Consider the following 86087-nt stretch of genomic DNA (forward strand, 5'->3'; position numbering starts at 1 on the left):
AGGGACATGGACTGCTACTTTTGTGATGATTGCAGTCCATCCTCATTTTTCTCTCTAGACCTTGAAACCACCCTGCTGATGGAGGGCAACCACGGGGGATTGCCCCTACCCAATCCCTCTACTCTGCAACGCCTAAGATTGTTCGCCTCCGCTTTCTGCAACGGCTTTTAGTTTGCTGTGAAAATCTGACCCATTAGGCGGCGGTGTGAATTGGTGAATGGGGGGCTGTAGCTCTTCGACCTCTACGATCGCCGCCATTAAACTCAAATCCAATGCTTCAAACTCTTCGGTGAGCCGCTTTGAGATATTGAAATTGGCGGCTGTTTGCTCGATCGAGCCATTAACTTCTTCCTCAACTTTTTCAATAAGCGGGTCTGATAATTCTATGTCCTTAAATTCGTTCGCCTCGATCGCGGCAATTTGATCGGAGTTGACTAGCCCTTCAGATCCCAATTCACTCAGCTCGTCTCGTTGAATCTGTTCTGCTAGAGCAGCCCAAGCAGGAATGGGTTCTTCAGCGTTCTCTGGGGTGAGAATGGGTGCTGCCTCGATCGGTTGAGGATTGTTTGACGCGATCGCCAAAACTTGCCTCGGTTTCTGACTCAGATCTCTCGGAAATTTGTTGCAAACCAGCCGCTCAAACTCATAGTTAAAGTGATAGCAAGGCTGGCTGCGGCGCTTCCAGAGCAGCAAAATTTGATCGACCGAAACTGCTTTATAGCGTCCTTGATAAAGTGCTTCGATGACGGCTGATCGAATCCAATTTGCCGAAAAGTCTTTGAGCCAATGCTGGGTAAGCTGGCTGACCGTGCGATCGCCCAAATCAAAACTATAGTGAGTTAGCAGATCGGTGGCATGAACGATCGCGCTTTTTTCGGGTTCTTGAATACTTCTCGCCAGTTCCGTCATAAACGTGAGCCGCAGCAGCAACTCCCTTGATTGGGAATGCACAATAGGTCTGCTTTGAGTTTAGATTAATTTCACAAAACAAGAGCTATTCAGGCGGACGAATCACGCCTCCTTGCACTGGGGTCACGCCACTACCGTTAAAGGGTTCTTCGCCTCCTGTCCAATTAAAGTCGCTGATCCGCAAGCTCACCGAGCCAAGCTGCTGAATGGGGTTATAGCGCAAACCCACGCTATAAGTACGGCGGCTATATTCTAAAATATAGTCGGTGCTGATTTCTCGACCCGTCTGCACGTTATAAACCGTCTGAAAGCCAATGCGGAGCGGCCCATAAAGTTGCTGCGTAATCCCTGCATAAAGAATCTGGTCATCGGCGACCCGATCGAACAAGAAAGGCGACAGACCATCTCGAAGCACCTGCGTATAGGTGAGATTGAACGCGGTGTAGTCTAAAAATGGGCGAGAAAAGTGACCAAACTGTCCAAACAGAGAAACACTGCCGTTCAAATTGTTTTGGTTATCGCCATTGCTATAAGAAGTGCCAACTCCAGTTAAACCGACGGCTGCCGAAACGTAAGGAACCACAGGGTTAGGAGAATAGCGCAGTCCTTCAGTTGGGGTTGCAGGGGCGGGAGTGCCTTGCCACAGCAAAAAGCCGCGACTCAAAGCCGCACTGGCTTGAAACCGCCCCAAACTAACGCGATCGTTGCGACGAATTGGCTCTAAAAGGTCAGCCCGATCGGTATCAGCATTCACAAATTGGTAGCCCACCTGATAGCTGAGGTTAATGCCCGTATTACCGAGTGCGATCGTGGGTGAAAAAAACAGCGCTCCGATGCTGCTTTGAATATTTTGAAAGCCCAGCGAATTATTAAACAAGCGATCGCGATAACTCGCTTCTAAACTTAAGGTGTGGGTTCCGATGAGCTGTTGCGCTCTGACACTCGCCCGCAGATTATTTTCAACTTTGCCGAAATCTAGACTGGTCAGCACCCCAACGGCACGAATTTGGGTTCGAGGAGTGATTTGCGCCACCAATTTACTTCTCAAGCCAAAATTGTCTGGGTCAATCGGGTTGCCGCCGTTGGTGATCGCTCGTTGAATCAGAAATTGCGGAGTGAGCGTAAACTGCACCGGTCCTTGGGGTATGACTTCGATTTCTCGCTCCAGAAACACCCCGCCGCGATCGTCGGTATCAATGCCAAAATTAACCAGAGCGGGCTGGCGCTCATTGCGATCGAAAATGACTCGATTTCGCAATAGCGGCAGTGAAAATCGCTGATCAAACACTAAACGCGGGCGAGTCGCGACCAGTTCGTCCCGCAAGGGCGAGAGACGAGTCAGTTGCGCCCGTTCTGCTCTCACTTCGAGTTCTGGTGGCGAGAAGGGGTCATTGGTGAGGCGAATTTTTTTAGCGCGCCACCCTTCAGGATAAAACTCAATCTCGTCGGCTTCAAACCGCACCCGTCTGACATCTCCTCCCGCCTTCGGCACGACTGCTGCCCCAGCGATGTTGCGCCGCGACCCGATCGTAAAATTGACCCCACCCGGACTAGAAACCTGCTGGGCAGGCTGAACTGCCGTGTTGCGATCGCCGACCGATCTTCCGGGCACGGTGCCTGCGGTGATGTCGGTTGGCAAACTGGGGTTAAAGTCACTGGCGGTGCTGGGCAAAAAGATCTCGCCTGCTGCTTGCTCAATGATGCCTTCTTCTTGAATCAGGTTATAGCGAAATCGCTGACCGCGCAGCACTTGTTGCCCTCGCGTCAGCACCACATTGCCTTCAGCGACGGTGAGCCGATTGAGCAAATTGACTTGAATGCGATCGCCTGTCAGCAATGCGCCTCGAAATTTTAATGAGACGTTGCCCTCGGCGGTAAAGATTTGTCGCTGTGTGTCATAGTCTTGACGATCGGCTTTCAGTTCTAAAAATCCTTCCCTGCCTAATTGATTAACTGGGATATTGGCAGGAGGAACTGAAGTATTCGGTGCAGGTGATGGGGCTGGAGACGGGCTTATCGGCACGTCAGGCTGCGGAACCTGGCTCGGCGGTGGGGGAGTCAGGGGTTGACTCGTAGGGACTTGAGCCGAATTTGATGAATTTGGCGAATTTGATAAATTTGACGAATCGCCCAATTCGCTAAATGCCGCCTCACGCAGAGTTTTTGGAGCGCTTAAATCTGCAAGGGTGGCTTGCGAAACTTCGGGCGGGGCTGGCTTGGCAGATTCTTTGAGGGTCAGTTGAACAGACTCTGTAGAACGGGGAGTGATCACCGTTGGCAGCGTCGGGGAATCAAACCGGGAAGGAGCGGTGATGGACGGTGGTTCGGGTGGCAGAACCGGGAAAGGCATACGCTAAAGCTACTCGATCGAAACGCCTGACAAGCCCCGCACCAGAATCAAAAAGAGGACAGTGATGGACTGCCCTCTGACCTTGCGGGAAAGGTTTGGGGTTATTCCAAATCTCTCCGCTTGGGGTTCCGGGAGGGGTCGCTGGATAAAAATCCAAAGATAAATAGTAGTACAAAGAAGGCAACAACGATATAAACAACGATTTTGAGTGTCACCATGCTGATAACTCCAGAGTGATAAAAGGCGCGAAAAGTTCCGTTAGGGACGGGATCGTCTCTATATATTACCTAAAGAGGGGTTCAATGATTACGAAAGAATGAAGGGGAAGCGTTAAGAACGGCGAGTTAGCAGGTTCCAGAAGGCGGCTAACTGTTTTTCTAGCCAAACAACGCCACTGTCAAGCCATTCTAGAAATTTGGTGAGCGGGGATTTGACATAGCCGATCGGGGTGGCCTGCGTGTCGATATAGTCGGGTCTAGTGGATCGAGGAGATTTCTGAAGGGTTGGAATTGAGTCTCGATCGGTCGAGATAGCAGCCTGAACCTGATCTCTCGACGGGGTTAACGTCTGAGGAGTCGATCGAGTCAGATTACGATGGCTGGGTTTTTGGTGAACAAGGGTCGATCTTGACCGAGCGCGCGAAATTGGCTGAGGTAGAGAACGCTTGACCCAATTTTGCAGCGACTGTCCGATCGTGACTGTTCGTTGAGGCGGGAGTGCAAGCGTTTTGGAGTCTTTCTGAGCAGGCAAATGAGCAAGGGGCGTAAAGGTTTTCTCAATCTGCACGGCTGCCGATTTTCCTTTTAAGTACGAGCGAGGGTTTGCGGCTCCGAGGGTTCCACTACCAAACACCTCTTCAGACGTTAGCCATGAATTGTTTGCTGATGCGATTGAGGTAGTTTGATCATCAAGGCCCGTGTCTAACTGTTTTTTAGGACGCTCTCCAAAAAAATATCGGATAGCTGCCCAAACCAATGATTCCATTTCTCCTAGCGATGGCAGTTGTTGAATCAGCTTTGCCAGATCAGCGACGGTCGGAATGCCAGTAATCAGACCAGACGGGTTAAATTCAGACAGCGTGAGATCAGACGAAAACCAGTCTAGCGGTGCTGGCTCAACGACGAGGGTTGATTCTTGAAAAAGATTTGCCGCGATCGCAATCGGCCCGCTTTGCACCCACGCCATCAGTTGCCGAAAGACCCGCACGGGTGGCAGCAGCGTGGCGCGGTCTTCGGGGGGCTGCAACAGCGTTGGATGGGCTTGAGCGATGTAGTGCCGCCGCCAATATCGCCAATAGTTTGCCATTTCCCAGATGATGCGTTGCTTGAGATGGGTTTGCTGCTCGATCGTCAGAACATCCATCACCTGATTGTCGATCGTGACTAAAACGAGTTTGCCAGTGGGAAGTAGAGAAGCAATGCCCTGAATGGTGACGACAGATCCGGCGACAGATTGAGCGATTGAATCATCAGATTCGAGTTCTGCCAAGTTTGCTGAATTTGCGCCAGCAAGTAGCCAACTATCTTGAATCGCAGTCAACACTCGCTGAATTGGGGTGTCAACAGTGAGCGGTGCCGATGGCGACGAGTTTGATAATTGCGGAATTACTTTACTGAGCCGGAGACGCAAGACCGATCGCTGCACCGTTTGTCTAAGTTTTTGCCCAATCAGCCGAGTCGATTGAAACAAAACATAGACTGGGTAAAGCAAAATTTGCGTTCCCCAAATGGTCGCAACTTTGAGATGGCGCGCTGCCTTTTTAGTCTGGTCAGCTATTTTTTGAGCTTGACGCGAGACAAAATTAAAGAGATGGCTTTGAAAGCGACCAGAGGAAGACATAGACTCAAAGGGGCGGTTTGAACGTCTGTGTAGCGGTTTCAGACTTTGGGCGGTTTGTAGTTTATTGCTGAAAGTCTGTCACTGTTTAGTCTATGCTGTTCGCACCTCTAATGCTATTAAGATAATGAATTCGGCAAACTCTTTTAATCTGCCTGCTGAAAACGATCGTCAACAGATTTCAGAGGGGATTGACCGATTGCGCCAGTTAACACAACTCGATGTGCAAAATGGCTGGCGATCGCATCCCAGCGATCTATCTCAAATCGAATTAGATTGGCAACCCCAGCCGATTTGTAACCTCAACGACAAAGCGCATATTGCCTGGTCAAAGGGCGGTGAGATTTTATGGTTTTATCAGCAATTTGTCTTACCAGAAAGTCTAAAGGGCTATCCGTTAAGGGGTTTGACCTTGCGATTAGCGTTGACTTGGTGGGCAGAGGTTGCCGAGGTTTATGTTAATGGTCAGAAAGTTCAAGAAGGCGATTTATTTGACCATTCAGCCAGAATTCTTCTCAGCCCGTCTGCAAGTTTGGGCGAAATTATTGCCGTGACCATTCGGTTAGTAAGTCCCGGACATGATGATGGAGCATTGGTACGATCGCGCCTCATTTACGAATCGGAGTATGCTGCGATCGATCCAGGTTTTGTCGCTGATGAATTAGCCGTATTGCAAAGTTATCTAGAAGTATTTAAACCAGAAAAATTAGGAGAACTCGCAGCAGCGATTCAGACCATTCAGTGGGAGTTGATTAATCAGCGTGTTCTCTTCGATCGCTCACTGCAAATGCTTCGCGATCGGCTCAAAGGTTTCAGTCCAGATCTTAAACAACACACAATTTATTTAGTCGGTCATGCTCATTTAGATATGGCGTGGCTATGGACGGTTGATGAAACTTGGAAAGCGGCTGAACGCACGTTTAATTCTGTTCTCAACCTTCAAAAAGATTTTCCCGAATTAACTTTTTGTCACTCAACGCCCGCCCTTTATGAATGGATAGAGCAAAACCGCCCGGAACTGTTTGCCCAAATTCAGCAACAAGTACAAGCGGGGGCATGGGAAATCATTGGCGGAATGTGGATTGAGCCAGAGCTAAATTTAATTAGTGGAGAAGCGATCGCGCGTCAGATTCTTTATGGTCAACGCTATTGTCAAGAAAAATTTGGTGACATTAATCGAGTTGCCTGGTTGCCTGATAGTTTTGGGTTTTGTTGGCAGTTACCGCAACTGCTCAAACAAGGCGGAATCGATTATTTTGTGACTCAGAAGTTGTGCTGGAACGATACGACGCAGTTTCCCTACGAGATTTTTGAATGGCGATCGCCCGATGGCACTCAGATTTCTAGTGTGATGTCGGCTCCGATCGGAGAAGGCATCGATCCCCTTAAAATGGCAGCTTACACCTGGGAATGGACGACTAAAACGGGCAAGCTAAATCCGCTTTGGCTGCCAGGTGTAGGCGATCATGGCGGCGGGCCCACTCGCGATATGTTAGAGATTGCGCGACGCTGGCAGACCTCGCCATTTTTCCCAAATTTAGAATTTACGAGCGCGATCGAGTATCTCGACTTAACAGCCACTAACCCACTTCCAATCTGGGATGATGAACTTTATTTAGAATTTCATCGCGGTTGTTACACTACTCATGCTGATCAAAAACAACAAAATCGTGATTGTGAAAAAAACCTCTATCAAGCAGAATTATTTGCATCGTTGGCAACGCTCGTAACAGGACGTTCTTATCCTCAAAAAGCTCTAGAAACAGCGTGGAAAAAAGCACTATTTAATCAATTTCATGACATTCTTCCAGGTTCTTCAATTGCTCAAGTGTTTGTCGATGCCGATCAAGAATGGCAGGAGAGCGATCGTATCTGTTCAAAAGTTATTCAAGAGTCACTGGAAGCGATCGTTCAACAAATTTTATTACCGCCGCCATCCCATGCACAGGCGAAAGCGATCGTCGTCTTTAATCCATCAAATTGGGAACGTTCTTTTATCTGTTCTCAACAGATTGATGGCTGGAAAATTTGTGACTCACAAGAGACTACCATTCCAGCGATTGGATATCGAACCTTCTGGATTATTCCTGATGATAAAGTTAATGAAATTGCAAATTATCTCGAATTAGAGAATCAATTTCTTAAAGTCGTAATTGACCCTCAGACAGGAAATCTATCGAGCATCTTTGATAAAATCAATCGGCGAGAAGTTTTGAGTGCCCCTGGAAACCAGCTTCAAGCCTTTCGCGATGCGGGTCAATATTGGGATGCCTGGAACATCGACCCAGAGTATGCAAAACAGCCGCTATTGCCCGTTGAATGTCTGAAGATTGAAACCTGTGAACGGGGCAGTTTCTCAAATTATCAAATTTGTGTAACTCGCAAAATTGGTGACTCTACATTCAAACAAATCTATCTGCTAGAGCAAGATTCATCGGTTCTGAAAATCAAAAACAAAATCGACTGGCAAGAACGTCATGTCATCGTTAAAGCGGTATTTCCACTTACGATTCATGCTGATTTTGCCACTTATGAAATGCCTTGCGGTGCTATCCAGAGATCGAGCAAACCGATCGCCGAACGCAACCCACGCGAACAAGCTCAATGGGAAGTTCCGGCACTCGGTTGGGCAGATCTCAGCAGCGATGACTATGGTGTCAGCGTCTTAAGCGATTGTAAACACGGCTACGACTGCCAGCAAAATCAAATTCGTCTCACATTATTGCGTGGGTCTGAATTTCCTGATCCAGAAGCCGATCGCGGCGTTCACACTTTCACCTATGCCATTTATCCTCATGCCAAAGACTGGCGATCGGCTCAAACGGTTCGTCAAAGCTGTGAACTAAATCAATCCTTGCGAGTAGTACCTCTCTCTTTTGAGGAACTGCGAAGCGATCGTCCCGATCATCAAAAATTCCTTCCACCCATCAGCTCGTTTCTCGACTTGCAATCAAAAAATCTCATTTTGACTGCATTCAAACAGTCTGAAGACGACCCAGAAAAGTTTGTTTTGCGTTGCTATGAGTGTCATGGAGAATCCGCAGTCTTTAGCTTAAAGAGCGATTTGGATCTGAGGATTAACCACCCTCTCGATTTATTAGAGCGATTTCAGGACGATTCTACCCGTGGTTTGATCGAACCTTGGAAAATCAAAAGCTTCTCAATCTCACAAAACTCCCGATCGGACACAGGAAGCTGAGAAGCCGTTGATGAAGATTCACCGAGATTTACTAATCTTCATGATCTTCAAACGGGTCGTCTAATTCCTTCGCAGGTGGGCCAAACGCCGTGTAGACTGCGTATCCAGTCAAACCGACGATCGTCACCAAGATTGAAATGTTAAGAGCTATTGCAGGTTCCATTTGAGTTTTTAAATGATGAGGTCGTTCCCCTATAATATTACGAAGTATTTACGATTTTTGTCGAGATTATCATAAGGTGAGCTATGGCACAGCGGACGCGGTTGGGTGATGTTTTGAGACCTTTGAACTCCGAATACGGCAAGGTCGTTCCTGGATGGGGCACGACCCCCGTCATGGTAGTGTTCATGGCGCTGTTTTTGGTCTTCTTACTAATCATTCTGCAAATCTATAACTCCTCCCTCATTTTGGATGGGTTCTCTGTAGATTGGAGAAGCTTGGGCAGCTAATTTCAGCTTCTTAAACGTTGAATAGTGCATTCAATTTCCCGGCTCGTCCGGGATTTTTTTGGCGACTGATCGAACGATCGCGAGAGAGCACGACATGTCGTGCCCCTACTACAATGGTGAGAACGTTGCGGGAAACAGGCAAATGAACTTTTTTGGCATTGGTTTACCAGAAATGGTCGTGATCATGGTGGTTGCCCTACTGGTGTTTGGTCCGAAAAAGCTGCCAGAAATTGGGCGCAGTTTAGGAAAAGGAATTCGCAGCTTTCAAGATGCCTCAAAGGAATTTGAAGCAGAATTTAAGCGAGAGGCAGAACAGATTGCAAAAACTCCGAGCCAGCCAATGGAAGCAACTCTAGAGCCGTCTCAGCCAACCCTGGCCCCAGCCGATGAAGTGACTGCTCAACCCTCCGAAGCCGTCGAAAAGGAAGCCTCAACTGGATCATGACTGAAGCAACTCCGCCTAAATTAGTGATTCCTCAGTTGATTGTGGGGCTAGGCAATCCGGGCAGCAACTATGAAAAGACGCGCCACAATGTTGGATTTATGGCGATCGACAAACTAGCAAGAGTTTGGCAAATCTCCTTATCTGAGAATCGCAAATTTCAAGGTATCGTCGGCGAGGGCACCTATTCGGGAGGCAAAATCAGATTGCTGAAGCCGTCAACCTTTATGAACAATTCGGGGCAGTCGATTCGTGCGGTCGTCAATTGGTACAAATTAGCCCCAGAATCGGTGCTGGTGATCTACGACGATATGGATTTGCCTTTGGGAAAAATTCGTCTGCGATTATCGGGGTCGGCAGGGGGACAAAATGGGATGAAATCAGCGATCGCGCACCTCGGCACCCAAACTTTCCCCCGGTTAAGAATTGGCATCGGCAGCCCAAAAACTGCTCCTGGAGATAAAGATGCCGTTTCGCATGTGTTAGGCAGCTTCTCATCTGCTGAAGCAAAATTAATTCCAGACGTGCTCGATCTAACCGTAAGCGCGATCGAACTCAGTCTCAAGCAAGGGGTTGAAAAAGCGATGAGTCTCTACAACAATCGAAGTGTTGAGCAACAAACCGCCTGATATTGTGTCAAAACGTCTTCCCGAAACGACTGCCCACGTCCGCATTACTCGCCAGTCCTGGCAGCAGGGCAGCATTGAAGGCGATGTAAGCGCCAATCAATTTGAGTGGCATTTTCACTGGCAGTTTCGCCAAGGGGAATTGTGCGTTGAACCTTCTCTGGGTCGGGCACTGATCAAAGAGCCGCTGGGACGATTTTTAGAACAGCGAGATTATCAGCTAGAACCAGGCGGAGATTATTCATTTACGATTCGGGCAGAGCTTTAAACATTTTTCTAGCTAACCAATCGTTCTAAATATCGTTCGATTAACAAAATCGCTACGATGTCATCGATCGCCCGTGGAGGCGTTCTCATTCCTTGCGGGATCAGGCGAGTTAGCCCTTTGGGAGGATACATTTGCCAATAGCGATCGCGCGCCTCTAAGCTGCTGTGTCGTTCATCAACGCTCACCACCCGCAGGGGGTCAGCTAACGCTTTTTCAAGGGATTGCTTCCAAGATTTAGACGCAGTTTGATCGCCCATCACTACCAGCGATATGGGAAACTGCTGGCGCAGCGTTTGAATCGTCGCGATCGTCGCCTCTGCGGTCACAACCTGGTGATAATACAACCGACGATCGACCCCCATCACCGCCAAACCGCACTTGTGACTCCCCGGATCAAACCCTAAAATCACTGGCTGATCAAGAAAGGTGGCATCTGCAATCATCGATCTCCTCTCCCGTGCGTCTCATTGCCCACCCTATCATTCTCACCCTTCAAGAAGTTCTCAATACCACTTGTCCATTCTGCACTGCCACTAGCTCGATTTTGAGCGGCCCGACCGTAGAAGTGACTTCTGAAGCCACAACCCGAACCTCAACCGGAGTCTGAAACTGGCGCAGGTTTTCGGCAAAACTCGTCCAAGACTGCAACGACTGCACCCCTTCAATCTGCACTGAATCGCTGAGCACGCCAGCCCGACGGGCCCGAAACCTAGACGCGTCAATCAATTGACTGATGCTTTGACTTAGCTCTGCGTTAGAGAGTTTTGCAGGCTCGATCGACTTGGCTGCGATCACGTCTCCCGCTAAAAATAGCACCTGATTGCGGACTGCATCGGCGAAGATGGCGATCGGCGTTTTTTCGCCCTTAACATAGTTTGCGGCAGACAGAATTCGCACGACATAATCTTGACCATCGTCAATCTGCTCGGTCAGTTGTTGAACTTCGGGTTTGGTGATTTGCACAATCTGATCGGTGGGTTTTGCTCCGATCGGCTGCACTCGTTGCAGAGCCACTCGATTAGCTTCTCGCAAGAGTTGATCGACCGCTTGACTGGCTACCTGTGGGTTGACAATTCTGACGACCGCAGATGCTAACACTTGGTTGCGCTCAACACCAAGAATGCCTAGGCGCACTAATCGAGCTTCTTCGTCCGATCGCTGCACTTCTTGCGCCAAAAAAGCTCGCTGATCTTCAAGTGCTTTCAGTCGCTGCTCTCGCTGGGCAATCACCGTGTCGCGGTCAGCAATATCAAGATCGCGCTGCTTAATCAACTGAGTGCGTTTTGTGATTTCAGCATCTCGTTGAGCAATCTGCGCCTGCACTTGGTTGCGCTCGGCTACTAAAACTTGTCGTTCTGATTGCAGTTGATTAATCTCTGACCGCAGGCTGGTGGCCTGTTGAGAAACGGTACTCAGTTGAAGGCGCACACGATCGCGTTGAGCTTCTGCCAATTGCAGTTGAGCGTCGGTTCTGGCCTGGCGATCGGTGGCCTGCTTTAAATATTGATTGGTGCGATTTAGCTGTGCCTCAACTCTGGACTGTTCTGATTTTGTTTTGCTCAGTTCGGCTTCAACCTGACCTTTTTGCTGAGTTGTGTTTTCTAATTCTTGAGTTGTTTTGCTGAGGGTGGCTCGAAATCCTGAGATCTTTTTTTGAAGTTGCCCTAGCTGCAAGATGCCAATTCTGAGTTGTTCACTGGTCGCCAGCAAGATGCCTAGCGTTGAGGCAGAAATCAGCGTCCCGGTGAGAATGGTGACTAAGACCGCCGTGCGACGCGGGCGCATGTTGAATAAACTGAGACGGGCTTTGCCCACGCGGGTGCCAATGCGATCGCCAACCGTCGCAATCACGCCTCCCAAAATTAGCACCGCAAAAATTAAGATGTACCCGGACATCGACTCTCCAAAACACCAGTTTTGAGGGTTGGCAATTAAACATTACCGTCAACCTCAATCAAAAAGTCTGCCAGAAGTCTTGCGCCTGCACGTCAAGATTATCGTGGTTAAGACCCAGCCTATATTATGCACTTTGGACTGTTGCGTTAGGAAAATCTTGGAGAGCAAAGACTACGAATCAGCTTAAAATTTTAACCTCTAGCCTCCAAAAACAGCGCTGCTTAAGTGAGTTTCAGCAATGGCTTCTTCTCTTTAAAGGTGGTTAAACCCTCACAAAAATTGGTCTATTCCTGATGATTATTTCAGTTATCACCTCTGATAGATAGGTTGAATTCATCTTCCCTGATATCTTAATTTTGTAGGCATAAAGCTTTAGGAGAAAAACGATATGAACATTATTGCTTGGGTGATTTTAGGACTGATTGCGGGCGCGATCGCGAAGGCTATCTACCCTGGTGATCAGGGCGGGGGCATTCTTGGAACCATGGTTCTAGGAATCATTGGTGCATTTGTGGGAGGCAGCTTGTTTAGCCTCTTACAAAATGGAACGTTAGCTCTGACCTCGGCTGGCTTGAGCATCCCTGGAATCTTTGTTGCCGTCTTGGGAGCAATTATCGCTATCTTCTTGTGGGGTCTATTTACTCGTCGTGCCGCTTAAACTGGCGATCAACTTTGGCTGAGAACTCGTGTAATGGTGGTTAGATTGAAAAGGTTCTTGCTGAGAGACAATGGTTCTAGCAAGAACCTTTGACTGTTTAAGGATCGTGAATTAAATCATGTCGGCTACTTGCAAGGTCAAGGGGCACGGCAGCACTACGCCCGTACGTAAGTCTGCGTCTTAATTTCCTCCTCGGCTTTCTTCCTTGGGTTTTGCTTTATTGACTCGCAGTTGTCTCCCCATCCACTCTGCGCCATCTAGTTCAGCGATCGCAGTATTTTCTTGCGCGTCTTCGGTCATTTCTACAAAGGCAAAGCCTCGCATTCGTCCTGTCTCGCGATCGGTCGGCAGAACCACGCGCTTTACCGTGCCATACTCGGCAAACGCGGTTTGCAAGTCATCGACAGTCGCTTGATAAGACAGGTTTCCAACATAGATTGTCATGGGATTGATCGTCCGAACGTAGAGCAAAGAGCAGAGATTTTTGAGCGTTGTAAAAGCATCCACCCACCTATGGGTCATATCGTAAACATATTTTTTGTTCTAAGAGGACATCTAAGTTACAAGCTGATGTTTTTGTTTATAAAGATTTATTGCTTGATGATTTAATTAGCTAGAACAGCGAACTTTGCGATCAATTTAGCTTTGATAAAGTTCTAGCGATTGATGACGGCTATCAGTTAACATCAGAGCGCTGTTTCAAAGATGGTCTGTTGCCATGAACCCTGTCCTCAGTCAACTTGGTGTAGAGATGTCTCGCCTGTCTGGGGTGCGGGCGATCATGAAAGACATTATTGAAACGCTGCGATCGGGCGGCGATCGAGCTTTTATCAATCTAAGTGCTGGAAATCCGGTGGTTTTGCCAGAAGTCGAACAGCTTTGGCGCGACTGTACTGCCGATCTGTTAGCAAGCCCTGATTATGGCGATGTTGTCGGTCGCTATGGGGCAAGTCAAGGCTATCAACCCTTAATTGATGCGATCGTTGAAGATTTTAACCAGCGATATGGGTTAAACCTGACCGATCGCAATGTTTTGATCACCCCTGGCAGTCAAAGTCTCTATTTTTACGCGGCTAATGCTTTTGGTGGCTACACCGCAACCGGAGCGTTACGCCAAATTGTTTTGCCTCTTAGCCCAGACTACACAGGCTATGGCGGGGTGGCGTTGACTCCTGAAGCCTTGATTGCCTACAAGCCAGAACTTGAGATCGATCGGGCGGCTCACCGTTTTAAATATCGTCCTGATTTTAGTCAATTGCAGATTACTGAAACTACGGGCTGTGTGATTTTTTCGCGTCCTTGCAATCCGACTGGCAATGTTTTGAATGACGATGAAGTGAGCAAGATTGTCACGCTGGCGGCAGCTCATGACGTGCCTGTGTTGATCGATTCTGCCTATGCTCCACCGTTTCCGGCACTCAATTTTACTGAGATGACTCCCAAGTTTGGGGGCAACGTGCTGCACTGCATGAGTTTGTCAAAAGCTGGGTTGCCCGGAGAGCGAATTGGCATTGCGATCGGAGATGAATCGCTCGTTCACGTGTTGGAATGTTTTCAGACAAATCTGTGCATTCACTCGTCGAGATATGGGCAAGCGATCGCGGCTCGTGCCATCCGATCGGGTCGATTGGCGGAGATTTCTGAGACGGTGATTCGTCCGTTTTATCAGCAAAAGATCGCGATCGTGGAGGCAACGCTCGATCGTGAAATGCCACCCGATCTGCCCTGGTTTTTGCATCGAGGCGAAGGGGCGATCTTTGCATGGTTATGGCTGCAAGATTTGCCGATTACCGATAGCGAGTTTTATCAAAAGCTCAAAGATGTAGACGTGATTGTAGTTCCAGGCAGCACATTTTTTCCGGGACTGCGAGAAGATTGGTCACACAAGCAACAGTGTTTACGCATCAGTTTAACGGGCAGCGATCGCGATCTCGAAACCGCAATGCAGCGATTAGCACAAGTGGCAAAAGCAGTTTATCGAGCTTAAAACTTGATTGACTGAGCGTGTATTAAACCGATAAGCTGATGATCACCTCCGATTAGAGGGTAGAACGATCGTGGCTCAGGTTGAACTCGAAAACATCTATAAAAGCTTCCAAAAAGAAACGAGACAGGAAACCCCTAGTTTAGTTTTGAGTGCCGAATTAGAGAAACCCTCAAACCTCAAATCTCAAACTTCTTCTGCTGTTTTGCGATCGATTAATTTAACCGTGCAAGACGGCGAATTTATGGTGCTGGTCGGCCCTTCTGGCTGTGGCAAAAGCACGCTGCTGCGCCTGATTGCAGGATTAGAGGAACTGACGGCAGGCACAATTCGGGTCGGCGATCGCGTGGTCAATGATTTGCCACCCAAAGAACGTGATATTGCGATGGTGTTTCAAAACTACGCGCTGTATCCTCACATGACGGTGTATGACAATCTTGCGTTTGGGCTGAGACGAACGACCTTTGCGAGTCAAAATGAGTCTGAAACACCGCTTCCTGATTGGAGTCAAAATCTTTTAGTCGGTGCGACTCGCAAATTGCCGAAGAAATTGCGCTATCAGTCCGATCGAGAGCGAGCGGTCGATCGGCGAGTTCGCATCGTGGCTCAAATGCTGCAAATCGAACCTTTACTAGAACGGTTGCCCAAACAGCTTTCGGGTGGACAAAAACAACGAGTCGCTTTAGGACGAGCGATGGCGCGAAACCCGCAAGTGTTTTTGATGGATGAGCCGCTCTCGAATCTCGATGCCAAACTGCGGGCAGAAACTCGCGCTCAAATTGTCAAACTTCAGCGTCAGTTGGGCACGACCACGATTTACGTCACCCACGATCAAACGGAAGCGATGACGATGGGCGATCGCATTGCCGTGATGAATGCCGGACAAATTCAACAACTTGCCACACCGCTTGACCTCTATAACTATCCGGCAAATCGCTTTGTTGCCGAGTTTATCGGTTCGCCGCCGATGAATTTTTTGCCCGTCCAGGTGAAAAGTCCGCTTCAACTCAGTCATCCTCAGTTTCGTCTGACTCTGCCCGATCGCTGGGCATCGACTCTGCAAGCTTATGATGGCGACACCGTTTTGTTAGGCATTCGCCCTGAACATTTGAGGGTTGATGTGGCGGATTCTAGCAATTTGCGTGTGCAAGTCGAGCTAGTCGAAGCGTTAGGAAATGAGACGTTTTTAGCGGTGAGTTTGGCGGGTGAAATGATGCAAGCGAGAGTGGAACCCGATCGCCGCGTGAGACTTGGTGAGGAACTTTGGTTAGCGATCGCGCTTGAAAAAATTCATCTCTTCAACTTTGAAACTGGGTTAGCCATTCGTCCCCAATAGCTGAATCTGTTCTCTCACCCAGTTCCGAAAGGTTCGTTTTGCTTGAGTTTCGCCCTGTTCAGCGCAGTCTCTTAAAAACCGATAAAGCGTTTCTTTCGGCACCCAAGAAAAAGTGGGGCTGGTCTGCACTTCTTGATAGTTGCCGCCTTGGAGATGATAGAGCGTAAGTGTTCTGCCGTCATAGCGCCAAAATTCGTTGACTCCCATCTGTTGATAGAGGGCTTTTTTGTTGATATCGGTGTGGGTAATATCGATCTCGACGACTAAATCAGGCGGTGGATCGGTTTTTAGATCAACAGTTCGACCTCTGACCAAAGGCTCGTTTTGAATGTAATAACATTTATCGGGTTCGGCTCCGGCTCTTAAGTCGGGTCGGTTGAGTGTGGTTGATCCCAAACTTTTGATGTTCAAATCTGCTTTCTCTACTAAAATCTCAACGAAGTCGCCGATCAATTCGCTTGCAGTTTCATGGAGTTCTGAAAAAGTCGTGATTTCTAAAGTATCTCCGTAGTAAGTTAGGCGGGGAGAACTCCGATCGCCAAGCGCATTTGAGATGGTTTCATAAGTTTGCCAACTGATGTTGTAAAGTGAGATGCGTTTTTCGGCAAGGGCTTGAGGAGCGATCGCGTCGTTGGTGCTAACCATTGAACTTCTCCAAACTGCTTTAGTTTGATCATTAAAGACTCTATTGTGCTTTACGAAGTGATTGCGGAAGATCCAAACTCATCGGGCATGTCATCTAGCGTCCACTTTAGTAAGTGGCAAAGCGCCTTCACTTCACGCGGTGTCATCTTTGGCTCATAAACACCAGTTTCCCAGTTGCTGATCGTTTGGTCTGTTTTGCCCAAAGCTAATGCAATGTCTCGTTGGGTTAGATCTAATTCCTCTCGACGTTTTCTTAGAGGAGAGTCTCTTTGAGAGCGAACTTCTTTCGTCATAGATTATAAGCAAACTTATCCAAGGAAACTTGACTTTTGATTCCAAGAATGCTTGGATAAGAGTAGATAACTAATACTAGGAATTTAGCAAGCGGCAGACCAAACAGTTGAACGCTCTTGGAGGCGCTTGTCTGTATCTTAGTGTCTCATCAATCATGCGATTTGTAGCTATTTCAGGTGAGCGAGACGATCGGAAACGCCCGATCGCTCAATCTCATTCTGTCTAAATGCCATCTCTGCCAACCTTCATGCGACGCTGAGCAGCGATCGCTTACTTCACGATGTCTTACCGCAACCAACTTCATCCCTGGTGTGTTGTTCGTTTTTTGCCCGACGCTCAGACTTTAGTGGTAAGTCGATTTCGTCGATGTGGTGAAGCCGAGGCATACCTGAAAATTATTCGCCGACTCACACCTAGCGCAGTCTACGAGGTCGTCTTTTGTCTTGATGAGCAAAATTTCACGTCTCTACAGGGTTTTGGGTTGATGCAACAACATTTCTGGAACATCACCGTCGCAGTGAAGTGCTAAGATGCCATAGCGAATATTGAGAAGAGTGAGATAGCGACGGAATTTTCGGGTGTGACGATCGAGGTTTTGTCGAGGGTGTTTGGCTTCTATGATCAGTTGCAGATGACTCCGATGCCCAAAGATGTTGACAGCAACCGCCAAAAAGTCGAGACGAATGCTGCCAAACGTGACTTCTTGCCGCCAACTCTGAGGAGAATATCCTAACGCTGAAAGCAAATAGTGAACAATGAATTTGCTTTCAACTTCAGATTCGTTGTGGCAATGTTCTGGGTTATAGAAGCTGGGCACTTCGATCGGCATAACATCGAGAGTAAGTGAATAGTCAACGTTAATGAAATGGCTCAAAACTGAGAATGCCCCGATCGCCATCCAACCAAACCGGAACTCCTACGGGTAAGGCAGCATTTTCGCCATCGTGACCAAAAGGCAAGTCAGAGACGATTGGAATTCCTAAATCACCAAGGCGATCGCATAATACTTCGTGAATAGTAAAACTAGGAATATTGCTAGGCGGATTGCATTGGCTAAAACGCCCCAACGCGATCGCACATACATTTTGAAATGCACCAGTCGATCGCCACTGGGTTAACATGCGATCGATCCGATAAGGGGCTTCACTCACATCCTCAAACGCTAGAATAATATCTGATAAATCAGGTTGTAATGGCGTATTGAGAAGATGAGTGGCAACGGTAAGATTTGCTGGAAGTAACAATCCGGTTGCTTGCCCTCCACCGCAACCTGAGCCTGTGAGCGATCGTAACGGACGACCTTCGACCCAATCAAATAATCGTTCTTTTGACCAATCTGGCTCGGTGGCGATCGTGGTCAACAAAGGCGCGTGAACTCCAGAAATTCCTTGATGGCTAAAGCTCCACAGCAGGCTGGTGATGTCAGAAAACCCAATCAGCCACTTCGGTTCTGTTAAAGGAAACGTCCAATCTTCAAGCAGCCTGGCTCCCCCATATCCACCTCTGGCACACAGAATGCCTTTACATTCGGGATCTTTGAGGGCGATTTCTAGCTGAGTGCGGCGGTTTGCGTCAGTCCCGGCGAGGTAGCCGTATTGATCGTCAAATCCGGGTGTTAACTCGACTCGATAGCCTCGATCGCGCCAAACGTCTACGCCTTGCTGAAAGGCACTCATTTCTCTCAAGGTGCCGCTCGGAGCAATGACTCGTAACAAATCACCGGGTTTAAGCGGGGCTGGAGGTTGGCAACGTTTCATGTCTCAAACTTTTTTCAGGATCGTTTCAAACCAGGCTTCTAGGCGATCGCTCATTGCCTCTAAAGAATATTCAGCTTCGGCTTGGCGACGACAGGCTTGACGATCGAGACGATCTAACTGGGCGATCGCGTTCACCAATCCATCGACGCTATCAGGTTCCACTAACCAACCTGTTTCGCCATCGCGAACAATTTCTGCGGGGCCGCCGCGACGGTAGGCGATAACGGGCACTCCACAAGCAAGGGCTTCGATCGCCACATTTCCAAAGGCTTCGACCCAGCGAGGAGTCATTAATAATGCTTGTGATTGTCCTAACACTTGCTGCAATTCTGAGGTGGGCAAAAATCCGCCGTATGCGATCGCAGCGTCAGGATAATCAGCACAAATCTGATTCCAGTAAACCCTGTCTTGAATCACGCCCCAAATCTTAAGCGGAATTCCAACGATTTGAGCCGCCGCTACCGCATCTTCTAAGCCTTTTTCTGGCGCGATTCGTCCGACCCAGGCGAGTTGTCGTTTAGGTTGAGCGCAAAACTCATAGAGGGACAAGTCAAAGCCGTTTTGAAGGTTGCGACAACGATCTGCAAACTGAAAGGTTTCTGCCTGTGCGCGACTGTGAACTGCGATCGTGCCCGGAAACCCAACAGCAATTTGTTCAATGATCTGATCCATTGCGTCGGTGAGCGAACCCATGCTGACGAGGTGGGCGATCGGACGCTCAAAAAATGGGGTCAGATAGAAGGGCAACCAATCATAGGCAAAGTTAATCAGCAAATTATACTCGTGTTGAACCTGACGAGCATGCGCCCACATATTCCCCAGCACCGCGTTTGGGGGCAGCGTGATTAGGGCATCGCCTCCTTGAGTTTGGGCAGTGATTTGCAAGTTCCCGGCGATCGTCACTAGAGGCACGCCTTCGAGAACAGAATGGGCGGGAGCGACGATCGTAACTTGATGTCCCTGATGCTTTAAGGCTTGAGCAATATTTTTGAGGGTCAATTCTACGCCGCCCCCCAAACCCGACCCTAACGCACCTACCGACGTAGATAGCAGCAATAATTTGAGAGGATGTTGGAATCGCGTCACAAGGTTTGAACGCTAAAGTTTTTTTCTTAACTGAGTTTGTTATAGGACAGCATATCAGGTGAAGCGGTCGAATTGTGTTGTTTTAAAGAAGATAGAACTTATGATCTAATGCGATCTCGGCTTCGAGTTGTGGGGTCATCGTTCAGATCGATCGGTGGAGTGCAGCGATCGTTGGAATAGATTTGTGTACAGTAAAGTAGAAAACCTGGGGGTATTGTACAGTACTTGTACAGTATCGAATTGTTTAGAACACTATCGACTGACTTACAGCAAAAGAAGATGATGGATGAAGCTGCCAGCACAACAATGAGGCGATTGAGCGTAACCTTACCTTCGAGAATTTCCCGTCGCGGGTTCCTCTATTTGATGCTGCTGTCTGCCTGTAGCGCCCCCACACCCACACCTCAACATCGATCGCTGCTAGTTGGGACGGTTAGCTACGACGAGAGTAGTAAATCGCTTGACCAATATGAGCGCTTCAAACGCTACTTAAGCGAAAGAACTCAGTCATTGGTGGAGTTAGAGCCTACCTTAAATGAAAGCAGAGCGCTGGCTCAAATTCAAAGACAAGAGTGGTCACTCGTGTTTGCACCCCCCGGTTTAACCGCGATCGCGATCTCGCAACACCAATATATACCCCTCTTTCCGCTGTTTGGCGTGCAGGGCTTGCGGTCAGTGTTGGTTGTGCGTGACGATAGCCCGATTCAATCGATCGCGGCGATCGCGGGCAAATCTCTGGCGCTGGGCAAACCAGGTTCAGCCACAGGATACTACCTGCCGATTTTCAACCTATATGGTTTAACGCTTTCTGAACTGATATTTCCGCCCACCCCTAAGGCGATTTTAGAAGCGGTTGTTGAAGGTAAAGCAGCAGTAGGTGCAGTATCGCTCGAAGAATTTGCGGCTTACAAAAGTCAGGTGACTCCATTCAATCTACGGATCTTGTTCACCGATGTTCATCCCGTCCCGGCGGGTGCAGTGTTGATCAGCCCGACGATCGAGCGCAATGCTCAAGAGTCCATCCGCAAGATTTTGAGTGAAACGCCTTCTGTGGTCGCCCAAGAAGCGGGATTTGTGACGAATGCTCCGGTTCCAGATTACAAGTATATGATTTCGGTCGTAGAGCGGGTGAGAGCCATTTTTCCAGGCGATAGCAAAGAGACGGCGGCGTTGCTTCAACAAAAACCTGTCCGATTATTCAAGTAGGGGCACGATATGTCGTGTCCTTTAGTTGTCGGTTGAACGATCGCAATTGTTCTTGAAATTAGATTAGACCTCCTGTATGAATCCGGGAACGCCCCCTAAATCCCCCATGAATGGGGGACTTTGAGAAGATCTGCGGGTTCAAAGTCCCCCATTTTGGGGGATTTAGGGGGCACAAGCCGACCCAAACAGCGCGAGATCCGATCGCAGTTTATATCGAGAATTCTATTCATGCAGGAGGTCTATTAACGATCGTGGATTAAAAATATCGGTTACTTGCAACGCCAATGGGCACGGCAGTGCCATGCCCTTACAACGATCCTAAGCCAATAACTTCGCACCAGAACCCATAATTTGTTTAGCGATCGCAGTCACTTCTTGAGTCCAGGGATGATCGGGATATCGCAAGCAGAAGATGCCGCTGCTCCCCAAATCAAACATCTCTTCGCAGACTGGCAAAATGCCTGCCACTGGGGTTTCGTAGGTATTCTGCACCCGTTGCCGCAACTCTTTAAAGTTGAGAGTCGGCAGTGCTTTGTTAATGACGAGCAGCATCTTCGGCACTTCTAGCTTGCGAGCTACATCGATCGCGACGGCTGTACCTTGATAATCTTGCTTGTCTGGGCGAAGAATCAACACCAGCGTATCAGAGAGAATAATAGACAGCAACGTTTCTTCGTTAATGCCGGGATGCGTATCGATCAACAGATAATCTAACTTTAAGCGACGAACTAAATTATGCAACCCGTCATTCAGCAGACGTGCATCATAGCCTTCGCGCAAAACGCGAGAGATATCACTCATGCGAATGCTAGAAGGAAGAAGATGAATGCTGCCCTGACGACCAAAAAAGGATTGTTTTTGCTTCAGAATGGGACTGACATCGTAAACGGCTTCTTCGATCGCGCAACGTCCCCATAAATAATCGTTTAGGGTATAGCGCATTTGATCTTCTTCCAGCCCAAATAAAACGTGAATTCCGGGCGATTGGATGTCGGTGTCAACTACTCCAACTCGGCGACCAGAACGAGCGATCAGCGTAGCGAGGTTACTGGTAACGTTTGATTTACCAGTTCCGCCACGAAACGAATGAACCGAGATTATTTCAGACACGATAAATCCTCAAGGGTGAAACGACTGGTTAGATTAACTTAAACAATAATTATTCATCCACAGCATCGCGCTTGCTTCTCATGGCTCTCGCCTCCTCCTGCAATTTTTGAAACGATTCTGATTCAGCGATTTCAGCAACTTGACGTGCCCGCTTATTGTCGTCAATTTCAAGACGAAGTTTTTGCAACTGTTGTCTGAGTTGTTGCTCACGAGCATAAATTTCCTGCACCATACGTTGAAACACTCGTCCCAATTGTCCTAGCTCATCGTTTCGCTTGACGATCGCCTTAAGTTTTCCATGCTCAAACTCTGCCGCTTCCTCAGCGCTGATTTCATCCATACTGATTTTTTGAGCGAGTTGCGCCATGGGCTTAATCGGTTGCAGCACGTTTCGCTTGAGCAAATAGTTAATCAGTAAAATAACTAGTGCGAAAATACCCACGAATATACTAATGATCAAAAAAGATGCACGATTGGCATCGTCAAAGACTTTGCTAGCAGGAACGTAAATAATTTGGCTGCCTAACACTTCGTTGAGTTTCCATCCAAAGCCATTTTCTGAACCATAGCTGGCGATGTGGCTTTTTGGAGCGGCTTCTGGTGTGCTGTGACAGCGCAAACAGGTCGCATTTTTGACTGAAAATGGACGAGCGCTATAAAACATCTTTTCGCCCACCGAGTCGCGAAATCCAGATATATTTTTCAGCCCTGATTCGCTGTTAAATCGTTTTGTGATACCCGCTTCAAACTCATCGGCTTTATCTCGTAAATTGGTTGGGTTTAGCAGCGCATCTTTATAAAAGAAGTCTTTATAGTCTTCATTTTTGCGAAGACTCTCAAAGACTTCTCTGACGGTGTAACTAGGAATGACTTCGGGAATAAACGTGGCTTGAGTGTCAACCATCGGCATCAAGAGAGGGCTGACGTGAGTGTTTGTGAAAGCGCGTACCGAGTTCATCGTTTCTGCCAAAATTTGGCTGCGGTAGCCGATTTCAGATTCGGCTTTTTGCTCAAGGGCATGAGATAATGCAAAACCACTGATGACGATCGCACCAACAAACACCAGCGATAGAAGTAAAGTAAATTTTGTTGCCAATTTGAATCGATTAAACATGGTCGTTTCCGTTGGTATTTACAACACTGCTGAAAATTTACGGATACTCATAAATCATTGGGCTTAAAATCTCTCGGCAATCATCTTAATAGTCTGTTACCGATCGAGATCAGTTCTAATAATTCATTGACGCTTATACGTTTATTCATACTGCGATATGCACTGAAAGCACCACATTGAGCGTGCATTCATCACTTTAGTTGGAGCGATCGGCGATCGCCTATAACGAAAGTCCGGGGTGTGATTTAACCGTGTGCAGCGAAAGTCAGACCGCCTCTACCTACTTCGCCTTAGACCGAATCCTAGACGTTTTTCAGATGTGCATCCCTAGGTGAAATTCGTATTCTAGGGACATCAAGCAGGAAACGAATGAAGCGATTCACGCAATCACAATTCTGTTTGAGTCAACACACAAACACACAAACCAAGGAGAAACACATCATGTCTGAGAACAACTATTCTATGGAACTGTCTGCTGAAGATCTTGATCTCGTGGCTGGTGGCGCAAGACGATTTGCGGCTGCTGAAACCCAAGAACTCACTGACTTCCAAGCTAGCACCCTGAATTCTAGTCGCGGCGGTGTTAGCAGCACCAACATTCAGGAAACCGACGACTTCAAGGCTGCCATCATCGAAGCGACCGAAACTGGCAACTAGTTCCACTGTTTGATTGCAACTTAGAGAGGTGCTTTCTCAAGGTAAATCCTCTCTGCTCAACTTCCTGACCGATCGTCAACTAACCACACTTTAAGGAGAACAAAAATGAATTCCATCGACCCTATCCAATCTCAAGAATTGTCTGCTGAAGATCTCGATTTAGTGGCTGGTGGCGCAAGACGATTTGCGGCTGCTGAGACTCAAGAACTCACTGACTTCCAAGCTAGCACCCTCAATTCTAGTCGCGGCGGTGTTAGCAGCACCAACATTCAAGAAACCGACGACTTCAAAGCTGCCATCTTTGAAGTGACCGAAACGGGCAACTAAAGTCTGTCTTTTCAACCTTATCTAGTTCACTGATACATCACATACCCATACATCACAAGGAGAATGACCATGACCTCAGAATCACACATCACCGTGGAACTGTCTGCTGAAGATCTCGACCTAGTTGCAGGCGGTGCTCGTCGCGAAGCCGCAGCCTTCACCGCAGAACTACAAGACGTTCAGATCAGCACACTATCAGCCGATCGCAACGGGGTTCGCAGCACCAACATTCAAGAAACCGACGACTTCAAAGCTGCCATCTTTGAAGTGACCGAAACGGGCAACTAACCCCACGATCGGAATCGAGAGATAGTTTTCTAAACAAACTCTCATAGGGGCATGGCAGCGTGCCCCTATGAGACCTCCTGCGTGAATAGGATTTCAGATATAAACTGCTCTCAGGTCTCGCTCCGTTTAGGTCGGCTTGTGCCCCCTAAATCCCCCATTCTGGGGGACTTTGAGAAGACTTACGGTTTCAAAGTCCCCCATTCTGGGGGATTTAGGGGGCGTTCCCGGATTTGTGCAGGAGGTCTATTTAACCGATACCCCCAATAAGGAGAACCCCCTATGTCAGATGACCAAATTAAGCCCACCGATGCTGTCGAGTTGTCCGATGAGGAATTAGAGGACGTGGCAGGCGGTTTCAATCTCCGTTTGAATGCCGCTTTTTTCCGACAGACTAATATCTCAACTTCACAAGAGACTGGAGGATATGGTTCCTCAAAGTCTACGTTTGCGGCAGAAAACATCGAATCTGTCGGTCTTCAAATTCTGATCACCGATGCCAGTGCAGAAGACCTTGATGCTCTGAGTGGGCTGCTAGGAAGTGCGACTGCGATCGACGGTTCAGACTAAACACAACGACTCATAAAATAGCAAAAAATAGCAAGGAGAACAATTCTAATGGACAACAAAAAGCAACCTAAACCACAAGAGCTATCGGCTCAAGAACTTGCAGAAATCGCAGGTGGTGCTGCTGAATATCAACCAGGCAAGTATCCAGCCGATAGTATATACGATACCGCCAAAGAAGCGATTTCAAAAAAGATTACCGATAAGGTGTCTGGTTATTACAACGACGATTCGGGAGTTGTTCCCTCCCCTAATCAATCACCGCCGTTGATTCCATAGTAATCCTGAATGATTTGTGGGATGGGCATCCTGCCCGTACAGGCTAGAAGCTCCACTCTTACCTACCGTGTATACGTAAGTCCTTTCGCTTCGTTATGAGCGGCTTCTGCCCCCTAAATCTCCCCAAATTGGGGGACTTTGAAACTGAAAGTCTGGGGTCAAAGTCCCGCAGGATGGAGGATTTAGGGGGCGACCCCCAGCAATCTAAACTTAAAGCAATTTGTGTATACACGGTAGCCCACTCTTACAAATCAACAACTCCTGTATTACGGACTTCACCACACTCATTCTACAGATGCTTCGTTAAATTGTGCTCTCTTCGTTGAATTTTGACTGCTACTCTCTTCTCTCTCAACAAGCATCTGTAGTTTCATTCTAAAAAATTAGTATCTCCTACACGAGTTGCATAACACAGCAAAACCAATCGTGATCTTTTACTAGCTCCCTTATCCCCTCCGATCGATTCCCTCGTAGCAACACAGAAGGAAGTTAAATTTATGACAGAAGTTCTACTAAAGGAACTGAGTAGCAGTGATGTTGACTGGATCTTGGCAACGGGTCGGAGAGAAGAAGTGACGGCTGGCACGACCCTGATCCGCCAAGGTACATTGGTTAATGCTCTCTACATTCTGCTAGATGGCGCATTGACCGTTTCAGTTGCTCAGGCTGACGATAACCCGATCGGTCGGGCGTTTGCTGCCCTCGAAGGGGGCGAACTGTCAGGGCGAGAAATCGCCAGACTCACCAATGGGGAGGTAGTCGGAGAACTGCCGTTCTTAACCTCCTACCAGTCTTCTACCACCGTCAAAGCACTCAGAAAATCGCTGGTGTTGATGATTCCGCAACAGCAGCTTATGGAGAAATTGCAGACAGACATCACGTTTGCGGCTCATCTCTATCGGGCGATCGCGGTTTTGTTGGCGCACCGACTAGAGCAGATTGTTAGTCAGATTGGACATAGTACGATCGTGTTATGCCAGCCTCAGATTCGAGAAATTTTGTGCACGTTTGCAGAGTTAAACGATAGTGATATTGGTTGGATGATTGCTGCGGGCAATGCTGTGAGGATTGCTGCGGGCGATGTCTTGTTCCATGCTGGCAGACCCGTTGACGCATTTTACATTTTGCTAGATGGGAAAATGGTTACCTCGATCGCTGACGACGAAAGCAATCCTCTAACTCGTGCCTTTTCAAACTTAGAAGAAACCGATCACGTCGAACGAGAGTTTGCAAAACTATCGCGAGGCGACATGGTAGGCGAAACGCCTTTTGTGGAGGCGAGTCCGCCTGCGATGACAATTCGGGCAGTTGAGGATGCGATCGTGCTAGCAATTCCGCGCTGGCGGCTGGCGGCAAAACTGCTGCACGATGTTGGGTTTGCGGCTCGATTTTATCGCGTGTTAGCGATTTTGTTAGCCGACAAACAGCAAGGCATCATCAATCGGTTGGGCTACGGCAGAATCACCTACAGCTCAGGTCGATCTCTCGACGATCGCTTGACCTACGAAGATGAACTGAGTTCGGGCTTTTTGGCTCAGGTAACGCTAGCGGGTACTCGATTTGACTGGATGCTGAAACAGATTCGAGGGTAGGGGCATGGCTATTGCCGTAGCCCTCACCCTAAATCCCTCTCCCCGTGGGAGAGGGACTTTGAATCTGGCTCCCTTCTCCCACGGGGAGAAGGGTTGGGGATGAGGGCGACAAGCCAGGCATCACCACGATTTGAACTCAAGTTGACACCAAGGGGGCACCCCGATGCCGCACCCCGATCGCATGTAAATTTCGACAATTGAATGGAGTCAGTATGGTCACGATCAACAAGAACAACCTATTCCGAAAAGAAGCCCTCGATCGCTTGTCGTCTCCAGAGCGACTCGATCAACTGATGCAAATTGTTCAGCCTAAGAAGTGGATTCCGTTAGCGGCGATGGGATCTTTGATTGCGGTTGGGCTGACCTGGAGCGTTTTCGGTCGCATTCCCATTACTGTTACAGGGCAGGGTGTCGTTGTTTATCCTAGCAAGGTGACGGCGTTTCAGTCTCCCAGTTCTGGGAAGATTCTCACTCTGAATATTCGTCCGGGTGATCAGGTGAAAAAAGGGCAGGTGATTGCCACGATCGACCAGACTGAACTGCAAGAAAAGTTAGACCTAGCTCGTGCCAAAATGGTTCAACTGCAAGAGCAAGATCGCGTTGCAAATTCACTGCAACTCCAGCGAACAGTCTTAGATAAGGGTGCCTTGCAACAACAGCGTCAGGCACTCCAGCAAAGTTTAGAGACAACTCAATCCGTCACACCAATTATTAGAGATAAAGGTCTTAATTCAATTCGGCAAGAGCGGCAGAACTTAGAGCAACGATTGCAGACGACGCGAGATCTTTTACCGACCTTCAAACAGCGATTTGAGTTGCGGCAGCAGCTACGCCAAGAGGGTGCTGTGTCGAGTGATAGCGTGCTTCAGGCACAGCAAGAATTTCTTAACAGCCAAACTAAAATCAACGAAATTCAATCGGAACAGAAACAGCTTGATGTCAAAGAAGCTGATGCTCAACGACAATTTTTAGAGAACGTCAATGCAACCAAAGATTTGCAAGCTCAGTTAGCAACACTAGACACAAAACTCGCAGGTCAAGCAGAACAAGATTTAGCCATTGCAACGAACCGTAAAAAAGAAATTCAAGACACAGAGCGAACGATCGTACAACTGCAATCACAATTAAAAGGCAAAAGCCAGGTAAAAAGTAATTTTGATGGGCGAGTGTTAGAGGTTGTCGCCGTTTTAGGACAAACACTCGAAGAAGGAGGACGAATGGGCACGATCGAAGCTCAAGACTCCTCAAATAAATTGGTCGGGGTGGCATTTTTCCCAGTCAGTGAGGGCAAAAAGATTCAGAAGGGAATGGAGCTACAAGTTACCCCGTCTACGGTCAAACGAGAACGCTTTGGGGGCATTGTGGCAACCGTCACGAATATATCTGAGTTTCCGGTGACAAAAGAGGGTGCAGCGAGCGTGGTCGGCGGAACTGAAGTCTTGCAGAGCCTGCTCACTAAAGAGCCACAAATTCAAGTTTTTGCAGAGCTTCAACCTGACGCTTCGACAAAGAGCCATTTTCGTTGGTCTTCATCTAAGGGTCCCGAAACCCAAGTCACACCAGGTACGACGACCTCAGTGCGCGTCAAAATCGATGAACAATCTCCGATTTCGTTTGTCTTTCCGATTCTGCGATCGTGGAGTGGAGCTTACTGATTATGCGAACTCTTGTTGGACAAATTGGACGTAAATTAAGACCGATTCGGCAGATGATTAGCCCGCCCGATCGTCGCTGTCGAACTCCCACCCTCTTGCAAATGGAGGCAGTAGAATGCGGGGCGGCGGCACTGGGAATTATGTTGGGTTATTACGATCGCATTGTTCCTCTAGCTGAGTTGCGTCAAGCCTGCGGCGTTTCACGAGACGGCAGCAAAGCCTCTAATATTCTCAGCGCGGCGCGTAGCTATGGGTTGCAGGCAAAAGGCTTTAAGATCGAGTTAGAGGCGCTACGCAAACTGAACTGCCCCTACATTGTCTTTTGGAATTTCAATCATTTCCTAGTTGTTGAAGGGTTTAGCAAAGACAAAGTTTATATCAACGATCCGGCGAGTGGGCCTCAAACCATTTCGCTAGAAGAGTTCGATCAAGCGTTTACTGGAGTCGTGCTGGTTGTTGAACCGGGTGCAGAATTTAAGCCAGGAGGACGTAAACCAAGTCTCATTCTCGCGTTGTGGGATCGATTGGAAAGCTCGATCGGGGCGCTGATCTATTGTGTAATCGCAGGATTGCTCTTAGTGATTCCTGGGTTAGCGATTCCAGCATTCTCTCAAGCGTTTGTCGATAATGTATTAATCGAAGGCAGAGACGATTGGTTGCATCCTTTAATCATTGGAATTATAGGCACAGCCGTATTAAGTGGATTTCTGACCTTGCTTCAGCTTCAGTTTCTTCGCCGCATGAAAATTAAGTTAGCTGTGGGCATGTCCAGCCGATTCTTATGGCATATTCTACGACTTCCAGTTAGCTTTTATGATCAGCGATTTGCCGGAGAAATTAGTAGCCGAGTTCGCCTCAACGACAGTCTAGCGAATCTGCTGTCAGGACGATTAGCTACTACCGCCATCTCCGCCTTTACCGTCGTTTTCTATGCTGTGGTGATGCTGCAATATGATGTCGTGTTGACCTCGATCGGCATCGCATTTGTGATAGTAAACGTCACCGTTTGGCGATGGGTTTCTCGTCAGCGCGTCGATGCCAATTTGCGTTTAATGCAAGAACAAGGCAAAGTCAGCGGGGTCTCGATTTCAGGGCTGCAAAGTATGGAAACGCTGAAGGCATCGGGGCTAGAGTCAGAATTCTTTTCCCGCTGGGCAGGCTACTACGCCAAAGCGATCAATGCCCGACAGGAAATGGATACGACGAATCAAACTCTGGGCGTACTGCCCTCGTTTTTGACCTCAATTACATCCATGCTGTTGCTGGTTGTGGGCGGACTGCGCGTCATGGATGGGGTGCTGAGTATTGGCATGCTGATTGCGTTTCAAGCATTGATGCAGCGCTTTTTAGAGCCTGTCAATAATCTCGTCGGTCTCGCGGGTGAACTTCAAGAAATGGAAGGTAATCTCAATCGCCTGGATGATGTGTTGCGTAGCTCGATCGACCCTGCGGTCAAAGAACCCATCAGCGCCCCGCCGTCTGATGCTCTTCCTGCCGCTAATGTTCGGCTGCAAGGCTATATCGAACTTCGTAACATTACCTTTGGCTACAATCGCTCTGCGCCGCCCTTAATCGAAAATCTCAGTCTGTCGCTCAAGCCAGGTCAACGAGTCGCATTAGTTGGGGGCAGTGGTTCAGGTAAGTCAACAGTTGCCAAACTGATTTGTGGTTTATATGAAGCCTGGTCAGGAGACATTTTGTTTGATGATCGATCGAGAAGCCAGATTCCTCGATCGATTCTTACCCATTCGATCGCGCTAATTGAACAAGATATCTCACTGTTTGCTGGAAGTGTTCGGGACAATCTGACGCTATGGGATTCGACTGTTCCCTTTAGCAATTTAGTTCGCGCTTGCAAAGATGCCGCCATTCAGGATGTCGTGTTGTCGCTACCCGGAGGCTACAGCGCTGATCTAGCAGAAGGAGCCACCAATTTAAGTGGCGGACAGCGACAGCGTTTAGAGATTGCTCGTTCCCTGGTGAACAATCCGGCGATTTTGATCATGGATGAAGCAACTAGCGCCCTCGATTCTGAAGCTGAAAGGCTAATTGATCAAAAACTCCGAGAGCGCGGCTGCACCTGTGTAATCGTGGCGCATCGGTTGAGTACGATTCGAGATTGTGACGAGATTATTGTCTTCGATCGCGGCAAGGTAGTGCAACGAGGCACCCATGACGAGTTGCAGCAAATTGAAGGCAAATATTTGCAATTGATTCAGAGCGAAGGCGGAGCACTTCAAGAGGAACAACCATGTTAGATCAGATTCGGATTGTCACCTTGCCCGGAGAGTATTATCAACTTAAAGGCAATGAGCCACTGATTTTAGATGACCCGGAGACGATTTGGGTCGTGAAATCGGGTTCGTTAGCAGTGTTCGCAATGCCCGTCAAAGAAGGGGTTGCTGAAGGAACTCGCCGCTATTTGTTCACAACACGATCGCGGCAAGCTCTGTTCTCGATCTCTAGCGATTTTGAGCCGTTGCCCTATCAGCTTTTTGCAGTATCAATCGAAGAAACCGAACTGCTCAAAGTGTCGATCAAAGATTTTCGCCAATTTATCGCCGAAGGCAATGGCGAAGCTCTGGCTTTAATCAACGGATGGGTTGAACAACTGGGATTAGCGGTGTCTACGATCGTTCCTCCTGGACTGCCGTTTCAAGAAGAAGGGGTGCGTTATTTTTCACTCACCAATGGTCAGATCTTCCAGCCTCAGCGAGAGCTTGTCTCGTGGGTACAGATCCAGCGCGGCTATGCCAACTGGATGGGATTTGAGGAACTGTTGCTCACACCCCAATCGGGACTGTTGCCCGTGAGTGCAGATATGTGGTTTCAAGCCGAAGATACGATCGAGCTTGAAACCCTAACAACAGAACAGGTAGAAGATCCCAACACTTTGTTGATGGGCATCTTCCAGCTTCAAGTTTATGTGCTGCAAACCCTGTACTTTTTAGAACAGCAGGAAACCAGCGACGAATTACAGCGATTTCAACAACGGCAACACCTCAATCATCAGGTGATGGAGGAAACGCTGGGTGAGTTAGCCTCGTTGCTGCAAGCCCAACAAGCCATCCCATCTGCCCAGCTTGGAGACAATGATTTTGATCAGGCTTTGCTGATTGCGGCGGGTGCTGTTGGGCGAGTTTTGGGCGTGACGATTCGACCGCCCGCCAAGTCTGAAGACATGAATCGGGTGCAAGATCCGCTGCAAGCGATCGCGCGGGCTTCTCGGCTGCGAATGCGCTCGATCGCGCTGCAAGGTCAGTGGTGGAAAAAAGATTGCGGTGCCATGCTCGCTTACACAGTTGAGGACAATCATCCAGTAGCGCTGTTGCCGATCTCAGATACTCGCTATGAGATCTTCGACCCAATTAAGAGAACTCACATTCCCATTAATGCTAAGAGCGCTGCCACACTCGCAAACACCGGATACACGTTCTATCGCCCATTGCCCGACAAAGTTCTCAAGACGATCGATCTGCTGAAATTTGCCCTGCAAGGACACTATAAAGAATTGATGGTGGTTTTGACAGCGGGTGCTGCAACAACATTGTTGGGAATGATCACCCCCCAAGCTACCGCAATTTTGGTTGATAGTGCGATTCCAGATGCCGATCGCGGCTTATTAGTGCAAATCGCCTTAGCACTTCTGGCAACCGCTTTTGGCAGCACACTTTTTCAACTCGCTCAAGGTTTTGCGATTATGCGAGTCGAAACCTTTGCCGATGCCTCAACCCAAGCCGCAGTCTGGGATCGGCTGCTCAACTTAAAAGCTTCCTTTTTTCGCCAGTACTCGATCGGAGACTTAAACTCACGGGTGAGCGCGGTGACTCAAATCCGTCAAAAACTCAGCAGCACCGTTCTCAGAAGTATTTTTACTGGCTTGTTTGCATTCCTAAACTTAGGACTTTTGTTTTACTACAACGCTTCATTAGCGTTAATCGCACTCGTTGTAGCGCTGATTAACATTTCCGTTACGCTTTTTTCAGGAATGTCTACGCTCCGCAAGACGCGCCCGTTATTAGAATTGCAGGGGCAGCTATTCGGGGTGATGGTGCAGTTGATTAACGGGGTGCCTAAACTTCGAGTCGCTGGGGCTGAATCTCGTGCCTTTGCGTTTTGGGGAAAACAATATAGTCAACAAATTAAATGGATGTTGAGTACGCAGGGCGTTGAAGATGTACTTGCGGTGGTTAATAAAATCTTGCCTGCATTAACGACCGCAACGCTATTCTGGTTCGCAACGAGCTTAATTCAGCAATCGTCCTCACAAGAGGGAGGATTATCCACAGGTGTATTTTTAGCGTTTAACGCCGCATTTGGCACCTTTATTAGTGGAGCCACCAGTTTGAGTGGCACGATCGTCGATGTTCTGCAAGTGGTGCCGCTCTGGGAACGAGCGCAGCCCATTCTAGAAGCCAAACCCGAAGTAGATTCTGACAAATCAGATCCGGGCAGACTGTCGGGTCGAGTCCTCGTCGATCATGTGATTTTTCGCTATCGGGATGACGGGCCACTGACGCTAGATGATGTCACAATCCGCGCTGAACCGGGCGAGTTTATTGCCTTCGTAGGCGCTTCGGGAAGTGGCAAATCAACGCTATTCCGATTACTACTAGGGTTCGACGCGCCAGAATCGGGCACTGTCTACTACGACGGACAAGATCTCGCGGGTCTGGATGTTCACGCCGTGCGTCGGCAGTTAGGGGTGGTTATGCAAAATAGCCGATTGACCTCCGCATCGATCTTTGAGAATATCGCCAGTGGAGCCATGATCACGATGGATGAGGCATGGGAAGGGGCGGGGATGGCTGGCTTTGCTGAAGATGTAGAATCGATGCCGATGGGCATGCACACGGTAATCAGCGAAGGGGGCACCAACCTTTCTGGCGGGCAACGGCAGCGATTATTGATCGCCCGATCGCTCGTCTTAAAACCCAAAATTCTGCTATTTGACGAAGCCACTAGCGCACTAGATAACCGCACCCAAGCGATCGTCAGTCAAAGCTTAGAGCGCCTCAAAGTCACGCGCATTGCGATCGCGCATCGTCTCAGCACCATTCGGAACGCCGATCGAATTTATGTGTTTCAGAATGGTCGCGTGGTGCAGGAGGGCAATTTTGACCAACTCGCCGAGCAACCAGGACTGTTTGCCCAACTGATGGCACGACAAAAACTTTAAGAGCATTTATTAAGGTGCAACTTCTCGTCCTCACCCTGGGACTCTCCCCATACCGTACACACAAGTCTTTGTCGCTGCGTTCCAGTCCTTTCAGCCCCCTAAATCCCCCACGAGTGAGGGACTTTGAGCTAAGGCTCTAGTTTCAAAGTCCCCCATTTTGGGGGATTTAGGGGGCGAAGATCTCAGCAATGACGAATCGAGACTTGTGTATACACAGTAGCTCCCGCAGGAGAGGGGTTTAGGGTGAGGGTTATTTCACATCGCATAATTCAGTATGACAAAAGTCATTAGAAACCTACTCATCAGATAACGAAAGTCGTAGAGAATCTCCCTAGTTCGTTGAGGTCGATTCATGACATTTTTCAGAGGTTTATTCTGTTTGTAATCCTTACGATGAAGTTATTCAAATTGAAGGTAAACCTATGAACTGTCTAACTTCAACCCACAATAACAACTTACTCTCTTCCATGCGGCAACAGCTTTCATCGATCGAGATTTGTCATCCCAAAGTTGCGCGATTGTTGTGCAAAATGATTCCGGCTCGTTGCCCTTTTGAGCGAGAAATTAAGCTTTTTAATCGCCCGATCGCTCACATTCCACCGTTCTGTAAACTCAACCCTTTCTACGACCAAATTGTTGAAATTCGTTTCAAGTCTCTCTCTTACTTAGCTGATCACTGTGGTGAAGATATTACCCTCTATTGTTAAAGGAACAACGATCATGGTAGCTACTCTTTTTGAAACACTCAAAGTCAACGTTAGCCTCATTTTTGCCCTGCTTGTGTCGAGTCCTTCGAGCATCGGTGCAGAAACGGTTCCTATCCCCAGTAATCTAAACGTTCCTAGTGGTCAACAACTGATTTTAAAAGCCTCTGCCAAAGGCTCTCAGATCTATGTTTGCACTCTGAAGACTCCCTATCCTGCTCAATATGAATGGACGCTAAAGGCTCCCGATGCCATCTTAGTGAATGAGCAAAGGCAATATCTGGCAAAGCATTATGCAGGCCCAACGTGGGAGGCAAAAGACGGCAGCAAAGTGGTAGCGATCGTAAAATCTAAGACAGCCGCACCTCAAGATCGCGCCATTCCCTGGCTGTTGTTAGAGGCACGATCGCACGAGGGCAATGGAATTCTTCGCTCAGTTAATTGGATTCAACGAGTGAATACGATTGGCGGAAAGGCTCCGGCTCAAGGATGTGACGAGTCCTTTCAAGACCGGGAGGTTCGAGTAAATTATACGGCTGATTATCTCTTTTATGGAGACTGACGTTTTAATATGTAGGGACACAATATATCGTGTCCCTACTCCAGGATTAAAAATGATCATTCTCTTAATGGGTGTTTCTGGCTCTGGCAAAACCACGATCGGAAAACTGTTAGCAACCTCTTTAGACTGGCAATTTAGCGATGCTGATGATTTCCATTCTCCAGGAAATGTCGAGAAAATGCGGCAAGGAATCCCGCTCACCGAAGCCGATAGAACGCCCTGGTTACGAGATTTGCAAGCCGCTCTAAAACGCTGGCTGCAAGAAAATAGGAATGTAGTTTTGGCGTGTTCGGCATTAAAAGATAGTTATCGTCAATTTCTGTTGATTGATCACGATCGTATCAAGCTAGTTTATCTCAAAGGATCACATCAGTTAATTGAAAAGCGATTGCAAGAACGACACAATCACTATATGCCAGAACAGCTTTTAGATAGCCAATTCAACACGCTAGAAGAACCACTAGATGCACTGCTGGTTGAAATCGCAGAGCCGCCCCAAGTGATTGTGAAGACCATTCGATCTACGTTGAAGATTTAGCAATTGTGATTGATCGGTTCAATCCGCCGGGGCACGCCGTGCCATGCCCCTACAATGCGAATCTGTCGCATTCGCAAATCAAATTGGTGTCACTCATTAACGTCAGTTCGATAAAAGTGGTTCGCTCCGGTTGTGAATTCGGGTAGCCCCCTAAATCCCCCAAGTTTGGGGACTTTGAAACTGGAGTCTTGGCTCAAAGTCGCTCAGAATGGGGGATTTAGGGGGCTGAAGCCGCTCTTGACGAAGCGAAAAAACTCGTCGAACTGACGTTAATTAGGCTACTGATATCCAGCAGCTTGCAGGGCAAACAAATGGGCGTATCGTCCCTCAGCTTTGACCAAATCTTCGTGGCTTCCCTGCTCTAACACTTTGCCCATTGACAGCACCAAAATTCGGTCTGCCATGCGAACGGTTGAGAAGCGGTGAGAAATCAGAATCGCCATCTGGTTTGAGGTCATCTCGCGAAAGCGATCGAAGATTTGCACTTCCGATTCGGCATCCATTGCCGAGGTTGGCTCGTCTAACACGAGAATGTCGGCTCTGGTTCGCATAAAGGCGCGGGAGAGAGCGATCTTTTGCCACTGTCCACCAGAGAGTTCGCGACCGCTCTTAAACCAGCGACCTAAGCGCGTTTCAAAGCCTTCGGGCATCTGCTCGATGAAGGGCAGCGCGTTGCCTTTTTCCGCCGCCTCAATCCAGCGATCGTGATCTTCTAAATATTTGACATCGCCAACGCCCACGTTTTCACCAACTTTGAACTGATATTGCATAAAGTTCTGAAAAATCACGCCGATGCGCTGCTGCAATATCTCTAAATTCCACAGTTGCAAGTCCAACCCGTCGAGTAAGATGCGTCCAGAATTGGGCGTGTAGAGTCGGGTCAGCAGTTTAATCAGCGTTGTTTTGCCGGAACCATTTTCACCGACGATCGCTAGCTTTTCTCCGGGCTTGAGATGGAATGAGACGTGATTGAGCGCGAGTTGTTCGCTGCCGGGATATTGAAAGGAGACATTCTCAAAGCGCAAGCCATCACCCGGACTGGTGCCGCGATCGGCATAGCCTTGCGGTTGAGGAATCTCTTGTTCTAAAAACTCATACAAGTTAGAGAGATAGAGGCTGTCTTCATACATTCCGCCGATCGCGCTGAGAATCGACGCAAACGCATTTTGACCTTGGCGAAACACGACGAGATACATCGTCAACTCACCGAGGGTAATGGCACCGACAATGGTTTCGACTACGATCCAAATATAGGCGAGATAAAACGCGGCAGTGCTAACGAGACTGAGCAGATAACTCCAGATGCCGCGACGGATGGTGAGGTTGCGGTCTTCGCTGTAGAGTCGATTGAAGATTGTGTTGTAGCGATCGAGCAACGTCTGCCCTAGTTGATAGAGCTTGACCTCCATGGCGGGGGCTTCATTGGCGATCAAAAACTCTAGATAATTTTGTTCGCGGCTTTCGGGAGTGCGCCAGCGAAATAGCCGAAAGGCTTCACCTGCAAAGCGCGTCTCGGCAACAAATGCCGGAACAGCCGCCACCATTAAAACCAGCACCGCCCATACCGAAAAATGAATCAGCAGACCGCCATAGGTGATCAGCGTCAGGCTGTCTTGCACCAATCCAAAGGTGCGCCCCACGAGACTGAGCGGACGGCTAGAGGCTTCTCGTCTCGCCCGCGTCATCTTGTCATAAAATTCTGAATCCTCGAAGTGAGCGAGGTCGAGCGTCAAGGCTTTATCTAAGATCAGCACGTTGACTTTTTGCCCCAATAAAACCCGCAACAGCGATTGACACAGGGCTAATCCTTGTTTGCTGCCTGCCAGAATTGCGACAACCAAGGCTTCTAATCCTAGATATTTTAGAGCAGTCCACTGATCGGCTGGAAGCTTTGATTGGGATGCGATGACCACGCTATCGACAATCAGTTTTCCCACATAGGCGACGACCGCAGGTAATAATCCTGCAATCAGCGTGAGGAATGCCAGAAATAGAGTGAGCCGACGATCGGTACTCCAAACCAGGGCGATCGCGCGTCCGCAATATTGAAAAATCGAGAGGGATTGAGAAACGCTCCGCAGATAGCGTTTTATAGGTGATGTCTGATTCATTATTCAACGATAACGTTCAGGGCGAATGAATCGCATCTTTCCTTTGAGTCGTCTGCTTTGTAGGGTTGCCTAGCTATGAGGCGAAATTGGGGTTGAGGAGCGATCGGAATCGATCGTCTTGCCGAATGCCATCAAAATCTGAGTCTGTCTTTGCCATCTCTCGGTACTCGGAATCTAGGTTAATGGCTTGTTGTAAGGTGGCAATGGCTAAATCAACATTCTTCTGCAATCCATAAAAGCAGGCTTTGTTGTACCAGGCTTCGTGATAGTCCGGTTTGAATTCCAGGGCTTTGTCATAGCTGGTGATCGCCTCCTCTTTGCGTCCTAAGGCAGACAGCGCATTGCCGCAGTTGTACCAAGCTTCGTGATAGTCCGGTTTGAATTCTAGGGCTTTGTCATAGCTGGTGATCGCCTCCTCTTTGTGTCCTAAGGCAGACAGCGCATTGCCGCGGTTGTTCCAGGCTTCGCGATAGTCCGGTTTGAATTCTAGGGCTTTGTCATAGCTGGTGATCGCCTCCTCTTTGCGTCCTAAGGCAGACAGCGCATTGCCGCGGCTGTACCAGGCTTCGTGATAGTCCGGTTTGAATTCCAGGGCTTTGTCATAGCTGGTGATCGCTTCCTCCTTACGCCCTAAGTCAGACAACGCATTGCCACGGTTGTTCCAGGCTTCGTGATAGTCCGGTTTGAATTCCAGGGCTTTGTCATAGCTGGTGATCGCCGCTTCATAGTTTCGATCAGCCGAGAGGATATTGCCTTTTTCAATCCACAAACTGGCTTGTTGATCTGGGGTCTGCTGATCCTCCTCCAAAATGGCTTGAATGTCCCGGATGCGATCGAGCCGCTGGGTATGACTCCATGCGAGGTATTCATCATAATCTCCCTGGAGTTCCTGCGTCAGTTTGCCGACGGTTTCGGAATCGGGGACAAACTCAAAGATGCCCGATCGCCAGTCAAAGAAGTCCGGCGCACGACGCGCAATGTATTTAATGCCAAAGGCGTTCAGAAAGAACACAAAACAAAACGAAAAATCATCGCGAAAGCGCTCTCGCTGCAAATTTAGATGCCCCAACACGCGCGGCACAGTGTCAAGCTTGTAGTAGTCGCCCTGACCGCCATAGCCCGACTTGACATAGGGGTCTAAAGACTTTTCTAACCCAGAAATAAACAGCACGTTAATGGATTGGAGATTGGGCAACGTCGCCACCCGTTGGTATAAGTTGCCATCGACCAATTCTTCTTTTAGCTCCAACCGCTGCATGAGCAACGCTGGCAAATCCGCCTGGAGCCGCTGCACCAAATCTGCCTGATCGCCCGGTACACAGCGGACAAAAAATAAGCTAAACCCTTCCGTGCGCTGGAGCGATCGCACCAGAGACTGATACGACTCTTCGGGATCAGCAACCACATCCGCATCCCAATCGATCTCCGTCGTCGCACCCATTTCACTCACTTCTACTGGCTCCCCCTTCATATCGGTCTAATGCCCGCTTAAAGCCATCCAACCCCCGCACCAGCGGATGCACATCATGCCAAACCTGCACCTCGCCCTCTCCATCAATGTAGCGATATTCTAAAATGCAGCGTCGAAACAGCAAACTGCGAAATTGATCATCATTCTCGGTAATCAGCTTATCTTGAGACACCCGCACCAACGCCTCCCACTCGTGCCCATCAATCACTTTCCGATAGGTATCGCGCAACTCCGAAATTGCCCGCTGCACCGATCGCGTCGAAATCGGCAACTCCCGCGTGTTCTGCAACGCCGCCTTCATCAAATTCATCAAGTTGCGAACGTGCCCGCCACTCATTTCACACAGCTTATTCAACGCCTCGATCGACTCAAACGCCGCCTCCAATTCCCCCTCCATGTGGGCAAACCGAAACCGTTGGCGAATCAATTCCTTCAGCGTTGCCATCCCGATTTCACTAATCTCCCCGTCTGGGGTTTTGAGCATCACCATCGGCAGCACCTCCACGGGCTTATAGCGCTCTTCCATTGCCGTCAGATGCACCGAATATGCCAAAGAAATCGGCACCGTGTAAATCACATGACAGTTGAGCGCCCGCAGTTGATCGCTGTGGTTGACAAAAATTTGTTCATAATTGCTTGGCTGATTTTCACCGTCAGAGCGCTCGATGATGCGATCGAGATTATCCACAATCAGGACGAGATCCTGAGGCTTGCGATCGCCCAAGGCACTCCCAATAAAGTCATTCAAAATGTCAATCAATGATTCTGCCTGTTGTTCCACCTGACGGCGAATCACTTGCTGCTTGCTGACATTGGTTTTGATCGTGGTAGAGACTTTCCCCAGCGGTGTCTCCGGTGTTTCATAACTCAACTCATCTAGCGATAACTCCGTCACCCCCAAATCTCGCAGATCTCTTAGCAGACGATTCACCCACTCCCGAAACTTGTCATCTTGACCGGGCTGCGATCGCAGTTTGCTGATCAACTGTCGGGCACAGGCTAGCAAAATATCGCTGTATTGGGTGTTTTCCGGTTCTAAATCACCATCATCGGCGGCAAAATAAACCACCCGAAAGCCTTGGCGCTGTAGGTGATCCTGAAGTCGCAATAATTCGGTAGATTTGCCCGCACCCCGATGTCCGGCATAGAGTTGACAGGTGACTTTTTCCGATCGGGCAATCTCCAACCCCAGCCCCGCCAAAATATCTTCCTCGCCCCGCACCGATGCACAATCGACCCAAGCCGGATCATTCGCAGGTAGTGGTCGAAAAGGATCGAAGGCGGTGTAAAGCTTTTTCCAAAAATCTGGGCTGGCGGTCATGCAACGAACCTAAAGCGGCACTTCGGTTTCATTGTCCCACGTAAAGCCTATGCAGTGGTTCTACTGCGCTGGCGTGGGTATTTTCCCATCCTTGAAAACTCGTGTCTACCGACAGGTTTATAATCGTCCCTCAGCCCGTATCCGAGCCAGGAAGCGAGAAGGAGTTGCGTTCGTGCGAAGTTGCTGGACTTGTAAAAATTCCTGTTGGATTTCTGTTTCGATTTCAGCCGGATGATCGAAGTAATAGGTCATGGCAGCATGAGCTTCGGCAGGGTGAAGGTAAGGGTGCTGATGACAGATTTCATCAACCGACCAACCATGAGTGAGATAGTCCATGACTATCTGGGCGACCCGAATCCGAGGTAATCGTTTGAGATGGGCGGGGCGATCGCCGCTTTTTTCTAAATGGGGATAGGAGATGGGGAGCAGCATAAGCAAATTGCGATTGCAACAGGTTAGTGAGGGCTAATACTTTCCTACCTTGGTTTCGCTTCCGTAACGCCTATTTCACTGGCGAGGAATAGAGTGAGACGACGATCGGTACTCCAAACCAGCGCGATCGCGCGTCCGCAATATTGAAAAATTGAGAGAGATTGAGAAACGCCCCGCAGATAGCGTTTAAGTGGCGATGTCTGATTCATCTTTTCACGATAGCTTTAAGACGAATTCATCGCATCTTTCCTTTGAGTCGTCTGCTTTGGTGGGTTGCCTAGCTATTAACTTGGCAATCAAAGACCCAACGTAAAGCGGTAGGGTATGCCCACAAGTCCTTTGATTTGTCATCGCTGAGATCTTTGCCTCCTAAATCCCCCACGAGTGGGAGACTTTGAAACTAGAGTCTTAGCTCAAAGTCCCCCAGAATGGGGGATTTAGGGGGCTGAAGCCGACTGAAACGAAGCGACGAACGGACTTCTCCTAGGAGTCTTTCATCATCTCCTACAAGCCGTTTATGGTCGATCGTGGGTCTTTGATGATCGCTTCCGACTCTTGGCATTTGGGTCGTGAGGGGTTGCACTGAGTTCACGAGTCTCTACGCCTCATCGACGAGTCTTTGCATCTCGATCGCGGACGATTGCATTTCTCCCACGAGTCTTTTGGTGTCCTCTTCGCAGTGATGAATGTTGGGCGTTCCTGAATGCAAATATGAATTGCCCCCCTAGCCCCCAAGTTTGAGGGGAACCAGAATCTTAAAGTCCCCCAGAATTGGAGGATTTAGGGTTGGCGAGGGCTTTGCCCCACTTCGTGAGGAGGGCTTTAACTATTCGTGCAGGAGGTCTAAACTTAAGATCCTTAGGATCGTGGATTAAATAACCCGTAAAAGTCCTCTGATTTGTCATCGCCGAGACTTTTGCCCCCTAAATCCCCCACGAGTGAGGGACTTTGAAACCAGAGTCTTAGCTCAAAGTCCCCCAGAATGGGGGATTTAGGGGGCAAAAGCCGACCCAAACGCAGCGACAAAGATTGGTGTACACCGTAACTCCTGAGGGAGAGGGCGAGAAGTTACACCTTAATAAATCCACGTTCCTTAGAGTTTCTCTAGCTGGTGGCGCAGGTGGCTGCTGAGAAAGTCAATGCTGGTCACGACGAGCAGCAGCAAGAGCATCATGGTTGTCGCTTTAGAGTATTCAAACCCACGAATATAGTTGACCAACTCAAAGCCGATTCCCCCCGCACCAACAACGCCTAAAACCGAGGCAGAGCGGATATTGTACTCAAACATATAAAGGGTATATCCTAATCCGAGCGGCAGCACTTGCGGCAAGATGCCATACTGAGCAACTTGGCTCCATGAGGCACCGCCCACTTGCAGCGCTTTGATGGATTCTGGATCAACTGCTTCGATCGCTTCTTGATAAAATTTTGCTAAATAGCCAATCGTATAGATTGACAGCGCTAATGTTCCAGCAGTCGCTCCTAGCCCGGTAGCCGACACAAAGAAGAGTCCCAATACAATTGAGGGAACAGTTCGCACAGCATTTTGCAGCAAGGTTGCACTCCAGCGCAGCCAATCAGGGGTAAGATTTTGAGCCGACAAAACCGCGATCGGAACTGACAAAACTGCGCCGATCGTCGTTCCCCAAAGCGACATTTGCACCGTCTCAATCAGCGCTCGAATCGCCACATCAGTGACGCTTAAGTCGGGCGGAAACAGACGATAAATAAAGTCGATCATATGAGGAACGCTTTTTTGCAGCAGCGTTCCATTAATTTTTAATCCTTGCAGTGCCCATCCATACACTAGAACCAGTGCCGCAAGGATCATAAAGAGCTTGCTTTTAGACACAATCCAGCGAAACTTTACCCGAACGTCTTTCATCGCTCAACCTGTTCAGCAGTTTTAAAGTGGACAGCCAGGTTGTGACAGTCGCCGTCATAAAGAATTCGTCCTGCTTCAAAAATTAAGGCACGTCGGGCATAAGTTTGAGCGATCGCGAGGTCGTGCAAGACACTAATTATGGTCATGCCTTGATGATTCAATTGGGCCAACAGTTCCATTACGTGCCGCGTGGCTAACACATCAAGTCCGGCGGTTGGTTCATCTAGCAAAAGAATCGAGGGAGACTGCATCAGCAGGCGGGCGATCGCCACTCGTTGCCGTTGTCCGCCGCTCAATCGGCGCGTAATTTGATGGGCAGAGTCGCGCAGTCCAAACTGATGCAGAAGTTGGGATGCTTGGGCGCGATCGCGCGAATCAAATCCAAATAGTGTTTGCCACGACGATCGTTGCCCCAATCGCCCGCACAGCACATTGTCAAGCGCCGTCAGTTGAGGCACAAGTCCACCTCCTTGAAACAATATGCCAATCTCTCGTCGAATTTGAGGAATCGTTGCCGCTTGAATTGGAGTGTAATGCACATGAGCCGATCCTGATTGAATCGGCACTAGACCCAGGAGAGATTGTAGCCAGGTTGACTTGCCTGCGCCATTTAAGCCCAAAACCGCAACAAATTCTCCTGGCTGAATGGTGCAAGTGACACCTTGCAGAGCCGATCGGCGCAAAGACGGCAAATAAGCCGTTTGGAGATCAACGCACACGATCGCAGGATGGACTGAAGCGGTATAGGACGGCTGAGAACGTTGATGCATGATTGACCGACTGACGATTATTTGGCGTTGCAGAATGGGGATGAAACGACGGTAGGGGCCTGGCCCCTACCCAAATCATTCCTCTACTCAGTGATGCTGATGGCTTTAAGGCTCCATTCCTGCTTGTTTTAGCGCATTTTGCATCGGAGCCAAATGACGCGTATGGTCAATGCTCACTAACTCAGTTGAGTTATACAGATCTTTTAGCAACGCATTGTTAGCTGGCTCATTGAGTTTTTGTAACGCACTCATCACACGACCGCGCAGATCGGCGGGAACTCGATCGTCGATCGCAACTCCATGCGCCGGAACTCCTGAAATCGCATGAAGAATTCTAAGCTGCTGACTTTCCGCAGGCGTGATATAGGGAGCCTTGAGCGCATATTCCGATACAGCGGCGACCTCTGCTTGTCCTTTCAAAACGGCTTGCAGCGCTCCCGCGTAGTTGTTGCCATAAGTGACTTCGCCAAAAAATTCTTTGACGCGATCGCGGTTTTCAACCAGCCCTTGTTTCACCAAATCACCGACCGGAAAAATGAAGCCCGATCCAGAAGTCGGCGAGGTGAAGGCGATTTTCTTACCGCGCAGTTGCTCTAGATTTTGCTTGGCATCGTCTTTGCTTTGCAGGGGGCTGTCATTTCGCACGACGAACACCGATCGGTAGGTATGTCCTCCAGAATAATCGGGGCGCACTTCAGCTAAATAAAGCCGAGAACCTGCTAACTGTTCCGCTTTGAGCGCCGAACGGCTGCTGAGAAATGCCACTTCCGCTTGCTCGGCTTTCAGCGCTTCGACGGCGGCAGTATCATCACCAATCACGGCGATCACAGGCATTTTCAGTTCAGTTGATAAGAGAGCGGCGATCGCGTTGGCTTTGGTTTGTACCTCGGTTGCCCCAGACCGACTTGGAAAGACAACTCGCAACTGATTCAAGGAGTTAGCAGAGGCAGTTTGTCCTTGAGTTGCAGCCACTGGGTTTGAGGAGGTCGGAGGCTGAGTACTGCACGCGCTAATAAAGGTGGTAGTCAAGGCTAGAAATGCAGCACTGAGGTTAAAACTTGCAGTTCGATTTGATTTCATTACACGAGTCCGAGTTTAAGTGAAAAACGCCTTTATTAGAAGCAATTATCAGTAAGTCAAAGAGATTGTAAAGGCTTATGAGAACCAAAGTCAATAAGTTGTTGCAGACAGATTTACCAAAGTCATGCGGGTTATATCAAACGCTGGCTATGAGCTTTGAGCAACGAGACGCAGATTGCCATCACTCGATCGACAGAAATCTCGTCCAAGCACGTATTCCACTGCTCAAAGGGGCACGTCCCGTCATACCAACAGCGCTGCATCGTAAAGTTTTGAATCACCCGCTCTGGGCACTCTGGGTAGCCCTGCACGTTAATATGCGGCGCGGGTTGACCATACCAGGAAGGCCCAAATAAAGTAATAGACCTCCTGCACGAATCCGGGAACGCCCCCTAAGATCGCAGGGTGGGTTACGTCGAGAATTTTATTCATGCAGGAGGTCTAATGGTCGGGGTGCCGACTGCGGCTGCGATCCGAGCCGAACCCGTGTCTGAGGCAATCGTCAAATCTGACTGAGACAGCATCGCAGCAAGTTCTGTCAGTGTCCCCGGTTGCCAGATCTGGGCAGTTCCTCCGATCGATTCCACCAGTTCTGTCACCTGATTAGAATCTGAGCCGATCGGCACCACGATCGCGGCGTTCAATGTTTTCTGTAACTCTTGCCCTAATCGAATAAACTTCTCAGTTGACCATTGCTTGATCTGCATCCCCGAATCGCGATAGAGAACAACGATCTGGCGTTTAAAGTCCCCTAATTTTTCTTGTGCGTCCTGCTGTTCTTGTTGGGTTATATACAACTGAGGAGCCGCGATCGCATCGGCACAAATCAATCCTTCACTCAACAGAATTTTAATAAAGCGATCGCTGACAAATTGATCATCAGATGGCGATCGCCATAAATTTGTGACGACGCGAGTAGCACCACTCTGATGAATGATCTGATCAACGCGATCGTAATTAGTATCAGAAACAATCAAATCATACTTTTGTTAGCTGTGAAGTGTTGCGATCGCCTGCTTTAATTGACCCTTTTGAGCAATCTCAACATACTCAATCAACGGGTCAGCTTTGAGCAGATCTCCCCCTGGTGAAAACGTCAGAACGGTTAAAGTTGCATCGGGGTACGATCGTCCCAAGGCTTGAATAGCAGGTAAAGCGATTAAAACGTCGCCAATCCTCCCAATAGTTCAACAAACAGAATGCGATTCATGCAGCCTCTCTCAAATCCACGAACGCAAAGACCTCCGACTTCTTTAAAGAGTCGGAGGTCTGGATGGCTCAAAACCTAGCTAGGCTTAGGTGCCAGAAGTCCAGGAGTTGACATACTGGATTTGATCGGCGTTGAGCGCATCGATCGTGAAGCCCATCGCTTGCAGCTTCAACCGCGCAATTTCTTGATCCGCTTCTACCGGAATCGAATAGACACCGGGTTCGAGCTTGCCTTTGTTTTTGACCAGATATTCAGCGCCCATCGCCTGGTTGGCAAAGCTCATGTCCATCACCGCGCTGGGGTGCCCTTCAGCCGCCGCCAAGTTGACGAGGCGACCTTCACCCAAAACGATCACAGATTTGCCGCTCTTGAGCTTATATTCTTCGGTAAAGGTGCGAACAGTCTTAACTTCGCTAGCGCGTCCCTTTAAGGCTTCCAGGTCAATCTCGATGTCAAAGTGACCAGAGTTGCAGACGATCGCGCCATCTTTCATCGAGTCAAAGTGTTCGCCGCGAATCACGCCTTTATTGCCCGTGACGGTGACGAAAATATCGCCTCGCTTTGCCGCTTCATCCATCGGCATGACTTGGAAGCCATCCATTACGGCTTCGATCGCTGCCACCGGGTTGATCTCAGTGACAATCACATTTGCGCCCATGCCCCGCGCCCGCATTGACGTTCCTTTACCACACCAGCCATAGCCAGCAACCACAATGGTTTTGCCTGCTAATAGAATGTTAGTGGCGCGGATGATGCCATCCAAAGTCGATTGACCCGTGCCGTAGCGGTTATCAAAAAAGTGCTTGGTTTCAGCATCGTTGACGTTGATCGCCGGGAAGGTCAGCGCACCATCTCGGAGCATGGCACGCAAACGCACAATTCCGGTGGTGGTTTCTTCGGTGGTGCCAATCAGGTCAGGGAGTTGATGTTTACGTTGCTGAACCAAGGTTGCAACGACATCGCAGCCGTCATCAATGATGATGTTGGGACGGTGATCCAAGGCGATTTGAACGTGGCGGTGATAGGTATCGTTATCTTCGCCTTTGACCGCGTAAACGGGAATTCCATAATCAGCGACTAAGCTTGCCGCCACATCATCTTGAGTAGACAGCGGGTTGCTGGCAATCAGAATCGCATCAGCCCCACCTGCTTTCAGCGCGATCGCCAAATGAGCCGTTTCAGTCGTTACGTGGCAGCAAGCAGAAATCTTGATGCCCGCAAATGGCTGCTCTTTGGCGAAGCGATCGCGAATTTGAGCCAACACAGGCATTTCGCGCCCAGCCCACTCAATGCGCTGTTTGCCCATAGGCGCAAGTGCTAGATCTTTGACTTCGTACTTCAACCGAACGGGAGTTGCAGTCATGAACGTGTTTCCTCAGAGTAAATCAATAGTGGACTGAGAGAGATTTTTGATCTCTCCAAAAAAGTAACGTGCAATCTTCAGACCAATTCCACCCAAGTTCAAACAGTTTTCATTCCTGCAGAGGCTTCTGTTACCAATCCAACTGTGATTGAGCTGAGGGATAGCGGCGAGTTTATTCACGGCTATAGACTCTCTTGGCTAGGACGATCGCTTTCAACCTGACTAGTCCGTATGCTAGCCCGTATGAAAGCTGCCCTTACTGAGAGAGTGTCTTTGCTCTTAGGTTTACCGAGTTTTCGCAATAAGTCAAGTCAAGCCGGGAAATTTTGCTCGGTTATTCACGCTCACCTCATAAATTCTTCGTAAATATTAAGCTTTCTTCACACCGACAGGAGCCACACGGACGCAGGTACAAATTTACTATAATTAGATCAACGGATTTAGATGCTTTAGACCGATCGGGTAGACGATTTCACTCCCCAGAATGACCACAACCGTAGTGACAATCAACTACAATAGAGTTAAGAGATTTATCCCCTCAGCATTCAAAACTCAAACGTCAATATACACCATGCAAACGGGTCGATTCTTTTCACTGGGTAAAGGACGAGTCGGTCAATATCTTTCTCCTAGAGTTTTAGTGGTCAGAACGCCGTTTCAAAAAGCTGCAAAGCTTCGAGAGACTTGCTATTTTGGCTTTGAAAAAATCAGCCAAGCTCAAAAATTTGCCCATTCTTTGGCGAGTTCTGGCTATTTATTTCAATTGCAGCAGAGCGAAATGCTGACTCAGTTTCCTCACGAAATCAAACTCTCTGGAAACCCTGGTATTGCCAAGACCCTCGCTTATTGGGATCGATTAGACCAGAAGCAAATCGCCTCTGACAAAGCTCATTCTAGCCCTAGTCGCAATCAAAATCAGCGATCGCTCACCCGTCTCGTCGCCTAATGATTTCCCTGATTTTCAGGTTGCAACTGTCGTGGATTTTCACTACAATAGTACAAATGATTCAAGTTCTTACCCTATGACGAAACACTACATTCTGCACCTTGACCCTGCTGCCAAATATGAGTGGGATCGATGTTCGCTGCGTGACCCGATCACCGCCGATCGACCCGCCTTTGCTGACTTAATTGCTGAAGCTGTCGGTGAGCAACCTGGCTCTTATCTGGTTGCCGTCAATCTCGAAGTCACCGTTTTAGAGCAAACAGGCCCTCAATCTCAATCGGCTCCTGCCCACGAGTTGCCCACCCGAACCGCTCTGCCCCAACTGCAAGAACTGGTTGCCTAAGGTTCTCGTGCGGTTCCCATTTTGTCGTTCGTAGTCTCAGTCTGGGGTGACTGATTTGGCTACTGGCTACTCCACCGTCTTCAAGGAATGTCAGATATGAAACTGCGTTTAGGTCAATATCCCGCCGCGATCGCGCAAGCTGCCCAACACGTCAATGAGCTAGAGCAAAACATTGCTGAGATTCGTCAGCACCTGGCTCGACTCGAAGGCAATGCCGATATGGTCGTCGCCTTTGAAACCGCCCTTAAAAATGACAACCAGCGCAAAGCCCGCCGTTTTGAGGTTTTGCAAGTCAACCACGAATATTCTCACGCGATCGATGCCCTCAACCGGGCCGCCACCGAAAAAGCCAACGCCCTGGCTCATCTAGAACACTTGCGAAATGAGTTTAGCGTCGCCAAGCTAGAAACCCGACTGACGATCGCTCAACAACTTACAGGTCTAGAGTCTCGTGAACTCGTTGGGTTATAGTGACTCACGACTAAATCACTAAAAGCAGTAGAGCAAATCGGTTCTACTGCTTTTTTGTAGAGAGATGATCTACAAAAAAAATGACCCCCACCCAAGGTGCTTGGGTGGACGCACAAATCTCTCGATTCGTCATTGCCGAGATCTTCGCCCCCTAAATCCCCCAACTTTGGGGGACTTTAAGCCCAAAACTCTGATTCAAAGTCCCCCAGAATGGGGGATTTAGGGGGCAGAAGCCGCTGACAACGAAGCGAAAAACTCGTCGAACTGACATTTTTTATTTATAGAGAGATGATCTACAAAAAAATGACCCCCGCTCAAGGTGAAGGTCACTTAATTGATTCAAGTTCTTAATGAAGACTAGTAGAAATTGGCACATTTATGCAAGAACAAATGGTAGATGTGATTCGCGAGTTAATGAAAACGCAGGGAATGAGCATTCGCAAAATCTCTGCTGAAATTGCTAAAGAACATGGCGGAAGTGCCTTGGGTTACACTCAGCAAATCAGTCGCATCTTAAACGATCCGTCTTATGACCCAAACTTCTCAACGGTTGAGAAAATTCTAACCGCTCTGAAATGCTCTCTATGGCAAACCAATCAAACCACTGATCTCAAAATCGTAGAAACTCGATTAGATCAGTTAGGCGGCGATGTGGCAGAGATGAAATCGACGATCGCAGATCTCTCCTCAGCCTTGGCAGAAATTAGCGATCGATTAGACCTTTCTGATTAACTCGCTTGCATTTTGAGCAAGAGTGCTAAAATTTCCCCTATTGACCATTGCAGCCCTGATGAGAATTATTATTACGCCCCAAGAGCTTGAGCAATATCGAGCCGAACTTTTTGATCACGCGGCGGCTCTAGATGCCCTGAGAGTCATTGAAGACTGTGATGGCGATTTAGAAGACGCTGCGATCGCTCTAGCTATTCGCTCAGGGCAAGAGCCTGACACCAACGATCGCTGGATCGAAGGATTAGCAAAACGCTGGCGACATGTGCTTTGCCACGCTGATTTGCAGGAGAGTTTAGAAGATGGGCTAAGTGGAGCGGTTGTGGATGCGATCTCGGCAAGCACCGAAATTCCTGCTAAGTTGGTGACTCCCGTCGCGCTCTATGTTTTAAAGTCAGGAGTGCAAAACTTTTGTCAGCCTCTAGCAGAAAAGGTTTAAATCTTAGTTACAATCTCAGAAAATAGTTGCCTTCTACAATTTCGCCGCTACAATGAGTCACAAAACAGGGCGAAAATTCTGAGATGCGTCAGAGCGCTGCATCTCTAAGACTTTTGTGAGTGGTTTGAGGCGACTATGAAAAGAGAACTGAGACGAATCGAAGAGACACTGCACCAGATCGATCGCACCGCAACGGTGTTGGCTCCGAGCGATAATCCTGCTTCGACTCGTTCTGGCTCATCCGCTTCAGCGATTAAGTCAGTGTCTTTTGAATTGCAGCCCAAGACTGCAAAAGTCAGTTCTGCAAAAGTTGTTGCTTCGCCTCAACCTGCGACGATCGATGACTCTCAGATCGTTAGGCAGCTTGCTCCCGCCGTGACTGATCCGGCTCCAGCGATGCCAGCCCCGACCCTAGAGCCATTGAAAGTTTTTGTCCAACCTTTTTCGGTCGAAGAAACTGAGGCAAAAATTCCCAATCTGCCTAAACTCAAAGCACCTAGTTTTAGCAGCCATCGAAATGGGGCAAACCCAGCTCTAGCGACCAATCTGCTGATTGAAATTCAAACGATCGTGGAAGGGTGGCAAACTGAGTTACACCAGATTTTGCGGCAAATTCAAGATTTATATCTAGAAGGGCCGATCGTTGATGGCTGGCTAGAATCTCACTCCCGCGAACCAGAGGTTGACTCGTCGGTGTTGCGACACGCCGAAGTCGATCGGTTGATGGACTATGTTGAAGAAATTTGCTCGACTCAAGATCCCCAAAACCAGCCCGTCGCTTGTGAATCACCCCGCACTGGCTATCGGCTCTGTGGTCTTAACCCGGATGGACAGTTGTGGTCTTGTCCCTGCCCTTCTGAGCAAGTGGCAAGTCTAGGTCTGGCGATCGCTCGTCATCAAAAACTCCGCCAACTCTTAGGGCGCAAGCAAGACTTAGAAACGCGGCTCAATCATCTAGCGCAAACCCTTGTCGTTATGCACAGCCACCTCAAGGAATAACTCCACTTATTATTAATCCTTGTCAGATAAGGATTGGTATAAAGATAGTGCTTTGCCGGACTGATTGATGCGATCGCACATCGTTGATTAATTGGGTATTGCAGAATAGAGGGATGATTTGGGTAGGGGCAATCCCCCCGTGGTTGCCCGACCTCAGGGGTAGGCACGGGGGCGCTACCCCTACAACCATTTCATTCCTGATTCTGCAACACCGTTAATCACCCTAAAATTGTTCTAGCCCCAGAAACTGGGTTGAACTTTCGGCAGTCGCGGCTCTGCAACTACTAGAAATGACGCGCGCGTCGAACACTTCAATGCGACAGGTGCCAGTTGTGTTGTTCAGCACTCGCAGGTTGGCGGAAGAGGTGTAACTCCTGACGCGACCATCTAATGTAAAGCTATTGGGAACCGAACCATTGGTGCGTCGAATCACTGCACCCCGATATTGAACTCGCGCTCTAGGGGCATCCGTTCGTCCTCCTGGCTCTGTGAGTTCAAAGCCAAAATTATCTCGATCGATGGTCAGGACAGTCGTTGCAGTTCGTCCTCTCGTAAAAGCAGAACCCTGAGCCACTCCTCTGCCCTGGAAAGTTCCTTGCACAGCAGGAGGAGTTGGATTCCCTGGATTGGTGTTTTGAGAGAGATAGCGTAGAGTGCCCGACTCGCGATCGGTTCGATAAAAGATAGTCAATTGACCTGGGTTAGCTACCTCATACCGTTGAGCACCTTGTAATGCTTTCAGATATCGCGACTCCTGGGTCATGAGAGGCTCCTCACAAGCCTTAAACGTGGTGGCAAGCGGGCCAATCTTCAATTGATTACCCCGCGTTTGGAAGCCCCCATTAAAGCGATTGCATCCACCTGTACCCGTGACGCGATCGCCCGCAAAGTCTGCGGTTAAGTCAGTCGAGGGAACCATCGGAGTCGGAGCGCTTGATTCTGTCATGTTTGACAGTCGCCAATTTCCGATGATTAAGGAAGAGGATTGAGCCGTTTGAAAAGGCAGTTTTTTGGGGAAGGGCTGTGCCATTACGGGGCTTGCCGCCGTAACACCAACTGATCCAACTATCAGAGTGGCGATGCAACCCGCTAATGGTTGACTGTATGCAGTTTTATAGTTCATTTTGTACTCCAGATTAAAATTGTTCTAGCCCCAGAAACTGGGTTGAACTCTCGGCAGTCGCAGCTCTGCAACTACTAGAGAGCACGAGGGAGTTGAATACTTCAATCCGACAAGTGCCCGTTGTGTTGTTAAGCACTCGCAGGTTGGCAGAAGAGGTGTAACTCCTGACGCGACCGTCTAATGTAAAGCCGCCGGAGGTCGCACTGGTTGTTTTGTTTGTCTGCCGAATGATTGCACCCCGATATTGAACTCGTGCTCTGGGTGCATCCGTTCGTCCTCCTGGCTCTGCCAGTTCAAAGACAAAATTATCTCGGTCAATGGTCAGGACAGTCGTTGCAGTCCGTCCTCTCGTAAAAGCAGAACCCTGAGCCACTCCTCGGCCCTGGAAATTTGTTTGAACAGCAGGACGGGGTGAATTCCCTGGAGTTGCTTGTCCCACTATAGGGACATTAGAAGGGGCAAGTTTCGACTGAAATTTCTGGTCAGTGATTTGAGCATTCGCGCCGGAAAGCAACGATGACCCCAGGGCTGCTATGAGGGCCGTGACTCCAGTCAAACAACAAATCTGCTTAAACATCATGCATCTCCTCAATTATGGAATGGGGTTTTCTGTAAAAATTTTGCTGGGGTGATACCCATTAACATCACCTCAAATTAGACGGTACGATCGCTGCATTTGAGCCTGTAATTGTAATTTAATTCGGCAGTGCTTTTTACCACAAGCCGCTGACGATTTGAGAAGTGAAGCGTAAAAACTCCGACTCTTGAGCAGTTTTATAAAAGATCTGTAACCGCTGGTTACTCACCCTGAATAAAGGCTTGCAGTTCACCCTATGCACCGCAATGGTAGATCAATTCTCAACTTACTCTATAAAGATAAGAAACTTATAGGACGCACGAAGTTTGATCCCCAACCCGATTAGAAAGGGGATTTTCGGAATTAAGACCAGAATTTATGTAGGGGCATGGCACTGCCGTGCCTATTGACATTGCAAGTCACCGAGGGTGCGACCTCTACCTGATACTAAAGTGGCTCAAGCCTCCTGCTGATAAGGTTTTTGAACGATTTCACAGTAGTCTTTTTGATTATTCATTGATCAATTTTACAGGCACTCAAAACCCTTATGGAGCAAAAGGTAATCGGTTTTTTCCAATGTATCGGATGGAGGTCGCACCCGTCACCGACATGATTTAATTCACGATCCTAAGTGTGATGACCACCGTTGACTTGAAGAACAGTGCCAGTGACGAAACTACTGGCGATCGGTGACAGCAAAAAACCGACTGCCCAAGCAACCTCTTCTGGTTTGCCGAAGCGCCGAAACGGAATCTCTGCCGTGATTTCTTCCTTGACTTTATCTGGAATTGCTCCAGTCATTTCAGTCTCGATAAATCCCGGTGCCACAGCATTGGCTCGGACTCCGTAGCGTGCCGCTTCTAATGCGAGAGATTTGGTCAGACCGATCGCGCCTGCTTTAGATGCGGCGTAGTTTGTCTGTCCAATGTTTCCTCGCTCACCCGAAATCGAACTGATACAGACGATCGAGCCTTCTCGTCGGTCATACATTTTGGGGATCACAGGTTTCAGCGTGTTGTAGATTCCCTTCAAGTTTGTATCGATGACCGCATCCCAATCATCGATCGCTAATTTAGGAAAAAAGTTATCACGCGTAATTCCAGCATTTGCAACAATTCCGTAAATCGGCCCTAATTTCTGTTCTACAACTTCTGCCATCAAGTCGGGATCGGTAACATCGGCTTGAATTGCCAGAACATCATTAGGAACACTTACTAACTAGCTTTTTTGTCTGCTGTCCCATCTTCTGCGTTGTTTGGAAGTAGTCATCCCAAAGTTACTTCTGGGTTTCAATGGTTAAACGTGCTGCCACCTGTTGAGCATTGATCACAGAATTGATCAGTTCTCGTTGAAAATTTAGAGTTTTATCTAAAGTTTCAGAAGAACTTACCTGAGTTGCCGCTTTAGGAAGGCTTTGAGTCCAGGTGTCAGCAAGCTTTTTCTGCGACTCCATCAGTTGCTCTTGGGACTCTTCCAGAGTTCTGTAAGTTTTTTCTGCGACTCATTAAGCTGTGCTTGAGAATCTGTAAAATAGTCACTAATAGCAACCATTGAACTTTCACCTCCAGTATTTAGCGTTTTTTGAGATGAATCTGCTTTGATTAATTTAGTTTGATCTTACAGAACGTTTCAATTAAAAACAAGATTCAGTCGATCGCAAATTGGGTAATGGTCTAGACCTGTAGTAGATCCGCGAAACTCTGCATCTCTATTAGGATTTACAGGTTACGCAGCACATGTCTAGAACATCACATCCACTGGGGCAAAATCGTCAGTGCTTACTTAAGCAACCCAACAAGAATATAACGAAATAAAAAAAACTTCAGAAATCCCAGGAATTGTATATTACTCTAATTTCAGATAATAAAGTTCCAGGAAGTCTGAATTAGCGTATCGCACTTGTGCTTTAGTGTACTAAGCTGACATAGTAAAGCAATTGCATTACAGACACAGTTGTCACTTCAAACAGGTCAATTTTCTGGCTCATGCTTCTTTCTTTGTAATTTACCGTACTTCGTTTTTTGCACTGGTTGAGTCTATGGTGAACAAGGTAGTTGTACAAAATCAATTACCCAGTCGATCACCTGACAATCCCAAACTGGAACGAGCCAGTGTGAAAAGTATCTTGTCCACCTAATCTATGTCCAAGGCGAAGGAGTCAACTGATGACTGTCTTTCTAATTACTGTAGTGGTGACTGCACTGAGTTTATTGATTATCTCTAAATTGCCCACTGGCGTTGAAATTGATAATCCATTCATTGCGCTGATTGCGGGTGCGATCATTGGGGTATTCAGTGGAATCTATAGTTTGTTTCCCACCTGGCTGAGGGCAATTCCAGCGGTTCTCAGTCTGGGCTTAATTCCTCTCATTGGCAGCATCATTGTTTTTGGTTTGTCTGCCTGGTTAGTAGAAGGGTTCCGATTGCGATGGGGCATTGGCAGCGCTATTCTGGGCGCGATCGCTCTAGCAATCGTCAACTCCATCCTGTTTTTCATTCTGCGTCAGATTGGCTTAGTGCCCGTTTGAGAGATCCGATCCCAAGTTTCAGATATGGGGTAATAGTTCAACTGCGATCGGACTTTCTATTGCAACATTGAACTTTACCCAAGCTGGTTCTAGTATTCATTTTGCATGTTCATCATCAGTGAGGATCGACTTATGGTATCCACCTTTCCGCGCCAACAACCTCAATTGACACCGATGAAAAGGTTGTCAGGCATTAAGCTTCTGAGTTCAAGCCTTCTTTTGGCTGTAGGAGCCAGCGTTGCTTTCAGCACCAGTGCCAGCGCGATCGAAACCGTCACCCTGGTATTCAACGAATCACGAGTCTCTGTTCCGTTCAGCGATTTCCAGAATTTTGTCAAAACGGGTGAAACGCAAAGGACAAATTTGCAAGAATTTTTTGCCAAGATCCCCAACACTTCACAGGCAACCCGCACAGTGCTAACCCGTGAGATTGCGATTACTCGCCCTTTTAGTGAGCGAAACTTCAACAATCCGATCGCTGACTTTGTGCTGCTTCAACTGAACAATGTCCTGACTTCCAGCACCGTGCCAGATAACCTAGAACCCTTGCGAACTGCACTGGTTGCTTCCCATAAAGACGACCAACGGATTTCCATGCTGGAAGTAATTGGAAATTATCCCGTGAATGAAGTTGTGGTGCAGCTTCCCCGTGTGGAACGAGCATATAACCGGGTGAGTGCGTTTATTGAGAGGGTGCAGCCAGCCCTAGAAACGGCAAAGCTATTTTTGCAAGACCTGGTGTGTGATTGCCCAACCGCTTCTACAAAATCAGATACGAAGTCAGAAGTCGGTAAACCTAATCAGGTTGCAAAAGACAGTTCTGCATCTTCGGTCAAGGCAGTGAAGTGCAAGTAAGTGTTTTGACATCAACTCCTAAGCCAACAACTGTCGAATTAGAAGGCACCGATCGTTAGTTGTTGTGACTTACACTCGCTCCCAATCCCTTATTTTAATAAAGTTTATGCTGTCTCCCCAGTTCTTTCAGCGATCACTCACTCAGGGTGTATCAAAGTTTGCGTGGCTTTGTGGTGGCTTGCTGCTAGGAGCCAATGTCGGAATATTGGGGAATGTGACTCCAACTCTGGCGGCTGAACGAGTGGTGATCACTTATGGCATCTTCCAGGAAACGTTCTTGGTTAAGGATATGACGACTTTTGCTGAAACAGGTGAGCTAAGTCGTCTACGGCAGTTTCAGCTAAGAGTTGCCAGAACAGATCCAGAAGTTCTGCGCGCATTTTTGAATAAGAAACTACGGGTAGATTTTCTATTTCTGGATAGAGCTTCAAACTCCCTGGTCGGAGAGTTTGTACTGTATCAAATGGGCAAGGTTATTTATAATCGCCACCGTGTTGCTCCCATTCAATCGCTAAGATCCTCTCTTGTTCTATCAGCCAGGGAAGACAACTACGTTTCTCTGCTGGAATTTCTGCAAAACTACCCGCTCCCGGTCGTGTACATAGACGGTAAAAAAATTGCCGAAGTTGGTCAAAAGGTTGGGAACACCCGCGAGAAGGTTGAAGGCTATCTAGAAGCAATGTCAGCCGTTGTTCAGCAGATTTTAAGTGAGCCACTTTGTAACTGCGAAGCTGGAGCGATCGAGGATAGCAGCACCCCAAGCAAGTAGTTTTCAATATGACTGTAGGGGTAGTGCCCCCGTGCCTACCCCAGACTCTGGGCAACCACGAGGGATTGCCCCTACAAATCCCTTGAAGAATCCAGAAATGGCTGAGTAGGCATTCCGATCGAATGGGTTGAAAAGCGAAACAAATCACCTGCGTTGAATCCCTGTTGAATTTCAGTTTGGCTTAACCCCACGGATGCAGAGGTAACATATAGGTCGGTCAGATCGGTGCCCCCAAACGCAACACTAGTGGGACACTGAACCGATACGCTGACGCGCAAAATTTCCTGCCCGGTTGGGTTGAAGCAAGCAACACACCAGCCATTCCAGAGAGCAGACCAGAGATTGCCTTGCTTGTCGATCGCGAGTCCATCCGGTTCTACGCCTTCATCAGTCAGGTTAATCAATACGCGGCGATCGCGAATGGCTCCCGTTTCTACCTCAAAGTCATAGGCATAAATTTTGTGTTGAGCAGAGTCGGTTAAATAAAACGTTGATTCATCGGGACTCCAGCCTGAGCCGTTGGAAATCGTTAGCCCGGTTTCCATGACGTGCAGTGAACCATCGAGATCATAGCGATAGAGCGCCGCCTGTCCTAGTGCTTCGCTGATCGAGCCGATCCAAAAGCGCCCCTGAGAATCACATTTACCGTCATTAAAACGGGTGTTGGGATGGGGAAATTCAATCTGGTAGAAGGGAACAATTTCGCCTGTTTGGGTGTTGAGAAACGCAAGACGATCGCGCAGAGCAATCAGTAATCGATCGTTGCCTGCTAGCGCGATCGCGCTCACCAAATCACCCACATCAAAGTAGCGATCGTTCCCAGTAGCGGGGTCAAACTGGTGGACTCGGTGATTATAAACATCAACCCAGAAAAGCTGTTGGTGAGCAGCATCCCACACAGGACATTCTCCCAGTCGGGCGCGGGCTGTGAGTACATTTTGAACTGACGACTGACTCATGAAACTGTTACCTATGCGAACTATTAACCTTTGACCCTCACTCTAAATCCCTCTCCCAGGGCGGGAGAGGGACTTTGAATCTTGCTCCCTTTCTCCCCAAGGAGAAGGAAGTTAGAGTTTCTAGTTCCCTCTCCTGGGGAAGAGGGCTAGAAGTGGCACCTTAATAAATCCACGTTCCTTAATACTTTGTCAGTTCTCCGGGCGTGACGGTATTCATCACTGTTTCTGGAGTAAAGTAGCCCAAAGCCTGGATAATCCGAGCAACACAGCCAGTCCATCCAGTCTGGTGACTGGCACCAATTCCTGCCCCGTTATCTCCGTTGAAATATTCGTAGAACAAAATCAGATCGCGCCAGTGAGGGTCTGTCTGAAACTTCTCGGCAGCACCATAGACCGGGCGGCGACCCGATTCATCCTTGAGGAAAATGCTCGCAATTCGTTCGCTGATTTGTTGGGTGACAGCAAACAGCGATAGGTGTTCACCCGACCCAGTGGGGTATTCAATGGTAAAGTCATCGCCGTAGTAGCTATAGAGTTGCAGCAGCGATCGGATTAACAATAAGTTGACAGGCATCCAAATGGGGCCGCGCCAGTTAGAATTGCCGCCGAACATACCTGAAGTAGAGTCACCCGGAACATATCCGACTTTGAACTCTTGCCCTTCGTGATAGTAGTAGGGGTTTTCTAAGTGATGGCGAGAAAGGGAGCGAATCCCATAATCGCTGAGGAACTCGGATTCATCCAGCATTCTGGAGAGAACGCGGCGCAATTTATCTTCGTTCAAGATAGACAGCATCAGCCGATTTCGCTGACCGGGTTTAATCGGTAGATGGGTATTTTGAGTTAACTCAGGATGACGCATAATGAACAGTTGTGCCCGTTCTTTGAGGCGCGGCAGCTTTTCAAAGGCTTCACTAGGGAAGACGGCAACTGCCATGAGTGACAACAAACCGACCAACGATCGCACCTTCAAGCGGGTAGAGTTGCCATCGGGCAAGCGCAGCACGTCGTAGAAGAAGCCATCTTCTTCGTCCCATAGTTCGTCTTGGTGGTCACCAATCCGATCCATAGCTCCCGCAATCCACATCGTGTGTTCAAAAAACTTGATGGCAAGGTCTTCGTAGATTGAATCGTGGAGTGCCAGCTCAATGGCAATCTGGAACATCCGCTGACTGAAGAACGCCATCCAGGCAGTGCCGTCTGCTTGTTCGAGATGCCCGCCCGTCGGTAAAGTCGAACTGCGATCGAACACGCTAATGTTATCCAGCCCCAGGAAGCCACCTTGAAACAAATTGTTGCCGCCTTCATCTTTGCGGTTGATCCACCAGGTGAAGTTGATCAGCAGTTTGGAAAAGGCGTATTTGAGGAATTCAGTATCCCCCCCACCGTTGTTCCGTTCGCGATCGCGGGTGTAAATTTCCCAGGCAGCAAACGCATGCACAGGCGGATTCACATCGCCAAAGTTCCATTCATAGGCAGGAATTTGACCGTTGGGATGCAGGTAATCTTCCCGCAGCATCAGCATCAGTTGATCTTTGGCAAAGTCGGGATCAATGAGACTAATCGGAATCACATGGAATGCTAGATCCCAGGCAGCATACCAGGGATATTCCCATTTATCTGGCATGGAAACGATATCGTCGTTATACATGTGAAACCAATCGCTGTTCCGCACGTGCTTCCGATTGCCGGGGGCTGACCAGGGAGTCACATTGCGCTCTCTCAGCCATTGATCCACGTCGTAGTAGAAGTATTGTTTCGTCCACATCATTCCAGCTAGTGCCTGCCGCATGACGTTGGCGCGATCGCGATCTGCCAAAACTGCTGGCGGAGTCACAGCCGCATAGAACTCATCTGCTTCCTTAAGACGCGCTGCAAACTGTTGATCAAAGTAGGCACTAAACGGATCACCGATCTGATCGGGAGCCTGTTTTGAAAGGCGCAATCGGATCACCTTCGTCTCTCCAGCCCCGACTGTGATTTCATAATGGGGCGAAACTTTGGTGCCAACATCGCTGGGATTAACGGCATCCTGCTGTCCATGCACAATTGCGTTGTTGATGCCATCTTTGACAAAAGGACTGGCATTCAGCGTCCCAGACAGCCGCTGATTGTTCGTCTCATTTTCTGTGAACAGCAGCGGAGCTACGCCATCGCAGTAGAAATAATAATCACTGATGTATTGATTCAGCAAGGTATCGTTAATATGGGCATGCACAACACTGTTACCAGTTCCTTCGATCTTCGTGAGTGCGGGCTTGGCTCCACCCACCGTCCAAGACCAAGTGTTACGAAACCACAAAGTTGGCAATACATGAATCGGAGCCGCTTCGGAACCCCGATTGGCAATGCTGATTTGAATCAAAACATCTTCAGCATCTGCTTTGGCATATTCCACAAACACGTCAAAATAGCGATCGTCGTCAAAGATGCCCGTATCTAGTAACTCATATTCCAATTCATAACGGTTGCGGTTGCGGTTGGTTTCAACCAAATCATCGTAAGGAAACTCAGCTTGAGGATATTTATAGAGGTACTTCATATACGAGTGAGTGGGCGTGCTGTCGATGTAGAAGTAGTACTCTTTCACATCTTCGCCGTGATTGCCCTCGCTGTTGGTCAATCCAAACAACCGCTCTTTAATAATGGGGTCTTTGCCATTCCAGAGTGCTACCGCAAAGCAGAGCAGGTTATGGCTGTCGGTGATCCCGCCCAGTCCGTCTTCGCCCCAGCGATAGGCCCGCGATCGCGCATGGTCGTGCGGGAAATAATTCCAGGCATTTCCGTCAGAACTGTAGTCTTCGCGCACCGTTCCCCACTGGCGTTCGCTGATATATGGCCCCCATTTATACCAATCGACTTCGCCAATGCGGGTTTTTTTAAGCCGTTGCTCTTCTGCGGTCATGGATGTCTCCTGAATATCTGACATTTGTATTAGAATTCAATCTAGGTGATGCTGCATTACATCCTATGCTGACCAGGCTTCTCGGAAGTCGGCGTAGAGCGTCAGCCCGCCATCAATGAATAGGGTTTGTCCAGTAATATAAGCGGCTTCATCTGATGCCAGAAAAGCAACCGCAGCCGCCATCTCATCAGAGGTTCCCGATCGTCCCATCGGGATATGACTCTCAACGATCGCTTTTTTTTCTAAATCGGTTGTCCAGCTTTCATTGATCGGTGTTTCGGTGGCTCCGGGCGCGATCGCATTCACTCGGATTCCCCGATTTGCATACTCCAAAGCTAGTGTTTTGGTTAAGCTTCCCATTCCCCCTTTGCTAATGGCGTAGCTGAGATACATCGGGCGAGGAATGACTTCGTGAACGCTAGAAACATTGATAATCACACCAGAACGCTGTTGTGCCAGTAGATGCTTGATGGTTTCTCGCGCACACAGATAAGCGCCTCGCAGATTAACCGCAATGACTTGATCAAACTGATCCGTTGGGACATCGTGCGAGACACCCTCTGTTTGAATTCCGGCACTGTTCACTAAAATGTCGAGGCTGCCAAATTTTTGAACCACAGAGTTCACAACACGAATAATGTCCTCTTCTTGAGAGACATCTCCCTGCACTAATAGGGATTGCACACTGCTCTCTTTCCCAGCTTCACGGGCACTTTGCAGGGCCATTTTTTCTGTGTGCTCCGCTTCCTCTAACTTCCGGCGGTAGTTGATCGCAATATTGCAGCCTTCTTGGGCAAGACGAATAGCGATCGCCTGTCCAATTCCAGAATTCGCACCCGTAATCAGGGCATTTTTACCTTTCAAATTTTTCATAGTGTCTTCCCAAAGAGACCCTAACTTCTTCACCCGGAAACATTAAGATACTTCAAGCTCTAAGGAAGAGGATAAGTAACTCAGTTATCTCAAGGGTTGCATCAAATTTCTGAAGACTTTGTTCCATTCGTTACGTATTTTCGATAATTGCCGCTTGCATCCCAAGTAATACGACTTTGCATTCAAAAAACAGCAGTTTCAAACCAGAAAATATGAGGAAGCCGTAACGATTCAGTTCGCCTTTTAAAGGGGTAGGGACGCATCATTGAGACATGCTAAACCTGATGAAAACTACTTATGTTACAAAATATGATTCGTTCTTTAGATTAGAACAAGAAAATATGAAACTGATATGAAAGGACGTTCGTATACACCCCAATATTCCTGATTTGACAGAGGATGGATGATGGATGATTCGGCATCCCGCCAAAAAAGTCGGCGTTGTTGCAGAATGAGGGGGTGAAATGACTGTAGGAGTAGATATATGGAGGGCAACCGCAGGGGGATTGCCCCTACAAGTCATCTCTTGTTTTTGTAGTTCGTTTTTCGCGCTTCTTTGAGAGTCGTGCCATCAACAACATAGGCACGATCGATGACCTCTGTTGCCGTCAAAAGGGGCACTGTAATGCGGTTGTTATCAATAGTGAGTGCGTTGTCGAGTATAATTCGCTCCCCTAGTTTGACTGGGGTTAGCACCTGCGCTTTTCCGTCAACATCCAGCACAGCAGCATCTTTTTTGCCATCGTTGTTGAGATCCCCAAAAGCAATCCATCCCTTCTAGTTCACAAGTTCGACAATGAACTTTCCATCTTCCCGTTGATAGCGCCCATTCTTTAGGGTGACAGGGTTGCATTTAGGGTTTGGGTCAAGACTCGTAGGCACTGTGAAAGTGCCATTTTGCAAAGTCTGCCAGCGATCGCACCAGGCTTTCTTGTCAAGAGTAAACACTTCACGGTTACATCAATACCGCAAAGTTAGTGCAATTCGATGATGATTGGAGAGCGCTCCATCGTCCACAATAGCGACGTTTCCTCCCTTCGCCAATACAGCTTCGATCACTTCATCCACGGCATCATCCATCACTTCGGTGCCGCCTGCCTGTTCTACTAACTCTAGATCGCCGTTTTCGGTTAGGATCGCCGGAATATGATAATTCTTTTCAACCAAAAGCAGTTTTCCTCGACCTTCTTGCGCCAACCGCCACGCTTCTTCGATCGTAGAAACAACCGCTTGAGCGCTCATCGCGTTATCTAATACTTGGAGTGCATCGACTCGCTGCGCCTCCCGAACAGTCTGCACGATTGACCACACCTCAGGGGTTATTTCGGAGATAGTTGCTTTGTCAAAGTTGCCGCCAAGAGTGCCTGCGATCGCTGGAGTATGTTGCGAAACTTCTTGAAAGAAGGAGACTTGACGAACCACTCCGCCAACAATCAGTGGCAGCGCCTCGTCCTGCATATAGAATGTCAACGCCCTGTCTACTTGCTGAAAAAATCGGCGATGCCTGTCGTCCATATAGCTAGAATCCGAATCATAGGGAAGCGCAGTAGTGGCTCCGGGACCGGTCATTTGCATCAGAAAGTTTTCATCGCTCACTTCCTCAAGAGTTTCTCCTGTTCCGGCTAACAAGCGAGTAGATGCCTGGCTCAACAGCAAAACCCAATAGCGCTGGGCCCGATGCATACCATAAACCAGATCGCGGGTTGCAAAGGTTTGATCAATCACAACCCGTGCAGGGACAGCAAACGGGAGATAATAGAGCTTGGCAAAGTCATGACCGACATAGAGTGCCAAACCATCTAGCGTGTGGGGATAGTCAATTTCGCCCACAAGGGTTTCGAGCTGTTTGAGTAACGGCTCTAACTCGCGGCTAGAAAATTCTTCGGCCAGCCGCCCTGTTGCCTCATCTACGAGATTTTTGACTCGAATGGGGTCTTGTTTGTTATCGGGCGATGTCCGATGGGTGGGCAACAAAATGGAAAGCGCAGGCACCTTGATCAAAGACTGTAATTGCTTCAGATCTTGACGAGTAATCATGAGTATTTCCTATCAAGTTTTAAGTGGTTATAGCAGTCTTACAGTAGTGAGGTATGCTGACCCTTTGGTTATCACGCTTTCCAGTTTTGCGTCTGGATCTGATCCGATCGGTATCCTGATTAAGGACAACTCACCCTCGATTTCATTTGGGCTTCAGCCGCTTGCACTGCCGCAACTTTAGGAGTAACCATCGCATTCGCTTGACTGAGCGTTGCGTTATCAGGCATCCCTGTAATTGCTGTGTCCAGGTTCGCGTACGCCTTATCTAAATCGGCAATTTTTGAATCTTGGACAGTTGCAGCCGTGGCTTTAACAGCACTGTACGCTGTTTTAACCTGATCTCGCGCCTTTCTAAAATCACCGACTGTGGAACTAGGACTCATGCTTTTGAGAGCGGCGACTGCTGTGTCGAATCGCGCCAAATCGGTACAGAGTTGAGCTTTATTGTCTTGAGTTGATACGGTGGATTGGGTTGGTTGGGGTGATTGGGTTGAAGAGCCACCCGTGCAGCTTACTAGTAAAAGCAGTGGTAGTGCAGCCAGAAAGAAATTAGACACACGATTAGAAATCATAGAAAACCTCGGTTTCTGAAACAAAGTGGACAAACAGCGAATCTTTGGAAAGCTAGTATAGCGGATTATAGTCAACAATTATATGAAACTAATAGGAATGTAGATAGGTATCTCAACGTTAAGTTAGCAGGCGACTAAAAGTAGCAGGAACAATCTTGCCAAGATCCACCACTATAGCTTCTGAGCAGAAGCAGGACAACTTTAGTTATTTTTATGGATCGGCTCTTATCACTTTCATATATTTTCTCTGTATACTTACGATTTCATATCAATGATTTCTTATTGCAGTTGAAACTTTTAAGTATTGTGTAGATCAGGGATTGAATGATGAAGCAGCAATATTTTTCAGATAGCGAGTGGGCAACTCTGTTGCAAACTCCTAAGCAAGCCATCTTGACGATCGTCCTTGCAGACAAAGCTGACCCAGTTTCCCTCTTAAAAGAAATGCAGGCAGCCGTTCAAATCATGGCAGCCGAACTACAGCGGGGGGATGTTTCTAGTGATCTAGTCAGGTCAGTGATTGCTTCCCTAAGAGAGGTTGTTGCCCAAGAGCCACTTCAGGGAGAGCAGTTGTTATTGAAGCAGCAGTCTGATTTGCTGGCAACGATTCAAACCTTTAACAGTGCGTCTGATGGGCAAAAACAGGCGATCGCTCACTTCAATGAAGTAGGAGCTATTCTGGTATCGAAAGTCCCGATCGGGCAGGCGGAAGAATTTAAGCAATGGATTTTAGCAATCGCTACTCAGGTCGCTCAAGCGGTTAAAGAGGAAGGTCTGTTTGGCATCGGCGGTGAACGGGTGAGCCGCCCGGAATCTGGGGCATTGTCATCCATTGATAATGCGTTAAGCTTTAAGCCCTAGAGACGAGATTACAGTTTGTGTGTTCTATAACTAAGAGACAAGGAGCCAACTAATGACAGGCTTTCTGATTGCTATCGTTGTGACCGCAGTGAGTTTGTTGATTATCTCTAAGCTACCCCTGGGTGTTGAGATTGATAGCCCAGTTAAAGCACTCATTGCGGGCGCAATTATTGGTGCATTTAATGGGCTTTATAGTTTGATTCCTGGTTGGCTGAGGGCAATCCCGGCGGTTTTTAGTTTGGGGCTAATTCCTCTCATTGGCAGCATTATTGTTTTTGGTTTAGCTGCCTGGTTAGTAGAAGGGTTCCGATTGCGGTGGGGGATTGGCAGTGCCATTCTGGGTGCGATCGCTCTAACAATTATTAACTCCATCCTATTTTTCATTTTGAATCAAATTCGCTTAGTCGCTGCTTGAGAACTGACTAGAGAACTCGCCTTTCTCGATTAATCTTGAGGCCTAACACCAAACCACTTGCGATAAATCTCCGCATAGGTGCCATTTTCCTTTAGGGTCAAGATCGCTTGATTAATGGGTTTGCGGTAAGGACTATCTCTCGGCATGACGATCGAATAAAACTGATCTCGAAACGGTGTTCCCACAATCTGAACCCTATCTCGCCTTTCATGGGAGGCATAGTAGAGCAATAAAGGACGGGGTGCCACGAGAGCATCGACTTTTTTAGCCAACAATGCTTCATAAGCCTGTTCGGGTTGAGGGAACTCTATCACTTGAAGGTTTTGCTTTTGCAAATAATCAAGGGCTTCGCTGTCTGCAACTACAGCAACAGGACGGTTTTGTAAATCACTTAATCCTTGAATACTGCCTTGAAGTTCTTGAACTGTTAACTCGGCGGTCATAATAGCCGTGAAATAGGCGACAAAAACAATGCCGACAAAGACCCAAAATAATGCTATAACCCTGGCCACAGCTCTTTTGGGCATTTCTTCTGCTTGCCCTACGAGGGCTAACATTGTCCACCAAAGCGCTTGAAAGATGCCGGGCAAATAGGATGGATTGTCAATCAATTCCTTGTTATTGCGTTCAAAATACCAGACGATATGCACGGGTATTAGCATCAAGAGGGTGACAATACCAAATAACCTGAGGAGACTGGGATCAAGCAATCTCTGCAATAACTTCCGCTCAGAGTGTCTAGTTTGTTCATCTCGATCGAGCACCATAATTTGCAACCCTCCAGAGAGAATCGGATGGGAGAAATCGAAATCCTGTTCTCGTTGTCTGGTAATGGCGATCGCGGCGATGCCCAAGTCAGCCTGCCCCAAACTAATCGCGTTCAGAATTTCGGGCACATTTGTATAGGTCTTCAGTTCCGCCTTTCTTTGCAATTGCTCTAGAATACTCCGTCCCAGATCGGCGCTAAACCCGACGATTTGTCCGTCTTTCTCAAAGACATCTGGTTTGATGAAGCGGGTTGCAATTCGCAGCGGTTGAGCGCTATTTGCCGCAGGGGGAAGTTCGGGAGAAGGGGATGGAGATTGAGTATGTGCAGGGGATGCCACGAATAATACCGTCAATAACAACAGAGCGATCAGTGCTCTTCGGGCCTTGTCTTGCCATCTTTTTGCACAGGATTGAGGGCGATCGCTGATTGCGCTGAGTGGTGTGCGATCGTTCCTTTGGATCAAGCAAGAAATGAGATAGCGCTTTGCTTTCACAGTCTGCCAAAGTGAAACTAATATATTATATCCTGTGTTCCTAAACCGTTGTCGTGGAGAAAAGCGTTGGCGCATCACGATCGGGTTGCAGGATACTTGGGCAGGGTTGTAGCGAACAGAAAACAAATTCCTGTGAACATCAGTGCAATCAACAGTGAAGTTTTCATGCCTGAATTGACCGCCTCAAGGTTAATCGATCGCAGCATAGGATAAATTGATGGCGGCACTTTGTTAACCAAGACTGTTCTGATTTCTTCTCTAGAAAGCGTTTGAATCATTTCTTGTAATTCAGCAATGACCAGACCGCGTTGAGCTGGCTCTAATGTTTTGCCAAGCTGTTGTAAGATGCCATCCACAATGTCGCGAGAGGCAAAAAATACTAGCAATGTACCGAGAATTGCTCTTCCCAATGAGCTACCCAAATTTTGAGCCGGATTATAAATTCCAGAGCCTTCCGGTTTCTCATCTACTGAAGCAGTTGAGTAAGTGAGACCCGTAATATACGACACAAATAACCCTGAACCTACACCCATAATAATTAACCCCGGCATCAGTTCAAGTGAGGTGACTTGAAGATGTAAGCTGATGTAGAGTGTCCAAATGCCACCCGCAAGCAGAGCAATCCCAGTATGCAGGACGTACTTGGGCACGAAGCGACCGCTCAAAGGCAAATACTTCAAAACGGCAACGACCACAATGATCATGGTCAGGTTATAGGGAATCACCGTCAGCGCAGTTCTAAATGGATTCAGCGATAGCGCAACAGGCACAAACTGATAGAGATTAAACTGCACCCCTGTTGTAATCAGCACATGCAGCATTGAAGTGAGTACTCCTAGTACAAATCCTCGCTTCCGCAAGAGTCCGGCTCGGAGTAAAGAAGCCCCACATCGGTCTGCCTGCCGTCGCTGCCAAAAGACGAAGAACCCTAGAGTAATCATCCCCACAGCCATTAATGTGGGCACGATCGAGAGCTGAAACGGTGGAATGACTAAACCTGCAACTGAAAACACGCGCTTCGGTTCCCACCAGCCAAATTCTCCTGCTAGGCTAACGCCTAGTAAAATAGAACCAAGTCCTAAAAATGAGAGCAATCCGCCGACCCAATCAATCGGCTGCTGACTGAGAACTGCCAGCTTTGGCAGCGATCGCCGCAACACCAAGATGACAAGAAGCACGCCGAGCGAGGGCAAAAATGCCCAACGCCAACTAAAGTTTGAGGCGAGATAGCCGCCCAGCAACCCACCAGACAAGCCGCCCAGCGACGAAGCCACAATTAGCACTAAGATTGCCCGCTCTGCCGCTTTGCCCTGGCAGAATAGATCCGCGATCGTCCAGGGGGCGCTAATTAAAGGAGTGGCAGCTAGACCCGTCAACAGCGCAAAACTGACCGTCAGCCCTGCGATCGTAGGGCTTAGGGAGGTCAGAACAATCCCGATGCCATAGACGATCAAGCCAATGACGAAGACGCGAGTTCGACCATAAAAGCGGCACAGGTTTTCTGTTGTGGGTGCGAAGGAAGCCGTGACCAGCGAGAAAAGTACGAGAATACTCTGAATATAGCCAACGCTCGAATCGAGATCTTGCACAATCGAGGGCATAATGGCGGGCACAACACTGACGTTATAGGCAATCATAAATAAGGTGAGACTAATTGCCCAAAAGCCCCGCCGCCCAAGTTGAACCGTCTGCGCTTGCTCCATGGAACACCTCTCAATCCTTTAGCCGCTATCAGGAATGAACAATCTTAAGAATGTTCCTTAAGATTGTAAAGAAGCAGATTGCTTTGTGTCCGATGGCGATGAACTCTTTTGAGCAATCATTACATAGTTGATCCACGTCGCCACTCTAAATTTTTCTTACTATTCTTTAAGTTTTATTATGCAATCACCTTTTGTAAATAATGGAACGATCGTAGCCATACAGCTTGATCTGACTAAAACTGAACTTTTCCCTTAAATTGTGTTGAACTGTTGGGAACGGAGGTATTGCAAGAACTTGAAATCACTCGTGAATCAAATACTTCAATGAAACACTTGCCAGAAGTGTTGATCACCCGCAAACCGTTGGCAGAAGAGGCAAAAGCTCGGACTTGACCTTCTAATGTAAAGCCATTAGAACCCATTGAGTTGCCTGCGCGACGGCGAGTGATTGCGCCATTATAGTTCACCTCTGCTGGGTTGCCTGCTGGTACGGCGAGGCTCAGAAGAAACTGAGATAATTTACCTTTTATATTAGAACAAGAAAATATGAAATTGATATGAAGGGACGTTTCTGCTTTAAGGGTAGTGTTGTAAGGACAATTGTGACTGATCGTTCAATCTGGCGGGGCCCGGCAGTGCCGTGTCCTCATCGTAAATTTTGGGTTTTCAAGTAAGTTTAATAAAGTCCTTAACGCTGAGTTGAACGCCGCTCGATCGGACGCAAAACCAGATAAGTGATTGCAGCGAACAACACGCCTAACCCGAAACCGATATCCATTCCATAAGGCGGATTAAACAGACCTGCGATCGGGCCCACAAAAGCGACTTGAGCCACTCCTAAGTAAACCCCAAATAATCCCAACGCCATCGCCACGATCGCTGCCCATCCACTGGGTAAGCGATCGGGATTGTTCCAGTCTTCAACATTATATTGTCCACGTCGGAAGCAGTGTTCGCTCACTAAAATAATTGCCCAAGGACCCAACCAATAGGCGATCAAGAGCAAGAAGGTTTCCAACGTTTGGTCAAAATTTCTAGAGGCACTAATAGCGATTACGGCATAGACAACTGACCCTGCCAGCGTCCAGATCCAGCGCTTAATTCGTTGAAAAACGCCGCCTAACACTTGAATTGAAAGCGCCAGACTATAATCGTTTGGAATATTGTTGGCAACCACACTCAGCGCCAACAACAGCATCATCACGGTTCCTAAACTGCCAAGTGGATTCAGTGCGGCTGCAACTAATTCTCCGCCACTCTTGCCGTTTAATGCGGGAACAGTCGTCAATAATACGCCGAGTGATTCTAACAAAACACACGGAATCCAGATGCCTAAAAAGGTCAGCCCAAACACTTTGGATGAGGGGGTTGTTTCTGGTTGTTTCGCGCTATAGTCTGCGGCATAAGGGCCCCAACCTGCGGCAGCACCATAAATTACGCCGCTAAATGACAGCAGGGACGCGACATAGGCTAGACCGCTCGATTTTGCCGTTACGATCGTGGCTTGAGGCACATTGATGACTGCGATTGCCAGAAAAATTAGCCCCATCGGCATCCAAGCATATCGCCCATAACGATGCACATAGCGATAGCCGTAAAGACTCACGCTCGTGGTCAGCGCTGTGATGCCTAAAATTCCTAACCAGCTTGGAACTATACCCCCACTCAACGCTTGTACTAACTGTCCGCCCACAATCACATTTACCACTGACCAGCCGAGGCAGGTAATGACATTGAACATTGCCATCACACTCGCACCTACCCAACCGAACGAAAAGCGCGCGATCGTCATTTGGCGTAAGCCGAGCTTCGGGCCCAAGGTCGCAAAAAATGCAACCGATGAAACGCCAAGGAGATTGAACACGACAATTACACCGATGCTGTCCCACACGCCCAGTCCAAATACATTGATTGCTAACGCGCCTAACACGATCGTGGAAAGCACGGTGTTTGCTGCCAGCCACAGGGTAAAGTTATCCAAAATCCGCACATGCGATCGTGCTGTCGGTAAAACGCGCTCGATCCCTTGCGCCTCAATGCCCTGCTTTGGACGAACATTTCTCTGTTCAACAACTCGGCTCATTGTTTTGTGATTTGGGGATGACTTTCCAATCGAAAAGTTTAACATTATTAATTTGATCAATCTGCGATCGCATCACCGACAATGTAAGATCTGCTCTCTCTATCTATTCATTAAGGAACAGCAATCTTATGGATGTGATTCCCGCGATCGACCTGCTAAATGGCAAGTGTGTGCGCCTCTATCAGGGCGATTATGATCAAGCCGAAGTCTTTAACGAAGATCCGGTTGCAATGGCGCAACAGTGGGTCAACCAAGGCGCAACCCGACTGCACCTCGTCGATCTAGACGGAGCCAAAGCTGGATATCCTGTGAATCTAGAGGCAATTTCAGCGATCGTGCGGGCCCTTGAGATCCCCATTCAGGTGGGGGGCGGCTTGCGCGATCGTCAAAGCGTCGCCGATTTGTTATCAACTGGCGTTCAACGTGCCATTATAGGAACCGTTGCCGTCGAAAAACCCGAATTAGTCGCAGCGCTCTGCCGCGAGTTTCCTGGACAGATCATCGTCGGCATCGATGCCCGAAACGGACGGGTTGCCACCAAAGGCTGGCTCGAAACCTCAGAAGTTGTCGCCACCGAGTTAGCCGAACGAATGGCACAATTAGGGGTAGCAGCAATTATTTACACTGACATTCATCGGGACGGCACCCTTCAAGGACCCAACTTAGAGGCACTGCGAGAACTAGCCTCCGTCGTTGCAATTCCGGTAATCGCGTCAGGAGGCGTGAGTTCGGTGACTGATTTGTTGAGCTTGTTGGCACTCGAATCTCAGGGGGTGACAGGGGCGATCGTTGGTCGTGCCCTCTATACAGGCGACGTATCGCTTAAAGAAGCCGTCCGCGCCGTTGGTCAGGGTCGCTGGCAAGACGTTCCGACCGATCTTGGCTCATCTGCCTTTGCTTAATTGAGACAGATCTCAAAAACTAGCCAGGTGAATAAATTCTAATCTGTCAACCTGTGATAGCAGTAGGGGCAATCCCGGCGAGATGCCCTCCGTCAGGGGTAGGCACGGGGCCGCTACCCCTACAGTTATTTCATCTCATTCAGTAGCGCCAAATTTGGCGCTCTTTGGTATTTTTTCAGCAATTTCTGACCAATTTCTAAAAACCGAAGGAAAATAGAACCGTAGCAACTCTCATTCTTCATCATCAGTAAAAAAACATGGCTAACACTAGTAACTTCCGGCAATCAGTCCAGGATGCAAAAAGTCAATCGATCGTCGGCTCAAATGTCATTTCCAAAGCCCTACCCGTGCTGGGTGGCGGGCTTATATTGACCGCAGTTGGCACATTTGGCGGCTTGCAGGTGATGGAAAACAGTCCTCAAATCTTTATGCCCACATTTATTGGGGCAGTGATTTTACAACTGATTTTATTCTTCGTCGCTTCCAGCGTAGCTCAAAAAGGCAACAACGGCGTTGCGCTACCCCTGCTTGCGACCTATAGCTTGCTGACAGGCTACACCCTGAGCGGAATTGTGTCTTTGGCACTGCAAACTCCAGGAGTTGGCATCAATGGAGTCGGGATTGCTGCACTCGGCTGTGGCGTGACGTTTATTGCAGCTCGATCGATCGGCTCTAATCTGTCTGAGAAAGACGGCATGGCGCTAACCAAAACCGTGCAGCTTGGAGTCATTGCACTGTTTGTAGTGTTGATGGGTCAGCTATTGCTTCATCTGTTTGGAATTCATACACCCAGCTTTTTAGAAGTTGCGATTTCCGGCATTGGCGTATTGCTGTTTGTCGGTGCAGCGGTGGTTGACTTCTTTGTTCTGCCTCGCACTTACCGCGATGATCAATATATTTCTGCTGCTCTGTCAATGTATCTAACCTACATCAATTTGTTTGTGTTTATTCTGAGATTTATGATCGCAATCGGCGGTCGTGATTAGTTCTGATTCTCGATCTGTTTAGTCAATGATTAAAGGAGACGTAAATATTTCGTCTCCTCTTTTATTGAGGAAAGACTCTAGACAATTCTAAAATGAGAGGCAATGTGATGGGCGACTGACAGCGTATTGTTGCCCGATCGGACACGAGCTTAAGCAACTCGCGGATTAGCTTAGTTAAACAAACCTCATGAGGTCTTCCCTTGGCTGCCATTTCAAAAAGTTCTCCTCGAATTAACTCAACGCGATCGTGCTCCCCAAAAAAACCGAGTTCACCCAAGCGGTGATAGTCTTCTAGGGTAAAGCGCTTAACAGTTGGGACGTTAGGACGTTTGAGCGCAGGGAGATTCATAGTTGTCACATTAAAATCATCTCGTTGATCGAATTGTAGCGGACTGTCCTTTAGAATAAGCATCTAGTCTATTGTTCAAAGGGTATGCAGATTCAGATTCAGACCTTCACTGTTCATAAGCGGTTTGCCCTCACTATCAGTCGCGGCACCACTGCTCAGACAACAAACATCTGGGTCAGAATTGAGCATGACGGCATCGAAGGCTGGGGAGAAGCCGCACCGTTTTCAGTCGGAGAAAAGCCCCAGACCACCGAAGCGATCGCCCGTTCTCTACAAGCGATCGCGCCGCTACTCAAAGCCTTGAACCCGCTCGAACGTCAGCGCATCGATCGCTTAATGGCAGAAACTCGCCTCCCATCAGCCGCCCGTGCTGCCTTAGATGTGGCGCTTCATGACTGGGTGGGCAAACAGGCAAATCTACCGCTCTGGCAACTGTGGGGGTTAGAGCGCGATCGCATTGTTCCAACTTCGGTGACGATCGGCATCAGTTCGCCCGAAGATGCCAAGCAGCGCGTGTGGGATTGGTTGGGCAAAGGCACGATCGCGGCACCACTCCAAGGCATTCAGGCGCTAAAAATCAAACTCGGCAACCCTGATGGTATGGAAGCCGATCAAGCAATGCTGTTAGCCGTCAAAGCAGCCGCGCCGCACATTTCGCAAATTAGTGTCGATGCTAACGGGGGCTGGAATGTAAACACGGCGCTCAAAATGTCGTTCTGGCTGGCAGATCAGGGCATCACTTATATCGAGCAACCGTTACTCAAAGGTCAAGAAGCCGACCTCGCAAAGCTTTATTACCAGTCTCCTCTGCCCATTTTTGTCGATGAAAGCTGTTTTACTAGTCGAGATATTCCTTTGTTGGTCGATCGAGTGCATGGCATCAATATCAAATTGCTCAAGTCAGGCGGTTTGTCAGAAGCGTTACGAATGATTCACACTGCAAAAGCGTTTGGGCTAAAGGTGATGCTTGGCTGCTATTCAGACAGCTCACTTTTGAATACAGCATTGGCGCATCTCTCTCCATTAGCCGATCACTTGGATTTAGATAGTCATTTAAACTTGTTGGATGATCCGTTTGTGGGTGCGGTGTTTCAAAACGGACGAGTCGTGCCCAACAATCAACCGGGGTTAGGCGTACGATTTAGAAATTAGCTGTGGAATGAACAAGCCTAAAACTTCTGCTATCAGGTTTCAGGAATTTTGGGAAACTGACATTTCACATTGATTTCCAGGTTGCAGCCACCTTTCGCGTTGGCAATATAAGGCACTCCCGCTTCGCTGCTGATGTTGATGCCAAATTTGAGGGTGACTTCGCTGACTTCTGCCATCGCGACACCTTTGAAAGCATTCAGCGTGTAGAGGGTGTAGGCTCGGATAGTGTGTTCGATCGCTTGAAAATTTTGTGTAATTTGCTTCTGCGGTTCGTCTGTAAACAAGCCTCGTTTAGGATCACCTGTGCCAATGGGCTTATCGGGTACAAGAACGCCAGAAGCTGTATTTTCGATCGCTTCGATGTAGATCGTGGTTCCGTCGTCGAGAGTAATTGGGGTGAGTCGTCCCATTGATGTTTAACCGTTGCAGTTTGTCTACAGTTTAGCTTTGATAGGTGCTGTTCCTACACCTGAATTGTTGCACTTTATATTAGCTGGGCAACATTTTCGTAGAGGGCTTCGATCGCGCAAGCAAAGCCAATGCTGGCAAATTCAACGGTGTCTCCGGCTCGATAAATTTGGGGCATCCACAAGTTGTCATTGCGCTGAAATCGTTCGACCAGAATTTGTTTTTGGTGGATCAGAGCATATTCTTCAAATTCTGAGATTGATTTGTAATCGGCGAATTTATCGCCTCGGTCAAAGGCTTCTGTTGAATCGGATAGCACTTCAATGATCAGCTTGGGATGCAGGATGAAGTCTTCGTCGGAGCGACGATCTCGCTCGTCGCAAGTAACCGCTAAATCGGGATAGTAGAAAAGATTTAAGGTAGGCAGGCGAACCTTCATATCTGTAGCATAGGAAATACAGCCTGTACTGCGTAGATAATTGACGAGTAAAGCAGAGAGATTGCCTGTGATGATGACATGAGCTTTGCTTGCCCCTGCCATTGCCACGATTTGTCCCTGAAGGTATTCGTGTTTGATAGGGCTGATGCGCTCAATCTCTAAATAGTCTTCGGGGGCGAAGTAGGCATGGTTTTTACTAACGGTCATCACCTGTGTTCCCTAGAGACTGATCTTGACTATATTGCACTGCGGCTTCAACATTGCTGCTGGATGGCGACGATCGCCCTGGTCAAGCAAAGCAGTAATACCGCTCGTGTCTGCTAAAACATCTAAGCTTCTTGCCATAGTAACGCTTCATCCTGCTCTGACAAGTCCGATCGTCCTCTTGTACCTCATACTCCGTTTTTGGCTTCTTCCCAAGAAATCGTCTGCCCCTGTTGAGCTTGAGTAATGCTCTGGCAGTTTTGCAATGAAGTCGCTGTCTGTAAGGATGTCGAGGGTTTCGAGGAGGGCAGTCAGGTGGGCATAGCTCAGGGCTGCCATCGCCGGAATGCCGTCTTGGGAATGATCACGGGTTCGTGGGTGAGTTGGTTAGGTAGGCTAGGAAGCTGCTGTTGGGCTTGGGCGATCGTCAGTCGTTTTGGCATGGTAAAGGGGAACCAGTCGGTGTATTTAATGTAGCACTGTCCGCTTTTCAGTTTCGTTGCAGCGATCGCTCCTCTCTCTATCACTCCAGACCGAGCGCACCCGCAATTCTGACTGGTGATGCGGTACATTGCGATCGCAAAATTCTACTTTGCAGAAGAGGTGCGATGGACTGTTAGCGATCGCCGCATCATAATGGGAAAATCTGACCCGATCGCCCTATTCAACCTCTCCTAATTCAACAACATCTGATCCCAGTTTATGCCTCGCATTTATCTCGATGTTTGCTGCTTTAACCGCCTGTTTGATGACCAATCTCAAGCTCGAATTCGCATCGAAACGGAAGCAGTTTTGGGGATTTTGGAACGTTGCGAGGTGGGTGAGTGGGAACTGATTGGAAGTGAGATGATTGAGACTGAAGTGTCTCAGATTGCTGATCAAGAGCGGCGGCAGCGAATTGAAAGTGCTTTAGAAATGGCTCGATCGCGCATCATAGTAGATGATAGGATTGAAAATCGAGGCAATGAGCTTCAAAGCTTGGGGTTTCAAGGATTTGATGCGATCCATGTTGCCTGTGCTGAGATGGCTCAAGCGGATGTTTTTTTATCAACCGACGATCGGTTGTTGAGAAGAGCCGTTCGATATCGTGAACGGCTTACCGTTACAGTCAATAATCCTGCGATATGGTTTATTGCAATGGTTCAAGCAGGAGGCGCTGAAGATGACCCCAATGGAACTTAGACAACAAGGTTTGGCGGTGTTGCATAAGGAACTAGGCTATGTTGGTATGGTGCGGTTCCTCCAGCAGTTTGAGGCTGGAAGTGGTGACTATGCGAAGGATCGTCATCAGTGGCAGGATGGGCTGACTGTTGCAGAAATCACGGCGCAAGTTAAGCACCGTCGCGATCGCACGTAGCTTTGAAAATGCTGGATGTTCCTGCAATGCACCTTTTCTCTAGTGCGATCGCGCCTGCTATAGAGAGGCGATCGTAACGATCATCCATTTGTGGGGATACGATCGCTGTCATAACGGAGGGGTGGGATCGGCGAGGAGTAGGGCAATCGTTCTTCTCCCTCTATCACTTTATCCCGATCGCGCCCTCACTTCTGATGGGTGATGCGGCACAGGTTGCGATCGCTTTCACTTGCTTTCCTTACAGAAAGCTTTCGACTCTAGCAGTAATTTCTTGTAAAACGTCTAAAAGCGTTGGAGCAGAAGAGGTGGTCACATTCTCCTCACTGCCATCATGCTTGTGATTTGGATAAGTGGGTAGATTCAGTTTTTTATGATGTGGAGTGTTGTCATAACGAAAAATTAAACTATTCGTGGCATCCATATACTGATAAGCATACATATCTCGATCGACACTAATCTCTACACTGACGAACTCTCGAACACGAAGTATGGAACCATCAGTAAATTTAATTTCGGCTCGAATGAATCCTTCATAGGTGTCTCGTTTTTCGCCGTCTAATGTAAAAGAAGTTAATTGTGAGCAAGTTGAAATAGCCGTTTCAATCTGTTGAAAATAAGCTTCAAGTGGCAAATTCAATTCCTCGCAATCTTTCCACTTTCTCTTGTAAACGTTGAAGTAAGCGGAATTCTCCAATCCATTCGTCAAGTTCTAGAGTTTCCTGAAACTCATCGTTCTCGTAGCGATGCAAAAATTCCTTAGTAGAAAGTTGATATTTCTCCTCGAAGTCTCGAAGCCGTTGGGCAGTCTGCTGAATTCCGGCTTCAGTAGAATGTAGAGCTTCAGCGATCGCACCCTCGATTAGGGGTTGCAGTGAGCCTGAATGTTTAGAGATGAGTTTGAGTTCAGTCATAGAACTTGCTAAAGGGTTTGAACGGCTGCTTTACGCTAGCGCTTTCATTTTAGCGGAGCGGTACGATCGGGAAGGAGTGGCGCGATCTCGTCACGGCAAGCAATCGTGTCCTTACCTTTTGCTGGTAATGCCGCAGATTTGGCGATCGCTGAAAAAGAGTGGTCATTCATTCACTGGCGGCAGAAGCAGTGGTTCTAGTAGTGGTAAAAGTTTAGGTAGTTTGGTCTGAACTACGTCCCACACAATATCAAGATCAACCTGATCATACTCATGAACAATTACATTTCGCATTCCCGCGATTTCTCGCCAGGAAATCTCTGGATGCTGCTGACGAAAATCAGAGGATAGACGTTTGGTTGCTTCACCAATGATTGTAATTTGATACAGCAGGGCTGAAACTTTTTCATCGTTTGTTTCCAAATCTATCCGATTGACTCCGGCTGCATAGCGCAGAGTGCGTCGAATGGCTCTTTCAATATCAATTAAAGATTCATTGTCGCGTGGCATAAATAACCTGTGCAGAAGTCAAAATATTGTTACGTCGTAACCAGTTTTGGCTACGCTCGATCGCAGTCTTGACGATTAGATCAACCTTGCGACCAAAGAGAGTTTGCAGTTCATCCTGCATCTGAATCGTTTCGGTTAGACCCCGTTTGGCATCTGGAGCAAACGTGACTAAGACATCAATATCACTGTTCTGGTTAAAGTCATCGCGCAACACGGAGCCAAACAGAGCAAATTCGGTAATTTGCCAGCGATCGCAAAATGCCTGAATTTCTGCCATTGGTAACTCAAAGTGTTTAAAGTCTCCTGGTTCCATAGTTGAAATCATCTCGTGAAACGGAGTGTTGAAGCGTTAGTGAGCTTGAGTAATGCTCTGACGCAGTTTTGCAACGAATTCGCTGTCTGTGAGGATGTCGAGGGTTTCGAGGAGGGCAGTCAGGTGGGCATAGCTCAGGGCTGCCATCACCGGAATGCCCTCCTGGGTAATGATTACGGGTTCTTGGGTGAGTTCGTTAGGTAGGCTAGGAAGCTGCTGTTGGGCTTGGGCGATCGTCAGTCGTTTTAGCATAGTAAAGATGAACCAGTGGGTGTATTGAATGTAGCACTGTCCGCTTTTCAGTTTCATTGCAGCGATCGCGCCTCTCTATCACTCCAGCCCGATCGCGCGTAGCTTTGAAAATGCTGGATGTTTCTGCAATGCACTTTTTCTCTAGTGCGATCGCTCCTGCCTGGACAGGTGATCGTAACCCATCATCCATTTGTGGGGGTACGATCGCTGTTATGGCGAAGAGGCACGATCGAGGAACATTAGCCTGATCGCATCAGAGAAGACGATCGCTGTCACGTTGCTTCTCTTCAGATTTTTGACTTTAACAGCGTTGAGTGCGGTGTTTGTACTCTAATCATGCGGCGATCGCGACGGCAGAGTGCTGTTGCTTGAATTCATGCAGGAGTTGAAAGAAGTGGTCAAACCCTGTTTTTTCGTCATGGCAGGTGAGCATGATCAGCTTTGCCCAGGAGGTGACGCTGGTGACACCAAGTTTTTGCTGAAGCCACGGCTGGAACTCGTCGTAGAACTGGGCTTCGGCAACTGTGAGTTCAATTGCGAGCTGGGTGCGGGCAAATTCGTAGCCGTTGAGAAACATGAGTAGGTCGCTGACGGAGGGGCGACCGAGATACAGCCCAGGATTGGTGTGGATTTGTTCTAAAACCTCGAAGAGTCCTAGCATGGGGGTCTCCTAGTCTGGTTTTGACTGCTGTAGTGAGTCTAATTCTTCCAGAAGGAACTGTCCACTCCGGCAGTGGAAGTCATTTAGCCAGTTCTCGCGTGACATTCCCTCTGGGGATAGGTTATCAAAAACTTTGCCCAAGACTTCCACGCCATAGTGAGTTCCATTTTCTGTGATGGATTGATTAGAGGTGATGCGATCGCTAACAATATAAAGGTCACTACGACGTTTGGTTTTAAGCTTGAGGATTTTGCCAGGGATGTTCTGACTGATAAATATTCTTGACGATATCAGCTTTAATTGATCGAACTCTCACTTTTCACAAAGGATACCGCACCTGAATCGATACGCTCTCATTTTAGCGGAGAGGCACGATCGAGGAGAAATAGCACAATCTCATTATGGTTAGAAAGCGATCGGACGCTTACTTTTCGCGGGTGATGTTGCACAGTTGGCGATCGCTTTTTCGACAACTTTCTTATTTTTACGTCTCCAAAGCAATGATTTTCTCTAACTCTGCTACTAGCGGCGGCAAATCGTTTGTGACAACTTCCCAAACAATATCCAGGTCGATTTCAAAATAGGCATGGGTTAGGCGGTTTCGCATTCCAATCATTTGCAACCAGGGCACTTGAGGATATTTGGCTTTACAATCAGCCGAAACCCTGCCCGCTGCTTCGCCAATAATTTCGATGTCTTTAACCAGCGCTAGTGTTAGCATACGATCGCTGTCTAAATCTTTTCGAGTGCAGTTTTCGACAAAGCTCATGGCTTCGATCGCGGAATCTTGCATGTGGCGCAGTCGAGTCGGGTCGTCAATCCTGGACATATTGCACTAAGGCTTCACTAAGGACACGATCTCGGATGTAGCGGCTGAGTTCTTGGGGGGTTCGCAAATCGACGGTGCGATCGCCCAGTAGATGGGAGAGTTCTTGCTGCATGGTGACGATCGCAAAGCCAGGTGTTGATCCTGGCTCGAATTCAACTAAGACATCGACATCGCTGTCGGGGCTGAAATCGTCTCTGAGAACGGAGCCAAATAGAGAGAGGCGACGGATTTGGTGTCGCTGGCAAAATTCAGCAATTTTAGCTTGAGAAATTTGAATGGGAAGTGTGGGTTGCATAATTCATCCATTTTTTGCTGATAATGCCGCACATTTGGCGATCGCTTTATTTTTCCACTCATCTAGCAGTTTTCCCAGTAAAGTGTAAATGTCTTGGTGAGTGGGTTAGGTAGGCTAGGAAGCTGCTGTTGAGCTTGGGCGATCGTCAGTCGTTTTAGCATAGTACAAGATGAACCAGTGGGTGTATTGAATGTAGCACTGTCCGCTTTTCAGTTTCATTGCAGCGATCGCGCCTCTCTCTCTATCACTCCAGCCCGATCGCGCGTAGCTTTGAAAATGCTGGATGTTCCTGCAATGCACTTTTTCTCTAGTGCGATCGCTCTTGCCTAAATGGGCGATCGTAAGTTCCTATTATCCATCTGCGGAGGTACGATCGAGGAGAAATAGATATAGCCCGCACTATGGCAGAGAAGACGATCGGGCGCTTACTTTTTGCGGGTGATGTTGCACAGTTGGCGATCGCTCTACTGGGCAAGAAACTATACTGGAAATAACTTTGCTCAACACTTGCAAAAGTATGCAGACCTATGAAGAAATTCTAACCCTGGTGCAAAAACTTAATCTTGACGATCGGTTTCGGTTGTTGGAAGATCTGAGGCTTTTGATTTACGAGCCAGTTATGGTTGAGGGTACAGATGAGGTGATGCCTGCTGAGGTGATCGCCGAAAGCGACGCAGCTTTACGAGATTATCAAGCCGGACGAGATCCCGGATTAGCTTCAGCCGCGTTGAAAAAAAAGTTGTTTGGTAGAGACGTTGGCTGATTGGGATTATATTCTGCTGAAGCCTGCTCAAAAATATTTGGAGCGGATGCAACCCGATGATCAGATTTGAGTCATTAGCGCTTTGGATTCGCTGATTACCGATTTAAGTGTGCTTGATGTAAAACCTCTGCAAGGCAGACCTGAGTTTTGCTTGCGAGTGGGCAAATATCGGATTTTGTTTGTTGAGGACTCAGAGAACAAAGTCTATGTCGTTACGACGATCGGCTCTCGCGAGAATGTTCACAAGTAGAGTGGGGCGATCGCTTTCACTTGTTTTCCTTACAGAAAGCCTTCATTTTAGCGGAGAGGCACGATCGAGGAGAAATAGCTCGATCGCGTCATGGCTAGGAAGCGATCGGACGCTCAATTCCGATCGATCATGTCGTACGTCTAGCCAATAAAGTTGATTGAGTCAACGAAAATTACTGGTTTTTTAAGCTTTCAAGTTCTTTGGGAGTGAAGGGATTTTGACCGGAACGAAGGGCATCGATCCAGCGTTGCCGTTGGGCTTTCTGCTCGTCGGAGATTTCTGACTTGAGATAGGCTTGAAAGTCGGCAATGGCTCCTGCTGAATTGCCCGTTAGCGCTCTAGCCAACCCTCGACTATTCCGATATTCAGCATCATTACCAGGGGCGAGACTAACTGCATTTTCACAGGCAAACAAAACTTGCTTGGCAGACCCGTTGAGGCTACCAAACCAGCAAAGTGTATCCCAACTCTTAGCCGAGATCTTGAGATCTGGAAGTAGCTCTTGAGCTTTTGCATAACTTGACAGGGCTGCCTCAATTGCTCCTGCTTTGGCTAGTTCTTTTCCTCTATCAACAAAGGCTGGAGCAGCAAATGTAATAGCTTCAGTCTGAGGATTTAGCTTTAAGTTAGGGTCACGTTTTACGGCTTCCTGCAACATCTGAATTGCACCTTCGACATCTTTAGCTTTTGCTAATTCTCTGGCTGGGGGCACCAGCGTTGCGGCGTTCGCGTTTAGGAAAGACTGATTCTGACAGATTTCTAATCCTGGTTGTGCTTCAGCGTGAATGGGTAAGTAATCTCGCAGCCAGTAACAGCCGAGGGTGGCTAAACTGTCTAAGTTCAAATTCCACAGCTTGATGGTGTTATCGACACTGCCCGAGGCGATCGTTTGTCCATCCGGGCTGAAATTAATACTAAGCACAGGATCATTGTGTCCATTCAACGTAGTGATCAGCGCCCCATCTCGCTTCCACAGCTTGATGGTGTCAAAACCGCCAGAGGCGATCGTTTGTCCATCCGGGCTGAAGCTGACACTGTACACAGAATCATTGTGTCCATTCAGCGTAGTGATCAGCGCCCCATCTCGCTTCCACAGCTTGATAGTGCTATCCCCACTGCCAGAGGCGATCGTTTGTCCATCCGGGCTGAAGCTAACACTGCTCACAAAAGCATTGTGTCCACTCAGCGTAGTGATCAGCGTCCCGTCTCGCTTCCACAGCTTGATGGTTTTATCATTACTGCCAGAGGCGATCGTTTGCCCATCTGGGCTGAAGCTGACACTGTACACAGAATCACTGTGTCCATTCAGCGTAGTGATCAGCGTTCCGTCTCGCTTCCACAGCTTGATGGTTTTATCATTACTGCCAGAGGCGATTGTTTGTCCATCCGGGCTGAAGCTGACACTGCCCACAACAGCGTTGTGTCCATTCAGCGTGGTGATCAGCGTTCCGTCTCGCTTCCATAGCTTGATGGTTTTATCATCACTGCCAGAGGCGATGGTTTGTCCATCCCGGCTGAAGCTGACACTCCTCACAACAGCATTGTGTCCATTCAGCGTGGTGATCAGCGTTCCGTCTCGCTTCCATAGCTTGATGGTTTTATCATCACTGCCAGAGGCGATGGTTTGTCCATCCCGGCTGAAGCTGACACTCCTCACAACAGCATTGTGTCCATTCAGCGTGGTGATCAGCGTTCCGTCTCGCTTCCATAGCTTGATGGTTTTATCATCACTGCCAGAGGCGATCGTTTGTTCATCCGGGCTGAAGCTGACACTCCTCACAACAGCATTGTGTCCACTCAGCGTGGTGGTTGGCGTTCCGTCTCGCTTCCACAGCTTGATAGTGCTATCCCCACTGCCAGAGGCGATCGTTTGTTCATCTGGGCTGAAGCTGACACTGAACAAAACAGCATTATGTCCACTCAGGGTGGTGATCAGCGTCCCGTCTCGCTTCCACAGCTTGATGGTCTTATCGAAACTGCCTGAGGCGATTGTTTGTCCATCCGGGCTGAAGCTGACACTTCTCACAGCAGCATTGTGTCCACTCAGCGTGGTGGTTGGCGTTCCGTCTCGCTTCCACAGCTTGATAGTGCTATCCCCACTGCCAGAGGCGATCGTTTGTTCATCTGGGCTGAAGCTGACACTGAACAAAACAGCATTATGTCCACTCAGGGTGGTGATCAGCGTCCCGTCTCGCTTCCACAGCTTGATGGTCTTATCGAAACTGCCTGAGGCGATTGTTTGTCCATCCGGGCTGAAGCTGACACTTCTCACAGCAGCATTGTGTCCACTCAGCGTGGTGGTTGGCGTTCCGTCTCGCTTCCACAGCTTGATAGTGCTATCCCCACTGCCAGAGGCGATTGTTTGTCCATCCGGGCTGAAGCTGACACTCCACACAGAATTATTATGTCCATTCAGGGTGGTGATCAGCGTCCCGTCTCGCTTCCACAGCTTGATGGTCTTGTCGGCACTGCCTGAGGCGATTGTTTGTCCGTCGGGGCTAAAGCTGACATTGTACACAGAATCATTGTGTCCATTCAGCGTAGTGATCAGCGTCCCGTCTCGCTTCCACAGCTTGATAGTCTTATCTAAACTGCCCGAGGCGATCGTTTGTCCATCCGGGCTGAAGCTAACACTGCTCACAAAAGCATTGTGTCCACTCAGCGTAGTGATCAGCGTTCCGTCTCGCTTCCACAGCTTGATGGTCTTATCGGCACTGCCCGAGGCGATGGTTTGTCCATCCGGGCTGAAGCTGACACTCAACACAGACTCATTGTGTCCATTCAGCGTAGTGATCAGCGTCCCGTCTCGCTTCCACAGCTTGATAGTATTATCTAGACTGCCCGAGGCGATGGTTTGTCCATCCGGGCTGAAGCTGACACTGTAGACATAAGCAGTGTGCGGCATGCTGTTCTGTTCCTTCACCCTGTAAACTGCTTGCTGAAGGGCTGCTACCGTCTGCATCTGCGTGTAGTCTTTTGCCCAAACAGAGCGATCAAGCTGTCTGAGTTGTTGCGCTGCTCTTAATCCTGTCAGTAACGCCTTAAACGGTTCACCAGAGAGAAACTCTTCTTTAGAAGAGGCACTTTTGAGTCTGACATCGGCTGCTGCAATCATCAAACTCGCTAAATTCACTTTTGTCAAAATCTGTTGTCTTTCTGCTCTGGCTGTGCTTAATTCTCTGTTTGCCACCTGCACGTTTTGCTCTGCTTTGTCAGATGCCGCCTGTGCCGATCGATATTCTCGCTGGATTTCCGTTAATTCCGTTTTTGTTTTTGCAACATTCTGTTGCAGCTTCTGCTGTGCTTGCTGCGCTCTCTGCCTTGCTTGCTGTGCTTGCTGCTGTGACTGCGCCAAATTCCGGCTGGCAACTCTAACATTTTGCTCAGACTTTTTTGACTGGTCTAGTAAAGTCTGATTTTCCTGCGAGATCTGCTGATTGTCCTGACGGGCTGTTTTAACCGCTGCAACCGCTTGATCTCGTTCGCTATTGGCAGCAATCACTGTTTGCGTACTTTGCCAAGCCGAAAACCCTGCTGCGATCGCGCCTGTCAGCATCACCCCCAACGCAACCGCCCCCAACCGAATCCGCTGATTAGCTTTGCGGTTCGCCTCTGAAAGCACCTGCTTTGCCTGCTCTTCCGCCGCCAGTTTTAGCTTTACCTGCTGCGTTTCTAGCTCCTGGCTCATCCCCAAAAAGCGGTAATCTGCATCGTCTAACCGCTTTCCTTGTGACCAGGCGAGTGCGTCTCGATAGGCTTGCCCTCGCAGCAACCGCGATTCATCCTGCATTCCAGAATCAAGCCAAGCCGCGATCGCAGATCCATAAGGTCTTAGTGTCGCTAGCGATCGCTCTAACCAATCGCGATTAAATACCTGCTGATAAACCTGGTTATAAACCTGTAGCGTTCCCTCGCGCTTCACGACCACGCCCGTTAGCCGCAAATCTACCTGCTCTGCGCTATCATCTGCGCCAACTTCACCCTGTTGAATAATCTGCTGATAGAGTCCCAGTAGTCGCCCCGTGCGCTGTTCTCCGCTTAAGAGGAGGCGATCGCGAATCGTCTTCAAATGCTCTGGCGTATCCTGCGCTTCCCAATTCTCAATCACTCTGCTTTTAACGAGAGCGCTCACCCAAGCGGCTTCTTGTCCGATCGAGGCAGAATCATTTGCACTCAAAATCAACTTACAAACTTTTTGCGTCAAAAACGGCTGTCCACCCGTCCAAGTCAAAACGGCTTGCATCAGTGCTGTGGGATCGCTCGACTTCACCGCTAAACCCTGAACCAAAGGGTCAGCCTCATGCAACTGAAACCCCATCAGTTCGATCGGGCGACCCACATTAAACGGCGTTCGCTGCTTGTCTTGCATCAAGTCAGAGGGGGTTGTCACCCCTAGCAGCGCAAACGTTAAGCGATCGTAGTCTGGCTTCTCCGATCGGCGGTTATAGCACTCTCGAATCAATGCAAAAAAGTCATCGAGGTTAAACGGCAAACTCAGAACACTGTCAATCTCATCAATAAAGACCACGATCGGTTGCGGAATCGCGGTCAGCAATACTTCACCAATAAACTTGTCAAACCGCCGCACATACGAAAGTAAACGGTGTTCTTCCCACCAACTGTAGAGATCAAACGTCTCGTACAGATCCAAGCTGCTGACAATGCTATCGATCACACTGCTATACCATTGCTCTGGCTGCATATCTGAGGTGCCGATGCGCGTAAGGTCGATCGCCGCACACGCTACACCTTCCGCCTGCAATCGCTGCATCGTCTGCACTTTCAGACTCGACTTCCCCATCTGCCGAGAATTCAGCACATAGCAAAACGGGTGCGACCTTTATTTGATACCCTTAGAGCGCAATGGAAAAGCCATATTGATTCAGCTTGTTCCAGAATTGATCCC

At 48.4% G+C, this 86087-nt stretch carries 99 protein-coding genes; 41 read left to right on the forward strand and 58 right to left on the reverse strand.

Features of this window, described 5'->3' with window-relative positions; all coding sequences use genetic code 11:
• Positions 1 to 132: 132 nt before the first annotated feature.
• The 4 genes from C7B65_RS14630 to C7B65_RS14645 form a co-directional block, all read right to left on the reverse strand.
• Complete coding sequence (locus tag C7B65_RS14630; RefSeq protein ID WP_143162055.1) at positions 133 to 951, reverse strand: hypothetical protein; 819 nt, start codon at positions 949 to 951, stop codon at positions 133 to 135.
• Positions 952 to 994: 43 nt separating this feature from the next.
• Entirely contained in the window at positions 995 to 3259 is a 2265-nt protein-coding gene (locus tag C7B65_RS14635; RefSeq protein WP_073072395.1) for a DUF3769 domain-containing protein, read from the reverse strand.
• Between the two features lie 101 nt (positions 3260 to 3360).
• Positions 3361 to 3477, reverse strand: a complete 117-nt coding sequence (locus C7B65_RS14640) for a photosystem II reaction center protein I (protein ID WP_073072397.1) — start codon at positions 3475 to 3477, stop codon at positions 3361 to 3363.
• Between the two features lie 112 nt (positions 3478 to 3589).
• Positions 3590 to 5098, reverse strand: a complete 1509-nt coding sequence (locus tag C7B65_RS14645) for a hypothetical protein (RefSeq protein ID WP_073072399.1) — start codon at positions 5096 to 5098, stop codon at positions 3590 to 3592.
• A gap of 124 nt (positions 5099 to 5222) precedes the next feature.
• On the opposite strand from C7B65_RS14645, the gene C7B65_RS14650 reads away from it, so the two are divergent.
• A complete protein-coding gene (locus C7B65_RS14650) occupies positions 5223 to 8294 on the forward strand; it encodes an alpha-mannosidase (protein WP_073072401.1) in 3072 nt (1023 codons plus the stop codon).
• Between the two features lie 31 nt (positions 8295 to 8325).
• Here the strand turns inward: C7B65_RS14650 and psbN are convergent, their stop codons facing one another.
• The gene (gene psbN, locus C7B65_RS14655; RefSeq protein WP_073072402.1) at positions 8326 to 8457 is read right to left on the reverse strand and encodes a photosystem II reaction center protein PsbN; all 132 of its coding nucleotides are present in this window, start codon (positions 8455 to 8457) and stop codon (positions 8326 to 8328) included.
• An 83-nt stretch (positions 8458 to 8540) separates the two neighbouring features.
• Between psbN and psbH the strand changes: the two genes are divergently transcribed.
• The 4 genes from psbH (at position 8541) to C7B65_RS14675 (ending at position 10080) form a co-directional block, all read left to right on the forward strand.
• Entirely contained in the window at positions 8541 to 8744 is a 204-nt protein-coding gene (gene psbH, locus C7B65_RS14660; protein ID WP_073072404.1) for a photosystem II reaction center phosphoprotein PsbH, read from the forward strand.
• A gap of 142 nt (positions 8745 to 8886) precedes the next feature.
• A complete protein-coding gene (locus C7B65_RS14665; RefSeq protein ID WP_073072406.1) occupies positions 8887 to 9189 on the forward strand; it encodes a TatA/E family twin arginine-targeting protein translocase in 303 nt (100 codons plus the stop codon).
• A complete protein-coding gene (pth, locus tag C7B65_RS14670; protein ID WP_073072408.1) occupies positions 9186 to 9815 on the forward strand; it encodes an aminoacyl-tRNA hydrolase in 630 nt (209 codons plus the stop codon). The genes C7B65_RS14665 and pth overlap by 4 nt, the downstream gene beginning before the upstream one ends.
• A gap of 4 nt (positions 9816 to 9819) precedes the next feature.
• A complete protein-coding gene (locus C7B65_RS14675) occupies positions 9820 to 10080 on the forward strand; it encodes a DUF3146 family protein (RefSeq protein ID WP_397428394.1) in 261 nt (86 codons plus the stop codon).
• A gap of 8 nt (positions 10081 to 10088) precedes the next feature.
• Here the strand turns inward: C7B65_RS14675 and C7B65_RS14680 are convergent, their stop codons facing one another.
• Both C7B65_RS14680 and C7B65_RS14685 read right to left on the reverse strand, forming a co-directional pair.
• The gene (locus tag C7B65_RS14680; protein ID WP_073072409.1) at positions 10089 to 10523 is read right to left on the reverse strand and encodes a RuvC family protein; all 435 of its coding nucleotides are present in this window, start codon (positions 10521 to 10523) and stop codon (positions 10089 to 10091) included.
• Between the two features lie 49 nt (positions 10524 to 10572).
• On the reverse strand, positions 10573 to 11976 hold the full coding sequence (locus C7B65_RS14685) for a DUF3084 domain-containing protein (protein ID WP_073072411.1): 1404 nt from the start codon (positions 11974 to 11976) through the stop codon (positions 10573 to 10575).
• Positions 11977 to 12364: 388 nt separating this feature from the next.
• On the opposite strand from C7B65_RS14685, the gene C7B65_RS14690 reads away from it, so the two are divergent.
• On the forward strand, positions 12365 to 12634 hold the full coding sequence (locus C7B65_RS14690) for a GlsB/YeaQ/YmgE family stress response membrane protein (RefSeq protein WP_073072413.1): 270 nt from the start codon (positions 12365 to 12367) through the stop codon (positions 12632 to 12634).
• Positions 12635 to 12814: 180 nt separating this feature from the next.
• Here C7B65_RS14690 and C7B65_RS14695 read toward each other — a convergent pair whose 3' ends face one another.
• Entirely contained in the window at positions 12815 to 13078 is a 264-nt protein-coding gene (locus C7B65_RS14695) for an RNA recognition motif domain-containing protein (RefSeq protein WP_073072529.1), read from the reverse strand.
• A 274-nt stretch (positions 13079 to 13352) separates the two neighbouring features.
• On the opposite strand from C7B65_RS14695, the gene C7B65_RS14700 reads away from it, so the two are divergent.
• On the forward strand, positions 13353 to 14621 hold the full coding sequence (locus C7B65_RS14700; RefSeq protein ID WP_073072415.1) for a valine--pyruvate transaminase: 1269 nt from the start codon (positions 13353 to 13355) through the stop codon (positions 14619 to 14621).
• A 70-nt stretch (positions 14622 to 14691) separates the two neighbouring features.
• On the forward strand, positions 14692 to 15954 hold the full coding sequence (locus tag C7B65_RS14705) for an ABC transporter ATP-binding protein (protein ID WP_073072417.1): 1263 nt from the start codon (positions 14692 to 14694) through the stop codon (positions 15952 to 15954).
• Here the strand turns inward: C7B65_RS14705 and C7B65_RS14710 are convergent.
• From C7B65_RS14710 to C7B65_RS14735, 5 genes are all read right to left on the reverse strand, one after another.
• Positions 15934 to 16599, reverse strand: coding sequence for a Uma2 family endonuclease (locus C7B65_RS14710; protein ID WP_073072418.1), 666 nt, complete (start codon positions 16597 to 16599; stop codon positions 15934 to 15936). The two genes, C7B65_RS14705 and C7B65_RS14710, sit on opposite strands and share 21 nt — an antisense overlap.
• Before the next feature lie 50 nt (positions 16600 to 16649).
• Entirely contained in the window at positions 16650 to 16892 is a 243-nt protein-coding gene (locus tag C7B65_RS14715; protein WP_073072420.1) for a helix-turn-helix transcriptional regulator, read from the reverse strand.
• A gap of 467 nt (positions 16893 to 17359) precedes the next feature.
• Positions 17360 to 17722, reverse strand: coding sequence for a hypothetical protein (locus C7B65_RS14725; protein WP_073072424.1), 363 nt, complete (start codon positions 17720 to 17722; stop codon positions 17360 to 17362).
• Between the two features lie 28 nt (positions 17723 to 17750).
• Complete coding sequence (locus C7B65_RS14730; protein ID WP_073072426.1) at positions 17751 to 18650, reverse strand: S66 peptidase family protein; 900 nt, start codon at positions 18648 to 18650, stop codon at positions 17751 to 17753.
• Between the two features lie 3 nt (positions 18651 to 18653).
• Positions 18654 to 19736: a glycosyltransferase family 4 protein gene (locus C7B65_RS14735; RefSeq protein WP_073072428.1), complete on the reverse strand. Its 1083-nt coding sequence runs from the start codon at positions 19734 to 19736 to the stop codon at positions 18654 to 18656.
• Positions 19737 to 19976: 240 nt separating this feature from the next.
• Here C7B65_RS14735 and C7B65_RS14740 point away from each other — a divergent pair, with 240 nt between their 5' ends.
• On the forward strand, positions 19977 to 20942 hold the full coding sequence (locus tag C7B65_RS14740; RefSeq protein ID WP_223257392.1) for a phosphate/phosphite/phosphonate ABC transporter substrate-binding protein: 966 nt from the start codon (positions 19977 to 19979) through the stop codon (positions 20940 to 20942).
• 318 nt (positions 20943 to 21260) lie between these two features.
• On the opposite strand, the gene C7B65_RS14745 is transcribed toward C7B65_RS14740, so the two are convergent.
• Positions 21261 to 22052, reverse strand: a complete 792-nt coding sequence (locus C7B65_RS14745) for a MinD/ParA family ATP-binding protein (RefSeq protein WP_073072431.1) — start codon at positions 22050 to 22052, stop codon at positions 21261 to 21263.
• Positions 22053 to 22101: 49 nt separating this feature from the next.
• Positions 22102 to 23166: a Tll0287-like domain-containing protein gene (locus C7B65_RS14750; RefSeq protein ID WP_073072433.1), complete on the reverse strand. Its 1065-nt coding sequence runs from the start codon at positions 23164 to 23166 to the stop codon at positions 22102 to 22104.
• A 441-nt stretch (positions 23167 to 23607) separates the two neighbouring features.
• Between C7B65_RS14750 and C7B65_RS14755 the strand changes: the two genes are divergently transcribed.
• The 12 genes from C7B65_RS14755 (at position 23608) to C7B65_RS14810 (ending at position 35511) form a co-directional block, all read left to right on the forward strand.
• Positions 23608 to 23823, forward strand: coding sequence for a hypothetical protein (locus C7B65_RS14755; RefSeq protein WP_143162056.1), 216 nt, complete (start codon positions 23608 to 23610; stop codon positions 23821 to 23823).
• A gap of 105 nt (positions 23824 to 23928) precedes the next feature.
• Entirely contained in the window at positions 23929 to 24150 is a 222-nt protein-coding gene (locus C7B65_RS14760) for a hypothetical protein (protein WP_073072436.1), read from the forward strand.
• Positions 24151 to 24219: 69 nt separating this feature from the next.
• Positions 24220 to 24438: a CTB family bacteriocin gene (locus tag C7B65_RS14765; protein WP_073072438.1), complete on the forward strand. Its 219-nt coding sequence runs from the start codon at positions 24220 to 24222 to the stop codon at positions 24436 to 24438.
• A gap of 279 nt (positions 24439 to 24717) precedes the next feature.
• On the forward strand, positions 24718 to 25005 hold the full coding sequence (locus C7B65_RS14770) for a CTB family bacteriocin (protein WP_073072440.1): 288 nt from the start codon (positions 24718 to 24720) through the stop codon (positions 25003 to 25005).
• A 48-nt stretch (positions 25006 to 25053) separates the two neighbouring features.
• A complete protein-coding gene (locus C7B65_RS14775) occupies positions 25054 to 25281 on the forward strand; it encodes a hypothetical protein (RefSeq protein ID WP_073072441.1) in 228 nt (75 codons plus the stop codon).
• 497 nt (positions 25282 to 25778) lie between these two features.
• Complete coding sequence (locus tag C7B65_RS14780; RefSeq protein ID WP_073072442.1) at positions 25779 to 26873, forward strand: cyclic nucleotide-binding domain-containing protein; 1095 nt, start codon at positions 25779 to 25781, stop codon at positions 26871 to 26873.
• Positions 26874 to 27085: 212 nt separating this feature from the next.
• Entirely contained in the window at positions 27086 to 28528 is a 1443-nt protein-coding gene (locus C7B65_RS14785) for an NHLP bacteriocin system secretion protein (RefSeq protein WP_073072443.1), read from the forward strand.
• Between the two features lie 2 nt (positions 28529 to 28530).
• Positions 28531 to 30786 carry an NHLP family bacteriocin export ABC transporter peptidase/permease/ATPase subunit gene (locus C7B65_RS14790; RefSeq protein ID WP_083582968.1) on the forward strand — a complete coding sequence of 752 codons (2256 nt, stop codon included), beginning with the start codon at positions 28531 to 28533 and terminating at the stop codon, positions 30784 to 30786.
• Positions 30780 to 33707 (forward strand): NHLP bacteriocin export ABC transporter permease/ATPase subunit, encoded by a 2928-nt coding sequence (locus C7B65_RS14795; protein WP_073072444.1) that lies wholly within the window; start codon positions 30780 to 30782, stop codon positions 33705 to 33707. The genes C7B65_RS14790 and C7B65_RS14795 overlap by 7 nt, the downstream gene beginning before the upstream one ends.
• A gap of 422 nt (positions 33708 to 34129) precedes the next feature.
• Positions 34130 to 34414, forward strand: coding sequence for a Mo-dependent nitrogenase C-terminal domain-containing protein (locus C7B65_RS14800; protein WP_073072445.1), 285 nt, complete (start codon positions 34130 to 34132; stop codon positions 34412 to 34414).
• Positions 34415 to 34427: 13 nt separating this feature from the next.
• The gene (locus C7B65_RS14805; protein ID WP_073072446.1) at positions 34428 to 34973 is read left to right on the forward strand and encodes a DUF3455 domain-containing protein; all 546 of its coding nucleotides are present in this window, start codon (positions 34428 to 34430) and stop codon (positions 34971 to 34973) included.
• A gap of 52 nt (positions 34974 to 35025) precedes the next feature.
• Positions 35026 to 35511: a gluconokinase gene (locus C7B65_RS14810; RefSeq protein WP_073072447.1), complete on the forward strand. Its 486-nt coding sequence runs from the start codon at positions 35026 to 35028 to the stop codon at positions 35509 to 35511.
• A gap of 278 nt (positions 35512 to 35789) precedes the next feature.
• Here C7B65_RS14810 and C7B65_RS14815 read toward each other — a convergent pair whose 3' ends face one another.
• The 12 genes from C7B65_RS14815 to ahcY all read right to left on the reverse strand — a co-directional run bounded on the left by C7B65_RS14815 (position 35790) and on the right by ahcY (position 47154).
• The gene (locus tag C7B65_RS14815; RefSeq protein ID WP_073072448.1) at positions 35790 to 37622 is read right to left on the reverse strand and encodes an ABC transporter ATP-binding protein; all 1833 of its coding nucleotides are present in this window, start codon (positions 37620 to 37622) and stop codon (positions 35790 to 35792) included.
• A gap of 73 nt (positions 37623 to 37695) precedes the next feature.
• A complete protein-coding gene (locus C7B65_RS14820) occupies positions 37696 to 39063 on the reverse strand; it encodes a tetratricopeptide repeat protein (RefSeq protein ID WP_181314402.1) in 1368 nt (455 codons plus the stop codon).
• Position 39064: 1 nt separating this feature from the next.
• A complete protein-coding gene (locus C7B65_RS14825; RefSeq protein WP_073072450.1) occupies positions 39065 to 40414 on the reverse strand; it encodes an ATP-binding protein in 1350 nt (449 codons plus the stop codon).
• A 117-nt stretch (positions 40415 to 40531) separates the two neighbouring features.
• A complete protein-coding gene (locus tag C7B65_RS14830; protein ID WP_073072451.1) occupies positions 40532 to 40846 on the reverse strand; it encodes a DUF433 domain-containing protein in 315 nt (104 codons plus the stop codon).
• Between the two features lie 44 nt (positions 40847 to 40890).
• Positions 40891 to 41055, reverse strand: a complete 165-nt coding sequence (locus C7B65_RS27835; protein ID WP_181314403.1) for a hypothetical protein — start codon at positions 41053 to 41055, stop codon at positions 40891 to 40893.
• Positions 41056 to 41939: 884 nt separating this feature from the next.
• Positions 41940 to 42731 carry a phosphonate ABC transporter, permease protein PhnE gene (gene phnE / locus C7B65_RS14835; protein ID WP_073072452.1) on the reverse strand — a complete coding sequence of 264 codons (792 nt, stop codon included), beginning with the start codon at positions 42729 to 42731 and terminating at the stop codon, positions 41940 to 41942.
• A complete protein-coding gene (locus C7B65_RS14840) occupies positions 42728 to 43501 on the reverse strand; it encodes a phosphonate ABC transporter ATP-binding protein (RefSeq protein ID WP_073072453.1) in 774 nt (257 codons plus the stop codon). The genes phnE and C7B65_RS14840 overlap by 4 nt, the downstream gene beginning before the upstream one ends.
• A gap of 105 nt (positions 43502 to 43606) precedes the next feature.
• Positions 43607 to 44581, reverse strand: a complete 975-nt coding sequence (locus tag C7B65_RS14845) for a phosphate/phosphite/phosphonate ABC transporter substrate-binding protein (protein WP_073072454.1) — start codon at positions 44579 to 44581, stop codon at positions 43607 to 43609.
• A 131-nt stretch (positions 44582 to 44712) separates the two neighbouring features.
• Positions 44713 to 44892 (reverse strand): hypothetical protein, encoded by a 180-nt coding sequence (locus C7B65_RS28400; protein ID WP_219898560.1) that lies wholly within the window; start codon positions 44890 to 44892, stop codon positions 44713 to 44715.
• A 117-nt stretch (positions 44893 to 45009) separates the two neighbouring features.
• On the reverse strand, positions 45010 to 45558 hold the full coding sequence (locus tag C7B65_RS28405; protein ID WP_219898564.1) for a glycosyltransferase family 9 protein: 549 nt from the start codon (positions 45556 to 45558) through the stop codon (positions 45010 to 45012).
• A 12-nt stretch (positions 45559 to 45570) separates the two neighbouring features.
• Positions 45571 to 45717, reverse strand: a complete 147-nt coding sequence (locus C7B65_RS28410; RefSeq protein ID WP_219898566.1) for a hypothetical protein — start codon at positions 45715 to 45717, stop codon at positions 45571 to 45573.
• Between the two features lie 159 nt (positions 45718 to 45876).
• A complete protein-coding gene (gene ahcY / locus C7B65_RS14855) occupies positions 45877 to 47154 on the reverse strand; it encodes an adenosylhomocysteinase (RefSeq protein WP_073072460.1) in 1278 nt (425 codons plus the stop codon).
• 571 nt (positions 47155 to 47725) lie between these two features.
• Here ahcY and C7B65_RS14860 point away from each other — a divergent pair.
• From C7B65_RS14860 to C7B65_RS14885, 6 genes are all read left to right on the forward strand, one after another.
• A complete protein-coding gene (locus C7B65_RS14860) occupies positions 47726 to 48100 on the forward strand; it encodes a hypothetical protein (RefSeq protein ID WP_073072462.1) in 375 nt (124 codons plus the stop codon).
• Between the two features lie 76 nt (positions 48101 to 48176).
• Positions 48177 to 48443 (forward strand): hypothetical protein, encoded by a 267-nt coding sequence (locus tag C7B65_RS14865; RefSeq protein WP_073072464.1) that lies wholly within the window; start codon positions 48177 to 48179, stop codon positions 48441 to 48443.
• Between the two features lie 96 nt (positions 48444 to 48539).
• Entirely contained in the window at positions 48540 to 48914 is a 375-nt protein-coding gene (locus C7B65_RS14870) for a hypothetical protein (RefSeq protein ID WP_073072466.1), read from the forward strand.
• A 378-nt stretch (positions 48915 to 49292) separates the two neighbouring features.
• Positions 49293 to 49646 carry a helix-turn-helix domain-containing protein gene (locus C7B65_RS14875; protein ID WP_073072468.1) on the forward strand — a complete coding sequence of 118 codons (354 nt, stop codon included), beginning with the start codon at positions 49293 to 49295 and terminating at the stop codon, positions 49644 to 49646.
• Between the two features lie 58 nt (positions 49647 to 49704).
• Positions 49705 to 50082 carry a hypothetical protein gene (locus C7B65_RS14880; RefSeq protein ID WP_073072532.1) on the forward strand — a complete coding sequence of 126 codons (378 nt, stop codon included), beginning with the start codon at positions 49705 to 49707 and terminating at the stop codon, positions 50080 to 50082.
• Between the two features lie 135 nt (positions 50083 to 50217).
• Positions 50218 to 51081, forward strand: coding sequence for a hypothetical protein (locus C7B65_RS14885; protein ID WP_073072470.1), 864 nt, complete (start codon positions 50218 to 50220; stop codon positions 51079 to 51081).
• 223 nt (positions 51082 to 51304) lie between these two features.
• Here the strand turns inward: C7B65_RS14885 and C7B65_RS14890 are convergent, their stop codons facing one another.
• From C7B65_RS14890 to C7B65_RS27840, 4 genes are all read right to left on the reverse strand, one after another.
• Positions 51305 to 52204 carry an META domain-containing protein gene (locus C7B65_RS14890; RefSeq protein ID WP_106254045.1) on the reverse strand — a complete coding sequence of 300 codons (900 nt, stop codon included), beginning with the start codon at positions 52202 to 52204 and terminating at the stop codon, positions 51305 to 51307.
• 13 nt (positions 52205 to 52217) lie between these two features.
• Positions 52218 to 52781: a hypothetical protein gene (locus tag C7B65_RS14895; protein ID WP_073072472.1), complete on the reverse strand. Its 564-nt coding sequence runs from the start codon at positions 52779 to 52781 to the stop codon at positions 52218 to 52220.
• Between the two features lie 627 nt (positions 52782 to 53408).
• A complete protein-coding gene (locus C7B65_RS14905) occupies positions 53409 to 53975 on the reverse strand; it encodes an SDR family oxidoreductase (protein WP_083582969.1) in 567 nt (188 codons plus the stop codon).
• An 82-nt stretch (positions 53976 to 54057) separates the two neighbouring features.
• Positions 54058 to 54234 (reverse strand): hypothetical protein, encoded by a 177-nt coding sequence (locus tag C7B65_RS27840; protein WP_181314404.1) that lies wholly within the window; start codon positions 54232 to 54234, stop codon positions 54058 to 54060.
• A gap of 712 nt (positions 54235 to 54946) precedes the next feature.
• Between C7B65_RS27840 and C7B65_RS14910 the strand changes: the two genes are divergently transcribed.
• From C7B65_RS14910 to C7B65_RS14920, 3 genes are all read left to right on the forward strand, one after another.
• Complete coding sequence (locus C7B65_RS14910) at positions 54947 to 55309, forward strand: phage holin family protein (RefSeq protein ID WP_073072473.1); 363 nt, start codon at positions 54947 to 54949, stop codon at positions 55307 to 55309.
• Between the two features lie 132 nt (positions 55310 to 55441).
• A complete protein-coding gene (locus C7B65_RS14915; RefSeq protein ID WP_181314405.1) occupies positions 55442 to 56164 on the forward strand; it encodes an alpha/beta hydrolase in 723 nt (240 codons plus the stop codon).
• Positions 56165 to 56270: 106 nt separating this feature from the next.
• A complete protein-coding gene (locus C7B65_RS14920; protein WP_106254047.1) occupies positions 56271 to 56933 on the forward strand; it encodes an alpha/beta hydrolase in 663 nt (220 codons plus the stop codon).
• A 71-nt stretch (positions 56934 to 57004) separates the two neighbouring features.
• Here C7B65_RS14920 and C7B65_RS14925 read toward each other — a convergent pair whose 3' ends face one another.
• The 7 genes from C7B65_RS14925 to C7B65_RS14950 form a co-directional block, all read right to left on the reverse strand.
• Positions 57005 to 57892 (reverse strand): SMP-30/gluconolactonase/LRE family protein, encoded by an 888-nt coding sequence (locus tag C7B65_RS14925; protein ID WP_073072479.1) that lies wholly within the window; start codon positions 57890 to 57892, stop codon positions 57005 to 57007.
• Positions 57893 to 58070: 178 nt separating this feature from the next.
• Positions 58071 to 60821: an MGH1-like glycoside hydrolase domain-containing protein gene (locus tag C7B65_RS14930; RefSeq protein ID WP_280523183.1), complete on the reverse strand. Its 2751-nt coding sequence runs from the start codon at positions 60819 to 60821 to the stop codon at positions 58071 to 58073.
• Between the two features lie 39 nt (positions 60822 to 60860).
• Complete coding sequence (locus C7B65_RS14935) at positions 60861 to 61670, reverse strand: glucose 1-dehydrogenase (RefSeq protein ID WP_073072482.1); 810 nt, start codon at positions 61668 to 61670, stop codon at positions 60861 to 60863.
• 519 nt (positions 61671 to 62189) lie between these two features.
• Positions 62190 to 62393: a hypothetical protein gene (locus C7B65_RS14940; RefSeq protein WP_073072484.1), complete on the reverse strand. Its 204-nt coding sequence runs from the start codon at positions 62391 to 62393 to the stop codon at positions 62190 to 62192.
• Positions 62394 to 62447: 54 nt separating this feature from the next.
• On the reverse strand, positions 62448 to 62618 hold the full coding sequence (locus C7B65_RS27845) for a hypothetical protein (RefSeq protein WP_181314406.1): 171 nt from the start codon (positions 62616 to 62618) through the stop codon (positions 62448 to 62450).
• Between the two features lie 12 nt (positions 62619 to 62630).
• Complete coding sequence (locus C7B65_RS14945) at positions 62631 to 63707, reverse strand: AOC03_06830 family ribosome hibernation factor (protein ID WP_073072485.1); 1077 nt, start codon at positions 63705 to 63707, stop codon at positions 62631 to 62633.
• Positions 63708 to 63826: 119 nt separating this feature from the next.
• Positions 63827 to 64279 (reverse strand): hypothetical protein, encoded by a 453-nt coding sequence (locus C7B65_RS14950; RefSeq protein WP_073072486.1) that lies wholly within the window; start codon positions 64277 to 64279, stop codon positions 63827 to 63829.
• 324 nt (positions 64280 to 64603) lie between these two features.
• On the opposite strand from C7B65_RS14950, the gene C7B65_RS14955 reads away from it, so the two are divergent.
• Positions 64604 to 65140, forward strand: coding sequence for a hypothetical protein (locus tag C7B65_RS14955; protein WP_223257394.1), 537 nt, complete (start codon positions 64604 to 64606; stop codon positions 65138 to 65140).
• 52 nt (positions 65141 to 65192) lie between these two features.
• Positions 65193 to 65555, forward strand: a complete 363-nt coding sequence (locus C7B65_RS14960; RefSeq protein ID WP_073072488.1) for a phage holin family protein — start codon at positions 65193 to 65195, stop codon at positions 65553 to 65555.
• A gap of 29 nt (positions 65556 to 65584) precedes the next feature.
• Here C7B65_RS14960 and C7B65_RS14965 read toward each other — a convergent pair whose 3' ends face one another.
• The 4 genes from C7B65_RS14965 to C7B65_RS14980 all read right to left on the reverse strand — a co-directional run bounded on the left by C7B65_RS14965 (position 65585) and on the right by C7B65_RS14980 (position 70603).
• Positions 65585 to 66661 (reverse strand): transporter substrate-binding domain-containing protein, encoded by a 1077-nt coding sequence (locus tag C7B65_RS14965; protein WP_181314407.1) that lies wholly within the window; start codon positions 66659 to 66661, stop codon positions 65585 to 65587.
• A 230-nt stretch (positions 66662 to 66891) separates the two neighbouring features.
• Positions 66892 to 68520, reverse strand: a complete 1629-nt coding sequence (locus C7B65_RS14970) for an MFS transporter (protein ID WP_073072489.1) — start codon at positions 68518 to 68520, stop codon at positions 66892 to 66894.
• Positions 68521 to 68753: 233 nt separating this feature from the next.
• The gene (locus C7B65_RS14975; protein ID WP_073072491.1) at positions 68754 to 68987 is read right to left on the reverse strand and encodes a hypothetical protein; all 234 of its coding nucleotides are present in this window, start codon (positions 68985 to 68987) and stop codon (positions 68754 to 68756) included.
• A 221-nt stretch (positions 68988 to 69208) separates the two neighbouring features.
• Positions 69209 to 70603, reverse strand: coding sequence for a purine-cytosine permease family protein (locus C7B65_RS14980; RefSeq protein WP_181314408.1), 1395 nt, complete (start codon positions 70601 to 70603; stop codon positions 69209 to 69211).
• A gap of 128 nt (positions 70604 to 70731) precedes the next feature.
• Between C7B65_RS14980 and hisA the strand changes: the two genes are divergently transcribed.
• Positions 70732 to 71505, forward strand: coding sequence for a 1-(5-phosphoribosyl)-5-[(5-phosphoribosylamino)methylideneamino]imidazole-4-carboxamide isomerase (hisA, locus tag C7B65_RS14985; RefSeq protein WP_073072495.1), 774 nt, complete (start codon positions 70732 to 70734; stop codon positions 71503 to 71505).
• Between the two features lie 257 nt (positions 71506 to 71762).
• Positions 71763 to 72491 carry a Bax inhibitor-1/YccA family protein gene (locus tag C7B65_RS14990; protein WP_073072497.1) on the forward strand — a complete coding sequence of 243 codons (729 nt, stop codon included), beginning with the start codon at positions 71763 to 71765 and terminating at the stop codon, positions 72489 to 72491.
• A gap of 61 nt (positions 72492 to 72552) precedes the next feature.
• On the opposite strand, the gene C7B65_RS14995 is transcribed toward C7B65_RS14990, so the two are convergent.
• On the reverse strand, positions 72553 to 72840 hold the full coding sequence (locus C7B65_RS14995; RefSeq protein ID WP_083582976.1) for a Uma2 family endonuclease: 288 nt from the start codon (positions 72838 to 72840) through the stop codon (positions 72553 to 72555).
• Positions 72841 to 72924: 84 nt separating this feature from the next.
• On the opposite strand from C7B65_RS14995, the gene C7B65_RS15000 reads away from it, so the two are divergent.
• Positions 72925 to 73992 (forward strand): dipeptide epimerase, encoded by a 1068-nt coding sequence (locus C7B65_RS15000; protein WP_073072500.1) that lies wholly within the window; start codon positions 72925 to 72927, stop codon positions 73990 to 73992.
• 32 nt (positions 73993 to 74024) lie between these two features.
• Here the strand turns inward: C7B65_RS15000 and C7B65_RS15005 are convergent, their stop codons facing one another.
• The 4 genes from C7B65_RS15005 to C7B65_RS28415 form a co-directional block, all read right to left on the reverse strand.
• On the reverse strand, positions 74025 to 74402 hold the full coding sequence (locus C7B65_RS15005; RefSeq protein ID WP_073072502.1) for a CU044_2847 family protein: 378 nt from the start codon (positions 74400 to 74402) through the stop codon (positions 74025 to 74027).
• Between the two features lie 74 nt (positions 74403 to 74476).
• Entirely contained in the window at positions 74477 to 75046 is a 570-nt protein-coding gene (locus C7B65_RS15010; protein WP_073072504.1) for a Uma2 family endonuclease, read from the reverse strand.
• Between the two features lie 12 nt (positions 75047 to 75058).
• On the reverse strand, positions 75059 to 75184 hold the full coding sequence (locus tag C7B65_RS29290) for a hypothetical protein (RefSeq protein WP_262983538.1): 126 nt from the start codon (positions 75182 to 75184) through the stop codon (positions 75059 to 75061).
• 185 nt (positions 75185 to 75369) lie between these two features.
• Complete coding sequence (locus tag C7B65_RS28415) at positions 75370 to 75615, reverse strand: hypothetical protein (RefSeq protein ID WP_219898574.1); 246 nt, start codon at positions 75613 to 75615, stop codon at positions 75370 to 75372.
• 130 nt (positions 75616 to 75745) lie between these two features.
• On the opposite strand from C7B65_RS28415, the gene C7B65_RS15020 reads away from it, so the two are divergent.
• On the forward strand, positions 75746 to 76225 hold the full coding sequence (locus C7B65_RS15020; protein WP_073072508.1) for a type II toxin-antitoxin system VapC family toxin: 480 nt from the start codon (positions 75746 to 75748) through the stop codon (positions 76223 to 76225).
• Entirely contained in the window at positions 76215 to 76400 is a 186-nt protein-coding gene (locus C7B65_RS15025; RefSeq protein WP_223257395.1) for a hypothetical protein, read from the forward strand. Before C7B65_RS15020 ends, C7B65_RS15025 begins: the two co-directional genes overlap by 11 nt.
• A gap of 238 nt (positions 76401 to 76638) precedes the next feature.
• Here the strand turns inward: C7B65_RS15025 and C7B65_RS15030 are convergent, their stop codons facing one another.
• Genes C7B65_RS15030 through C7B65_RS15050 form a run of 6 tightly spaced genes read right to left on the reverse strand, consistent with a single transcriptional unit; the run spans position 76639 to position 78440 of the window.
• Positions 76639 to 77037, reverse strand: coding sequence for a toxin-antitoxin system TumE family protein (locus C7B65_RS15030; protein WP_219898576.1), 399 nt, complete (start codon positions 77035 to 77037; stop codon positions 76639 to 76641).
• The gene (locus C7B65_RS15035) at positions 77021 to 77311 is read right to left on the reverse strand and encodes a hypothetical protein (RefSeq protein WP_073072513.1); all 291 of its coding nucleotides are present in this window, start codon (positions 77309 to 77311) and stop codon (positions 77021 to 77023) included. The genes C7B65_RS15030 and C7B65_RS15035 overlap by 17 nt, the downstream gene beginning before the upstream one ends.
• Positions 77312 to 77355: 44 nt before the next feature.
• Positions 77356 to 77481, reverse strand: a complete 126-nt coding sequence (locus tag C7B65_RS29295) for a hypothetical protein (protein WP_262983539.1) — start codon at positions 77479 to 77481, stop codon at positions 77356 to 77358.
• Complete coding sequence (locus C7B65_RS15040) at positions 77474 to 77818, reverse strand: HepT-like ribonuclease domain-containing protein (protein WP_073072515.1); 345 nt, start codon at positions 77816 to 77818, stop codon at positions 77474 to 77476. Before C7B65_RS15040 ends, C7B65_RS29295 begins: the two co-directional genes overlap by 8 nt.
• A complete protein-coding gene (locus C7B65_RS15045) occupies positions 77802 to 78143 on the reverse strand; it encodes a nucleotidyltransferase family protein (RefSeq protein ID WP_219898578.1) in 342 nt (113 codons plus the stop codon). The genes C7B65_RS15040 and C7B65_RS15045 overlap by 17 nt, the downstream gene beginning before the upstream one ends.
• A 24-nt stretch (positions 78144 to 78167) precedes the next feature.
• Positions 78168 to 78440: a type II toxin-antitoxin system Phd/YefM family antitoxin gene (locus tag C7B65_RS15050; RefSeq protein ID WP_223257396.1), complete on the reverse strand. Its 273-nt coding sequence runs from the start codon at positions 78438 to 78440 to the stop codon at positions 78168 to 78170.
• 60 nt (positions 78441 to 78500) lie between these two features.
• On the opposite strand from C7B65_RS15050, the gene C7B65_RS29300 reads away from it, so the two are divergent.
• Entirely contained in the window at positions 78501 to 78626 is a 126-nt protein-coding gene (locus C7B65_RS29300) for a hypothetical protein (protein WP_262983540.1), read from the forward strand.
• Between the two features lie 91 nt (positions 78627 to 78717).
• On the opposite strand, the gene C7B65_RS15055 is transcribed toward C7B65_RS29300, so the two are convergent.
• The 4 genes from C7B65_RS15055 to C7B65_RS15070 all read right to left on the reverse strand — a co-directional run bounded on the left by C7B65_RS15055 (position 78718) and on the right by C7B65_RS15070 (position 80168).
• On the reverse strand, positions 78718 to 79044 hold the full coding sequence (locus C7B65_RS15055; protein WP_073072519.1) for a hypothetical protein: 327 nt from the start codon (positions 79042 to 79044) through the stop codon (positions 78718 to 78720).
• Positions 79045 to 79053: 9 nt separating this feature from the next.
• Positions 79054 to 79338, reverse strand: coding sequence for a papain fold toxin domain-containing protein (locus tag C7B65_RS29620; RefSeq protein WP_083582971.1), 285 nt, complete (start codon positions 79336 to 79338; stop codon positions 79054 to 79056).
• A 190-nt stretch (positions 79339 to 79528) separates the two neighbouring features.
• Positions 79529 to 79873, reverse strand: a complete 345-nt coding sequence (locus C7B65_RS15065) for a HepT-like ribonuclease domain-containing protein (protein ID WP_073072522.1) — start codon at positions 79871 to 79873, stop codon at positions 79529 to 79531.
• Positions 79860 to 80168 (reverse strand): nucleotidyltransferase family protein, encoded by a 309-nt coding sequence (locus tag C7B65_RS15070; protein ID WP_073072524.1) that lies wholly within the window; start codon positions 80166 to 80168, stop codon positions 79860 to 79862. The genes C7B65_RS15065 and C7B65_RS15070 overlap by 14 nt, the downstream gene beginning before the upstream one ends.
• Positions 80169 to 80345: 177 nt before the next feature.
• Between C7B65_RS15070 and C7B65_RS27850 the strand changes: the two genes are divergently transcribed.
• The 3 genes from C7B65_RS27850 to C7B65_RS15080 all read left to right on the forward strand — a co-directional run bounded on the left by C7B65_RS27850 (position 80346) and on the right by C7B65_RS15080 (position 81181).
• On the forward strand, positions 80346 to 80498 hold the full coding sequence (locus tag C7B65_RS27850; protein WP_181314409.1) for a hypothetical protein: 153 nt from the start codon (positions 80346 to 80348) through the stop codon (positions 80496 to 80498).
• Positions 80499 to 80685: 187 nt separating this feature from the next.
• A complete protein-coding gene (locus tag C7B65_RS15075; protein WP_073072525.1) occupies positions 80686 to 80931 on the forward strand; it encodes a hypothetical protein in 246 nt (81 codons plus the stop codon).
• A gap of 82 nt (positions 80932 to 81013) precedes the next feature.
• A complete protein-coding gene (locus tag C7B65_RS15080; RefSeq protein WP_219898580.1) occupies positions 81014 to 81181 on the forward strand; it encodes a type II toxin-antitoxin system RelE family toxin in 168 nt (55 codons plus the stop codon).
• Positions 81182 to 81353: 172 nt separating this feature from the next.
• On the opposite strand, the gene C7B65_RS15085 is transcribed toward C7B65_RS15080, so the two are convergent.
• On the reverse strand, positions 81354 to 86000 hold the full coding sequence (locus C7B65_RS15085; protein ID WP_219898582.1) for an AAA-like domain-containing protein: 4647 nt from the start codon (positions 85998 to 86000) through the stop codon (positions 81354 to 81356).
• Between the last annotated feature and the right edge of the window lie 87 nt (positions 86001 to 86087).

This window comes from Phormidesmis priestleyi ULC007, assembly GCF_003003695.1.
Classification (GTDB): Bacteria; Cyanobacteriota; Cyanobacteriia; order Leptolyngbyales; family Leptolyngbyaceae; genus Phormidesmis_A; species Phormidesmis_A priestleyi_A.

Coding starts and splice junctions, on each gene's coding strand:
- C7B65_RS14750 (WP_073072433.1), bottom strand. CDS start 23,166: ATGTTTAATCGATTCAAATTGGCAACAAAATTTACTTTACTTCTATCG.
- C7B65_RS14790 (WP_083582968.1), top strand. CDS start 28,531: ATGCGAACTCTTGTTGGACAAATTGGACGTAAATTAAGACCGATTCGG.
- C7B65_RS14650 (WP_073072401.1), top strand. CDS start 5,223: ATGAATTCGGCAAACTCTTTTAATCTGCCTGCTGAAAACGATCGTCAA.
- C7B65_RS14685 (WP_073072411.1), bottom strand. CDS start 11,976: ATGTCCGGGTACATCTTAATTTTTGCGGTGCTAATTTTGGGAGGCGTG.
- C7B65_RS14710 (WP_073072418.1), bottom strand. CDS start 16,599: ATGGTTAGCACCAACGACGCGATCGCTCCTCAAGCCCTTGCCGAAAAA.
- C7B65_RS14780 (WP_073072442.1), top strand. CDS start 25,779: ATGACAGAAGTTCTACTAAAGGAACTGAGTAGCAGTGATGTTGACTGG.
- C7B65_RS14885 (WP_073072470.1), top strand. CDS start 50,218: ATGAAAAGAGAACTGAGACGAATCGAAGAGACACTGCACCAGATCGAT.
- C7B65_RS14760 (WP_073072436.1), top strand. CDS start 23,929: ATGAATTCCATCGACCCTATCCAATCTCAAGAATTGTCTGCTGAAGAT.
- C7B65_RS14825 (WP_073072450.1), bottom strand. CDS start 40,414: ATGACCGCCAGCCCAGATTTTTGGAAAAAGCTTTACACCGCCTTCGAT.
- C7B65_RS14800 (WP_073072445.1), top strand. CDS start 34,130: ATGAACTGTCTAACTTCAACCCACAATAACAACTTACTCTCTTCCATG.
- C7B65_RS14725 (WP_073072424.1), bottom strand. CDS start 17,722: ATGCCGATCGAAGTGCCCAGCTTCTATAACCCAGAACATTGCCACAAC.
- C7B65_RS14880 (WP_073072532.1), top strand. CDS start 49,705: ATGAGAATTATTATTACGCCCCAAGAGCTTGAGCAATATCGAGCCGAA.
- C7B65_RS14640 (WP_073072397.1), bottom strand. CDS start 3,477: ATGGTGACACTCAAAATCGTTGTTTATATCGTTGTTGCCTTCTTTGTA.
- C7B65_RS14860 (WP_073072462.1), top strand. CDS start 47,726: ATGCAAACGGGTCGATTCTTTTCACTGGGTAAAGGACGAGTCGGTCAA.
- C7B65_RS15005 (WP_073072502.1), bottom strand. CDS start 74,402: ATGGGACGACTCACCCCAATTACTCTCGACGACGGAACCACGATCTAC.
- C7B65_RS15070 (WP_073072524.1), bottom strand. CDS start 80,168: ATGCAACCCACACTTCCCATTCAAATTTCTCAAGCTAAAATTGCTGAA.
- C7B65_RS14875 (WP_073072468.1), top strand. CDS start 49,293: ATGCAAGAACAAATGGTAGATGTGATTCGCGAGTTAATGAAAACGCAG.
- C7B65_RS15065 (WP_073072522.1), bottom strand. CDS start 79,873: ATGTCCAGGATTGACGACCCGACTCGACTGCGCCACATGCAAGATTCC.
- ahcY (WP_073072460.1), bottom strand. CDS start 47,154: ATGACTGCAACTCCCGTTCGGTTGAAGTACGAAGTCAAAGATCTAGCA.
- C7B65_RS14890 (WP_106254045.1), bottom strand. CDS start 52,204: ATGAACTATAAAACTGCATACAGTCAACCATTAGCGGGTTGCATCGCC.
- C7B65_RS29295 (WP_262983539.1), bottom strand. CDS start 77,481: ATGAATGACCACTCTTTTTCAGCGATCGCCAAATCTGCGGCATTACCA.
- C7B65_RS14805 (WP_073072446.1), top strand. CDS start 34,428: ATGGTAGCTACTCTTTTTGAAACACTCAAAGTCAACGTTAGCCTCATT.
- C7B65_RS14730 (WP_073072426.1), bottom strand. CDS start 18,650: ATGAAACGTTGCCAACCTCCAGCCCCGCTTAAACCCGGTGATTTGTTA.
- C7B65_RS14970 (WP_073072489.1), bottom strand. CDS start 68,520: ATGGAGCAAGCGCAGACGGTTCAACTTGGGCGGCGGGGCTTTTGGGCA.
- C7B65_RS14840 (WP_073072453.1), bottom strand. CDS start 43,501: ATGCATCAACGTTCTCAGCCGTCCTATACCGCTTCAGTCCATCCTGCG.
- C7B65_RS14980 (WP_181314408.1), bottom strand. CDS start 70,603: ATGAGCCGAGTTGTTGAACAGAGAAATGTTCGTCCAAAGCAGGGCATT.
- C7B65_RS14765 (WP_073072438.1), top strand. CDS start 24,220: ATGACCTCAGAATCACACATCACCGTGGAACTGTCTGCTGAAGATCTC.
- C7B65_RS14995 (WP_083582976.1), bottom strand. CDS start 72,840: ATGAATCTCCCTGCGCTCAAACGTCCTAACGTCCCAACTGTTAAGCGC.
- C7B65_RS14715 (WP_073072420.1), bottom strand. CDS start 16,892: ATGACGAAAGAAGTTCGCTCTCAAAGAGACTCTCCTCTAAGAAAACGT.
- phnE (WP_073072452.1), bottom strand. CDS start 42,731: ATGAAAGACGTTCGGGTAAAGTTTCGCTGGATTGTGTCTAAAAGCAAG.
- C7B65_RS15075 (WP_073072525.1), top strand. CDS start 80,686: ATGCAGACCTATGAAGAAATTCTAACCCTGGTGCAAAAACTTAATCTT.
- C7B65_RS27840 (WP_181314404.1), bottom strand. CDS start 54,234: ATGGAGTCGCAGAAAAAGCTTGCTGACACCTGGACTCAAAGCCTTCCT.
- C7B65_RS15050 (WP_223257396.1), bottom strand. CDS start 78,440: ATGAAACTGAAAAGCGGACAGTGCTACATTCAATACACCCACTGGTTC.
- C7B65_RS14695 (WP_073072529.1), bottom strand. CDS start 13,078: ATGACAATCTATGTTGGAAACCTGTCTTATCAAGCGACTGTCGATGAC.
- C7B65_RS15035 (WP_073072513.1), bottom strand. CDS start 77,311: ATGACTGAACTCAAACTCATCTCTAAACATTCAGGCTCACTGCAACCC.
- pth (WP_073072408.1), top strand. CDS start 9,186: ATGACTGAAGCAACTCCGCCTAAATTAGTGATTCCTCAGTTGATTGTG.
- C7B65_RS14910 (WP_073072473.1), top strand. CDS start 54,947: ATGACTGTCTTTCTAATTACTGTAGTGGTGACTGCACTGAGTTTATTG.
- C7B65_RS14955 (WP_223257394.1), top strand. CDS start 64,604: ATGATGAAGCAGCAATATTTTTCAGATAGCGAGTGGGCAACTCTGTTG.
- C7B65_RS14990 (WP_073072497.1), top strand. CDS start 71,763: ATGGCTAACACTAGTAACTTCCGGCAATCAGTCCAGGATGCAAAAAGT.
- C7B65_RS14645 (WP_073072399.1), bottom strand. CDS start 5,098: ATGTCTTCCTCTGGTCGCTTTCAAAGCCATCTCTTTAATTTTGTCTCG.
- C7B65_RS14755 (WP_143162056.1), top strand. CDS start 23,608: ATGTCTGAGAACAACTATTCTATGGAACTGTCTGCTGAAGATCTTGAT.
- C7B65_RS14845 (WP_073072454.1), bottom strand. CDS start 44,581: ATGAAATCAAATCGAACTGCAAGTTTTAACCTCAGTGCTGCATTTCTA.
- C7B65_RS29290 (WP_262983538.1), bottom strand. CDS start 75,184: ATGGCAAGAAGCTTAGATGTTTTAGCAGACACGAGCGGTATTACTGCT.
- C7B65_RS14895 (WP_073072472.1), bottom strand. CDS start 52,781: ATGTTTAAGCAGATTTGTTGTTTGACTGGAGTCACGGCCCTCATAGCA.
- C7B65_RS14945 (WP_073072485.1), bottom strand. CDS start 63,707: ATGATTACTCGTCAAGATCTGAAGCAATTACAGTCTTTGATCAAGGTG.
- C7B65_RS14775 (WP_073072441.1), top strand. CDS start 25,054: ATGGACAACAAAAAGCAACCTAAACCACAAGAGCTATCGGCTCAAGAA.
- C7B65_RS14830 (WP_073072451.1), bottom strand. CDS start 40,846: ATGCTGCTCCCCATCTCCTATCCCCATTTAGAAAAAAGCGGCGATCGC.
- psbH (WP_073072404.1), top strand. CDS start 8,541: ATGGCACAGCGGACGCGGTTGGGTGATGTTTTGAGACCTTTGAACTCC.
- C7B65_RS14785 (WP_073072443.1), top strand. CDS start 27,086: ATGGTCACGATCAACAAGAACAACCTATTCCGAAAAGAAGCCCTCGAT.
- C7B65_RS15045 (WP_219898578.1), bottom strand. CDS start 78,143: ATGATTTCAACTATGGAACCAGGAGACTTTAAACACTTTGAGTTACCA.
- C7B65_RS14690 (WP_073072413.1), top strand. CDS start 12,365: ATGAACATTATTGCTTGGGTGATTTTAGGACTGATTGCGGGCGCGATC.
- C7B65_RS15040 (WP_073072515.1), bottom strand. CDS start 77,818: ATGCCACGCGACAATGAATCTTTAATTGATATTGAAAGAGCCATTCGA.
- C7B65_RS14925 (WP_073072479.1), bottom strand. CDS start 57,892: ATGAGTCAGTCGTCAGTTCAAAATGTACTCACAGCCCGCGCCCGACTG.
- C7B65_RS15055 (WP_073072519.1), bottom strand. CDS start 79,044: ATGCTAGGACTCTTCGAGGTTTTAGAACAAATCCACACCAATCCTGGG.
- C7B65_RS14820 (WP_181314402.1), bottom strand. CDS start 39,063: ATGGGTGCGACGACGGAGATCGATTGGGATGCGGATGTGGTTGCTGAT.
- C7B65_RS14700 (WP_073072415.1), top strand. CDS start 13,353: ATGAACCCTGTCCTCAGTCAACTTGGTGTAGAGATGTCTCGCCTGTCT.
- C7B65_RS14665 (WP_073072406.1), top strand. CDS start 8,887: ATGAACTTTTTTGGCATTGGTTTACCAGAAATGGTCGTGATCATGGTG.
- C7B65_RS14865 (WP_073072464.1), top strand. CDS start 48,177: ATGACGAAACACTACATTCTGCACCTTGACCCTGCTGCCAAATATGAG.
- C7B65_RS14870 (WP_073072466.1), top strand. CDS start 48,540: ATGAAACTGCGTTTAGGTCAATATCCCGCCGCGATCGCGCAAGCTGCC.
- psbN (WP_073072402.1), bottom strand. CDS start 8,457: ATGGAACCTGCAATAGCTCTTAACATTTCAATCTTGGTGACGATCGTC.
- C7B65_RS15000 (WP_073072500.1), top strand. CDS start 72,925: ATGCAGATTCAGATTCAGACCTTCACTGTTCATAAGCGGTTTGCCCTC.
- C7B65_RS14680 (WP_073072409.1), bottom strand. CDS start 10,523: ATGATTGCAGATGCCACCTTTCTTGATCAGCCAGTGATTTTAGGGTTT.
- C7B65_RS14930 (WP_280523183.1), bottom strand. CDS start 60,821: ATGTCAGATATTCAGGAGACATCCATGACCGCAGAAGAGCAACGGCTT.
- C7B65_RS14935 (WP_073072482.1), bottom strand. CDS start 61,670: ATGAAAAATTTGAAAGGTAAAAATGCCCTGATTACGGGTGCGAATTCT.
- C7B65_RS14635 (WP_073072395.1), bottom strand. CDS start 3,259: ATGCCTTTCCCGGTTCTGCCACCCGAACCACCGTCCATCACCGCTCCT.
- C7B65_RS14950 (WP_073072486.1), bottom strand. CDS start 64,279: ATGATTTCTAATCGTGTGTCTAATTTCTTTCTGGCTGCACTACCACTG.
- C7B65_RS15010 (WP_073072504.1), bottom strand. CDS start 75,046: ATGACCGTTAGTAAAAACCATGCCTACTTCGCCCCCGAAGACTATTTA.
- C7B65_RS29300 (WP_262983540.1), top strand. CDS start 78,501: ATGTTTCTGCAATGCACTTTTTCTCTAGTGCGATCGCTCCTGCCTGGA.
- C7B65_RS14795 (WP_073072444.1), top strand. CDS start 30,780: ATGTTAGATCAGATTCGGATTGTCACCTTGCCCGGAGAGTATTATCAA.
- C7B65_RS14810 (WP_073072447.1), top strand. CDS start 35,026: ATGATCATTCTCTTAATGGGTGTTTCTGGCTCTGGCAAAACCACGATC.
- C7B65_RS14960 (WP_073072488.1), top strand. CDS start 65,193: ATGACAGGCTTTCTGATTGCTATCGTTGTGACCGCAGTGAGTTTGTTG.
- hisA (WP_073072495.1), top strand. CDS start 70,732: ATGGATGTGATTCCCGCGATCGACCTGCTAAATGGCAAGTGTGTGCGC.
- C7B65_RS14920 (WP_106254047.1), top strand. CDS start 56,271: ATGCTGTCTCCCCAGTTCTTTCAGCGATCACTCACTCAGGGTGTATCA.
- C7B65_RS28415 (WP_219898574.1), bottom strand. CDS start 75,615: ATGTACCGCATCACCAGTCAGAATTGCGGGTGCGCTCGGTCTGGAGTG.
- C7B65_RS14770 (WP_073072440.1), top strand. CDS start 24,718: ATGTCAGATGACCAAATTAAGCCCACCGATGCTGTCGAGTTGTCCGAT.
- C7B65_RS14915 (WP_181314405.1), top strand. CDS start 55,442: ATGGTATCCACCTTTCCGCGCCAACAACCTCAATTGACACCGATGAAA.
- C7B65_RS15020 (WP_073072508.1), top strand. CDS start 75,746: ATGCCTCGCATTTATCTCGATGTTTGCTGCTTTAACCGCCTGTTTGAT.
- C7B65_RS27835 (WP_181314403.1), bottom strand. CDS start 41,055: ATGAATCAGACATCGCCACTTAAACGCTATCTGCGGGGCGTTTCTCAA.
- C7B65_RS14815 (WP_073072448.1), bottom strand. CDS start 37,622: ATGAATCAGACATCACCTATAAAACGCTATCTGCGGAGCGTTTCTCAA.
- C7B65_RS15025 (WP_223257395.1), top strand. CDS start 76,215: ATGGAACTTAGACAACAAGGTTTGGCGGTGTTGCATAAGGAACTAGGC.